We start from the raw sequence: 115,343 nt of genomic DNA on the forward strand, positions 1-115,343 counted from the left end.
CCGCAAGGGCCACAAGATCACACATCTTTGATCACAGACCAAGGGGAGCGCCGTGACGATCACAGAGAACACCACCGCCGAGGGCAGCACGGCGCAGGTCAATGTTGCAGAGGCGGCCGTCGACAGCGGAGCCATCCGCACCGGCATCCACGTCACCAAGCGTGACGGCACCCGCGAGCCGTACAACGCCGACCGCATCAACAAGGCGATCGAGCGCGCGGCGACCGGTCTTCCGGACCAGATCTCGATGACCACCCAGGTGGCCACCGAGCTGGGCATCACGCTGTTCGACGGCATCACCACCGAGCAGCTCGACGAGGCCGCGATCGGCGTCGCGGTGCAGAACGTCAAGGACGACCCCAACTTCGACATCATCGCCGCCCGACTGCTCCGCAAGGTCATCTACAAGCGCGTGCTCGGCGGCTACGAGTCCGAGCTCGAGCTCGCGCTGCTGCACCAGGCCCGCTTCCCCGGCTACATCCGCGACGCCGTTGAGGAGGGCCTCCTCGACACGCGCCTTGAGAGCCTGTTCGACCTCGACGCGCTCGCGGCCGCGATCGACCACACGCGCGACGACCTCCTGAAGTACATCGGCACGGTCACGATGCGCAACCGCTACATGATCACGGACCGCCACGGCAAGGCGCTCGAGGTTCCCCAGTACTTCTGGATGCGCGTGTGCATGGGCCTGTCGCTCAACGAGGCCAACCCCACCGAGATGGCCCTGCAGTTCTACGAGAAGATCTCGCGCCTCGACTACCTGCCCGCAGGCTCCACGCTCGTCAACGCGGGCACGTCCTACCCCCAGCTGTCCAACTGCTTCGTGATGCAGATGGAAGACGACATGGACCACATCGCCAAGACCGTGGGCGACGTCATGTGGCTCACCAAGGGCACCGGCGGCATCGGCCTTTCGGTGACCAAGCTGCGCTCCGAGGGCTCTCCCATCAAGTCCAACAACACCACGTCGACGGGCCCCATCCCGTTCATGCACACCATCGACTCCACGCTGCGTGCGGTCAGCCGCGGCGGCAAGAAGTTCGGCGCGCTGTGCTTCTACATGGAGAACTGGCACCTCGACTTCTCGCAGTTCCTCGACCTGCGACAGAACTCCGGCGACCCCTACCGCCGCACGCGCACGGCCAACACCGCCGTATGGATCTCGGACGAGTTCATGAAGCGCGTCCAGAACGACCAGGACTGGTACCTCTTCGACCCCGCTGAGACGCCCGACCTCGTTGAGCTCGTCGGCTCGGAGTTCTCCGCGCGCTACGCGCAGTACGTGGCGCTCGCGGAGGCGGGCAAGATGCGCACCTTCAAGAAGATGCGCGCCCGCGAGCAGTACAAGTCCATCCTCGTCATGCTGCAGGGCTCCTCGCACCCGTGGCTGACCTGGAAGGACACCATCAACCTGCGCGCGCTCAACACCAACACGGGCACGATCCACCTGTCCAACCTGTGCACCGAGATCTGCCTGCCGCAGGACCGCGACAACATCGCGGTCTGCAACCTGGCATCGGTCAACCTCTCGACGCACCTGGTAGACGGCAAGATCGACTGGGAGCGCATGAAGGAGTCCACGCGCCTCGCCGTGCGCCAGCTCGACAACCTCGTCGACATCACGCTCAGCTCCGTCCCCGAGTCGGAGCACGCCAACCGTGAGAACCGCGCCATCGGCCTGGGCGTCATGGGCTACACGGACCTCACCGAGCGGCTCGGCCTCGCCTACGAGTCCGAGGAGGCCTACGAGCTCATCGACGAGATCGTCGAGTTCGTGTCGTACCACGCGATCGACGAGTCCGCCGACCTCGCCCGCGAGCGCGGCTCCTACGCGAACTTCGAGGGCTCCGGCTGGTCCAAGGGCAAGGTGCCGTTCGACACCATCGCGGAGGCGGAGGCCGACCGCGGCGTCGCCATCACCGTTGACCGCACCGTCCGTCAGGACTGGGACGCGCTGCGCGCCAAGGTCAAGGGCGGCATCCGCAACGCCACCCTCATGGCAGTTGCGCCCACCGCGTCCATCGGCCTCGTCGCCGGCACCACGCCCGGCTTCGACCCCCAGTTCTCGCAGATCTTCAGCCGGGCGACCTCGTCCGGGAAGTTCCTCGAGGTGAACCGCAACCTCGTCAAGGACCTCCAGGACATCGGCCTGTGGGAGCAGGTGAAGGACGACCTCCTGGCCGTGCAGGGCGACCTCTCGCAGCTCGACGAGGTCCCCCAGCACCTCAAGGACGTCTACAAGACCTCGTTCCAGCTCTCGCCCTACGCCTTCATCGAGGTGGCGGCGCGCGCGCAGAAGTGGATTGACCAGGCGATCAGCCGCAACATCTACCTCGAGGACCGCGACGTCGACAACATGATGGCGCTGTACTCGGCTGCGTGGGAGCGCGGCGTGAAGACCACGTACTACCTCCACATGAAGCCCCGCCACACCGCGGAGCAGTCCACCGTGCGCGTCAATAAGGCAGAGCGTCTCGCCTCCACCGGCTCCGCAGCCGGCGCAGGCCAGGTCGCGAAGCCCTCCGGTGGGGCCGCCCCCGCCAAGCGAGGCTTCGGCGGATTCGGCGCCAAGAAGGGCGCCGACGCCGTGGTTGAGTCTGGTGCAGTGGTTGAGTCTGTCGTCGCCGACGAGGTCGTGGAAGGCGCGGCAGTGTCCCTCGCCGATGCCCCCACCACCACCGCGTCCGTGCCAGCCGTGGCCCCGGCGTCGGTCTTCAGCGCGGTAGCGGCCAAGGCGTTCGCCACCGCTCCCGAGGCTCAGCCGCCATTCCCCCCGCCGCCCTGCCGGAGGTGGCGCAGGAGCCCGAGCCGCAACGGCGTCGTCCGAGGCGCCAGATGGTGCCACGGTCTTTGAGATCGTCGCGGACGACAGCGAGATGGTGGGCGGCGTCGCCTCGCCCAGTGGACCCGATGGAGCGGCTCCAGTGCGAGTCGTGCCAGTAGATCGTCAAGAGGAGTAGGAGAGCATTATGGCAATTCTCGGAACAGGCATCCAGGATGGACTGCTGCTCAAGCCCATCACCTACCCGTGGGCGTACGACCTCTACAACCAGGCCGTCGCGAACACGTGGTTCCCCAACGAGATCCAGTTGGGTGAGGACCTCGCGGACTTCAAGAAGATGACACCGGAAGAGAAGCACGCCGTCACCTATCTGATGTCGTACTTCAACCCCAACGAGCTGCTCGTCAACAAGGCGCTCGCGTTCGGTGTGTACCCGTACATCAACGCCCCCGAGTGCCACCTGTACCTCGCGAAGCAGATGTGGGAAGAGGCCAACCACTGCATGTCGTTCGAGTACGTCCTCGAGACCTTCCCGATCGACCGCGAGGCTGCCTACGAGTCGCACGTCGAAGTTCCCTCGATGGCGATCAAGGAGGAGTTCGAGGTCAAGTACATCAAGCGCATGACCGAAGACACCCTGGACATCACCACCACCGAGGGCAAGAAGGACTTCGTCCGCAACCTCATCGCCTACAACATCATCCTTGAGGGCATCTGGTTCTACTCGGGCTTCATGGTGGCGCTGAGCTTCCGCCAGCGGAACCTGCTGCGCAACTTCGGCTCCCTCATGGACTGGATCATTCGCGACGAGTCGCTGCACCTGCAGTTCGGGATCAACCTCATCCTCACGGTGCTCGAGGAGAACGAGGACCTCCAGGACGCGGAGTTCGCCGAGGAGATCCGCCAGATGATCCTCGACGCCGTGGAGATGGAGGAGGCGTACAACCGCGACCTCCTGCCCACGGGCATCCTTGGCCTCAACGCCGACTATGTGAACCAGTACGTGAAGTACCTGGCAGACCGTCGTCTTGAGGAGCTCGGCTTCGACTCGCACTACAACGTGTCCAACCCGGCGAAGTGGATGGCGACGGCGAATGACACGCTGCAGCTCGTCAACTTCTTCGAGGCGACCAACACGTCGTACGAGGTGAACGCGCAGGCTACTAAGGCGTAAGTGCGCACGCCGTAGTTTGTCGGGGCGAGGCCCCTACCCCTCCTCCGGGCGGTCAGGCTTGATCCCTGCGGACGGGCAGGGGCCTCGCCCCTTTCCTTGTTGCCTTGTTCTCGCGGCTCACCCCCTTCCTGCCCGACGCTGTGGCGACTCGCGCTCCTTGGTCGGCGGTCCGAAAATCTGGCCGTCGCGGGAATGACCTACCGCTTGGTAAAGTTGTACCCGTCGCAGGGAAGTCGTGAACCCTGCCGGCAATGCCGCCGCCCCCCACGATCCAGCACCAGCAAGAGGACCAGAGCGCGCGCATGACAGTCACGAGACAGGTCGCCGAATCGGACGACCCCGTCGCGCCCGTCCCCATCGCGCCCGTCCCCGTCGAAGCCTCCCGCGGCGACTCGTTCTCCAGCGCGCAGCGCCTCAAGTACATCCTGATCCTCGGCGCGCTGAGCGCGCTGGGTCCATTCACCATCGACCTCTATCTGCCGGCGTTCCCCGCCGTTGCCGCCGATCTGCACGCCTCGGACGCCGCGATCCAGATCACGCTCACCGCCACGCTGGTGGGCTTCGCGCTCGGCCAACTCATCGTGGGGCCGCTCTCCGACGCCTTCGGCCGCCGCAAGCCGCTCCTCATCACCACGGCGGTGCACGTCCTCGCGTCGCTCGCGGTGGCGGCCGCGCCCACCGTTGAGCTCGTCACGGTCGGCCGCGTCTTCCAGGGCATCGGCGCCGCCGGCTCCGGCGTTGTCGCGATGGCCGTGGTTCGCGACCTGTTCTCCGGTCAGCGACTCATCCGCATGCTCTCGCGCTTGGCTCTCGTGTGGGGGCTCGCGCCCGTGCTCGCCCCCGTGATCGGCTCGCAGCTGCTGCGGGTCGTCGAGTGGCGTGGCGTCTTCGTGGTCCTCGCGGGCTACGGACTCGTCATGGTGATCGTCTCCGCCTTCTTGATGATCGAGACGCTGCCGCCAGAGCGGCGAGGCATCTTCTCAGGCCGTGCGGTTGCCCGACGCTACAGCCACCTCGCGCGCGACGGCGCCTTCGTGGGGGCCGCCATCCTCGGCTCGATGGTCTTCACCGCGCTCTTCAGCTACCTCTCGTCGAGCTCGTTCCTGCTCCAGGACGTATTCGGCATGACCGCGCAGCAGTACGGGATCGCGTTCGGCGTGAACTCGCTCGGCCTCGTCGCGGCGACGCAGATCTCCGCGCGCCTCATGCGAAAGTTCGCGCCCAAGTCGGTCGCCACAGTCGGCCTGCTCATAATGACCGCCGGCGCGGTATCGCTCCTGGTATGCGGCCTGTCCGACGGCTCGCTCGCCTGGGTCCTCGCGTCCCTGTTCTTCGTGGTGTCGCCGCTTGGCATCATCATGCCGACCGTTCAGGTGACCGCCCTCGCCAATCACGCGGAGGAGGCGGGCACGGCGGCGTCGCTCATTGGCGCACTCAACTCGCTGCTGCCGGGGCTCGTGACTCCGCTCGTCGGCATCCTTGGGGTGTCGGTGGTCTCGATGGCCGGGGTCATGATCGGCGCGCTCGCCGTCGCGCACCTAGCCCTGTGGCTCATCGTCAGGCCGCGCGCGCCCTCCGGGGTTGTCGCCTAGCACGTCACGCCCCCGCGACGTAGCGTTGCGGCATGGGCCAGACGGTCGTGTTCAAGGTCTCGCTTGACGCCGACGACGTTGCGATCGACGAGTTTGAGCCGCGCCCTCCCCGCCCCCCGCACCACGACCTCCGAGACGCAGGGCTCGCCGCCCTCCGCGACCGACACTGGCAGCTCGCCGCCCTGCTGTGCCTCGTGGTGCCGGCGGCCGTCGCAGCCGTCACCTACGCGGTGACGCGCGGCGCGTGGGTCGGCACCGCCCTGCTGGTCGCCGCCGCGGTGATGACGCCAACCTGTGCGGCGTGGGCTGGGGCAGCGCGTGCCCAAGGCGAGACGCCTGCGGGCCGCTCGGTGGGCGGTGACCGGAGCGTCGGGCGCCCTGCTGGCCTTCGCGAGCGTGCCTGGTGTGGCACTGGCGGCCGCGCGCGAAGGTTGGGCGGAATCCCAAGCCGTCCCGACGCTCGCCGTCCTTGCGCTCTCGGGCGCGGCGGGCGCGTGGCTCGGGCTGGCGCTTGCCAACCGACAGAGGGCCTGGCCGCGCATCGCGGCCGCCGCGCTGACGCTGGCCATGGTCTTCGTCCCTTTTGCGGTGGCCACCGCGCTCCTGCCCGAGACCGTCGTCACGGAGCAGATCACCTACCACTCCTTCGTCGCCACGTCCGTGGGCGGGCGCCCCGCCTTCATCTGCAGGGACGAGACGATCGACGCCACCCGCCGCCACACCGAGGATGTGGCCTGGATCGCGATGACTTCGCCCGTCGCGTGGGTCGTCGACGCGGCGAGCTTCTCACCGTCGGCGCTTGCCGGGGCGCCCGACGGTTCACTCGCCCAGGCGCAGGCGTGGACTAGGTCCACGAGGGTTGGGCCGGACGGCTTTGTGGGGTACTGCTACCAAGCCACGAGCCTCGGAACGCCCACCGCGGTAACGGCGGAACGGTACGAGAAGGCGGGGCCGATCGGAGCGCGGCTGGCTACGGCGGCGGCCGCGCTGTGCGGCGCTATCGCGCTGCTCGCGGTCAGCCGGCGGAAGTCAGCGTGACGGTGAGCGAGCCGATGAGGTAGGTGTCGTTGTTCGTCCAGGCCTTGAGCGTGTGCTTGCCTGGCGCGATGCCGTCCACCCGCACGAAGTCCTTCGCGTCCACACCCAGAGTGTTGGCGAACGGCGAGCCGAAGGCGGTGGCGTCGGCGGCATTCTGCGAGCTGTGGGGGACGACCGCGCTGCCATCCCAGCCGTTCGGCGTCAGGTCCTTCGAGTCGAGCGACATGTGGTCGCCCGTGAAGCCCCTGTCCGCGTCCCATGCGGTCCACCCCACCCGAGCGGAGGAGGCGGACGCGGCGTTGAAGGCGAAGTCGGCGAACTGGTTGCCGGTGACCCACTGGCTGCCGGTGAACACCGCGACACTCGACACCGGGAGGCTCTGGAGCTCGTACACCACGGTGAGGCTGAAGCCGCCGTAGAGGTTCGTCTTGTCGCCTCCGGCCGCGAGAGCGATGTCAGCGACCGAGTACTCGCCGCTTCCGGCGGCCGCGACCGCGGCGGTGACGTTGGCGCGAGCCTGGTAGTAGTAGGTGCCGTTGACGGTGTGGGTCGCCGTCTTGTCCGCGGTGACCGTCACGAACGAGCCATCCAGGGCCTTGAGCCGTGCGGTTCCGATGCCGCGCGTCCAGGAGTCCCTCTGGTGGCTGTTCGCCGACCACTCGAGGAGCGCGTACTTGACCTTCGCACCAGCGGGGATGACCAGCTTTGTCGTCCCGGAGTTCGCGTCGCCGCCGGCGGGGTTGAGCGCCACCATCGTGTTGTCGTTGTTGTTCAGGCTCGAGGGGACGTCCTTGCCGACGCCGGTTCCGGCGTACTTCATGATGCCGGCGCACGCCGACTTCTTCGGGTCACAGCCCATGACGGTGCCGCCGACCTGCGTGACGTCGAGGTGGCCCGTCTTCGCGTAGTCGCCCTTGAGGTCCTCGTCGTTGGCGGCGACGGCCGTCAGCACCTTGTAGGACTGCGGGGCAACTCCCTCGGCGGACGCGGAGAACGTGGTCCAGGCGTCGTCGCCAAGCTCGATGTCATCCACGGACGTCAGGTTGAGCGCCAGAGTCGTGGACGTGCCGGCGGCCAACTCAGCGAGCTCGCAGGTGGCGGTGGAGTGCGTGCCGTCGAGGGTGCACTCCCAGCTGCCGGCCGTGAAGGATGAGGTCTGCGCGAACCTGAGGAAGGCGCCGAGGTGTTCCGCCGCGAGGGGCGCTCCGCCAGCGGTGCCGCCGCTCGGGGTTGCGAAGGTAAGGCCATCCGGCAGCTCGATGGACGCGGTGACGTCGGTGGCGTCGCCGTCGCCGGCGTTGGTCAGGAGCATGGACACTGCCGGGTTCGCCACCGGGATCTCCAGGTAGTTGAGCGGAGCCTGGCCGATCTCGAACGCTGCCGCCTTCGGCGGGGTGGGCGTGTCGGTGTCGCCGCCACCCGTGTCGCCGCCAGTGTCTCCGCCACCGGTGTCTCCGCCGCCAGTGTCGCCACCGCCGGTGTCCCCACCGCCAGTGTCCCCGCCGCCAGTGTCCCCGCCGCCAGTGTCCCCGCCGCCGGTGTCGCCGCCACCCGTGCTGCCCCCGGTGTCCCCACCCGTGCTGCCTCCGGTGTCCCCACCGGTGCTGCCTCCGGTGTCCCCACCAGTGCTGCCCCCGCTGTTTCCACCAGTCTGGCCCCCAGTATCTCCACCGGTGCCGCCCCCAGTCTCATTGCCCACGACCCCGGCGGGCGCACCACCGGTGTCACCTTCGCCGGCGTCGGCGCTCGGCTCAACGGACGGCTCGGGGGATGGCGTCGCCGAAGGCTCCGCGCTCGGAGCGGTTGACGGTGCGGCACTCGGGTCCGTCGCGCCGGTCTCGGAGGGGTCAGGCGTGGTCTGCGTGGAGGGCGTCTGACCCTCGGAGCGGCCCAGCGGGTTGAATACGCCGAGGAAGCTGGCGCCCGAGACCACGAGGGCGACGACGCCTAGCGCCGCCGCGGCGGGAAGGACGATGGCTGCAGTCGACGCGATCCACGCGGACAGGCCGGATCCTGTCGCGAGGCTCGCAGAGCCCGATCCGCCCGCGACGGCCGACCCCGCAGTGCCGGCGCCTGCGGCGGCCTTTGCGCCGAGCGCCCCACCGACGGGGAGCCCGCCCTCGAGCGCACCCACGCCGAGAACGCCGAGCACGAGCGGCGCGATGATCCCGCGCATGCCGCGGTTCACGTCCTCAAGCTCGGCGACGAGTGCGGCGCACTTCTCGCAGGAGTCAACGTGTTCCTCGACCTTGGCGTGGTCACGCTTCGCGAGACCGCCGCGAACGTAGGCGCCCAACTGGGTGCTTGCGGCGAGGCAGTCCATCGAGTCCGCGGTGTTGAGGTGCTGCTGCAGGTATGCCTGACGGAGCGCTTCACGGGCGCGGTACGCGAGCGCCGCGACTCCGTTGGCGGTCAGGCCCAGGAGAGGAGCGATCTCCTTGGGGGACTTCTTCTCGACCTCGGTGTACCAGAGCACCGCCTGCCACCGCTCTGGGAGGGAGCGGAAGGCGTCGGCGACGATTCCCTGCTCGAACCCCTCGAGCGCACCCTCGTCCGACGGGGCCTCGTAGCCCATCGCCGACTCGTACTGCGCCATGTCGTCACCCGGCCGGGTGCGGTTGCCGCGATTGATGATGTCCATGCCGGTGCGGCGGACAATCGTGAAGAGGTAGGCGCGGAACGCGAGGTCAGGGCCATCGCCCTGCTGCAGCGCGCGCAGCACGCGGGAGAAGGACTCTGCGACAACGTCGTCCACATCCGCGGCGGTGTTCGTGTATTGCGAGGCGACTTTTTCGGGCTGCATCGACGTGGCGTTCGTAGAGCACGCCAAAGGCAGTCGCATCGCCGGCGCGCACGCCAGCGATGAGTTCTGGATCGCTGGACGTCTCCGTCCATAGCGCGATCGCCTCTTGGCTCATGCCAAACTCCCGCGAACCTTGTGAATGTGCCCTCCTAGTGTCCCTTTTTGACCCGTTTAGATACAACACGCACGGTGGGGAGTTAGTCACACGGGGTTCGGGGGTTGCGCAAGAAAAACTTCTCGTGTGACTCGCGTCATAGCCGTCTAGACGATCCCTCTCATAATGCATGACATCGGAAGTGACGAACGCAGGACCCGCGCAGGCAACCACACTGCTGCGCACGTGGGAGTCCGCAAGTGTCTCGACGGTGTGGCTGCGTCCTGGCGACTGGTACACACCCGCCGCCGACGCGCTCGTTGAGGCGCTCCAGGCAGGCAAGGACACCGCTCCTGCCGCGTACCGGCTCGGACAGGCTCGGGCCGCCGCCGGCGTGGGCATCACCGAGGCCATCGACGACATGACCGTGCTGTTCCGGGCGGCCGGCTTCCAGGCGCCGCCGATCCGTTCTATCCGTTCACTGTGCGAAGGCTGGACCGAGCGCGACACGGCCCCCATCACTGCTCCCACCATGACGGACGCGGAATCCGGACTCGGAACCGCCGAGTACCTGGTGCAGCGGCTCGGCGAGGTCTACGGGGCCGCGAACCGCAACGGTGAGCCGGTGGGCGAGTCTCACGCCCTGGTGATCGTGGACGTCTCGGTCGCGGACAACGACCCCTGGCAGCGCATCGCGCGCAACGCGGCGGTTGGCCACGCGCTCAAGGACGCCTATGGCGAGGGGCACCCCATGGCTCGCATCTCCGACGGCATCTACGCGGTGCTTGTTGCCCGCGATGCCGAGCTCGGTGCCGGGCTCGCGGCGCTTCGCGACCACATCGCCGAGCGGTCCATTCAGATGAGGGTTGGCAACCTGATGCGCCAGCCTCCTCGCGTCTGGGTTGAGTCCCTTCCCGACGCCCATGTACACGTCCAGGATCTCCTGGAGTCCGTCCACCGCTGACACGTAGACGGGCGCAGAGGCCGACACCGAGCTGAGGGCGGTGTCGGCCTTTGTGCTTCCCTGGGGGTAGCGTCGGCCCGTGGCACGCGTTGAGGTGAGGGCCAAGCCCGGCTCGCGGCGCGGACCTCTCGTGGAGGAGGGGCACGACGCGGTGCTCACCGTGCACGTCAGGGAACGGGCCGCTGACGGCGCGGCGAACACGGCGATAGAGGCGGCGTTGGCCGCCCATTTCGGCGTGCGCAAGGCGGATGTGCGGATTGTGCGCGGGCACACGTCGCGCGTGAAGCTCGTGGAGGTCGACGGGATCTAGCCGTCACTCTTCGCTTGGGTCTCCCCACACGGCGAGCTCGTTCCCGCTGGGGTCCGCGAAGTGGAAGCGCCTCCCGCCTGGGAAGCGGAACGTGTCGCGCACGATCGAGCCGCCGGCGGCTATGACCGCGTCATGAGTCGCATCGATGTCGTCGGAGAAGAGCACCACGACCACGTCCGTGCCATGACTGATCTCGCCGACGCTTGAGATGCCGCCGGCCTCGCGGCCGTCGGGCGTCACGATGCCCAAGTACTCGGGTCCGTAGGACGTGAAGTCCCAGCCGAACGCGCGTCGGTAGAACGCCTCGGAGGCGTCGATGTCAACGCTGGGGATCTCGATGTAGTCGAACCCGTGATGCACGTGGTCAGCGCTCATGGCGCAATGGTCCCGCTCGTGAACGGCACCGTCAATCGCTCAGTGAGTTTCTCGCCACAGCACCACGGAGCGCCCCTCGGCACGCGACGCCCTCTGCCCGCGCTCCACGATGACCACGGTCCCGCTGGGTCCCGTGGTGAAAACGCGCGCCCCGATGTCGGCGCGGGGACGCAGCCGCTCCACCTCGCGCTCGAGCTCCGTGACTCGCGCAGCAAGGGTCAGAATGTGGGCGATACCAGCGAGGTTGATCCCCTCGTCTTGGCTCATGCGCTGCACCTCGCGCAGGGTTGCGACGTCGCGAAGCGAGTATCGCCTGCCCCCGCCCGGGCGCCGCTTCGGCACCACGAGGCCAAGCCGGTCGTACTGCCTGAGGGTCTGCGCGTGCATGCCAGCGAGCTCGGCCGCAGCCGAGATCAGGAAGACCGGCTCGTCTACGTCGGGCTGCTCCATTACCGCGCCGCATCCTTGTAGAGCGAGTCACGCGGATTGTCGCCGAGTTGCTGTGCGAGCGCCTCGACCGCCTGCTTCGCGTGCCGCGACAGCTTCTTCGGCACGTCGACGACGATCGCCACGTGGAGGTCGCCCGTCTTGTCGCGGCTTGAGAGTCCGCGGCCCTTGACTCGCAGGATCTGGCCCGACGCTGTGCCCGCGGGCACCTTCACACTCACCTTGTCCCCGGTGAGGGTTGGCACCTGGATGGTGGCGCCGAGGGCCGCCTCGGCATAGGTGACGGGCACCTGCACACGCAGGTTCAGGCCGTCATAGGAGAACACGGGGTGCTTGCCCACGCGAACCGTGAGCAGCAGGTCGCCGTTGGGTCCCCCGCCCGCTCCTGGACGTCCCTTACCGGGCACGCGGATCTTTTGTCCGTCCTGGACGCCAACGGGGATGCGCGTCGAGACGCGCTGCCCGTCGAGACCCAACGTGACCGTGGCACCTTGGGCCGCCTCGCGGAACGTGACCTCGGTCACGGCCGCAATGTCGGAGCCCTTCTGCGGGCCGCGCTGGTAGCTCGCACCGCCGCCGAACATCTGGTTGAGGATGTCCTCGAAGCCGGCACCGCCCGGCTGCTGTGCTGTGCCGTTGAAACCACCCGCGCCGCCGAACATGCCGCCGAACACGTCCTCGAAGCCCTGGGCGCCGCCGGACCCGCCCGCCTGAAAGCGAGGACCGCCGCCGCCCATGGCGCGCACGGCGTCGTACTGCTTGCGCTGTTCGGCGTCGGAGAGGACCGCGTACGCCTCGCCCACGTCCTTGAACTTCTTCTCCGCCTGCGCGTTCCCGGGATTGCGGTCCGGGTGCAGCTCCTTCGCCAGTTGGCGGTAGGCCTTCTTGATCGCCGTCGCGTCCGCGTCCTTGGGGACGCCAAGGGTGGCGTAGAAGTCTTTGCTGAACCAGTCTTGGCTCGCCACGGCGCCTCCCTTCGTGAAGCGGTCGGTTACTCCGGCTGCGCCACGATGACGCGCGCGGGGCGCACGATGCGCTCGCCGATCCGGTGGCCCGGCTGCGCAACGGTGATGATGGTGGGCTCGCTGACGTCGGCGCTCGGCTGCGACAGCAGCGCCTCGTGCAGTGCGGGGTCGAACGGCTCGCCAACGGCCCCATAGCTCTCCCAGCCGAACTGGGCGAGTGCGGCCTCGAGCTTCGCCGCGATCGCGGCGAACGGCCCGTCCTCGAGCTCGCCGTGCTCGCGCGCGGCAGCGATGTCGTCGAGGGTGGGGATGAGCGCCTCGATGGTTCGAGCCGTTGCGACCTCGCCCGCGATGGCGCGGTCGCGATCCACTCGCTTGCGGTAGTTCACGTACTCGGCCTGGAGTCGCTGCAGGTCCGCGAGGTGCTCGCCCGCCTTCGCCTGCGCGTCCTCGAGGGCGGACATGGCGGCCGCCTCGTCGGCGGTGGCGAGCTCGTCGGCGCTGATGTGGCCGTCGCGGTCTCGGTCAAGCACGTTCGCGGCTCCGTCGATGATCGACGCCGCGTCGGTGAGCGCGCTCTCGGCGCCCTCGTCGTCTGGGGTGTTGAACCCGGTGTGGTCATTCATGGGAAGTCTCCTCGAAATCAAGGTGACGGCCCGACGCCGTGGTCACCACAGCGTCGGGCCTCGCCTTGCTACTTCTCGTCGTCGACGATCTCGGCGTCAACGACGTCGTCGTCGGCTTGGGCGTCGCTCGGCTCGGATGGCCCAGCGGCCGATTCGGCCTGCTGGTGAGCGTAGACCGCCTCGCCGATCTTCTGCGCCTTGGACACGAGCGTCTCGTGTGCGGACTTCACGGCGTCGACGTCGGTGCCCTCGAGGGCGGTCTTGACGTCGGCGATCGCGGACTTCACGTCGTCGGCAACCTCCGCGGGGACCTTGTCCTCGTTCTCGGAAAGGATCTTCTCGGTGGAGTACGCGAAGGTCTCGGCGTTGTTGCGGGTCTCCGCCTCGTCGCGACGCGCCTTGTCCTCGTCGGCGTGGGCCTCGGCGTCCTTGACCATGCGGTCGATGTCCTCCTTGGAGAGGGCCGAGCCGCCGGTCACGGTGATGGACTGCTCCTTGCCGGTGCCGCGGTCCTTGGCGTGGACGTGGACGATGCCGTTGGCGTCGATGTCGAACGTGACCTCGATCTGCGGCACGCCGCGGGGGGCGGGCGCGATGCCGCCGAGCTCGAAGGTGCCGAGCAGCTTGTTGTCGCGCGCGAACCCACGCTCGCCCTGGTAGACCTGGATGAGCACGGACGGCTGGTTGTCATCGGCCGTGGAGAAGACCTCGGACGACTTGGTGGGAATCGCGGTGTTGCGCTCGATGAGCGAGGTCATGACGCCGCCCTTGGTCTCGATGCCGAGGCTCAGGGGGGTGACGTCAATGAGCAGCACGTCCTTGCGCTCCCCCTTGATGACGCCGGCCTGGAGGGCGGCGCCAACGGCGACCACCTCGTCGGGGTTGACGCCCTTATTGGGCTCCTGGCCGCCGGTGAGCTCCTTGACCAGTTCCGTGACGGCTGGCATGCGGGTGGAGCCGCCAACGAGAACCACGTGATCGATGTCGCTCAGCTTGATGCCCGCGTCCTTGATCACCTGCTGGAACGGCGCCTTGGTGCGCTCAAGCAGGTCCTGGGTCATCTGCTGGAACTGCGCGCGCGTGAGCTTGGAGTCGAGGTGAACGGGGCCGTTCTCGCCGATGCTCAGGTACTGGAGGGAGATCGTGGTCTGCTGCGCGGACGAGAGCTCCTTCTTGGCCTGCTCGGCGGCCTCACGGAGACGCTGCACGGCGGCCTTGTCCTTGGACAGGTCCACACCCTCGGCGTTCTTGACCTCCTTGATGAGGTGGTCGACGACGCGCTGGTCCCAGTCGTCGCCGCCAAGGCGGTTGTCGCCTGCGGTGGCCTTCACCTGGATGGTCGCGAAGGCGTCCTCGTCCTTGCCCACCTCGAGCAGGGACACGTCGAACGTGCCGCCGCCGAGGTCGAAGACCAGGATGAGCTCGTCCTCCTTGCCCTTGTCGAGGCCATACGCAAGCGCGGCCGCGGTGGGCTCGTTGACGATGCGGAGCACGTTGAGGCCCGCGATCTCACCGGCGTCCTTGGTGGCCTGACGCTCGGCGTCGTTGAAGTATGCGGGGACGGTGATGACCGCGTCGGTCACCTTCTCGCCGAGGTACTCCTCGGCGTCCCTCTTGAGCTTGCCCAGGATGCGGGCGCTGATCTCCTGCGGGGTGTACGTCTTGCCGTCGATGTCCTTGGTCCACGACGTGCCCATGTGGCGCTTGACGGACTGGATGGTGCGGTCGACGTTGGTGACCGCCTGGCGCTTGGCGATCTCGCCGACGAGCACCTCTCCGGTCTTCGAGAACGCGACCACCGACGGGGTGGTGCGCGCGCCCTCTGCGTTGGCGATGACGGTGGGCTCGCCGCCTTCTAGAACGGCGACCACCGAGTTGGTGGTGCCGAGGTCAATTCCTACTGCTCGTGACATAAGTTGTCCTCCTTGAAAAAGTGCTCGCTCGAATAGTTGAGCGGCCTAGGCTCAACTTACGGCGGCGGCTCGACGCTGTCAAGCCCCGGGAGGAAAAACTTGAGTGGACCTGGCTCAAGTTCTGAATCCGAGCCTAATTGTCGACGCGAACCGTGTCCAGGAGGGCGGTGTACGCCGCTTCGTCGATGGGCCCCTCATACGAGATCCACTGGACAAACACGAGGCGGTTTCCGTTGCCGAGGATCGTGGCGCGGACAAGCGCGTCCCCGGCGTCGTAAGACGCGCTGAAGTCGCCCTGGAGCCCCTCAAGGCCGTTCGCCGTCGTGACGGGCACCCTCGTGGCCTCGCTGATCGACCCCGCCGAGGCTGCGAAGCCCTTGAGGTATTCGTCCATCTGGTTGTCGAACGTGCCCCAGTTGGACGGGCCGGGTGAGCTTTCAAGCACCACGACCAGCTGAGGCGTGACGGTGGAGGGATCGCCCGTGAAATAGGTTCCGACGATGTCTTGCCCGTCCTGGAGCGGCGCCTCCATCGCGGAAAGGTCCATGTAGTCGCCCGCATTCACCCACTCGTCCGGCACAACGTACGCGACGGCACCCGAGTCGGAGACCACCGTGATCCCGTTGAGCTGCGTGGTCTGGCCCTGCTCGGTAGGCGTGACGGGCGCTCCCGTGTAGTCCGGGCTGTGGCCCTTGTTGAGTTGCGAGAAGACGGTGAGCACGCCCACCGCGACCACGACGACGAACAGAGTCGCGCCGCCGATGATGAGCCAGCCCCACCAGGGGAGTCCCTTGCGCTTCTGCGCGACCGGAGGCGCGTAGGCGAGCGGCGGCTGATAGGCGGGCGGCGGGTACTGCGCGTAGGCGGGCGGCGGAGCAGCCGGCGCAACGGGCGGAGCCACGCTTGGCACGGGGGCAGCTGGGGCCGCGGCAACGGGGGCCGCGGGCGGCTGCACCTCACCGGTCTCAGGGTCGAACCGCGGAACCTGAATCATGTCCGGTCCGCCGGGTTGAGGGATGGCCTTGGGGGCCACCGGCTCCGGGGAGTCTCCTCGAGGTCAGGGAATTGGGGAGCCGCGCCGGGGGCCCACTCGTTCGCACCGCCCTGGGGTGCGCCGGGCGGCACGTCGCCGCCCGTTGGGGTGTCTGCCATGGCTCTCCTCCCGATCGTCTCTGACACTAGCGCCTTGCAGAAGGCGGCCAGTGGAGGCTGGACTGGCCTGCGAGACTCCGCGTAGCGTCGGGCATATGACAAGCCCAGCCGACGCTGCAGCCCACTTTCGCGCCCGTCTCGCCTTCGAAACGGACGTGAGCGATGCGCACGCCGCACTTGAGGCGCGAGAGGCGGGGTTCGTGCTCGTCGACACGCGCAACCTCGAGGCGTGGGAGCAGGGCCACGCGCGCGGAGCGGTGCACATTCCCAAGCCGGATATGCCCTCCAGGATCCCCGCGGAGTACGCCGCAGACACGCAGTTCGTCGTGTACTGCTGGGGACCCGGCTGCAACGGCGCCACGTGGGCGGGGCTCATCATCAGCGAGCTCGGCTACGCCGTGAAGGAGATGATCGGTGGCTTCGAGTACTGGGCGCGCGAGGGCCTGCCGGTGGACAAGGTCGTCACCGACGCGAGCGGCGCCCGCGTCACGGTGGACGCGACGCGAGCCGTCGACGCACTTACTTCGCCACTCCCAGCGGCGGGCCAGCGCATCGCCTGCGACTGCTGACGCTACTTCTTGGTGAAGGTGACCGTGGTGCCGTCGAACGTCGCGGTGCCCTTGTCGAACACCTGGGTGACCACGCCGTCGGCCGTCTTGGGCGCCGCCTTGGGCCAGCCCCACGTTCCCGAGGGGCCGCCGGCGGTCGAATACTCGCTCACGAGGCCCGTGGCGACGTAGCCGTGCTTGGTGCCGAGCACGTAGAGGCGGCCGCCTTGGAAGTCCTGATAGCGCGCGCCGGACTTGGCGTCGACGAGCTGACCGCTCGTGGGCCAGCCGAGCGGGCCGCTGTAAGCCTTGTAGGCGTACCACGGAGTGACGAGCGGCCCATAGACGGACTTTGTGCCACCCGTGGCGCGCCAGGTGAGAACGATGGTGCCGAACTTCTGCACCTCGCCGCCGCCGTTGGCCGTGCTCGTCATCACGCCGCTCGTGGGCCAGCCGTACCTGCCTGTGACCCCGCCTGCGGCCTGCAGCGCCGCAACAAAGTGGGTGCCCACGTACGTCTTCTTGGAGCCCTTGACGTAGATCGTGCCGTTCTCGAACGGCTGCGAGGTCACCCCCAGCGACAACAGTGGCGGAGCCGATGGGCCAGCCGAGCACGCCCTTCTCGCCCTTGTAGCCCAACCAGGCGGTGCGGACAGAGCCATGCAGTGACCTCACGCCCGAGCTCGTCGAGGCGAGGGTCCAGCCCTTGAAGTCCTGGCCGGAGCCCGTGGCCGTGGTGCGGACGCCAGTGGAGGGGAAGCCGTACTTTCCCGTCACGCCGCCGGCCTTGGCGACAGTTGCCGCGAACGCTGCGCCGACGTAGCCCTTGGCTTTGGAGGCGTTGTAGATGGTGCCGCCGTCGAACTTCTGGGCGGGGTAGCCGGAGGCGGGGTCGGTGAAAGAGTTAGCGATGGGCCAGCCGAGCACGCCGTCCGGGCCGCCGTTGGCCTTCCACGTCGTGAGGTAGCCGCCGTAGATGGCGCGTGCCCCGTGGTTGGCGCTCACGACGATCCGGCCGCCGGAGAAGTCCTGGTAGATGCCGCCGCCGGCCGCGGTCGAACTCGCGCCGCGCGCCGTGGCGCTGCCCCAACGGGCGGGGCCGCCGAGAGCCACGTACGACGCTGCGATGTCGTTCTCGACTACCCCGGAGGTGGCGTCGGCGGCGTTGTAGAACACCCATCCGCCCTGGAACTGCTGATTGTTTCCGGAGACGTCGCCGAGCGGCCAGCCGACGTAGCCGTCGTAACCTCCGGCCTTCTGCACGGCCTTCAGGTAGGCGCCATAGACACGGAACGTGCCCTTGCTCTGCACCCACACGATCTGGGCGTTGCTGTAGGTCTGGTACTTGCCTGTGCCGTTCGAGTTCGTGACGACTGTGATGTCATCGCGCGGCCAGCCGATCTTCGCGGCCCCGCCAAGCGCGGCCCACTTGGTGGCGAAGGCCCCCGACATCGCGTGCGCGCCGTACTTCTGGTTCCACACGATTTGGCCGCCGGCGTAGGTCTGGATGATGCCGCCGCCGGCGTCCTCCACGCGCACGGGAGCGCCGTCAACCGCACCGAGGTACGAGCCGGTCCCGCCCAAGTCGGCGTAGACCTGCGCGATCGCAATGGTGCCCTCGGAGCCGGTGGGCCCGAACCAGTCGGTCCACAGGCGCCAGAAGTTGCGGTTGCCGTACGCGGAGCAGGAGTCCCCGGTTCCGTAAAGGTTCTTGAGCGCAGCCGCGTTGGGGGTGTACGGCGTGTAGACGTACAGCGCGTGCGTGGCCTGGTTGAGCACGGTGACGGACTTGAAGCCGCACGTCGGCGAGCTGCCGTACGACTTGGGGCTGTAGGCGATGGATGCCTTGGTGCCCGCCGCGTACCGGCTGTAGTTGGAGCTTCCGGGGATCGTGTAGCCCTTGAGCAGGTACGCGCCGTAGTACACGTTCTCGTAGAAGCCTGCGTACTTGCCGTCGCACGGAGCGGTGTCAGGGCACCCGGCGCCCATCGACGCCTGGAAGGCGGTGGAGCTGGGCGCGGTCGCGGTGACGAGCGACTGCTCCTTCTGCAGGATCACCAGGATAGCTTTGGGGCTGATGCCGCACGCAACGGCCACCTTGGCGATGATCTGGCCGGCCGTCTGATTGCTGGCGGCGGTGACCGCCGCGCAGCGCGAGTTCGACGCCTTCGCCTTGATGGTCTCCTTGTAGTTCTCGAGGCACACCCGGCCAGCGAGGCAACCGGCGTTGATGCCGCGGATGAACGAGTCGGTCTGCGCCGCCGTCAGGGCCTTCGAGTTGAAGAAGTCCTCATCGGAGATCAGGAAGCCCGGATTGAAGTCACTGGAGTCCGCCGCCTGGCTAGCTGCCGGCACCAACACCACTGCCGTGAGGGCCGCGATGAGCAGCGCCGCGGCGCGCGAGGTGAGACGAAAGACGCGTGAGCGGCTCTCCGGACGCATGACACCACCAGGTCTGTTGAGGGCTTGGTCTCGTACGTTATCGGCACTTGGTCCGGATACATGAGCGCGTGTGGCCCATTCCACAGCCCTTACGCGGCGGGAAGGGTGCGCATCAGCTCCCACATTTCGCCGGCGGAATCCGCGAGCGCGCCAGGGGAGTCGCTGACCGTCGCCCACGTCACCTCGTCGTTCCGCAGCACGATGATGAACTGCTGCGCATCCCCACCGTTGTCCTCCGTGGGGGTCGCGGTGACGACGAGCGCCGGCTCGCCCGCGTCGGTCTTTCGCGCCTTCTGGGTCACTTTGAGATCGTCAGCGTTCGCGAAGTCGGCGAGCGTCGCCTTGAAGTACTTCGCGGGATCGGTGGTTCCCGCATCATTGGGGATCACGATCACGGAGGCGACCGCGCCGTCGTCCAACTGCCACGCGCCGAGCACCGCCGTGACGGACGTGGGGTCAACGCCGGCCTCCGAGGGGTCGATCGGCGTCCAGTCCGCAGGAACCGTCCACTGGGGCGTGGGCGTGACAGAGGGCGACGGCGATGCGGCGGGAGTCTCAACGGCCGTAGGCGTGGGCGTCGCCGAAGCTGAGGGAGACTGTTGGGTCGCGGTCTCGCTGGCCGACGGCGTCGGCTCGGGCGAGCTGTGGCAGCCCGTGAGCAGAGCGGCGGAGACGATGGTTACGGCGATGGTCTTGCGGAGCACTGTGGCACCTCCTGGAGTGCAGGGTAGGTGCTGCGCGGCCTCGCTCCTGCGCGGCATGCCGTGCGGCTACTCGATGCGCCCGTTGGCCATCCTCACCACCCGCCCCGCGACGCGCTCCGCCTCCGCGGGATCGTGCGTCACCATGAGCGCCGTGATGCCCGACGCTGCAAGGACCTCGCGCAGATCGTCGGCTAGGCGCGCGCGAAGTTCGGCGTCGAGTGAGCTGAGCGGCTCGTCGAGGCACAGCAGTCGCGGCCTGGGAGCGAGGGAGCGGGCGAGTGCCACGCGCTGTCGTTGACCGCCGCTCAGTTCCGTTACCTTCCGCCCGCCGAGCCCGTCGAGGCCCACGAGCGTCAGCAGCTCGGCCACCCGGGCCTCTCGTTCCGCGCGCGGCTGCTTGTGGAGCCCATAGGCGATGTTGCCCGCGACGCTCAGGTGGGGGAAGAGCTGGCCATCCTGGAACACGAGCCCAAATCCTCGCTCGTGGATGGGCGCGTGGGTGACGTCCTCGGCGTCGAAGGCGATCGAGCCGCGAGCCGGTTCCACCACCCCCACGATCGCGCCAAGCAGTGAGGACTTGCCGCACCCGGACGGGCCGAGCAAGGCGACGACCTCCCCCTTGCCCACCTCAAGGCTGACCGAGTCGACCGCCGTGACCGGGGGTCTGCCGGGATAGACGACGGTGAGCTCGCGCACCTGCAGCCCCGTCACACGTCTGCCCTCACGCGAGTCCGGAGTCGCTCGGTCGCGAGCATTGCCGCGGCTGTGACCACGGCAAGCAGAACCGCGGCGGCGAAACCCATGCCGACATTCTGGGCCCCCGGCCTGCTCAACAGGCGCGCAATAGCCAGCGGCAGCGTCGGGCGGTCAGGGCGAGCGACGAACGCGGTGGCACCGAACTCGCCCATCGCGATCGCGAACGCGAACCCGGCCGCGAGGGCGATGGGCCCGCGCAGCAGCCGCCAGTCGATGGTGCGCCACACTCGCCACGGAGGGGCGCCAAGGCTCGCAGCGGCCGCGCGCAGGCGCGGATCGACGGCGCGCGTGGCCGGCACGAGGATGCGCGCCGCGAGCGGCAGCGCCACGAGCGCCTGCGCGAGCGGCACGAGCCACCACGAGGTGCGCAGGTCCACCCCTGCAACCTCGCGATTGAGCGTGAGCAGCATCCCCAGTCCGATGACGACGGCGCTCACGCCGAGCGGCCCCATCGCCACCGGATCAAGCCAGCGGGCCCATCGCGGACCGCGCACGGTTGCGGCGGCGACGGCCACGGTGAAGCCCGACGCTATGGCGCCCGCGATCGCGGCCGTCACGAGGGAGTTCAGTGCGGCCTGGGCAACGCTCACGGGCAGGACCGACTGGGCCGGCGGGTTCACGAGCGCCGCATAGTTCGCTAAGGAGTGGCCTCCGCCCGCGACGCGTAGGGACCGCTCAACCAGGGAAATGCCTGGGAGGATGATGAGCGCTGCGAGCACCGTCAGGGCGGTGAGGATCCACGGCGCATCGGTGCGGGCGGCCGCTCGCGAGCCGTCGAGCTCGCGCCCACTAGCGACGCGATCGCGGCCCCGGCGGGCCCACGATGCGAGCGCGAGCGCAGCGCCAACGAAGATCAGCTGCAGGACCGCAAGCACCGCCGCAGCGTGCAGGTCCAGGTACGAGTTCACCTGGAAGTAGATCTCGGTCTCGATGGTTCGCACGCGAGTGCCGCCAAGCACCAGCACGATCCCGAACGAGGTGGAGCAGAACAGCAGCACCACCGCCGAGGCCGCGCCCAGAGCCGGCGCCAGGGCGGGAAGCGTCACCGTGCGAAGGGCGCGCGCGCGGCTTGCGCCGAGAGTGCGCGCGGCGAGCTGGGTGCCAGGGTCGAGCGACGCCCACGCGCTCCCCACAACACGCACAACCACCGAGACGTTGAAGAACACCAGCGCGCACACGATTGCGGCCGCTGACTGGTTGAGATTCGTGAAGCCGAGCAGGCCGTTGCGCGCGAAGAGCGCGCCGAACGCCGCGGCCACCACGACCGTGGGCAGCACGAAAGGCACGGCGACGATCGCCCTCGCGACCACTTGCCCGCGCCACCTCAGCCGATACAGAGCCCACGCGGCCGGAACGCCGAGCACCACCGACCCAACCGTCCCCAAAGCCGCGAGGACCGCGGTGGTGACGATGGCGTCGGGCACCCCGGGCGAGGTGAGCACCTCCCAAGCGGCGCCCGTGCCGGTGCCCGCGAGCCCGCGGTGCAGCACCGTGAGCAGCGGCCACACGAAGAACAGCGCGAGGAATGCGACGGGCAGGGCGACGACCGCCGCCCACGCGAGGTGGCGGCGCGAGCTGTGGCGGAGGCGGCTCGGGGCTGGCTGGGTCACTTCACGACGACCGCCGTCCAGTCCTTGATCCACTGCTCGCGGTTGGCGTCGATCTCGCTGGCCGGGAGCGACCACGGGTTGGGGGAGAGCGGCGCGTACTGCTTCCAGTCCACGGGCACGCTCACCGAGCTGGAGACGGGGTAGACGTACATGTTCTCCGGCAGCGACGCCTGGAAGTCGTCGCTGAGCATCCAGTCGACGACCTTCTGCGCCGCCTTGGGGTGCTTGGCGCCGCTCAGCACGCCAACGTACTCGACCTGGCGGAAGCAGGTGTCGAGCAGGGCCGCGGTGGTGGGCGTGCCGTCGATCACCTCGAAGGGCGGGGACGAGGCGTAGCTGAGCACGATCGGGTAATCGCCGCCGTAGTTGGGCGCGCTGAAGTCCGTGTAGTAGGTGTCGCTCCAACTGGCCGTGACGCGCAGGTCGTTCTTGGCGAGCGCCGCCCAATAGTCCTGCCAGGCATCGCCCTTCGCGGCGATCGTCGCCATGAGGAAGGCAAGGCCGGGGCTCGAGGTCGCGGGATTGGTGACGGAGACGAGGCCCTTGTACTCGGGCTTGAGGAGGTCGTCGAAGGTCTGCGGCACGGCGAGGTTGTGGTCCTCGAAGTAGCCGATGTCAAAGTTCAGGCACACGTCCGAGTAGTCCACCGCCGTGAGCGCGTCGCTGCCCTCGATCGCGTACTTCTTGGCATCGGCGGCTGCCGGCACGCCCGAGGCGTAGTCCGCAAACACTCCCTCCCCAAGTGCGCGACCCGCGAACGTGTTGTCCACTCCGTACGCGACGTCGCCGAGTGGGGCGTCCTTGGTGAGGATCAGTTTGTTGGTGAGCGTTCCCGCATCGCCGGGGGCAACGAAGGTGACGTGAATCCCCGTCTCCTTCTCGAATGAGGCCACCACATCGTCGGGCACTGCAAAGCTGTCGTGGGTCACCACGGTGACTTCGGTATCGGCCGGTGCGGCGGTGCCCGACGCCGTGGTTGCCGGTGCGGTCGAGCTGCAGCCCGCGAGGGTTGCGATGGCGAGTGCTGCTGGTACTGCGATGCGCGAGGCGCGCATGGTTCCTCCTTGAAAAGGAGGGGACGAGTCTCGACTCCCTACGCCGGTGCGAGCCGGATCAGGTTCGAGGGTCTGCGGCTGGTCCGCACTCTCAGCGCTCTTGGTTCCTTGCGGACCGGAGGCGCTCCCCTGTCGTGTGGGACCAGCCTAGCGCGCGACTACTCGCAGGCCCAGCCGTCTTTGTCGCGATCGAGCTTCGAGTTCTGCGCGTAGATGCTCGCGGACACCTTGGTGTTCTTCTTGAGGCCGTTGCGCTTCTTGCCGCTCACCTTGTTCACGGTGGACTTGCTCTTCGCGACGCCGCCCGGGTAGACCTTCTTCAGCGCGGTGCAGTTCGCGTAGGACTTCGTTGGCAGAAGTTCGTGGGCGGGCGTCGCCGAGGCGAGGCTGGCGCCGAACCCGGCGATCACAAACCCGGCGAGCGTGGCGACGGCAGTGGCGCGGATGGAACGACGTGCGGACATGGTGACCCCCTCAAAGGAACTCTGTGAGTCAAGGATGACCGGTCTCGCTGGTCGTACTCAACGGATTGCGACCAACCTCACATGCGTTGGGTGTGCCGTGTGAGTGGACTTTCGCGGTGATCGGCGCTCAAACCTCGGGAATCCGCTCAGGGGAGAGTTATGCACAGACCCCGGCGGAGATTGGGTTCGATGCGATTGCCTTGTGCGGTGTCGACTCGTGAACTGGAGCAGTGGCTCAAGGCCAGTGGAGAGCCGCACCGTCTTGGTCATCTCAACTCGCGGTGGGGTAGCTGGGCGCCGCGCGCCTTGGTCAGCTCCGGCGCTGCGGTTTCCCTCGTGCCCGGCGTGATCGCCCACTCCGCCCATGCAGGTGACCCGCGCGTTCGGGGTCTGGCGTTGGCGCTGTGGCACCCCTTGCTTCACGTGACAGGGTCGCTTGCCCTGCATCTGATCGCCCCACAACTTCAGGTCCCTACCGTCGCCCATGTCGTCGTGCCTTATGGTGTGCGGCTCGCCGCGGTCGACGGCGTGGTGGTGTGGCAGCGGGCAAGGATCCTGACTAGCCAGTTGCCGCAAGGCGTGCGGACCGTATCGGGTGAACGCGCGCTGATCGACGCTTGGCAGAGCGCTACCGACGACACACGGCACACCGTCGTTTACGAAGCCCTTTGGGCGCGTGTGTCATCCGCCCGCGCGGCGTTGCGCGAGCTTGACCGCATGCCGAGGGTCCGGGGTAGAGACGCGCTGCGCCGACTACTCGAATCCGTACGTGGCGGGTCCACGTCGCCGCTGGAGGCGATAGCGCGCACACAGGTGTTCACCGGGTCCGAATGGAAAGAACTCGAGTGGCAGGCGCCGATCGAGGACGCTGACACGTTCCGACGCGCCGACGCGCTCCACCGGCGCGCACGCGTGGTGATCGAGTTTGACGGGCAGAAGTATCACGGCAGCCCGCAGGCACGCGAGCGGGACCGAAAGCGGGATATCGAACTCGCCGCGGCCGGCTACCTCACCCTTCGGTTCACGCACGCCGACCTCACGCAGCGTCCGGAGTGGTGCCGCGCAGTTGTGCGTCGCGTGGTGAGCAGTCGCATCGCCGTTCTGTAAGCGGATTCGCGAGGAAATGGGCCAACAGTCCTCGAGCATCCACTCACAGGGCCGTTGGCCTACACGTCCGTGCGGTGGAAGTTCTGAAAGCTCTTGGACGCAGTTGGCCCGCGCTGGCCGCGGTAGCGAGATCCGTACTTCGCGGAGCCGTACGGGTTCTCGGCCGGAGAGGACAGCCGGAAGAAGCACAGCTGCCCGATCTTCATGCCGGGCCACAGGTTGATGGGCAGCGTGGCGGTGTTCGAGAGTTCGAGCGTCACATTGCCCTCGAATCCAGGGTCGATGAACCCCGCGGTGGAGTGCGTCAGGAGCCCAAGGCGACCAAGCGAGGACTTGCCTTCGAGACGAGCCGCAATATCGTCGGGCAGAGTCACCGACTCAAAGGTGGAGCCGAGCACGAACTCGCCAGGGTGCAGCACGAACGGCCCCTCGCTGCCCACATCCACGAGCCGCGTGAGCTCGGCCTGCTCGGCGGCCGGATCGATCGCGGCATAGCGGTGGTTCTCGAAGACGCGGAAGAACTTGTCCAGTCGCACGTCGATGGACGAGGGCTGGATCATGTCCGGGTCGTACGGGTCAAGGGCGACGCGGCCCGCGTCGATCTCGGCGCGGATATCGCGGTCGGAGAGCAGCATGCGGCAAACTTACCGCGTGTGCGCGGCACGAGCACTGCTACGTTGCTCGCATGACGGGGTCGCTGAGGACATTCGGGCGTATGGCGGCGCTTGCCGTTGCTGCGTCGATCGTGCTCGTTGGATGCATTCCCATTGGCGGAGATCCGTTCGCACCCTCCGACGAGCCCACGTTCAGTCCGCCCGCCGACCAACGGCGAGCCGCGGAGCAGTCTCGCGCGTTGCTCGACTACACGATTGAGCTGCCGCGTGGCTGGAACGACCTGACCGATGAGTACCTTGAGTCGCTCCCCACGTCGGTGTTGTCTGGGTACTGGACCATGGCGGATGACCTGTCCACAGAAGGTCCCTACGTCACGGTGTCGATGAACGCACTGGATCCCAAGGCTGACCTCACGGAACTGACGGAGCGGTCCGCACAAGACTGGGTGGACGAACTGGGGAACCCCGTGCGCGGAGACTCGGGTTACGCAGAGACAAACGACGGCGGCATCATCACGTGGGCGAGCGTGACCGGAGACTTCAACGACGAGCGGCGCACGGAGCACGTCGCGCACATCCTTTACGGGCCCTACTACATGTACGTGGAGATCGACACCCCGGAGGGAGATGAGGCGAACGCTCACTCGATTCTCGATGCGCTCAAGACGGTGACCATCTCCGGGCCGCTGCAGCTGGGCGACCGCGCGGGAGCGCCCGTCGCCGCAGACGGTCGCTGGGTCTCCTATTGCGGAACCATCACCGCCGACGCTCAAGACGGCTGGGAGTACCAATACTCCTATGGGACCGACGCGCATCATTGGGCTTGTCCCGAGGATGGGGACGTGCTCGGAGAGTGGCTCGTACACCGCGATGGAGACTCCATGAGCGTGTACGTGGACCGCCTGGCGGACATGACGCTCAAGGATCTGCGCGAGCTTCGCACCATTCCAAGCGCCGAAGGCGAAGAGCTCGTGAGCCCCAACGACTTCACGATGAGACTCGTGCGGGAGCGCACGTTCGACTCGCCGGAGGGAGGCCCGGGCTTGGTCGTTGATGAGATGACGACCCCACCCGACTCCGACGACGGGAGTGCCTCTCGGCTCTACGCGTTTGAAGATGCGCACGGCGGGGTGGTTGAGGTGTACGTGTTCGACGAGTCGAGGTCGCAGTTTCCGGAGACGGACTGGCTGGAGCCTTTCATCGCAAGTCTCGCTACCGCATAGGCGACGCTGCCGCCCGCTCGCCACAGCGTCGGGCCTCCCCGCTTCCATAACGTTTCGGTTACGCGGTCGCAACGTTTCGAGCCGCGCATTACGCTTGGGCCAGTTGCACCCCCGTTCATCCTTAGGAAGGGATGTCATGCAGTTCGGTCACTTCGACGACGAAGCGCGCGAATACGTCATCACGACGCCGCACACCCCCTACCCATGGATCAACTACTTGGGTGCCCAGGACTTCTTTGGACTCGTCTCCCACATGGGGGGTGGTTACTGCTTCTACCGCGACGCGAAGATGCGCCGCCTCACCCGCTACCGCTACAACAACATCCCCGTCGACGACGGCGGTCGCTACTTCTCGATCAACGACGGGGGCGACGTCTGGAGCCCCTCGTACCGCCCGTACAAGACGGAGCTGGACTCCTTCGAGACCCGCCACGGCATGGGCTACACGCGCATCACCGGATCGCGGAACGGTGTTGAGGCGTCCGTGCTGCTGTTCGTGCCCGTGGACGTGAATGCGGAGATCCACCAGGTCACGCTGACCAACACTTCGGGTGCGGCCAAGAGCCTGCAGCTGTTCAGCTTCATCGAGTTCTGCCTGTGGAACGCGGAAGACGACCAGACCAACTACCAGCGCAATCTCAACATCGGCGAGGTTGAGGTCGAGGACGGCGCGATCTACCACAAGACCGAGTACCGCGAGCGTCGCGACCACTACGCGGTCTACGGCGTGAACGCGCCCGTGGCGGGCTTCGACACCGACCGCGACTCGTTCCTCGGCTACGGCAACGGCTTCGACGACGCCGTGGTGCCCCACACCGGCAAGGCCACGAACTCGGTCGCCTCTGGCTGGTACCCCATCGCGTCCCACCAGCTTTCCGTCGACCTAGCTCCCGGCGAGTCCAGGCAGTTCACGTTCGTGCTCGGCTACCTCGAGAACCCAGCGGACGAGAAGTGGGAGGCCCCTGGCGTCGTCAACAAGAGTGGGGCCCGCGAGCTGCTCGCCCGCTTCGCGACGAACGAGGCAACCGACGCCGAGTTCGCGAAGCTCAACGCCTACTGGGACAACCTGCTGGGCTCGTACACCGTGGAATCCGGCGACGACAAGCTCAACCGCATGGTCAACATCTGGAACCAGTACCAGTGCATGGTGACCTACAACATGTCGCGCTCCGCCTCGTACTTCGAGACGGGCATCGGCCGCGGCATGGGCTTCCGGGACTCCAACCAGGACCTGCTCGGCTTTGTGCACCTGGTCCCCGAGCGTGCCCGCGAGCGCATCATCGACATCGCGTCCACGCAGTTCGAGGACGGCTCCGCATACCACCAGTACCAGCCGCTCACCAAGCGCGGGAACAACGCGATCGGCTCTGGCTTCAACGACGACCCGCTGTGGCTCATCGCGGGCGTGGCCGCGTACGTCAAGGAGACCGGCGACTGGGACATCCTCAAGGAGCTCGTCCCCTTCGACAACGACGAATCCCGCTCCACGAGCCTCATGGATCACCTCAAGCGCTCGTTCGACCACCCATTGAAGTTCATGGGCCCTCACGGGCTGCCGCTCATCGGGCGCGCGGACTGGAACGACTGCCTCAACCTCAACTGCTTCTCCACCACCCCAGGGGAGTCGTTCCAGACCACCGAGAACCAGCAGGGCGGGGTCGCGGAGTCTGTGTTCATCGCCGGGATGTTCTGCGCCATCGGGCCCGATTACGCCGCCATGGCTCGGCACTTTGGCGACGACGGTGAGGCGGAACGCGCCGAGTACGCCGTGCAGCAGATGCGCGAAGTGGTGCTCGAGCACGGCTGGGATGGCGCCTGGTTCCGCCGCGCGTACGACTACTACGGCAACGTGGTGGGCGGCGAGGAGAACGCCGAGGCGAAGATCTGGATCGAGCCGCAGGGCTACTGCATCATGGGTGGCATCGGCGTGGAGGACGGCAAGGCCGTCCAGGCGCTGGATTCCGTGCGCGAGCGGCTCAACACCCCGCACGGAATCGTGCTGCTCAACCCCGCCTTCACCGAGTACCACGTGGAGCTGGGCGAGGTCTCGAGCTACCCGCCCGGGTACAAGGAGAATGCCGGCATCTTCTGCCACAACAACCCGTGGATCATCATCGCGGAGACCATCGTTGGCCGGAACGAGTACGCGTGGGAGTACTACAAGCAGATCACGCCCGCGTACCGCGAGGAGATCTCCGAGGTTCACCGCCTCGAGCCCTACGTCTACGCGCAGATGATCGCGGGCAAGGACGCGCAGCGTCACGGCGAGGCGAAGAACTCGTGGCTCACCGGCACCGCGTCGTGGAACTTCGTGACCGTCTCGCAGTACCTGCTCGGCGTGCGTCCCGACTACGACGGTCTTGTCGTTGACCCGTGCATCGGCGCCGAGGTCGGCGAGTTCACCGTGCGCCGCCAGGTGCGGGGGCCACGTACGAGATCCACGTGACCAACTCGGGAAGCGGTCGGGCGTCGCTCACGGTCGACGGCGTGGCCGTCGAGGGCAACCACGTGCCGTACGCGCCGGCGGGCTCTGTTGTGAAGGTGGAGGCGACGGTCTAGCGGTAACCAGCCACAGCGTCGGGCCGGGTTCCAGCCCGACGCTGTGGCTGGGCTAGCATCATCTGACACCCCCGCGACTGCGGGGGTTTTGTGCAAGGAGCGCATCATGACTGATTCCCTGTGGCTCACGCCCGCCGCGCTGCAGCGCCTGCGGGACGAACTCGCCGACCTCACGAGCGGTCGCGACCTCGACGACACCCAGAGGGCGCGCGTCGCCGAGCTGTCCACCCTGATCAAGGGTGCCGAGGCTTCGAGCAAGCCGGACGACGGGCTCGTGGAGCCGGGCATGCTCGTCACCGTGCGCTTCGAGGATGATGGCTCAACCACCCAGTTCCTGTTCGGCACGCGCGCGCTGCGCGAGCTCGACGAGTCGCTCGACGTTGCCGTGTACTCGCCGGAGTCGCCGCTTGGCGCCGCGATCGACGGGCTCTACGTGGGCGACACGGCCGTCATCACGGCGCCGAAGGGCGCACGCCAGCTCACCATCATCGCGGCGGTGCCGGCTTCATGACGTCACTCCACGAGCGCCTGTCCCCCGTCTTCGACGAACTGGTGCAGCGCAACCCTGGCGAGGTCGAGTTCCACCAGGCGGTGCGCGAGGTGCTCGAGAGCCTGGGACCCGTCGTCGCCAAGCACCCGCACTACGCGGACGCCGAGATCATCCGCCGCATCTGCGAGCCGGAGCGGCAGATCATCTTCCGCGTGCCGTGGGTGGACGACGCCGGCCAGGTGCAGCTCAATCGCGGGTTCCGCGTGGAGTTCAACTCGGCGCTCGGCCCGTACAAGGGCGGCCTGCGCTTTCACCCCAGCGTCTACCTGGGCATCGTCAAGTTCCTCGGGTTCGAGCAGATCTTCAAGAACTCGCTGACCGGCATGCCGATCGGCGGCGGCAAGGGCGGCGCGGACTTCGACCCCAAGGGTCGCTCGGACGCCGAGGTGATGCGGTTCTGCCAGTCCTTCATGACCGAGCTTTACCGCCACATCGGCGAATACACGGACGTGCCGGCTGGTGACATCGGCGTTGGCGGGCGTGAGCTCGGCTACCTCTTTGGCCAGTACAAGCGCATCACCAATCGCTACGAATCGGGCGTGCTCACCGGCAAGGGCCTCACGTGGGGCGGCTCGCAGGTGCGCACCGAGGCCACCGGATACGGCACCGTCTTCTTCGTCGAGGAGATGCTCAAGCGGCGGGGGAGGTCGTTCGACGGGGTGAACGCGGTGGTCTCCGGCTCCGGCAACGTGGCGATCTACGCCGCCGAGAAGGTGTACCAGCTAGGCGGGCGCGTCATCGCGATGTCCGACTCGAGCGGCTACGTGGTGGACGAGGACGGCATCGACCTGTACCTCATCAAGGACATCAAGGAGCAGCGCCGCGGCCGCATCGCCGAGTACGCGAGCGAGCGCGGCGGAGCCTCACGATTCGTGTCCGGCGGGAGCATCTGGGATGTGCCGTGCGACGTGGCGCTGCCGTGCGCCACGCAGAACGAGCTCTCGGCCGCCGACGCCGCAACGCTCATTCGCAACGGCGTCGTCGCCGTCGCCGAGGGCGCAAACATGCCCTGCACGCCCGACGCTGTGCGCGGCTTTCAGGACGCGGGCGTGGCTTTCGCTCCTGGAAAGGCGGCAAACGCAGGCGGCGTCGCGACCTCCGCGCTGGAGATGCAGCAGAACGCCTCGCGCGACTCGTGGAACTTCGCATACACGGAGGAGCGCCTGCACGTGATCATGCGTGACATCCACGAGCGCTGCGCGGAGACGGCGGACGAGTACGGCGCCCCCGGCAACTACGTGGTGGGCGCCAACATCACGGGCTTCACCAAGGTGGCCGACGCGATGCTCGCCTTTGGGGTGATCTAGCCACAGCGTCGGGCAGAGGGGCGGCCTACGCTGGAAGGGTGGCCCGGTTGCGCGACCGTGCGCACGCGGGCGAGCGCCTCGCTCCCCTCGTGGCGCCGCTGCTTGCCGGGGGCGAGGCGATCGTTCTCGGCATTCCGCGCGGCGGCGCGATCGTGGCGCGCGCACTCGCTGATGCGCTCGTGCTTCCGCTGGATCTGCTGGTGGTGCGAAAGCTCGGCGTGCCCGGGCACGAGGAGTACGGTTTCGGGGCCATCGGCGAGGACGGCGTGACCGTGCTCGACCGCGAGACCGTCGCGAGCGTCGGCCTGTCTCAGGAGGCGATCGAGGCCGTGGCGGCGCGCGAGCGGGCGGAGCTCGAGCGGCGCGTGGCCGCGTATGCCGGCGGGCGCCTGCCTCAGCCGATGGCCGGCAGGATCGCGGTGATCGTCGACGACGGCATCGCGATGGGCGGCACCATGCGGGCCGCGGTCGCCGTGTGCAGGGCGCGCGGTGCCAGCTCCGTGATCGCGGCGGTGGGGGTGGCGCCGCTTGGAGGACTTGACGTAGTGGGCGCAGACGCCGCTGTCGCTGCGCTCGAGCCTGAGCGGATGGGAGCCGTGGGCGCGTTCTACGACGACTTCGCTCAGACCTCGGATGCGGAGGTCATGAGGGCGCTTGCGCGCTAGGGGCCCGCTGTTCTAGGGACGCCGCGCGAAGCGCTCCAGGAGCTCGCCCTCTCCGGCGACGACGAGGAGGTCGTCCGGGCGCACGATCGTCTCGGCGCTCGCGTACTCGAAGGCATGGCCCGGGCTCTTCACCCCGATGACCTGCACCCCATAAGTGCCAGGCAGGTTGAGCTTGCCGAGCGTGAAGTTGTGGGTCTCGAGGGGCGCTCGCATCTTCACGATGGTGAAGCCGTCCTCGACCTCGATGTAGTCGAGCATGCGGCCGCCCACTGAGTGGGCCACGCGCACACCGAGGGCGGATTCGGGCAGGACCACGTGGTGGGCGCCGATGCGCTCAAGGATGCGCCCGTGCTCATTTGAGATGGCCTTGGCCCATATCTCGGGGACGCCGATGTCCACGAGGTTGCCGGTGATGAGCACGGAGGCCTCGAGCTCATTGCCGATGCCCACCACCGCCGTGGCGAACTCGCGGGCGCCGATCTGCTCCAGCGCGAGGGGGTCGGTGAGGTCCGCCTGGACAACGGGGATGCGCGTGGACCAGCGCTCCACGAGCCGTGCGTCCTTGTCGACCCCGAGCACCTCGACGTCCATCGTGTCGAGCGTGTCCGCGACGGCGGAGCCGAAGCGGCCGAGCCCGATCACGAGCACGCCGCGCGAGGAGGATTCGTTCTTAGCCAACGAGGGGCCTTTCTGCTGGGTAGCGGATGACGGTCCGCTGCCGGTTCAACGCTAGCGCGGCGACCACCGTGAGGGAGCCCACGCGCCCCACGTACATGAGCACGATGAGCGTGACGTCCCCAGCGGTGTTGAGGTCCGGGGTGATGCCGGTGCTCAGCCCGCAGGTCGCGAAGGCGGACACCACCTCATAGAGCGCGCGATCGAGGGCGATGCCCGTGACCGCCATGAACACGATGGTGCCGACGATGACGATGAACAGAGATACGAGCGCAACGGAGACCGCGAGCCGCAGCACTTCGGTGCCGATGCGCTTGTGGAACGCCTCGATGTCTCTTCGGCCGCGCGCCTCCGCCCAGATGGCGAGGAGCAGCACGGCAAGGGTGGTCACCCTGATGCCGCCGGCCGTACCGCCGGAGCCACCGCCGATGAACATCAGCACGTCCTCGAGCAGCCACGTCTGCTGGTGCGCGTTGCCGATGTCGATGATGGAGAAGCCGCCGGAGCGCTGGTTGATGGACTGGAAGAGGACGCTACCGATGGTCGCTCCCGTTGTCTCGTCTCCCAGGGTTCCCGGGTTGTCCCACTCGAACAGCAGCAGGAGCGACGCGGACACGACGCTCAGCACAGCGAGCATGCTGAGCGTCAGCTTGGTGTGGAGCGTCCACTTGCGGGGGGTGCGCCATGCGCGCAGCAGGTTGAAGTACACGGGGAAGCCGAGCGCGCCGAGCAGCACTCCCATCGCGATCGGCAGCAGCATCCACATGTCGGTCGCGTACGGCCCAAGCCCGGCGGGGTCCGGCGACATGCCGCAGTTGTTGAATGAGGAGATGGCGTAGAACGCCGCGTATCCGGCGGAGGTCCAGCCGCCGTACCCCAGCGTCAGGAAGCGCGGAAACAGGATCGCGCCGATGAGCAGCTCCGTCGCGGTCGAGACCACCACCACGATGCCGAGCAGCCGCTTGACGTCGCCGAGCCCGCTCGCGCGCGCCTCGCCAGCCGCGAGGATCCGCTGGGTCAGCCCGAGCCGTCGGGACACCGCGAGTCCCACGAGCGATGCGAGCGTCATGATGCCCAACCCGCCAACCTTGATCGCGGTGGCGATGATCGCGAGCCCAAGCGGCGACCAGAAGGTCGCGATGTCGACATTGGCCAGGCCGGTCACACACACCGCGCTCGTGGCGGTGAACAGCGCGTCGATGAAACTCGCCGAGTCGCCGGAGGTTGTCGCCGCGGGAAGCTTCAGCAGCGTGGTGAAGATGAGGATGACGAGCGCGAATGCGCCGAGCGCGAGCCGCGCCGGCGTCTCGATTGCGACGCGATTGACCCATTCGCCGACGGTCGTTCGCAGGGTCCGCGTGGCGGTCATCACCCTCCTCGACTCACGGTAATCGCGGCGCTCTCAAGCCCGCTGTGCGGCAGTGCCGCCGTTATCACTATCGGCAGGTGTCACAGGGTTCACAACCGTCACTTCTGCCCCTACAGTGGAGGCTCAAGACGGCCGATATCAGCGGTGAAGTCTAGCGAGGGAGCAGCAACACACATGGCGAACAGCGGCGCAAATCGCACCACGTTCCTCACGGTAGCGGAGGTGGCGGATATGGTGCGCGCTCTCGCATGACCGTGTACCGGTGGATCCACACCGGCGAGCTGCCTGCGGTGCGCTTCGGCCGCTCGTTCCGTGTTCCGCAGCAGGCCGTCGAAACTTTCATGGAGCAGGCCGAGCTTGCCGGGGGCTTCATCACCGAGGATGACGAGCACCGCTCGGGCACGGTAGGATAGTTGCTTGTCTGTCACGTCCGACGGACTGTGACTCATAAGTTTCTAGCTCCAAGGTTGGTTCCATGGGATCCGTCATCAAGAAGCGCCGCAAGCGCATGTCGAAGAAGAAGCACCGCAAGCTTCTTCGCAAGACGCGCCACCAGCGTCGCAACAAGAAGTGATCAAAGCCCGCTCCGGCGGGCTTTTTCATGCCCGACGCCACGGCGGGGTGGAGCGTGAGTTCCGGCTGTTTCGCGGTGCCGGGTGCCAGTGGAGCATGCGTTCCGGGCACGACCGGGCGCTTGGAACTCAGACTCCACTGCAATGCACTGCGGAGCCCGGGCCGGAACTGAGGCTCCACTTCGGCGCGCGGGCAGCGGCGCGGGGGCAGCGGTGAGCTAGCGGCGGAAGACCGCCTTGCGGCAGCCCCGGCCGATCGCGAGCACCACCCACACCGACCCCGTGATTGACGCCTTCACCACGCCCCGGCGCCCGCTCTTGCGGCGCTTGCGGAACTCGCGGATGGGCCAGTTGCGCTCGGCGGCGATGCGCCGCATGCGCGCGTCCGGGTTGATCGCGCCGGGCACACCAACCGCCTCGAGCATGGGCACGTCGTTGGACGAGTCCCCATACGCGTACGACTTCGCGAGGTCCAGCCCGCGTTCGGCAGCAAGCTCGCGCACCGCCTCCGCCTTGCGCGGCCCGTGCATTAGCCCGTGCTCGAGCACCCCCGTGTAGTACCCGTTGCGGGTCTCGGCAACGGTCCCCAAGCCACCAGTCGCGCCCATTCGGCGCGCGATGAGGTGCGCGATCTCCTGAGGCGTGGCGGTGACGAGCCACACCTCGTGCCCGCGCTCCAGGTGCGACTCGATGAGCGCCTTGGTGCCAGGGAAGATGCGGTGGGTCAGCACCGTGTCCCACACCTCCTCGCCGATCGCGATGATCTCGGCGGCGCTCCACCCGGCGAAGAACTTGGGCGCCTGCTGCGTCACGGTCTCCATCTGCTGCTTGGTCTCGCCGAACAGGTGGTACTTGAACTGCTCGAACGCGAAGCGGAAGATCTCGCGATTGCGCAGGTAGCCGTGCTCGCGGAGGCCGCGGGAGAGGTGGTACGCGCTCGCGCCGCGAATGATCGTGTTGTCCACGTCAAAGAACGCGGCAACGCGAGTGCCACCTTCCGCCACGGAGTTCACGCGGCCCATGGTACCCAGGGGGTTCCGCCGTATCCTGACGCCATGAGCGCCCGTGTGACGATGTACACCCGCGCCGGCTGCCATCTGTGCGACGACGCCCTCGAGGTGGTAGCCGCCGCCTGCCAAGCGTCGGGCAGTGATTATCAGCTGGTGGACGTGGACGCGACGCCGGAGCTCCGGGAGCGCTTTGGCGAGCAGGTGCCCGTGGTGACCGTGGACGGGCAGACGGTCGGCTTCTGGCGCATAGACCCGCAGGTACTGGCCCAGGCACTCGCGTAGCCGGGGGACAATAGGCGCCATGCCCTTGATTCACCTGGTGCGTCACGGTCACGTCCATAATCCGGACAAGATCCTGTACGGCCGCCTCCCGGAGTTTCGCCTGTCCGACGCTGGCGAGGCCATGGCGCGCGCCGTCGCCGAGCACTTTGTGCGGCAGGGCACCGATGTTGGCCGGGTGGTCGCGTCGCCTCTGCTCAGGGCTCAGCAGACGGCGGCGCCGATCGCCGAGGCGTACGGCCTGCCCGTGGACACCGACGAGCGGCTCATCGAGGCCGCGAATGCGTACGAGGGCGGCAAGGTCCAGTCGGGCCCCAAGGACTTCATCCACCCGCGCAACTGGTGGCTGTTGCGAAACCCTGCGCGGCCATCCTGGGGAGAGCCCTACCGCGAGCAGGAGGCGCGCATGTGGGCCGCTATCCGTGACGCCGCGGCCGCGACGCCTGACCACGACACCGTTATGGTCTCCCACCAGCTGCCCATCTGGGTGGCGCGCATGAGCTTCGAGAAGCGCCGGTTCCTGCACGACCCGCGCTCGCGTGAGTGCGGACTGGCATCGGTCACGAGTTTCGATGTCTCTCCCGATGGCGAGGTGGGCGCGATGTTCTACGCGACTCCCGCCGCGCACGTCGAGGTGCCGAAGCACGGGGGAGCCGAGTGAGACCGATAGCCCGCTGGATCATCGGCGGCGCCCTTGTCCTCGCGATTGTGCTGTGGCTCGTCGGCTGCACGCCCGGCGACGCCGTGGATTCGCCCGGCTACGTCAGCGGCGACGGCACCGTGACGATCTTCGACGACGGGACCGCGCTCACGCTCACCGGCACGTCCTTCGCCGGCGATCCCGTAGACACGAGCGACTTCAAGGGCCAGGTCGTCCTCATCAACACGTGGTACGCGACGTGCCCGCCGTGCCGCTCTGAGGCGCCGCTGCTCGTGGAGATGGACGCGCGCGACGACACCCAGGTGGTCGGCGTCAACCGCGAGGATGACGCGGCAACGGTCGCCGCCTTTGAGCGCACGTTCGGCGTGGAGTATCCGAGCATCGACGGCGGCGACGGCAAGGCGATAGCCCAGCTGCAGGGCAAGGTCTCGATCGCGGCCGTCCCCACCACGCTCGTGCTTCGCCCCGACGGCACGCTCTACGCACGGATCATCGGCGAGGCCGACCCGTCCACCCTCAAGTCCCTCATCGAGGACGCGCAGCAGTGAGCGGCACCGTCCTCACCGGCTCGCTGCTGCTCGCCATCCCCATCGCCATCCTCGCGGGCCTCGTGAGCTTCGCGTCGCCGTGCGTGGTGCCGCTCGTCCCCGGCTACCTGGGATACGTGAGCGGCATGGCCGGTGCGGACGCCAAGCGCTCGCGGCCGCGCCTCGTGCTCGGGGTGCTGCTGTTCATCGCGGGCTTCAGCGCGGTGTTCATCGCGCTCAGCGTTGTCGTCACGGCGCTCGGAGCCCAGGTGCAGGCCCAGTTGGACGTCATCACGCGCATCCTCGGCGTGGTCGTGATCCTCATGGGCCTCGCGTTCATGGGCGCCGTTCCGTTCCTCCAGGCGGAACGCCGCCTGCACGTCTCGCCTCGCGCGGGGCTGTGGGGCGCTCCCGTGCTCGGCATCGCGTTTGGGCTCGGTTGGGCGCCCTGCATCGGCCCGACGCTGTCAGCAGTTTTGGCGCTCGCCCTCACCGAAAGCTCGCAGGCCAGGGGCATTCTGTTGGCAGTTGCGTATTGCCTTGGGCTTGGGCTGCCGTTTCTCGCGCTCGCGTTCTGGATTGAGCACTCGTCGAAGGTTCTTGGCTGGCTTCGTCGCCACCGCCTTGGGCTGATGCGCTTTGGCGGGGCGATGCTCATCGTGCTCGGAGTGCTGCTGGTCACGGGGCTGTGGGGCTCGCTCACGAACCTCCTCCAGGGCTGGATCGACGGCTTCTGGACGGCCGTCTAGTGGCCCGCGTCAAGCTCGACAACTACGCGCTGCCGGAGGCGCCCCGCCTCGGCTTCCGAGGCTGGCTGCGGTGGATGTGGCGCCAGGTCACGTCGATGCGCGTTGCGCTCATCCTGCTGCTGTTCCTCGCGCTCGGCGCGATTCCCGGCTCGATCCTCCCGCAGGCCCCGCGCGAGCCCGTCAAGGCCGCCCAGTTTGTCCGCGACAACGGCTGGTGGGGGCAGTTCCTCGAAAAGGCGGGCTTCCTCGACGTCTATGGCTCTGCGTGGTTCACGGCCATCTACGTGCTCCTCTTCGCTAGCCTCATCGGTTGCATCATCCCGCGGTGCATCGCGCACTACCGCGACATGCGCGCCCCGGTGACGCCGGCGCCGAGCCGGCTGGACCGCTACGAGCCCCGCGCCTCGGGCGAGGCGACGGGCGAACCTGGCGACGCCGTCGGGCGCATCGCCAAGGAGCTGCGGCCGAACCCTTCTTTCTGGGGGACCTTCACCGGCTACCGGGTGCGCGTGGACGTGCGCGAGAAGCGGGGCCAAACCCAGACCGCGCTCGCGGCGGAGAAGGGCCACATCCGCGAGCTGGGCAACCTGGTGTTCCACGTGGCGCTCATCGGGATCCTGTGCTCGGTGGCGTATGGCGCGGCGTTCATCTATCGCGGCCAGGCGATCATCGTGGAGGGCGACACCTTCACCAACTCGGTGGTCGCGTATGACACGTTCAGCTCGGGGAGGCTGTTCAACGAGGATTCGCTCGAGCCGTTCACCCTGCGACTCGACGAGTTCCACGCGGACTTCTCGCTCTCCGGGCGGCCCGAGAGCTTCGCCGCCGACGTCACCCTCACGGAGCCCGGCCAGCAGCCGCGCCAGGAGGTGATCAAGGTCAACCACCCGCTCGGCGTGAACGGCGCGAACATCTACCTGCAGGGCAACGGATACGCGCCGGACCTGACCTTCACCGATGCGGACGGCAACGTCGCATACAGCGGGCCCGTGATCTTCATCCCCAAGGACTCCTTCTACACGTCGACGGGCGTGGTGAAGGTGCCGGACGTCACGAGCGGCGAGCAGGTGGGCATCAAGGCGACGCTCTACCCAACCGCCGTTGGCGAGGGCACGGACTGGGCGTCCATTCACCCCGACCCCACCAATCCCGTCATCGTGTTCACCGCGTATACCGGGGACCTGGGGCTTGACGACGGCGTGCCGCAGAACGTCTACAAGCTCGACGAGACGCACCTCAGCCCCGTTCGCGGGGACGACGGCCAGCAGGCGGTCATGGCGATCAAGCCCGGCGAGACGGTGGAGCTGCCCGACGGCCTGGGATCGCTGACCTGGAACGACACCCCTCGCTACGCGGCCTTCGATATCCGCGCGGACCCGTCGCTGCCGTTCCTGCTGTTCTTCGCCGTGTGCGCGCTCCTAGGGCTCTCGCTGAGCCTGTTCGGCGCGCGGCGGCGCATCTGGGTCATCGCGACCGTTGGGGAGGGCGAGGCGCCCGTTAGTCTTGTCACCGGCGCCGTACTCGCGCCCGCGCACGATGCCGCAAAGTCCGCGGCCGAACTGCGCAGGGCCATGGCGGCGGCAACGGAGGAGGAAGCATGATCGACATGCAGGCGCTCAGCGTCGCCGCCCTGTGGGGCGCCACGATCCTGTACGCCGTGGCCATGGTCGCGTATTCGATCCGCCTTGCCGCGGAGGCAGACGCGCGGGTCCAGGTGAAGCGGCTGGCGACGGTTGGAGCGGGGGCAGGGACAGCGTCGGGCGGGGAGGACCTGACCGCGGCGCAGTTGCCCCAGCGCGCCAGGAAGGCGCTCGGCATCGCGCGGTCGGCAACCCTGGTGGGCTTCGTCCTCAACGTCATCGGCGTGATCGCGAGGGGCATCGAGGCGGGCCACGTGCCGTGGTCCAACATGTACGAGTACACGATCAGCGGCTCCATGGTGGCGGTGGGGATCTTCCTTGGAGTGCAGCGCAAGCGGGACGTGACGTTCCTTGGCGCCGGCATCACGGGACTCGCGACCATCGTGATGGGCCTCGGCCTGACCGTCCTCTACGCAGAGCCGGAGTCGCTGCCGCCCGCGCTGCAGTCGATGTGGCTCATCATCCACGTGTCGATCGCGACGATCTGCTCTGGCATCTTCGGGGTCGCGTTCATCGTGACGTCGCTGCAGCTGCTCAAGGACTACCGCGACAGCGGCACCCCGCGCACGCAGTGGTCGCGCGGCCGTGCCCTCCGCTTCCTAGAGGCCGTGCCCAAGGCGGACGTGCTCGAGGCGCTCGCGTTCCGCCTCATCGCCGTCGGCTTTGTGCTGTGGACCTTCACGGTCATGGCCGGCGCCATCTGGGCCGAGCACGCCTGGGGCCGCTACTGGGGCTGGGACCCCAAGGAGGTCTGGAGCTTCGTGATCTGGGTGGTCTACGCCGCGTACCTGCACGCGCGCACCACTCAAGGCTGGGCCGGCCGCAAGAGCGCGTACCTGGCTCTCGTCGGCTTCGGCTGCCTCATCATCAACTTCACCCTGGTCAACTACGTCTTCCAGGGTCTCCACACGTATGCGCCGGGGCAGTAGGGCTTTGAAAGTAGCGCTCGTCCTCGATGACAGCATCGATAGGCCCGACGGCGTCCAACAGTGGGTGCGCGCGCTCGGGGCCTACTTGGAGCGGGTTGGGCACGAGGTGCACATCATCTGCTCGGTGTCTGAGTCTTCCGACCCCCGGGTGCATGCGATTGCGAAGAACGTCTCTGTGCGCTTCAACGGCAACGGACTCCAGACCCCGCTACCGGCTTCCAGGAAGCGGGTCCGCGAGCTGCTGATCGCCGAGGACTTCGACGTGATCCACGTGCAGACGCCGCACTCGCCCGTGCTTGCCGGCCGCGTGGTGGACGAGGCGCGGAAGCTGCGCGCGCGCTCCGTGCGGATCGCCGGAACGTTCCTGATCATGCCCACGGGCCGGGTGGCTGCGCTGGGGACCCGCGCGCTGGGGATCGCGCTTCGGAAGAACCTCCGCAAGTTCGACGCGATTCACGCCGTGTCGCCGGGTTCGCTTGAGTTCGCGCGCGAGGCCTTCCACATCGAGCCGCTGCTCATCCCGCTGGCCATCGACACGGCCGCCCTCAAGGGTGCGGTGAAGACCACCCGGCCGCCGCGCAGGGCAGGCGACAGGCTTGTCTTGGCGTTCCTTGGGCGGCTCGTGGAGCGCAAGGGCGTGCTCGAGCTGATCGACGCGCTCGCGCTGCTCGACCGCGACACGCTGGACCGGTTGGACGTGCGGATCGGCGGGCGCGGACCGCTCCTCGAGGAGGCGCAGGACGCGGTGGCGCGGCATGGGCTCGGCGAGGTGGTGAGCTTCGCCGGGTTTGTCTCCGAGGAGGACAAGCCGCAGTTCTTCGCGGACGCCGACATCGCGGTGTTCCCGTCAACCGGCGGGGAGAGTTTTGGGATCGTGCTCGTGGAGGCGATGGCGTCGGGTGCGGGAGTGGTGGTCGCCGGGGCGAACCCGGGGTACCTGTCGGTGATCGGTTCGCGGCCGGAGGTGTCCGTCGATGCGACGGACACCGCGGCCTTCGCGGCGCTGCTGACGCGGCTCGTGGGCGATGGGGCGCTGCGCGAGGAACTGCATCGTGAGCAGCAGGAGGACGTGAAGCAGTTCGATCTTGAGGTCGTTGGCGAGCGGATCGTGCGGGAGCTCTACGGGGTGGAGTGAAGCACGGCGTTCATGACGCCGAGGAACTCCCCGTCCACTGGGGCGCCGCGTTGGTCCAAAGCCGGAACCCACACTCCATCGAGACGCCGGCGCTACTCGCCCTTCCGCCGCTGCTGATCCCTCAGCCACCGCAGGTACTCGGGGTCATCATCGGGCGCGGTCGGCGCGGAGCCGCCATAGCGTCGGCCCTCCCGACGCCGGGCGACCAACCAGAAGATCCCGCCCACGAACGGCACCACCACGATGAAGACCACCCACAGCGCCTTGTGGAGACCGAACGGCTCGCGCTCGGTGCGGTTCGCGACATCCGTCACGCAGTACGAGACGAGCGCGACGTAGAGCACGAGGAGGACGAGGTACTTCATGGCCCAACTGTAGTTCTGTTGGTGCCGCGGCCACGCCTACGCTTGACCCATGAGAGTTCTCGCCTACTGGGCCGCGCGGCTCGGCATCTTCCTCGCCATCGCGGCCTTCCTGTGGTGGGTGGTCAAGTGGCAGGACCTGATCTCGCTGATCGCGGCGTTCATCCTCGGCTGGCTCGTGAGCTACCTGGTGCTTCCGGGGCTGCGACGCGACGCCGCCGCGCAGATGGACGGGTGGATGACGCGGTCGGAGAAGGGCATTCGCGAGGCGGACGCCGAGGAGGACGCCGAGATCGGCGCACTGCCCGACGCTGGCTCAGGTAAGCCCGAAGACCGGCGGCAGGACTAGCACGACAACGAGCGCCCACGCCCCATAGACGGGCAGGAGCGCCGTCTGCCAGGTCTCGAGCGAGCGCACGGCTCCCGCACGGCCGCGCTGGAGGCGCACGAGCAGCCACGCGCTCACCACCAGGTTTACCAGCAGGATCACATTCGCGCCGAGGACGACCGCCCTGTTGAAGGTCCAGCCATCCGTGATGCGGATCGCGATGTTCACGAACGCGATTGCATCGAGCGCGAAAGCCGAGCCGACGAGCGTGAGCTGGATCCAGTCGAACCAGCCGAATCGCGTGTCTGCCCCGCGTGCGGTGAGGTTGTAGAGGATGAGCCCGACCGCGACGACGAGGATGCCGTCGGTCGCGATGAGGAGCTCCCTATTGAGTTCGCCGATCTCGCCGGAGAACAGCACGACCGCGAGCAGCCCGAGGAAGGCCAGCGTGAACAGCGGCGTGAAGATTCGAGCGAGCACGGGCGCCATGTTCTCGACGATCGCCTGCTTGGCCTCGACGAGCCAGGCGGCGACGATGACGGCCGCCGCGGCGCCGCATGGAACCACCCACTGGATGAGGAACTGCTCCGTGTCGATGCCGACGAGGGTGGGGACCACCCCGATGAGGAGAAGCAGCACGTAGCTTGCGGCCTGGATGAGCACCAGGTAGATGAGGAACTCTCCCGTGAACCGCACGTAGTCCATGCGACCCTCTGTGCTTCGCCAGCGCGCGGTCGCGTACGCGAGGCCGATGATCACCCACACCGCGATGGGCACGTGCAGCGCGGTCATGGGGAGGGCGTCGCCGTTGATGTCGAGCGGGTACACGTTGGCCGCCACCGCAATGACGGCGAAGCCGGCGGCGGTGGCGAGGACGTAGTTCAGCGTCGCGCGGCGGCGCCACAGCAGGTAGGCGGCGACGGTCACGAGGCCCAGCAGCGACACATTGCGGAGGTAGAACTCAGGGTTGTCGTCGAAGGTCAGCCCGAATAGCGCGGGAACCTTGACCACCAGTGCGGCGATCAGCGCGAAGATCACCACCGGCACCCAGCCGCCGCGGTCGCCCGCCTCCCGCGGCCGCTTCGCGTCATCGTCGAGAACGAGTTGCTTCCACAGGCGCTGCGAGTTCTCGCGCGCGAACTCGCGGGCTATCTCGTGCTGGCTGCCGAGCCTCTTGACCGCGACAAGGAAGGCCTCATCGTCACTGAGCCCAGCACCCGCGAGCTCATCAACCTCGGCGCGCAGGTGATCCTCTAGCTCGTCCACCTCGACGGCGGTGACGCCGGCTCGCCTCGCCATGTGCTCGCGCCACAGTTGGATCTGCGCCTCAAGCGCGACCTGTGGCTCTGTTGCGTCGCTCATGCCGTCACGGCCCGTCTGTTCGAGCCGATCGGCACGGTCTTTCGCGACTGCACCCATGTGGTCTCGAGGGTTGCGACCACGGCACGCCACTGGGCCTGATGCTGCGCGAGGGCGGCCCTGCCTTCGTCGGTGACCTCGTAGTACTTGCGCTTGCGGCCGGAGTCCGAGTGCGCCCAGAAGGCGTGGACATGGCCCTGCCGCTCGAGGCGGTGGAGGAGCGGATAGAGCAGCCCCTCGCTCCACTCGAGCTGCCCGTCAGAGAGTTCCGTGACCCGCTTGAGGATGGCGTACCCGTAGCTCGCGCCCTCGCTCAGGATGCTGAGCACTAGAGGAGCGGCGCTTGCCGCCACGAGGTCCTTGGGGATGTCCATGCACGCCTCCTATCCCTAGAGGCAGTATGCATAGCAGTGCTAGGTAAGTCAACGAACTAGAGTGCGATTCCCGTCGCCAGCAGCATTCCGTAGAGGAAACCGACCACGGTGGTGCCCAGGAACAGCGGGCCCAGCGCGGCGCCAACGCGCAGCCGCATCCCGAGCACCAGCAGCAGCGCGGGAAGGGCCAGCAGGAGCGTGAGCAGCACCCAGGGCTGCTCGAACGCGATCAGCACGGAGATCAGCAGCGGCAGCGTCACCGCGGCTGAGTAGAACTGCCGCGCCCGGTAGTCGCCAACGCGCACGGCGAGCGTGCGCTTGCCCGCTGCGGCGTCAGTCTCAATATCCCTGATGTTGTTCACCAGCAGCATCGCCACCGCGTAGAGGCCAAGGGCAACCGACCCGAGCACCGCCCACCACGTCACGGTCCCCGCCTGGGTGTACATGGTGCCGAGCGTCGCGACCGGGCCAAAGAAGATGAAGACGCTCACCTCGCCCCAGCCCGCGTAGCCGTACGGCCGGCCGCTTCCCGTGTAGAACCACGCGGCCACGATCGCCACCAGCCCCACGGCCAGCAGCCACCAGTACCCGCTGAGCGCGACGAGCGCGAGCCCAAGCAGCGCCGCCACGCCAAAGCACCCGAACGCCGCGGCCTTCACGGCGGACGGCGTCGCCTTGCCCGTCGCCACCAGCCGGTCGGGGCCGATGCGGTCAACGTCCGTGCCGCGCACGCCGTCCGAGTAGTCGTTCGCGAAGTTCACGCCCACCTGCAGCGCCAGCCCCACCCCGAGAGCGAGCATCGCCAGCAGCCAGTCGGAGTCGCCGACCGCGTTCGCCGCCGCCGAGCCAACGAACACGGGGGTGATCGCCGTCCACAGGGTCCGCGGGCGCGCGCCGGCCACCCAGTCGTCAAGGGAAGTCGCCACCAGCTACTCCTCACCGCGCGCAAGCGCTCGCATCGCGCGTCGGTCAATCTTGCCACCCTCGGTGCGCGGCAGTTCGCCTACCCGCCTCACCTCGCGGGGGAGCTCGTGCGGCTCCAGTTGGGTTGCCAGCTCCCCTCGTACTGCCTCCAGTTCCGGCAGGCCCGACGGCGTGGTCACCCAGGCGACGACCCTCGTCCCCCACTCGGGGTCGGGGACGCCGGCGACCGCGGCCGCGTCGATGTAGGGGAGGGATTCGAGCGCGCGCTCGACGCGCGCGGGGTGCGCCTTGAGGCCGCCGGTGATGATGACGTCGTCCGCGCGACCTGCGATGGTCAGGCGTTCGCCGTCCCACTCGCCGACGTCCGGGGTGGTGAACCAGCGGCGGCCGTTCCGCTTCACGAAGGCGACGTTGTCACCGTCGGCGTAGCCCTCCGCGAGAGTCGCGCCGCCGATCCGCACAATGCCATCGCCGCTGGTATCGACCATGACGCCGTCGAGGGGGAACGCCGTCGTAGACGCACCCGCCGCACGTCTCCGTGGCGCCGTAGGTGGAGATCAGGTTCGCGTCCAGGCCCAGCGGCGGCAAGGGCGCGCCGCCCACGAGCACGGCGTCGAAGGATGCAAGCGCGGCGCGCCCCTCCGCCGATCTCGACAACCGCACCACCTGGGTGGGGACTAGCGACGTGAAGCGCCGCCCGGGTGGCATCGACGCGGCCGCGGCCGAGAACGCCTCCGCCGTGAACGGCCCGGTCGGCAGTTCGTGGAGCGTGGTGCCATCCAGGTGGGCCCGCGCAACGACTAGAGCCCCGCCGATCCGCTCCGCCGGAATCGCGAGAAGCCACGCGCCCGGCCCGCCCAAGCGCGAGGTGGTGGCGCGAGCGGAGGCGAGAACAGCGTCGGACCCTATGAGGACCTCGCGGGGGGCGCCGGTGGAGCCGGACGTGGCGACCGCAATCCCGGCCGCGTCACCGGAAAGAGCCGCCAGGAGCGCCCGCCGCGGATCGTCGACGAGGCGGGCGTGCTGCATGGGGCAAGCGTAGGCCGCGACGTAGACTGCGCGACATGATCAGGGTGAGGTCCTCAGGGCTGGTGGCACTTTCGGTGGCGTCCGCGCTTGCTCTCGCGGCGTGCGCGCCGGCCGACATCGTGCAGCCGAACACGACCGTCCAGGCGTCCGCGCCGCCGGTGGAGCGCCAGGCCGCGCCCACGCCGCCGCCGGACCCGAGGCCGGCCGTGACCTTCCCGCTTACGGGGCTCGACGCGACTCAGGCGTCGGAGACCGTGCTCAAGCAGCCGGCGATCTCCGTGAAGATCGAGAACACGGAGCAGGCCCGGCCGCAGACCAACCTCGAGTTCGCGGACGTCGTGTTCGAGGAGAACGTCGAGTACGGAATCAGCCGCCTGATCGCCGTCTACCAGAGCGATTACCCCAAGGAGGTGGGCCCCATCCGTTCCATGCGGCCCATGGACAAGAACATCATGGGGCAGTTCGGCGGGCCGCTCGTGTTCTCCGGCGCCCAGATGCGCTTCATCACGCAAGCGCGCAACTCTGGGACCACCCTGATCGCGCAAGACGTTGGCTCCTACGGGTTCTTCCGCACCACCGACAAGGCGCCGCCGCACAATCTGCACGGGTACCTCGCGGACTTCAAGAAGCAGTCGAAGGGCGCCGTGGCCCCCGCGACCCAGTGGGCGTTCGCGTACCCGGAGACGGGAGCGTCGGCCTCTCTCAACGGCAAGGAGATGTCGAAGGTCGACATCCTCTTCTCGCCGTTCTCGCACCCGCACTGGGACTGGGACGCGAAGACCTCGCTGTACAAGCGCTACGAAGGCAGCGTGGCGCACAAGACGGCGGCGGGCAAGCAGCTCACGGCGACGAACATCGTGCTGCTCTACGTCACCACCCGCATGACCGGTCACGTCCCGAACGGCAAGTCCGTGCCGGAGACGCTCGTCAACGGCAAGAAGGGCAAGGGCTTCGTCTTCACCGGAGGCAAGTACATCCCCATCACGTGGTCAAAAGCGAGCCAGTTCAAGCCGTTCGTGGTGCTGGATGGCAGTGGTGATGCCGTGGCGCTCGCTCCAGGGCAGTCGTGGTGGGAGCTGGTGCCGACCAACGGCGAGTTCACCACCAAGGTGACGATCAGCTAGGTCTGGTCGCGGGGTCGGGTCCCGACCGCACCTACCGCACCTGGAATGGGTCCTGAAGGTCGCGAAATCGCGATTTCGTGACCCTAGGAGCCCATTTGGGGCGGGATGGGGACGCGCTAGGGCCCGCCAAGCACCAGGCGGCACCCACCGGCCCGACGCCATGGCCCCGTCACGCGCAACGGTTCAGAACGCGTAGGGGAACTTGGTCCAGTCCGGGTCCCTGCGCTCGAGGAACGCGTCGCGTCCCTCTTGCGCCTCTTCGGTCATGTAGGCGAGCCGCGTCGCCTCGCCCGCGAACACCTGCTGGCCGGCCAACCCGTCGTCTGCCAGGTTGAACGCGAACTTCAGCATGCGGATCGCCTGCGGCGACTTGGTGGCGATGAGCCTCGCGTACTCGAGCGCCCGCGCCTCCAGTTCCGCGTGGGGAACGGCCTCGTTGACGGCGCCCCAGCGCTCGGCGTCCTCGGCGGAGTACTCGCGCGCCAGGAAGAAGATCTCGCGGGCGCGCTTGTCGCCCACCTGGCGCGCCAGCAGCGCGGACCCATAGCCCGCATCGAAGGACCCGACGTTGGCGTCGGTCTGCTTGAACCGCGCGTGCTCCCGGCTCGCCAGGGAAAGGTCCGCGACCACGTGCAGCGAGTGCCCGCCGCCGGCGGCCCAGCCGTTGACCGCCGCGATGGTCACCTTGGGCGAGGTGCGCATCAGGCGCTGCACCTCGAGGATGTGGAGGCGCCCGCCGTGCGCGGGGGCGTCGGCTGCGGTCCCGTCATACAGATACCCGTCCCGGCCCCGTATCCGCTGGTCGCCTCCAGAGCAGAAGGCGTGGACGCCGTCGGCCGCCGGGCCGTTGCCGGTGATGATGACCGCGGCAACATCAACCGTCTGGCGCGCGTGGTCGAGCGCGCGGTACAGCTCGTCCACGGTCTGCGGCCGGAAGGCGTTGCGCACCTCGGGCCGGTTGAACGCGATGCGCACGGCGGGCAGGTCGCTCTCGCCATCCCCGGATCGGGCGACCCAGCGGTGATATGTGATGTCGCCGTCGGGAAATCCCTCGATCGAGCGCCACTGCGAGGCGTCCATGAGGTCGCTGACTTGGGCCGGAACGGAACTCATGTGGCGAGCCTAGTGCGCGTACCAACCCCAAACCCGGCCAGTGCCGTTCAATAGGCGAAGGAGGGGCGATGGCTGCCTGGCAGGCGATTGCGGACGAGCTGATGGAGCGGCGCTACGGCGCGCTCGTCGGCTACGCTTCGCTGCTCACGCGCAACCGGCACGACGCCGAGGAGCTGGTGCAGGACGCGCTCATTGCGACGTTCACCCGGCGCGCCCGCTTCGAGAGCGTGACCGCCGCCGAAAGCTATGTGCGGCGGGCGATCGCGTCTCGCTTCGTTGACGCCTCGCGTTCCCGGGCCCGACGCTTGCGCAGGGAACGCGCCGCCGCTCCCCTTGAGGCCGTGCTTGGGCCTGACGCCACGGTTCAGCCGGATCCCGCCCTCGCCGCCGCGCTGGCTCAGTTGGCGCCCCGGGTGAGGGCGTGCGTGGTGTTGCGGTACCTCGCGGACCAGTCGGTTGTCGAGATCGCGACGGCGCTCGGGATAGCGGAGGGCACCGTGAAGCGGAACGTGTACGACGGCGTTCGAGCGCTCGCGGCCGCACTGGGCACGGAGGATTCCGCTGACGACTTCGCGGATGTAGTGGTGAAGGAGGTAGCGCCATGACCGAGCTTCGCGAACGGATGCTGAGCGCCGAGCGATCGGTAACAGCGGCGCAGGACCTGGCGGGCGCGAAGGAACGGGTGTTCCGGGCGGTGCGCAGGCGCCGGGCCACGCGGTCCGCAGGCGTGACCGTGGCGGCCCTGGTGGTCGTAGGTGGCGCGGCGGTGGTCGCAGCGTCGTTCCTCGACACGGTTCGTCCCACCCCGCCCGCGGAGCACCCGACGGTGCAAGCGACCGTGGTCGATGCGTCGGACATGTCCACGTACGACGTGGGTGAGATGCCCGCTGCTCCAGTGCCGAGGCGCGCGTGGGACGAGGTCGACAACCGATGGGCGATGGCCGTGTGGGCGCCGGTCAACGCGGCGTGGAAGAACTCCTTCGCGCTCGACTACCCGCTGCTGCTGACCGCGCCAGACGGCCGCTCGTGGACCGCGGCGACCGTCAAGGGCACCGTCGCGCCGCAGATCTTGGCGTGGGACCCAGTCACCCGGAAGGCGCTGGTCATCTCGGGAGCGACATCCACTCCAACAGATGCGAACCTCGGGGCGGTGTCGCTCGACGATGGTCAGGACGTCTTCACGTCCGAGTGTCTCGACGGCGCGCCGCCTCCAAACGCGGAGCGCTGGGCGACACCTGTAGATCGCGGGTTCGCGGTGCACAACGGGTGCGGCGAGGAGTTCTTCACGGAGGACGGCAGCGTCCGACGGAACCTCACCGAAGCTGAACAGGTTGCTCTGTGGGATGCGAAGTATCCGTTCTCCGGCATCGCCGAGGTGCAGTGGAGTGACCACGACGCCCAGGTTGGAAACACCGCCCTTGGGATTGACCCGTCCAGCTGCGTCATCTTGGTGCGTCCCCGCCAGCACCAGGTCGGTTCCGGTTGCAACGTGGGCGACGGCTTCAACCTCGACGATGGAACCAACCCGGTGTGGCTCACTTCTTTGCCCGGCGTTGCGGGCCAGCCGAGCATCACCAAGCTCTGCGGAGCGGGAACGGCATTTGGCACGCTATCCGACGGCTCGGTTGGCGTTGGCGTGGTCCAGGACCCCTACGTGTTGCCGCTGGTGCTCAACGGGGCGCCGGCCACGGCCTGCCGCGACAGGCTCTATACCTGGTATCTCGCGGGCGGCAACCTGTACTTCTCCGTCAATATGGATCAGGCGACCCGGGTTATCGCCATCAACTCCATTCCAGAGGACGTCCCTGAAGGCGCCGGCGTCGTCGACGTCGCCCCTGCTCCCTCCCCGAACTCGTTGGGCTGAGCCTCGCGCGCCGCGTAGTTTAGGGGCATGGACTTCCGCCCCTTCCGCGTCGACCTCACCACGCGGTTCCGGGGGTCACCGAACGCTCCGGCGTGCTCCTCCACACCAAGGGGCCCGACGGCGTTGACCACTGGGGGGAATACTCGCCTTTCGCGGACTACACCCCGCGAAGGGCCTCCCGCTGGTGGGCGGCCGCTATGGAGGCGGCACGGGGCGAGTGGCCCGATCCCGTCCGTGACGAGGTTCCGGTCAACGTGATCATTCCCGAGGTGCCGGCGGCCCAGGCCGCGGAGATGACGATCGCCTCCGGGTGCCGCACCGCGAAGGTCAAGGTGGGCGGCTACGGGTCGACGCTCCAGGACGCCGCGCGGGTGGAGGCCGTCGCGGGGGCGCTCGGTCCCGGCGGGAAGGTGCGGGTCGACGCCAACGGCGCGTGGGACGTCGACGACGCCGTGCGCGCCCTCACCGAGCTTGAGCTCGCCGTGCGCCGGGGCGGAATCGAGGGCCTCGAATACGCGGAGCAGCCCTGCGCCACGGTGGCCGATCTTGCGGCGCTGAGGCGCCGCGTGGACACGCCCATCGCCGCCGACGAGTCCGTGCGGCTTCCCGGCGACGCCGACGCGGTCGTGGCCGCCGATGCGGCGGACATCATCGTGCTCAAGGTCGCGCCGCTCGGCGGGGTGCGCGCGTGCCTCGAGATCGCGGAGAGGGCCGGGCTGCCGGTTGTCGTCTCGAGTGCGCTCGAGTCCTCCGTGGGATTGGCCGCAGGAATAGCCCTTGCGCGAGCGCTCCCGGAGCTTCCCTACGCGTGCGGGCTCGGAACCGGGCTTCTGCTTGCGACGGACACGGTCACCAAGACGTTGGTTCCTAGAGATGGCGTGCTCCGCGCCAGGGAACTCGAGGTGATCGTGTGACCACTCCCGCCGCGTCCTTCGCGCGCGAGTTGATCGCCGCGCTCGCGGTCCACGGCGTCGAGGACTTCGTCTTGTGCCCAGGCTCCCGGAGTGGACCGGTGGCGCACGCGCTCGTCCAGGCGGCGTCGGGCAGCGAGGGCGCACCCAAGGTGAGTCTGCACGTGCGGATCGACGAGCGATCGGCATCGTTCCTGGCACTTGGCATCGCGAGGGGTCTCGCGGCCGTAGGAACCCCGCGGCCGGTGGCCGTGGTGACCACGTCCGGCACGGCCGTGGGCAACCTCATGCCCGCGGTGATGGAGGCGCATCACGGCGGCGTGCCGCTCATCCTCATCACGGCGGACCGGCCGCGCGAGCTGCGCGGCGTCGGCGCGAATCAGACCACGGACCAGGTGGGGATCTTCGGCACGTTCGTGCGCTGGTCCGCGGACATCGCCGCCCCCGCCGACTCCGAGCCCGAGGGGCGGGCCACCCGCCTCGCCGCGCGGGCCGCGGCAACCGCGACCGGCGACGCGTCGAGCGACGAGGCGCGCGCCGCCCCAGGGCCGGTGCATCTCAACGTCGAGTTCCGCGAGCCCCTGGGACCCGACGGCGGAGCCTGGCCCGAGACCGCGCGCGTGGAGCCCGTGTTCTCCGGGCCCATCTACGTTGGCCACCCGGCGGACGTGCTCGGCGAGCCGCTGCCCGCAGTGGCGCGCGGAGTGGTGGTCGCGGGCGACGGGGCTGGTGACGCCGCGCGGATCGTGGCCGAGGCGCACGGCTGGCCGCTGCTCGCGGAGCCAACCTCGGGAGCGCGCGCGGGCGCGTCGTGCGTTGCGGGCTACGTGCACGCATTGGGCACGCCGGAGGGGCGCGAACTCGCCGCCGAGACGGAACTCGTGGTGGTGATCGGTCGCCCCACCCTGACGCGTGGGGTGCAGGCGCTGATCGCGGAAGCGCCCAAGCTCTACGTGGCCGCGCACGGCGCGCGCTGGCGCGAGGCGCCGCTCCACGCGACTCAGGTGCTGCCGCGCGTGCCGCGCGCCTGGCTCGACCGCCCGGACGCAACCCCAGACTCGGCGTGGCTCGACGCGTGGCTGGAGGTGGCGTCGGACATACCGGTGACCGAAGGCTGGAACGCGAAGGCGGTCGCGGAGACGTGGCTCGCGGCGCTCGACGCGGAGAGCCTCGCCGTGGTGGGCTCGTCGGGGCCCATTCGCGCGATCGACCGCGTCGCTCCCGCGTGGCCGGTTGGCCGCGCGCCGCAGCTGCTCGCAAACAGGGGGCTGTCGGGGATCGACGGCACGGTCTCGACCGCGGTGGGCGTGGCACTGGGCTCGCGACGGCCCGTGGAGGCCCTCATGGGGGATGTGACGTTCCTGCACGACGTTGGTGGGCTGCTCGTTGGCCCGCTCGAGGCGCGGCCAGACGTGCGCATCGTGGTCGTCAATGACGGCGGAGGGACCATCTTCGGGGGCCTCGAGCACTCCGCGGCGCCGGCCGAGCACATGGAGCGGGTGTTTCTCACGCCGCACGGCGTGGCCCTGGGCCCGCTGTGCGCGGCGTATGGCGCGGGGTACTCGCTCGTGACGTCCGTTGCCGAGTTGGGGCTTGCCTTGAGACGGGCGCCGCGCGGGGTCGAGGTGGTGGAGGCGGTGCTGGCCTAGCGCTGGCACAACGTTTTCGCGTGTCGCGGTCGTTGGTCGTCAAAGGTGAGGGGAGTGGGTGTGGCGACGTGGCCAGCGGTGCTCGACGAGCTGATCCGGACGCGCCGCGGCGCGCTCGTGGGTTTCGCGGCGCTGCTCACCGGCGACCTCACTAGCGCCGAAGACGTGGTGCACGACGCGATCGTCAAGTCGTTCTCGCGCGGCCGCGGCTTCGCGCACGTCAACCAGGCGGACGCCTATGTGCGCCGCGCAATAGTCTCCGTCTTCATTGACCGGACGCGACGCGAACAGCGGTTTCGCGACGCGGCGCCGGCTCTCGTTGGCAGGCCCGACGCTGTGGTTACGTCCGAGGGGAACGTCGACTTGGATCGCGCGCTCGCTTCCTTGAGCCCGCAGCTGAGGGTGGTCATTGTGCTGCGCTTCTATGACGACCTCACCGTGCCGCAGATCTCCTCGGCAATGGGCGTGGCGGAGGGGACAGTCAAGAGGTATCTGCACGATGCGCAGGCGATCCTCGCGACGTCATACGGCGAGGACTTCGAGGGAGTGGCGGACGAGGTCTCCGTGGTGACGCCGACGGGAAGGAGGGCGCGGTGAGCCTTCAGACTGAACTGCGCGGGCGGGCAATGGGCTACGCGGCCGAGTGGGAGGGGGCGCGCCCTCCGTCGGATGGGGTGCGCGAGTTGCAGAGCCAGGTCACGCGGAGGCGACGTGTGCGCTCAGCCGTGGGGGCCGTCGGCGCTATTGCGTGCGTGGCGATTGTCCTCGCTGTGGTGTACGCGGCGATCGGGCGCGAGGCAGAGCCCGCTACGAGCACGAGCGGCCCCGCGCTCTTGGCACCGCTGGCGAACCTCGGCCCAGACGATGTGGTGCTCACGGTCCAGGATCAGGAGCCGGCCAACATCGCCGGCCTGGGGCCACGGGGCGTGTACGTCGTGAGTGCGCAAGGGGACGTGGTGGTGAAGCTCTCCGAGGCCCTGGTGCGGTCGGCGCTCGGCGCCACGGTCGAGGCTTGGCCCGATGTGGAGCTCCTGGCCGTCGACACAGAGCAGGATCTCGCGGTGTTCCGCCTCTCGCACCCAACTGCGTACGTGGTCCCGCACGTCGCCGTTGTGGACTTAAGGACCGGGGCGACGGTGGAGCTGGACCCGTGCGAATCCACCGTTGAGCGACTCAATGTAACGCCGTGGTGCCTCGAGCCGGCCACCGGGCCCGCACTGCTCGTTGATCCGGTCACCGGGGAAACGGTCACGCTCGACAAATACACGGAGTGCGTGGCGGCGGGTGAGCGATTTGGCGCCGCCGTGGTGGCGGTGTGCAGTGCGAACGTCGCTGACCGCTACCTCGTCACGTGGAACCCGGCAACGGGCGCCAGGGCTGCGCAAGCCTTGGGACTGGGTCAGCTTGTCGCCCCGTGGATCGTGGACGGCAAGCTGTACCTGAACTCGTCCACCACGGAGGGCGGTCAGATCCTTGTCGATGCAGGCGGGGCCACGGTCGAGATAGGCGGCGGCCCGGCCGGTGGTGTTGCGCAGGTTGGCGACCAACTGTTGGTGTACACGGGCTCCGATCCGTGGGGCGCCGCCTCGTCCTATGGGCACGCGCTGGGGCTCTGGTCGCCGGCGACGGGCGAGTTCACGGCCATCAAGGGCGTCCAGCTCGGCGCCGGGACGACTGTCTCCGCGGTCACGATCCTTGGCCAGGACTCTCCGTAGCGTGTAGCGAGGTTAGCTGAGGCCGAGCGCCCGGCGCATGGGTTCGAGCTTGGCCTCGGACTCGGCCCACTCGTCTGCGGGGTCGGAGGCCGCCACGATGCCGCACCCGGCAAACAGGCGAAGCGAGCGGGGGTCGGAAGGCGAGATCTCCGCCGACCTGAGCCCGATGCACCACTCGCCGTCCCCGGCCGCGTCGATCCAACCGACCGGGCCCGCGTAGCGGCCGCGATCAAGTCCCTCGAGCTCGTCGATCACCCGGGCGGCTGCCAGCGTGGGCGTGCCGCACACCGCGGCGGACGGGTGCAGCTCGCGCACCAGTTCCAGCGCGGACACGTTGTGCGAGAGCACGCCCGTCACGTCCGTAGCGAGGTGCATGACGTTGGGGAGGTGCAGCACGGACGGCTCGTCCGGAACGTTGACGGACCCGCAGTGCTCTGCCAGCACCTGGGTCACGGAGCGCACCGCGTACTCGTGCTCCTCGCGATCCTTCGACGACCGGGCAAGCGCTCCCGCGCGTGCAAGATCGCCCATGTCGTCGCCGGTCATGCGAATGGTCCCGGCGAGCACGCGTGAGGCGACCAGCCCGTGGTCCACGCGGACCAGCAGTTCGGGAGTGGCGCCAACGAGGCCGTCCACGTGGAACGCCCAGCACGTCGGGTACTCGGCGGCCAGGGGAGCGAGCAGCGTGCGCACGTCAACGGGGCGAGACGATCGCGCCCCCACCGCCCGCGCGAGCACCACCTTCTCGAGCTCCCCCTGCTGAATCCGTGCCACGGCCGCGCTCACCGAAGCGCGCCAGGCCCCCTCGTCCCCGGCGTCAACCGTTACCTCGCCAAGGGGCGCGGGCTGCGCATACATGACCCGAGCGTCGGCCAGGCTTGGGAGTTCCTCCGCCGAATCCTCGCTGATGACCGTGAACCAATGCGCCCCCTCGTGGGTGCCGACGACGAACCGTGGCACCACGAGCGCCCCGCCGGCCGGCGAGTCGTCTGCGAACGAGAACGAGCCGAACGCGAGCAGCCCAGTGCCGCGGGCGCGCACCTCGTCGCGGATCGCGGCGTGCCGCACGAGGCGACGCCACCATGCGGCCGCGTCATCTAGGCGCGCGGGCCCGGAAACGTCGATGCGCGCGATCTCCCCCCACGCGACCATCCCCTCGTCGCGGCGCACCCAGGAGATTCCGGCCTCGGGAAGCACCTCGAGCAGCGGCCCGGGGTCATCGATCGCGATGGTGCGCACCGTGAGTGGGCCGGGGGTGGGCGCGTGGACGGTCACCGGGCTAGCGTACGGCGAGCCGGTGCAGGTGATCGTTCGCGAACCTTCCCTTGGGGTCGCGCTCGGCGAAGACTGCGCGCGCGTCCGCGAGCCGCGGGTATGCCGCCGCGATGCGCCCGGCATCGAAGGCGTGCCACTTGCCCCAGTGCGGCCGCGGCGCGAACGGCTCGAGCGCGCGCTCGATGTCAGGCAGCACCTCCGCCACCGGGCCCGGCAGATTGCGCCACGTGAAGTGGATCGCGAGCGTGTCCCGTCCGTAGGCGCCGCTGAGCCACAGCCCGTCGGCCGCGACGGTGCGCAGCTCGGTGATCATGAGCAGCGGGTCAATGCGCGAGGCGAGGGCGCGCACCGCCGTCAGGGCCTCGGCCGCGTCCTCGCGCGCCACGAAGTACTCGGTCTGGATCTCGTCGCCGTTGCTTGGCGTCCCGTCGAGGCGGAAGTGGGGCAGGCGGTGCAGCCACGGGCCCGGCGTCCCCTGCTCGGTGAGATCGTTGGGGTCGCCACCCACGAGCTGGGTTGGCACGTCCAGTCGTGCGCCGCCCATCCAGCCCGACGCCGGGGCCGGGTCCCGCTCGACCCGCCGCTTCACCCATACCTGCTCGAGCGTCGGCTCTCCCCACCGGGTGAAGACGGAGACTGAGTACGCGGCGGCGAGGATGGTGTCCGGCTCGTCGAGCAGCGCGGACCACGAAATGCCGGTGTGAACGTCCTGTTGCACCTCGTAGGTGGGCTGGATGGCGAGGGTGATCCGCGTGATGATCCCGAACGCGCCGAGCCCCACGGCGAGGGCGTGGAGGTCGAGTTCGCCGCGGTGAACGGACACGATGGATCCGCTCGCGTCGAGGTACTCGAGCCCCACCACAGCCGTGGACAGGTTGCCGTTGCCCACCCCCGACCCGTGCGTTCCCGTCTGAGTTGCACCCGCAACGGAGATGTGGGGGAGCGAACCCAAGTTGTGCAGGGCCCAGCCGCGCTCCTCAAGCCACTCCGCGAGCACCCCGTAGCGCGTGCCGGCGCTCACGGTGACGGTGTGCGCGGCCTCGTCGAGCTCGGGGTCCGGCGGCACCTCGACGAGCGTCACGAGCGTCCCGGCCGTGTCCGCTAGGTCGTGGAAGGAGTGCCTGGTCCCGAGAGCGCGGATGGGGCCTGTGGTGCCCGCGACCACGTCGGCCACCTCATCGAGCGAGCGAGCGACCACGAGGCGCGCCGCGCCGAAGGTGTGGGTTCCCGCCCAGGTGGCGCCAGCGTCGGGCATGGCACGAGCCTAGGCGGGAGCGTGGGTGAAGGGTGCGATGATCGGCGCGCGCGCCGTGCGGTGCTCGGGCTCGAGCATGTGCGCCGCGAAGAACTCGGTGAGCTCCGAACGCGCATTGAGAGGAAGCACCCCGGCCACGTACATGTCGGGGCGCACCACGACGATCGCGCCCTCTCGGCTGATGCTCCGATCCCGGTGGATGTCGCGCCCATGGCCGCTCGCGAAGATCTGGTTGTTGTCCCTGAGACCGAACGGCACCTTGACCGGCCTGAAGGCCGCAGGGACGTCGGAGGGGTCCAAATCGGTGTATTCCTGCTGGTAGATGACCTTGGTGTCGAACACGGCATCATCGTCGCCATCGCCAGGGGTGAAGCGGACGCGCGGCGAGGCGGGATCGTTGGCCCACCACTCGGCGAAGTCCGCGACGGGCGTCCCGGACACCGCAGGCGCCGAGGAGTCGGCGGACACGTAGACGCGCCAGCGGCCGTCGGCCTCGTGAAAGTGACCGAGGTGCTGCCAGCGGTTGTCCGCTCGCTGGATGACCTCGGCCGACTTGAACCGCTTGCCAACGGGGTAGTCGGTCGCGAGGTCCTGGTGCTCGGCGCCGAGGGTGATCTGCGAGGTCGAGTATTGCGTCATGAAGCCCGCGGGGAACTCCATCGTGGCCACGTAGTAGCGCTCGAGCTCCCCCGGGTCCTCCCAGGAGTCAACCGGGCGGGCGAGCATCTCCGCCCACTCCTTGTCGAAGTCGATGAGGTTCTGGGCGATCACCTTGCGCTCGGCCGCATAGGTCGCGAGGAGCGATTCCGGGGCTCGCCTCTCGAGGACCGCAGCGAGCTTCCAACCGAGGTTGAACCCGTCCTGAATTGACACGTTCATTCCCTGGCCGGCCTTCGCGGAGTGCGTATGGCATGCGTCGCCCATGATGAAGGCGTGAGGCGCGCGCACGCCCGCGAGTTCCGGGGGAACGTCGTCGAAGCCGTCGGCGATCCGGTGTGCAACCTCGTAGACCGACCACCAGGTGACCGCCCGCACATCGAGCGTGTAGGGCGAGAGGATGCGATTGGCCCGGTCGATCATCGCCTCGATGGGAGTCGCCCGCACGGCCCCGCCGTCCTGCTCGTCCACCTCGCCCAGGTCCACGTACATGCGAGACAGATTGCCGCCCTCGCGCGGGATCAGCAGGATGTTGCCCGCGTCGCGGGACTGGATGGAGCACTTGACCTGGAAGTCGGGGAAGTCCGTGTTCGCCATGACGTCCATGACGCCCCACGCGTGCAGGGAGGCCTCTCCGTGCAGGCTGTGACCGAGCGCGGTGCGCACGGCGCTGCGGGCGCCATCTCCGCCAACGAGGTACTTGGCGCGAACCGTGCGCTCCTCGCCTTCGCGGGGGCCCGCGGTGTACCGGACTCGCGCGGTGACCGCGAACTCGGCGTCAGGGTCGATGGTGCAATCGACGAACTCGATGCCGTAGTCCGGCACGATTCGCCCGGGCGCTCGCTCGGCATCCCTCAGGAAGTAGTCGAGGATCCGCGACTGATTGACGTAGATGTGGGGAAACTCGCTCAGGCCCGTGGCGTCGTCCGGCGCGCGGGACACCCTGACGATCTTCGAAGGGTCCTCCGGTGAGGGCTTCCACCAGCACATCTCGACGTTGCGGTACGCCTCTTCGATCACCTCGTTCGCGAAGCCGAACGCCTGAAAGGTCTCGACCGAGCGCGCCTGAATGCCGTCGGCCTGGCCCACCTCGAGCCTGCCCGCGCGTCGCTCGATCGCCCGAGCGTTGATAGACGGGAAGCGCGAGAGTTGGGCGGTCACCACGGTCGCGGCCGCCCCGTGCCCACGATGAGCACGTCCATCTCGTCGGGCAGCTCTCGCGGACGGTCAATGCCGTACCCCTTGGCGGGCCGGATCCGAGGGTCACCTGACTCGTAGCCGCGGAAGTGAATCTGCATCGTTGAATCTCCCCGCTCGGCGCCGATGCCGAGGTAGTATTGTCTCTATAGTTGAGACAAAAGTGCAACTATCGAACAAGAATAGGCGAAAGCACCAACTACCGCAAGGAGACCTCGATGGCGACCGAACGCGTGGAAACCGGCTCCCAGACCCTGGCGCGCGGCCTGAGCGCGCTCGCCATGATCGGCGAGTCCGAGCGTCCCCTGACGGTGGGAGAACTCGCCGAGCGCCTCGGCGTGCACCGGTCCATGGCGTACCGCCTCGTCAAGACGCTCGAGTCCCACGGCTTCGTGGAGCGTCTCGCGTCCGGAGACCTGACCATCGGGGCACGACTCGTCGCGGTGGCGCGCGGCGCCTCTCGCGACCTGCAGTCGGCAGCCTCGCCGGAACTCGGCGCCGTCGCCGACGACCTGGACATGACCGCGTTCCTCGTCACCTTCGACGGAGAGGCCGCGGTCACGCTGACGAGCGCCGAGCCGCGCCGTGCGGATTCGACCGTGGCGCAGCGCCCTGGCAGCCGCCACAGCATCGACGCCGGTGCACCGGGCCGGGTCATCCGCTCGCAGCTGGACCCCGCGCAGTTTCCGCCCGCCCGCTTCGAGCACAGCCACGACGAGGTGTTCGCCGGGCTGTCGTCGGTCGCCGTGCCCCTGCGGTTGCCCGGCGGGCGCCCGGCAGCGGTCGCGGTCGTCTACCTCAGAAGACCGATCGACAAGGAGGCCGTGGCCGATCGGCTCGCCGCCGCGGCCGCCCGCATAGCCGCGGCGGTGCACTGAGCGGGGAGATCCCTCCTCCGGGGCGAACCTAGGCGCGCGCCCCGCGTACAAGGTCCCGGTCGAGCGCGATTACCCTGGATGGCGTGAAGACCGAGGCCGATGTCATCGTCGTCGGCGCGGGTCCAGGAGGCGCCTCCGCCGCGCGCTACCTCGCGACCGAGGGCTTCGACGTCATCGCCCTCGAGAAGTCCCGCTTCCCCCGCGAGAAGGTCTGCGGCGACGGCCTCACCCCCGCGCGGTGCGCGAGCTCCAGCTGATCGGCCTGCCGACCCCGCGCGAGGAGGGCTGGATCCCCAACCGCGGCCTGCGCATGATCGGCGGCGGCCACCGCCTCGAGTTCCCATGGCACGAGCTCGAGTCCTTCCCGGACTACGGCCTGAGCCTCCCGCGAGCGGCCTTCGATCACCGCCTCGCCGAGCACGCCCGCGCCGCAGGGGCCGACGTTCGGGAGGCCTGGCACGTCGACGCACCCCTGCGCGAGGTCGGCAGGGTGGTGGGGGTCACCGCTCGCGAGGTGGACGACGCCGGGCGCAAGTCGGGCGAGTCCGTTGAGTTTCGCGCCCCCTGGTGATCGCGGCCGACGGGGTCAGCGCGCGGATGGCGCTCGGCTTGGGGATCGAGCGCAAGAAGAATCGCCCCATGGGCGTCGCCGTGCGGACCTACTTTCAGACCGCTCGTCACGACGAGGAGTGGATGGAGGGGCACCTCACCATCCGCGACCGTTCCCAGGGCAAGGACAAGCTGCTGCCCGGATATGGGTGGATTTTCCCCCTTGGCGACGGCACCGCGAATGTGGGCTTGGGCACACTCAGCGCCAAAGGCACGCCCTCGAAGCTGGACCACAGGGCGATGCTCAGGGAGTGGCTTGCCACGTCCGCAGAGGACTGGGAGTTCGGCGAGCAGGTGGGCGAGGTCAAGGGCGCCGCGATCCCCATGGCCTTCAACCGCCAGCCCCACTACATGCCAGGCATGATGCTCATCGGCGACTCCGGCGGCATGGTCAACCCGTTCAACGGCGAGGGAATCGCGTACGCGATGCAGGCCGCCCGCCGGGCCACGGAGGCGGCGGTCGGAGCGCGCGAGGCGACCACAGCGTCGGGCCGCGAGGCGGCACTTCAGGGCTACGCCCGAATGATGAAGGACGACCTCGGCGGCTACTACTCGCTTGGCCGCGTGTTCGCCTCTCTCGTTGAACACCCGAGCGTCATGGAGGCATGCACCCGGTACGGGCTTCCGCGTCCGCTCATCATGGATTTTGTCTCTAGACTGCTGGCAGACGTTTATGAGCCCCGCGGTGGGTCATGGTCAGACCGGATGCTGGCCCTGATGACGAAGATCGCCCCGGCGGCTTAAAGGCGCGCCACTTGTGAAGAAGGAAGGCCTGGCATGAATCCCTACGTGCCGATCATCGTGATGATGGTGGTCGCCGGACTCCTTGCCGTAGGCGCGCTCGCGGCATCCCGGTTCCTCGGCCCGCACCGCGACAACGCCGCGAAGCTCGACCGCTACGAGTCAGGACTGCAGCCGACTCCTGGCGCCACCGGGGGCGGCCGCATGCCGATCAAGTACTACCTCGTCGCGATGACGTTCATCGTGTTCGACGTCGAGGTGGTGTTCCTGTATCCGTGGGCCGTCTCGCACGCGGCACTTGGCTGGTTCGGCCTCTTCGCGATCATGACATTCGTGGTGCTCATCACGATCCCCTTCGTGTACGAGTGGCGCCGCGGCGGATTTGAGTGGGAGTGAACCATGGGCATTGAGGAATCCGCACCGCCGTTCATGCTCGGCACGGTCGAGGGGCTGCTCGGCTGGGCGCGCTCAGGCTCGCTGTGGCCCGCGACCTTCGGCCTCGCGTGCTGCGCGATCGAGATGATGAGCACCGGCACACCGCGCTTCGACATCGCGCGCATCGGCATGGAGGTCTTCCGCGGCTCCCCGCGCCAGGCGGACCTGATGATCGTCGCCGGCCGCGTCTCCAACAAGATGGCGCCCATCGTGCGCCAGGTCTACGACCAGATGCCGGAGCCCAAGTGGGTGCTCGCCATGGGCGTGTGCGCCTCGTCCGGCGGAATGTTCAACAACTACGCCATCGTGCCTGGTGTTGACCACATTGTGCCGGTCGACATCTACCTTCCCGGCTGCCCGCCGCGCCCCGAGATGCTGCTCAACGCGCTGCTCGAGCTGCACACGCAGATCCAGAACACTCCCCTGGGCGCCAACCGCCGCGAGATCGCTGCCGCCGCCGAGGCCGCCGCGCTCAAGGCGACGCCCACCTCCGACATGATGGGGCTGCTCAGGTGAGTGACGCGACCGAGGTGACCCCAGCGTCGGACCAGCAGGCGCCCGACGGTATGGCCGACGGCCGCGAGCCGCTGACCCTCATCAATGTGCGCACCGGCATGTTCGGCGCTCGCGGCGACACCTCCGGATACGACGGCCTCGTTCGCCGCATCGAGATGCCCGGCGCGACCGACCGTCCCTACGGCGAGTGGTTCGACGGCGTCGTCGACATCCTCGAGGAGCTGCTTGGCGATCGCGCGAGCGAGGCCATCGAGTACGTGGTCGTCGACCGCGGGGAGCTCACGCTCTACATCGCGCGCGAGCACCTTCCAGAGGTGGCGCGCCACCTGCGCGACGACCAGGACCTCCGCTTCGAGATGTGCCTTGGCGTCTCCGGCGTTCACTACCCGGCGGAGACGGGCCGCGAGCTCCACGCCGTATATCCGATGCAGTCGATCACCCACAACCGCCGCCTGCGGCTCGAGGTGGCGGTGGCGGACGAGGACCCGCACATCCCGTCCATCGTCGACATCTACCCGATGAACAACTGGCACGAGCGCGAGACGTGGGACTTCTTCGGAATCATCTTCGACGGCCACCCTTCGCTCGCGCGCATCGAGATGCCGGACGACTGGATCGGCCACCCGCAGCGCAAGGACTACCCGCTTGGCGGCATCCCCGTGGAGTACAAGGGCGCCTCCATCCCCTCTCCTGACGAGCGGAGGCAGTACCGATGACCGCGCAGTCAAAGAATGCGGAGCAGGCCTATCACGCGATGGGCGCGTTCACCGACGACCCCGAGGCCGCCGAGTACTCCGCGTACGGCTCCGACTGGAGCGACATCGCCGACGAGGCCGCTCGCCTCGCGCAGCAGCGCATCGTCGTCAACATGGGACCGCAGCACCCCTCAACGCACGGCGTGCTCCGGGTCATGCTCGAGATCGAGGGCGAGACCGTCACCGAGACTCGCGCCGGCATCGGCTACCTGCACACCGGCATCGAGAAGAACATGGAGTTCCGCACCTGGACCCAGGGCGTGACTTTCTGCACGCGCATGGACTACGTCGCGTCCATGTTCCAGGAGGTCGTGTATTGCCTCGGCGTCGAGAAGCTGCTTGGCATCACGGACGACGTCCCCGAGCGCGCCAACGTGCTGCGCGTGCTCATGATGGAGCTCACCCGCATCGGCTCCCACCTGGTCGCCGTTGGCACGGGCGGCAACGAGATGGGCGCCACCACGGTCATGACCGAGGCCTTCGTTGCCCGCGAGGACACCTTCCGCATCATCGAGATGGTCACGGGGCTGCGCACCAACAACGGCTACATCCGACCAGGGGGCGTTGCCCAAGACTCGCCCGTCGGCACGGTGGAGTACATCCGCGAGCTCATCCCGCGGATGCGCAAGCAGCTCGACAGCCTCGTTGACCTGCAGCTGCAGAACCCGATCTTCAAACTGCGCCTCAAGGACGTCGCCAACCTCAACCTCGCGGGCGCGATGGCGCTCGGCGTGACCGGGCCCATCCTGCGCTCGGCCGGCCTCCCGTACGACGTGCGCAAGGCCGACCCGTACTGCGGCTACGAGACCTACGACTTCCAGGTGCCCACCAGCACCGATGGCGACGCCTACAGCCGCGTGGTGCTTCGCCTCGAGGAGTGCTACGAGTCGCTAAAGATCGTGGCGCAGTGCGCCGACCGGCTCGAGCAGCTCGAGGGCCAGCCCGTGATGGTCGCGGACAAGAAGATCGCGTGGCCCGCTCAGCTCGCCATCGGCCCGGATGGTCAGGGCAACTCGCTCGAGCACATCCGCCACATCATGGGTGAGTCCATGGAGGCGCTGATCCACCACTTCAAGCTGGTGACCGAAGGCTTCCAGGTTCCCGCGGGCCAGGTGTACACGGCGATCGAGGGCCCCAAGGGCCTGCTCGGGTGCCACCTGGTCTCCGATGGCGGCACCAAGCCGTGGCGCGCGCACTTCCGCGACCCCGGCTTCAACAACCTGCAGTCGCTCGGCATCCTCACAGAGGGTGGTCAGATCGCGGACGTGGTGGTTGCCATCGCAACTATCGACATGGTGCTTGGAGGTGTGGACCGATGACGTACGACGGGCCGACGCTCGAACAGCTCACGGCGGACGCGCAGGAGATCATCGCGCGCTACCCGGTGCCGCGCTCCGCGCTGCTGCCGCTGCTGCACCTGGTGCAGTCCGTGGACGGCTTCGTGAGCCCGGACGGCATCGCATTCTGCGCGGAGCTGCTCGACCTGAGCGCGGCCGAGGTCAGCGCCGTCGCCACGTTCTACACGCAGTACAAGCGCCGCCCGAACGGCGAGTACCAGGTGGGAGTCTGCACGAACACGCTATGCGCGATCATGGGCGGCGACCGCATCTGGGACGAGCTCAGCGGTCACTGCGGGGGTCGGCAACGGCGAGACCACCGCCGACGGTTCCATCACGCTCGAGCGCATCGAGTGCAACGCGGCCTGCGACTACGCGCCCGTGATGATGGTCAACTGGGAGTTCTTCGACAACCAGACCCCCGAGTCCGCGAAGCAGGTCGTCGACGACCTGCGTGCGGGCAAGGACGTCACCCCCACGCGCGGCCCCAACAAGGTGCAGACCTTCAAGCAGGTGGAGCGCGTGCTCGCCGGCTTCGAGGATGGCCTCGCCAACGAGGACCAGGGCGCCGGCGGCCCGACGCTGGCCGGGCTTGAGGCCGCGAAGGCGGCCGGGTGGAAGGCACCGAAGGGGGCAAAGGCATGACCGACCTCGCCCCGGTGCTCAGCGCCATCTGGGACCAGGACAAGTCCTGGTCCATCGACACGTACTCGAAGGCCGGCGGCTACAAGGCGCTCAAGAAGGCACTCAAGCAGCCCCCTGCCGACCTCATTCAGGCGATCAAGGACTCTGGCCTTCGCGGGCGCGGCGGCGCTGGCTTCCCCACGGGAATGAAGTGGGGCTTCCTGCCCCCGGACGACGGCAAGCCGCGCTACCTCGTGGTCAACGCCGACGAGTCGGAGCCGGGTACGTGCAAGGACATCCCCACGATGCTCGCCAACCCGCACTCGCTCGTGGAGGGCGTGATCATCACGTCCTTCGCCATCGGCTGCAACCACGCCTTCATCTACGTTCGCGGCGAGGTGGTGCACGTCTACCGTCGCCTGCTGCAGGCGGTGCGCGAGGCGTATGAGGCGGGCCACCTTGGCAAGAACATCCACGGCACAGAATTTGATCTGGACGTGACGGTGCATGCGGGCGCCGGCGCCTACATCTGCGGCGAAGAGACCGCGCTGCTCGACTCGCTCGAGGGCCGCCGCGGCCAGCCGCGGCTCAAGCCCCCGTTCCCCGCCGTCGCGGGCCTGTACGCGCGCCCCACCGTCGTCAACAACGTCGAGAGCATCGCGTCGGTGCCGGCCATCATCGACAACGGCGTCGACTGGTTCACCGGCATGGGCACCGAGCGCTCCAAGGGCATGGGCTTCTTCTCGCTCTCGGGTCACGTGCAGAAGCCCGGCCAGTACGAGGCGCCGCTCGGCATCACCCTGCGGGAGCTCCTCGAACAGGCGGGGAGGCATCCGGGAGGGCCACGAGCTCAAGTTCTGGACGCCTGGTGGCTCCTCCACGCCGATCTTCACCCAAGAGCACCTCGACACGCCGCTCGACTACGAGAGCGTCGGCGCCGCGGGCTCGATGCTAGGGACCCGCGCCCTCCAGCTGTTCGACGACACCACGTGCGTCGTGCGCGCGGTGATGCGCTGGACGGAGTTCTACAAGCACGAGTCGTGCGGCAAGTGCACCCCGTGCCGCGAAGGCACGTACTGGCTTGCGCTCATCCTCAAGCGAATCGAGCGCGGCGAGGGGACCATGGCGGACATCCAGCAGCTGCTCGACACGTGCGACTCGATCCTCGGCCGCGCGTTCTGCGCGCTCGGCGACGGGGCGACGAGCTCCATCACGAGTTCCGTCAAGCTGTTCCGCGAGGAGTACGAGGCTCACGTCACCGGCGGCGGCTGCCCGTTCGACCACGCCGCTTCGGCCCTGTTCGAGTACACCGAGCCCGCCAAGGACGCCGAGGAGGTGCCGGCATGACGACCACTGCGGACAAGGCCGCCGCGAGCTCGCAGGCCGTCGAGACCGTCACCCTGACGATTGACGGCACCGAGGTCACCGTCCCCAAGGGCACCCTGATCATCAGGGCCGCGGAGCAGATGGGCATCGACATCCCGCGCTTCTGCGACCACCCGTCGCTCGAGCCGGTGGGCGCGTGCCGCCAGTGCCTCGTCGACGTCGCGAGCCCCGGCCCGGACGGCAGCCTGCGCGCGTTCCCCAAGCCCCAGCCGTCGTGCACGATGACGGTCACCGAGGGCATGGTGGTCAACACGCAGCACACCTCCGCGGAGGCCGACCGCGCCCAGAAGGGCGTGATGGAGCTGCTGCTCATCAACCACCCGCTCGACTGCCCCGTATGTGACAAGGGAGGCGAGTGCCCGCTGCAGAACCAGGCGATGAGCAACGGCCGCCCGGAGTCCCGCTTCGTCGACGTCAAGCGCGTCTTCGAGAAGCCTCTCGCCCTCAGCAGCGAGATCCTGCTCGACCGCGAGCGCTGCATCCTGTGCCAGCGCTGCACCCGTTTCTCCAAGGAGATCGCCGGAGACGCCTTCATCGACCTGCAGAACCGTGGAGCGATGCAGCAGATCGGCACCTTCGACGAGGACGTGCTCGACTTCGACGGCTACCGCCCCATCGGCGTCGCGGCCGAGGACGAGTCTGGCAAGGCCTTCTCCTCGTACTACTCGGGCAACACGGTGCAGATCTGCCCCGTCGGCGCCCTCACGAGCGCGGCGTACCGCTTCCGCTCGCGCCCCTTCGACCTGATCTCGAGCCCGGGAATCTCCGAGCACGATTCCTCCGGCAGCGCGATCCGCACCGACCACCGCCGCGGCCACATCCTGCGTCGCCTCGCCCACGAGGACCCCGTGGTCAACGAGGACTGGATCACGGACAAGGATCGCTTCGCGTTCACGTGGCAGAACCTCGACGACCGGATCACCCGCCCCTTGGTGAGGGTTGACGGCGAGCTCGTCGAGGCCTCGTGGCCCGACGCTGTTGCGGCGGCGGCTGCCGGCATCAGAGCGTCGCTTGCTGTCGATGGGAAGAGCGGCAAGAAGCCAAAGGGCGCGGCAGTCCTGCCCGGTGGTCGCGTCACCTTCGAGGACGCCTACGCGTACCAGAAGTTCGCCCGCGTCGTGCTGGGCACCAACGACGTCGACGCGCGCACGCGCGTCGCGAGCGACGAGGAGCTCGCGTTCCTCGGCCACCACGTTGCCGGCCGCGGGCTTGGAGTCACGTTCGGCGAGCTCGAGAAGGCTCCCGCCGTTCTGCTCGTCGGCTTCGAGCCCGAGGACGAGGGCGGCGTCGTGTTCTTGCGCCTCAAGAAGGCCGCCCACAAGGTGTTCGCGGTCGCGCCGTGGCTCAGCCGCGGCAACGAGAAGCTCGGCGCCACGCTCATCCCCACGCGCCCCGGAGACGAGGGCGCCGCTCTGGGCGACCTCCCCGCCGACGCCGTGGCCGCGCTTGGCGAGGCCGGCTCCGTGATCATTGTTGGAGAGCGCGCGGCCGGAGCGCCCGGAGCCCTCACCGCGGCACTCGCGCTCGCCAAGAAGTCGGGCGCCAAGCTTGCGTGGATCCCGCGTCGCGCGGGCGAGCGCGGCGCCGTCGAGGCCGGCGCGCTGCCCACGCTCCTTCCCGGCGGGCGTGACGTCACGAAGGCCGCGGCCCGCTCGGCGGTGGCGAAGGCATGGGGCGTCGACGACCTTCCCGCGCACGCCGGCCGCAGCGCGGCCGACATCATCGCCGCGGCGGCGAAGGGACAGCTCGGCGCGCTCGTCATCGGCGGCGTGACCCCCTCGGACCTCACCTCGGACCTCACAAAGGCCCTGGAAAAGACCGAGTTCGTAATCAGCCTCGAGGTTCGCCGCGGCGAAGTCTCTGAGTACGCGGACGTCGTGCTGCCGGTCGCGCCGCCCTCGGAGAAGCCCGGCACCTTCCTCAACTGGGAGGGCCGCTTGCGCTCCTTCGCCACGGCCATCCCCACGGATGCGCTCAGCGACCACCGCGTTCTCGACGTGCTGGCCCGCGAGCTCGGCGTCAACCTGGGCACCGGCACCGTCAGCGAGATCTCGGCGGAGATCAGCGGGCTCGGGATCGACGACTCCGCCCGCGTGGCGGCACCAAAGGTCAAGGCGAGCCCGGCACCGAAGGCGGCAGCAGCGTCGGGCGGGCTTGTGCTCGCGACGTGGCACCAGCTGGTGGACGAGGGTTCGCTGCAGGACGGCGAGCCCTTCCTCGCGGGCACGGGCCGCACCTCCGTGGCGCGGATGTCCGCCGCGACGGCTGCCGAGTTTGGCGCCGAGACCGCGGTATCGCTCAAGGGCGCCGCGCGCGCGAGCATCAACCTCCCGGTCGTGATCACCGAAATGCCCGACGGCGTTGTCTGGGTGCCCGCGAAGTCGCCTTCGTCGTGGGTTGCCAGGGATCTTGGGGTCGAGGCCGGTTCCGAGATCACCGCGAAGGGGGTGTCCGCGTGAAGCTGCTGACGTCCCTCATGATGGCGGCGACGCCGTCCCCCGCGCCCTCGGTGGTCGCCACGGCTGTGGAGCCGCTGAACGCGGTGCAGAAGATGTGCGGCATGACGGACCCGACGGCGACGCCGACGGACGAGCAGGCCAAGTGCGTCGCGGACGCGGCGCTTAGCGGCGACTCGATCTGGATCGTGATCATCAAGGCAGTGATCGTCCTGGTGTTCCTGCTGCTGTCCGTGCTGTTCGCGGTGTGGTTCGAGCGTCGCGTTATCGGCAGGCTGCAGCAGCGGCCCGGCCCCAATGTGCACGGCCCGTTCGGCCTGTTCCAACCTCTTCAGGACGCGCTCAAGCTGGTGTTCAAGGAGGACATCACCGTGCGCGCAGCTGAGAAGCTCGTATACATCGCGGCGCCGATCATCTCGGTGTTCTGCGCGCTGCTGATCTTTGCGGTGATCCCGTTCGGGCCTGCGACGAGGATCCCGTTCACGCAGGAGATCACCCCGCTCCAGCTGACCGACTTCCCGGTGGCCGTGCTGTACATCCTGGCGTGCGCGTCCATCGGCGTGTACGGCATCGTGCTCGGCGGCTGGGCCTCCGGCTCCACCTATCCGCTCATGGGCGCGGTGCGCTCCACCGCCCAGGTGATCTCCTACGAGCTCGCGATGGGGCTGTCGCTCGTGACGGTGTTCATGATGGCGGGATCGATGAGCACGTCCACCATCGTGGACTCGCAGGCCGAGCGCTGGTGGGTGTGGCCGCTTCTGCCGGCCTTCGTCCTGTACGTGATCTCGATGGTCGGCGAGACCAACCGCCTCCCGTTCGACCTCCCCGAGGCCGAGGGTGAGCTCGTCGCCGGCTTCATGACCGAGTACTCGTCCACGAAGTTCGCGTGGTTCTTCCTCGCCGAGTACATGAACATGATCAACGTGTCCGCCATTGCCGCGACGCTGTTCCTCGGTGGCTGGCGGGCTCCATGGGGCGAGACGTGGCCCGGCGCCGACTTCCTGAACTCCGGGATCTTTCCGCCCATCTGGCTCATCATCAAGATCTGGCTGCTCATGTTCGTCTTCGTGTGGATCCGCGGCTCTTTGCTGCGCTTCCGGTACGACCAGTTCATGAAGTTCGGCTGGAAGGTGCTGATCCCCGTCGGCCTTGGCTGGCTTGGATTCTTCGCGATCAGCCGCCAGGCGTTCGAGTCGTGGGGCCGCAACATGGACCTCTTCGACGCCGTGGCGGGGCTCGTCGCCATCCTCCTCGTCGTCGCGTTCTGGAGCTTCGTCTCCGACTCCAAGAAGCAGGCGGACAAGGAAGAGGAGCGGGACCGCGAGCCTGAGCTGCTCGACGCCTTCGCTGGCGGCTACCCGGTGCCGCCGCTGCCGCACCAGGTGCTTCCCCCATCGCCGCGATCCGGCCGCACCGTGGAGGCGCGCGTCGCCGCTGGTGTTGACGCCAATGATGCCGATGCCACTGGTTCTGAAGACTCCGAGGAGGCCGGCGATGAGTGACCACGACGAGCGCTGGCAAGTGAACCGCGAGCGCGACGGCGCCACCACGCCCTTCGAGTCCAACTTCCCCAAGAAGGGGCAGATCGGCGAGGCGCTCGCCCCCGTGGCCGGGTTCGGCGTGACGCTGCGCAACTTCTTCCGGCCGGTGGTGACCGAGCAGTACCCGTACAAGAAGACGCCGCCCATGCCGCGGTACCACGGCCGTCATCAGCTCAACCGCCACCCGGATGGCCTCGAGAAGTGCATCGGCTGCGAGCTGTGCGCGTGGGCCTGCCCCGCGGACGCGATCTACGTCGAGGCGGACTCCAACACGCCAGACGCGCAGTTCAGCCCCGGTGAGCGCTACGGCCGCGTGTACCAGATCAACTATCTGCGGTGCATCTTCTGCGGGCTGTGCATCGAGGCGTGCCCCACTCGCGCGCTCACGATGACCACCGAATACGAGCTCGCCGGTCCCACTCGTGAGGGGCTCATCTTCGAGAAGCAGGACCTGTTGGCCCCGATGGGAGCGAACATGCTTGCGGCGCCGCACCCGATGGTGCCCGGCACCACCGACGGCGACTACTACCGCGGCGACGTCACCGGAGCGGTCGACGCACAGGTGGAGTGGGTGCGCGAGCACCGCCCCGAGGACCCGACGCTGCCGGAGAACGCAACCACAGCGTCGGCCAGTGCCAAGGCCGGGGGTGCCGCGTGATCAACCCGTTCCTGTTCTGGGTGGTAGCGGCGATCACGGTGCTGCCGTCGCTCGCGCTGCTGTTCGCCAAGAAGGCGGTGCACGTGGCGATGGCCGTCGTGCTCGTGATGATCGGCCTCGCGGTGGCGTACGTCATGCTCGCCGCGCCGTTCCTTGGCATGGTGCAGATCGTGGTCTACACGGGCGCGGTCATGATGCTGTTCATCTTCGTGCTCATGCTGATCGGCGTGAAGGGCAAGGAGAGCCTGCGCGAGTCGATCATCGGCCAGCGCTGGATCGGCCTGCTCGTCGCCATCGGCACGGGGGTGTTCCTCACGGGCGTCATCTCGCGCGTGACGCTCAATGTGCAGACCCCAACCGAGGGCAACCCCGAGCAGATCGCGGGCGCGCTCTTCGGTCGCTTCGTGGTGATCGTGGAGACCCTCGGCTTCGTGCTGATCGTCGCCGCAGTGGGCGCGCTCGTGCTCACGCACGTGCCGCGGCTGGCTCCCAAGCACACGCAGAAGGAGATCGCGGAGGACCGCGTGCGCGTTGGTGCGAACCCCGTCAACAAGCCGATGCCCGGCGTGTACGCGCGGCACAACGCGCTCGACGTCCCGGCGCTCGACCCGCACGGCCAGCCCATCGAGGAGTCGATCTCCCGCGTGCTCCAGGAGCGGCACCAGATCGACGAGGTTGACCCCTACATCCCCGACATCGCGATCGAGGAGAGTGGCGACAAGTGAACCCCATCGCCTTCGTCTACCTCGCGGCCGTGCTGTTCTCCATCGGCTCCGCCGCCGTGCTGCTGCGCCGCAACGCCATCATCGCCTTCATGGGCGTGGAGCTGATGCTGAACGCCGCGAACCTCGCGTTCGTGGGCTTCAGCAACATCCACGGCACCGTTGACGGTCAGGTCATGGCATTCTTCGTGATGGTCGTCGCCGCCGCCGAGGTGGTGGTTGGGCTCGCGATCGTCGTCGCGATCTTCCGCGCCCGCCAGTCCATTTCCCTCGATGATCCGTCGGAGCTGAAGGGCTGACCATGCTTGATCTGACCTGGCTCCTCATCGCCGTGCCGCTCGCGAGCGCGCTCGTGCTGCTGCTCGCGGGCAAGCGCGCGAACCCGTGGGGGCACTGGCTCGGCGTCGCCGCGTCCGGCAGCGCGTTCGTGATCGCGCTCATCGCGTTCCTGCAGATGCTCGGCCTCGACTCGGCCGACCGCGCCACGCAAGTGCACCTGTTCTCGTGGATCACCACCGGCGAGCTCAACGTCGACGCCGGCCTCCTCGTGGACCCGCTGTCGATGACGTTCGTGCTGCTCGTGACGTTCGTCGGCACGCTCATCCACATCTACGCGGTGGGCTACATGGAGCACGACCCCGATCGTCGCCGCTTCTTCGCGTACCTCAACCTCTTCATCGCGGCCATGCTGATCCTGGTGCTCGCGGACTCCTACCTGCTGATGTTCGTCGGCTGGGAGGGCGTGGGTCTCGCGTCGTACCTGCTCATCGGCTTCTGGAACTACCGCAACGACTACGCCACCGCCGCCAACAAGGCGTTCGTGGTCAACCGCATCGGCGACATCGGCCTCATCATCGCGATGGGTCTCATGTTCACGGCCTTTGGCGGGGTGGACTTCCACACCGTCTTCTCTGGTGTGGGGCAGGCATCGACCGCGCAGCTCACCGCGATCGGCCTGACGCTGCTGCTCGCGGCCTGCGGAAAGTCCGCGCAGTTCCCGCTGCAGTCCTGGCTCGGCGACGCGATGGCTGGCCCCACGCCCGTGTCCGCGCTCATCCACGCGGCCACCATGGTCACGGCGGGCGTGTACCTCATCGTGCGCTCCGCGCCCGTGTTCGAGGGCGCGCCCAACGCTCAGCTCGTGGTCGCGATCGTCGGCGCCGTGACGCTCATCTTCGGGGCCATCGTCGGTATGGCGAAGGACGACATCAAGAAGGCGCTCGCGGCCTCCACCATGTCGCAGATCGGCTACATGATGCTCGCCGCGGGCCTCGGCCCCGTCGGCTACGCGTTCGCGATCTTCCACCTCGTTACGCACGGCTTTTTCAAGGCGGGCATGTTCCTTGGAGCCGGCTCGGTGATGCACGGCATGCACGACCAGGTGGACATGCGCCGCTTCGGCGCCCTGCGCACCGCCATGGTGGTGACGTGGGTGACGTTCGGCCTCGGCTGGCTCGCGATCCTCGGCGTCCCGCCGTTCTCCGGCTTCTTCTCGAAGGACAAGATCATCGAGGCGGCGTTCATCGGCGAGGGCTGGCAGCCGTGGGTCTTCGGCCTCACCGCGCTGATCGGCGCCGGGCTCACGGCCTTCTACATGTCGCGCCTGTTCTTCATGACGTTCCACGGCAAGGCCCGCTGGACGGACGAGCAGCACCCGCACGAGAGCCCGGCCATCATGACCGCGCCCATGATCGTGCTGGCCGTCGGCTCCGCGTTCCTGGGACTGATCCTCGCGTCCGGTGACCGCTTCGTTGACTGGCTCGAGCCGGTTGTGGGAGGAGGAGAGCACGGCGAGCCCGTGCTTTCGGTGCCGGTGATCACGGTCACGACGCTCGTTCTGGTTCTCCTCGGCGCCGGCTATGCCTGGCTCAAGTACGGAAGGGCCGACGTGCCGCTCACCGCTCCCGCCGCGTCGCTTGCCACGATCGCGGCCCGCAACGACCTGTTCCAGGATTCCGTGAACCGCGCGGTGTTCGAGCGCCCCGGCACCCACCTCACGCGCACGCTCGTGTACGCGGACGCCGCGATAGTGGACGGCGCCGTGAACGGCACCGGCGCAGGCACCGCCAAGACCGGCGAGGCGCTCACGAAGCTGCAGAGCGGCAAGGTGCGCGCCTACGCGCTGATCATGGCCGCCGGCATGGTGCTCATCGCCTTCTTCGCCGTGCTTGGGGGTAAGTGATGTTCCCCATCCTCACCGTCCTCGTGGTGCTCCCCGTGGTGGGGGCCGGGGTGCTGTTCCTGCCTCAGGCCCGGGCCAAGTCGCGCGAGATCGCGCTGTTCTTCGCGCTTGCGGAGCTCATCATCGCCGCCAACCTGTTCCTGCGCTTCGACCGCAGCCAGGCCGGCACCATCCAGTTCGCCGAGACGCATTCGTGGATCCCCCAGATCGGCACCAGCTGGGCGCTCGGCGTCAACGGCATCGGCCTGTCGCTCGTGGTGCTCAGCGCGATCCTGGTCCCCGTCGCCATCCTCTCGGCGTGGCGCGACGATAAGGACGAGAAGCGTCGGGCCACGTACTTGGCCCTCTTGCTCTCAAGCCAGGCGTTCATGATCGGCATCTTCGCGGCACGAGACGTCTTCCTGTTCTACGTGCTGTTCGAGGCGATGCTGATCCCGATCTACTTCCTCATCGGCTACTTCGGCGGACTGCAGCGCCGCTATGCAGCGGTGAAGTTCCTGATCTTCTCGCTCGTGGGAGGGCTGGTGATGCTCGTGGGCGTGATCGCGCTGTACGTCGCCGGTCCCGGCGGCGAGCAGGGCTTCCTCACGGACAAGCTCACGGGACTCTCGCTCTCGACGAGCACGGAGCGCCTGCTGTTCCTCGCGTTCTTCATCGCGTTCGCCATCAAGGCGCCGATGTTCCCTGTGCACACGTGGCTGCCCACCGTCGCGGAGAGCGCGCGACCGTCGACGACCGCGCTGCTCGTGGCCGTGCTGGACAAGGTGGGCACCTTCGGCATGCTGACGCTGTGCCTGGTGCTGTTCCCAGGTGCGGCGCACTGGGCGGCTCCCGTCATCATCGTCTTCGCGGTGATCTCGGTGCTCTACGGCGCGATCCTCGCGATCGGCCAGGACAACATGCTCAAGCTCGTGTCGTTCACCTCGGTGAGCCACTTCGGCATCATGATCATCGGCATCTTCGCGTTCGCGCAGACGTCGGTCACCGGCGCCGCGCTCTACATGTTCAACCACGGCCTGTCCACGGGCGCGCTGTTCTTCGCGGTCGCGTACCTCGCGAAGCGTCACGGCACCGTCTCCATCAAGGCGTTCGGCGGTCTGCAGAAGATCGCCCCTGTCCTCGCAGGCACCTTCCTCATCATCGGCCTCAGCTCGCTGTCGCTGCCGGGCCTGTCGCCGTTCATCTCGGAGATCCTGGTGTTCATCGGCGCCTACCCGGTGGTGCCCGTCGCGATCTGGTTCGCCGTGGTGGGAGTGGTGCTCGCCGCGCTGTACATCCTGCTGATGTACAAGCGGGTGTTCACCGGCCCGGCACCCGAGGCCATGGAGGGCACGCGCGACCTCTCGGTGCGCGAGCGCCTCGTGACGTGGCCGCTCATTGCCGCGATGCTCGTGCTTGGCTTCGTGCCAGGGATCCTGCTAGGCGTGCTGCACGAGCCCGTCCATGACATCGTCACCATCGTTCAGGAGGCTGGCAAGTGAACTGGACTCAGCCGGACATCACGTGGGCGCCGCTGGTGCCCATCCTGGTCGTCCTCCTGGCCGGCGCCGTCGGCATTCTGGTGGAGGCGTTCATTCGCACCCCGGCCACCCGACGCCTCGTCCAGCTCTCGCTCACCCTCGCGGCCCTTGTGGTCGGGCTCGGCGCGGCTATCGTGCTGTGGGCCACGCAAGAGGGAAGCGGCACAGTGGTGCTGCGCCTCATGCTCGTCGTCGACCGGCAGTCGCTCGCGTGGCAGGTGCTGCTCGCGGTGTTCGGCATCCTCGCCGCGCTGCTGTTCGCCGCACGCACGCGCACGGGCGAGGAGGAGTTCACTCCGCTCGGCTCGAGCACGCCCGGTGCCCTTGACGAGACCCGGGCCTTGCGCGCGGGCCTCCAGGTGACTGAGGTCTTCCCGCTGCTGCTCTTCGCGGTCGGCGGCATGATGCTGTTCACCGCGGTGACGGACTTCGTGTTCCTGTTCGTGGTGCTCGAGCTGTTCTCGCTCCCGCTGTACATCCTCGTGGCGCTCGCGCGTCGGCGTCGCGCCCTCAGCCACGAGGCGGCGCTGAAGTACTTCCTGCTCGGCGCCTTCTCCTCGGCGATCTACATCTTCGGCGTCGCCCTGCTCTTCGGCGCCACGACCCAGACGTCGTTCACGGCCGTGCAGCGCGCCATCGAGATCATCGCGGGTCACGATCCGCTGATCATCGCCGCCGCGGTGCTGATCCTCGTCGGCCTGTTCTTCAAGCTGGGCGCCGTGCCGTTCCACTCGTGGGTCCCCGACGTCTACCAGGGCGCCCCCACGGCGGTCACGGGCTTCATGGCGGCCGCCACCAAGGCCGCCGCTGTCGCAGCGCTGCTCCGCGTCGTGTTCGCCTCGTTCTATCCGCTCGAGTGGGAGCTCAACTGGCTGTTCTGGACCATCGCGATCGTGACGATGATCCTCGCGACGCTCGTCGCCCTGGTCCAGACGGACATCAAGCGCATGCTCGCCTACTCCTCGATCGCGCACGCGGGCTTCATCCTCGTCGCGTTCGCCGGCTTCAGCCCCGACGCGCTCAGCTCGCTGCCGTTCTACATGCTCGCCTACGGCCTCGCGACGTTTGGCGCATTCGCCGTTGTCACCCAGGTGCGGGAGCGCACGGCCGACGGCGCGGTGGGTGCAGAGGCCGTTCGCCTTGGGCAGTGGGCCGGGTTGGGTAAGCGCGCCCCATGGCTCGCCACCGCGATGGCGCTGTTCCTGCTGTCGTTCGCGGGCATCCCGCTCACGGCGGGCTTCGTCGGAAAGTTCGTGGTGTTCCGTTCTGCGATCGAGCAAGGGGCGTGGCCGCTCGTGCTCGTTGCCGTGCTCGCCTCGGCCGCGGCCGCGTTCTTCTACGTCCGGCTCATCGTGCTGATGTTCTTCACGGATGTCCCGGAGGGCCAGGCGGACGCGATCGAGATCGAGTACTCGCCGCTCACGCGGGCCGTGGTGGTCGTGACCGCTGTGCTGACGCTCGTGCTCGGCATCGTGCCTGGTCCCGCGCTCGCGGCCGCGGAAGACGCGGGCGTGATGCTGTCAACGCTGTCCAGCGGAAGCTGACGGCCAATGGCGTCGCTTGTGGGCCAGGGGGGCCTTGACGAGGCTCTCCAGTCGCGGCTCGCCCTCGTTGAGGAACGGCTCCGCGACGCGGTCTCCCAATCGGATCGCCTAGCCGACGCGACCTCGCGCCACCTCGTCAACGCGGGCGGCAAACGCCTTCGCCCCGCGCTCGCGCTGCTCACGGCACACCTTGGCGACGCCGCCCGGCCCGAGGTCGTGGACGCGGCCGTCGTCGTCGAGCTGACCCACCTCGCCACGCTGTACCACGACGACGTCATGGACTCCGCTCCCACCCGTCGCGGCGCCCCCGCCGCCCACGAGGTGTGGGGCAATTCGGTGGCCATCCTCACCGGCGATCTGCTCTTCGCCCGCGCCTCTTCCGTCGTTGCGGGCCTGGGGCCGCAGGCCGTGCGCATCCAGGCCGAGACCTTCGAGCGTCTGTGCCTCGGTCAGCTCCACGAGACCGTCGGACCTTCCGAGGGCGACGATGCGATCGAGTTCTACCTCCAGGTGCTCGCGGACAAGACGGGCTCGCTCATCGCGACCTCCGCGCGCTTTGGCGCGATGTTCGCCGGCTGCGCCCCGGCGGTGGTGCAGCAGGTGACGCGCTACGGAGAGCTCGCGGGCGTCGCCTTCCAACTCGCCGACGACGTCATCGACGTCCGCTCCGACGCCGCCACTACGGGCAAGACCCCTGGCACCGACCTGCGCGAGGGAGTGGCGACCATGCCAGTTCTCCTGCTCCGGCGTCGGGTAGCCGCCGGCGGCACGCCAGAGGACGCCGAGCTGCTGGCCGCGATCGACGGCGACCTCAGCTCCGACGAGGCGCTCGCGGCCGTCGTGTCGCGTCTTGGCGCGCACCCCGTGGTCGACGAGACCGCCGCGCTCGCGGCCCAGTGGGCCGCTCGCGCCAAGGAGGCGATCGCAATGCTGCCCGAGGGGGACGTCAAGGCGTCGCTCATCGACTTCGCCGACTCCCTGGTGGCCCGCACCGCCTAGGCCCGTCGCTAGGGTTGGGGCATGTCGAGCTCAACGGACCTGAACGGCGCGGACCGCTGGCGCGCGGTGGACGCCTACATCGAGGAGCACTACACGCAGTCCGACGCTGTGGCGGCCCGGGTGCTCCAGAACCAGCGGGATGCCGGGTTGCCGGACATCGCCGTGAGCCCCACCCAGGGCAAGCTGCTCTCCGTCCTCGCACGAGCCTGCGGGGCGCGCCGCGTGCTCGAGTTCGGCACGCTCGGGGGCTATTCGACGCTGTGGTTCGCCCGCGCCGTCGGACCGGAGGGCGCGGTGGTGAGTTTTGAGCTCGAGCTGCGCCACGCGGAGGTCGCGAGGGCGAGCCTCGCCCAAGCCGGCGTTGGCGACAGGGTCGAGGTGCGCGTCGGCCCGGCGGTCGCCAATCTGGGCACGCTCGAGTACGACGAGCCGTTCGACCTGGTCTTCATCGACGCGGACAAGCCGAGCAACGTCGCGTATTACGAGGCCGCGATGAACCGCGTGCACGCGGGGACCGTGGTGATCGTCGACAACGTGGTGCGCGACGGCGGCCTCATCGAGGCGGACTCGCCGGACGACCGCATCCAGGGCTCGCGCGCGATCGTGGAGCGGATGGGCGCCGACCCGCGGGTCGAGGCCTCCGTGATGCAGACGGTCGGCTCCAAGTATTACGACGGGATTATCGTCGCGGTGGTGTTGTAAGCGTGGTGTTGTAGCGCGACCCAACGATCGCGGCGTCGGCTGCGTGTGGAGGGGTGAAGGCAACCTAGGGGAGGCGGCGTGCGGGAGTGGCAGGGGCTCGTCGAGCGGCTCGTTGAGGAGCGCGGCTCGCGGCTCACCGCGTACGGCCGGATGCTCGTCGGTCCCGGTGAGGACGCGGAGGACCTCGTCCACGACGCGATCGTCAAGACCTTCTCTCGCGGCCGCCACATCCATGACGTGGACCACGCCGAGGCGTACGTTCGGCGCGTGATGCCCACCCTGGTCATCGACAGAGCTCGCTCGCGCGCCGCGCAGTCCCGCACCAGCAGGCGGGCGTTCGAGCGCGAGCGCGCCTCGGCGGACCTGGACGCGAGCCTTGACGTGAGGCGCGCGCTGCAGGGCCTGCCGCCGCGCGAGCGCGCGTGCGTCGTGCTGCGGTTCTTCGACGACCTGACCGTTCCGCAGATCGCCGCCCAGCTGGGCCTCGCGGAGGGAACGGTCAAGCGCTACCTTGCCGACGCGTCGGGCAGGCTCGCGAACCAACTGAACGTAGATCCAGAAGCAGGGGAGACGGTGCGGGTGTCCGCGCCGGGGAAGGAGGGGCGATGAACACCATCGGTGACGCCCTCAACCAGTCATTTGCGGCCGACGCTGCGCGTGAGAACACGCTCGACGCTCGCCGCGCGATCGGCGCGATCGGGCGCAGGCGTGCCGTCCGGGCGGCCGGCATGGGCACGGCGGCCGCGGTGGGGATCGGCGCCATGGGTGCCGTGTGGTGGTTCGCTCCGGGCGGGCGCTGGGCCAGCCCGGCGCAGCCTGCGCCCAGCACCCAATGCACGGACGCGCAGCTGTACCTGCCGCCCAACCCCGAGGCAATGGGCGACGTAGACCTGAAGTTCCGTGCCTATGTGGACCTGCGGCCCGGTTCGCCAACGGACGGCGTGGTGGTGGTGCGCCAGGACGGGACGCTGGTGAGAGTGGAACCAGGTGACGACGGCACGTACACCTACTTGGGCAACCCCATCACGTTCCCGGACATGCCGGATGAGATCAAGTTCCGACCCATGGTGATGGACTTCGAGGCCACCGGCGGAGGCGGCGACTATTGGGACGGCGTTAACCCGGTGACCAAGGACTACGCGTGGACCATGGTGCTTCCGGAGCAGGTGCCCGATGGCACCGACACCGCGCTCCTGTCGTCGACGCTGCGAATCGCGATGGAGCTAGGGGGTACGGGATACATTCCGGATTCCGTGCCGCACGGCGCGGTCGCCGACGAAGTCCTCACGACGACATCCGGCGAAACGGAAGAGGCGCGGTTGTCCGAGGGCGACCCTGGGTTCAGCACCGAGGGTCGTACGGACGTCGCCTCCGTGGCCCTCCGAGTCACTATGGCCGACGGCTCGTCCTTCGCGCTGGTGGCTAACCACCACGAGGTGGACCCGGCGCTGACGGCCTGCGCCTCGGCGTCCACGAGCGTCACAGCTACTCCCACGGGCAGCCCGGAACCAGCCGCCACGGGCCCGATCCCCGGTTCCTCGCCGGACCCCGGCGTCTCCCAAGGTGGTGTGCCTGAGGTGTTGGCCGGCCCCGAGTCCGCTGTGTTCGCGTGTGGGGCGGCGTTGCCGAATGACCTCGAGGGCACTCTGGGGCTGGACGTCGTGTGGGCGAGCGGCTCCGAGCCGCTCGGTGGCAGCGGGGTGCCGGGCACGTTCGACTTTGGCGCTGGCGGCATCATGGCCACCGGCGAGCTCAAGAGAGGCGAGGCGCAGCACGGAAACCTGGAGTCCTTTAACTGGGCGTCCAGTGGCACCGAAGGCCAGGAGTCCCTCGCCATCTACATGACGGCGGTGGCCGTCAAGGACGACACCGTGGTCGGGGTGGTGAACGTCTCAAGCGATCCGCCGCCGACAGAGGTCTTCAACTTCGGCGGGCCGGGTTCAGACCCGACGCTGGAGAACGTGACCATGGCGATCAAGGACGTGGGCGAGCGGATGGAGCCGTGCCCCGGCTACGTGGAGCGTGAGCTCGAGGGCGCGACAACCGTTGCACTGCTCGGGACCGGCAGCGTTGGCGGCCCGTATACCTTCGCGTGGACTCCGGTGACCGTGGACTAGTACCCGGCCACGGACTCATCGGAAGATGTAACGCAAAGGGCCTCGTGCGATGCCAACCGCGCGTGCTAGCGTCGGCGACATCCAGGGCCATTCGGGGGAATGGTGCGGAGGATCGACGTGGCCGACGAGTCAGTAGCAGGAACCTTGAGCGGAGCGGCCGCGCGGCAGCTCTCCACGGTGACGAAGAGCGCTCCGCAGTGGAGCGGGATCACGCCAAGATGGCTGGTGCCGCTGCTCGAGTGGGTGCCTGTAGAGGCCGGCGTCTACCGCGTGAACCGCGTCGCGGAGCCGAAGGCGGCGGAGGCGGACGTCGTCTGCAGCCCCGAGGGCGACGCCGACCTCCCGGAGTCGTTCGTCGACTACGAGACCAACCCTCGCGAGTTCACGCTCAACGCCGTGACCACGGTGCTCGAGGTGCAGACCCGCGTCAGCGACCTCTACCAGTCGCCCCACGACCAGGTGCGCGAGCAGCTGCGCCTCACCGTGGAGAAGGTCAAGGAGCGCCAGGAGCGCCAACTGTTCAACAACGAGGACTACGGCCTGCTGCACCAGGTCACCCCCGAGCAGCGCATCAAGACGCGCACCGGCGCCCCCACCCCGGACGACCTTGACGCCCTCATCGCCAAGGTCTGGAAGCAGCCCTCGTACTTCCTCGCCCACCCCGACGCGGTGGCCGCGATCGGCCGTGAGTGCACTCGCCGCGGGGTTCCGCCGGCGACGACCAATATCTTCGGCGGCACGTTCCTCACGTGGCGCGGCATCCCCATCATCCCCACGGACAAGATTGACGTGGAGAAGGGCAAGACCACCGTCCTGCTGGTCCGCATCGGCTACGAGAAGCAGGGAGTGATCGGCCTCTTCCAGCCGGGAGTGCCCGGGGAGGTGGGGCCCAGCCTGTCCGTGCGCTTCATGGGCATCGACAAGCGCGCCGTGGCATCGTACCTGGTATCGCTGTACTGCTCGGCCGCCGTGCTGTCGCCGGACGCGATCGGCGCCCTCGACAACGTGGATGTCACCAAGTTCCATGAGTACGCCTAGCCACGTCCCTGGCATCGACGAACTCACCGCGCTCGCGAACGAGTTCTTCCACGCGAGTGGGGATGTCCCCGTGCCGGCTGGCGCTCCCGCGACCCCTGCGCCGTCCCCAGCGACCGTGCCCACGTCGCCCGTGAATCCCCCAGCCCCCGCCGCGGCGAGCCGAGCGCACACCGCTCCCGTGCCGTCGGCCCTTGGGGTGGGCGTTCCCGGGCCTGGCGGCACGCTCCCGCCGCTCGAGTTGCTGGCCATTCCCGTGGTCCACGAGCAGGTGCCGCCGCTCAGTTGGAAGCAGCCGCTGCCCGACGCTTGGGCGGGTTCGCCGCTCCCTGCGCCTGACGCTCCGGTCGACTTCTCCTTCCCGCTCCTTCCGGAGACGCTCGACCTGCGAGAGGTGCCGACGCATTCGGTGCGCGCCCGCGAGCCGCTTCCCGACGCCGCGAGCCTGCAGGCGTTCTCGCCGAGCCTCGTGCCCGCCGTGCAGGCCACTTCGCCCGGGCACGATGCCAACGTGGCGCGCCGCGACTTCCCCATCCTCAAGACCACGGTCAACGGGAAGCCCCTGGTCTGGCTCGACAACGCGGCCACGACGCAGAAGCCGCAAGCCGTCATCGACCGTCTTGTGCACTTCTACGAGCACGAGAACTCCAACATTCACCGCGCCGCCCACGAGCTCGCGGCCCGCGCAACGGACGCCTACGAGGGCGCCCGCGAGTCCGTGCGCCGCTTCCTCAACGCGCCCACCCGCGAAGAGATCGTCTTCACTCGCGGCACCACGGAGGCGATCAACCTCGTGGCGAAGTCGTGGGGAGCGGCGAACATCGGCGAGGGCGACGAGATCCTCATCACTCACCTGGAGCACCACGCGAACATCGTCCCGTGGCAACAGCTGTGCGCCGCGACGGGCGCGGTGCTGCGGGTGGCACCGGTCGACGACAACGGCGACGTAATCGTCGAGGAGTTCGCGAGGCTGATTGGGCCGCGCACCAAGCTCGCGAGCTTCACGCAGGTCTCCAACGCCCTCGGCACGGTCACGCCAGCGGCCGAGATGATCGGCATCGCGCACGCAAAGGGCGTGCCCGTGCTGTTCGACGCCGCGCAGTCTGTGGCGCACGTCCACACGGACGTGAGCGCGCTCGACGTCGACTTCCTCGTCTTCAGCGGTCACAAGATCTACGGCCCAACCGGCATCGGCGCGCTGTACGCAAAGCGCGCGATCCTCGAGTCGATGCCCCCGTGGGAGGGCGGCGGAAACATGATCGAGGACGTCACCTTCGAGAAGACCGCCTTCCACGGCCCGCCCGCGCGATTCGAGGCGGGCACCGGCAACATCGCCGACGCCGTCGGCCTCGGCGCTGCGCTCGACTACGTGAGCGCCCGCGGGATCGACGCGATCGGCGCCTACGAGCACGGCCTCATCGAGTACCTCGTGGCCCAGCTCGCGGGAGTGCGCTCCCTGCGCTTCATCGGCAGCCCCACCCTGCGCGCGGGAGCGTTGTCCTTCGTTCTCGAGGGCCGCACCACCCAGGAGGTGGGGGAGGCGCTCCACCGTGACGGAATCGCGGTGCGGTCCGGGCACCACTGCGCGCAGCCGATCCTGCGGCGCTTCGGAGTGGAGACGTCGGTGCGGCCCTCGCTCGCTCTCTACAACACCGCCGGCGACGTGGACGCGCTCGTGACGTCACTGAACCGGATCGTCGCACGGGGTTGACTCGATAACTGGGCCGTGCTCGGCTAACCCAAGCGTCGCCCCTGTATGCTCCGCACGGAACGTGTGACGCGTGTGACCCATGAGGAGCCCGATCACCTCCGCCGCGTCACTCCAGCCACACCAATCACAACCTCCGTGCGGAGCCTACGGGGGCTAGACGTTCTCCGCGAACTCCGGCTCAGCGTCGGGGTCGCCGCGGCGTGACCAGGCCCGCCACGAGTCGGCGGTGATGAGGATGAGCGCCACCCACACCAGGGCGAACCCGATCCATCGTCCGGTGGGCATGGGCTCGTGGAAGTACCAGACCGCGAGCATGAACATCATCGTCGGCGCGATGTACTGGAGCAGCCCGGTGATGTTGAGCGGCAGCCTTGCAGCACCCGCCGCGAACAGCAGCAGCGCGCCCACCGTCGCGACGCCGGCGAACATGAGCAGCACGTCGTGGTGGAGGCCGAGACCCTCGGAGCCGCGCGCGCCAAAGGTCAGCGTCCCCCGTGCGCGCATCCAGAGGAGCGCGATGAGCGCGAACGGCGCCAGCACCATCGTCTCGACCGTGAGCCCGGTGACCGCGTCAACGGACGCGCCCACCCGCTTCTTGATGAGCCCGTAGAACCCAAAGGACAGCGCAAGCGCGAGCGAGATCCACGGCAGCTGGCCCATCTCGAAGCCGATCACCGCTACGGCGACCGCCGCGACGACAACGGCAACGAGCTGCATCCGGCGCAGCCGCTCCCCAAGGAGCGTCACGCCGAGCGCCACGGTCACGAGCGGGTTGATGTAGTAGCCGAGCGAGGCCGACGCCACCTGGTCGCTCACCACCGCGTACACGTAGACGAGCCAGTTGAACGCGATCAGCACGGCGGCCAAGGCGAGCGTCCAGAACGTCTTGCGGTTCGCCAGCACCACTCGCAGGCGCCCCCAACTCCGCGCCGCGCCCACGATGACGAGGCACACCACGAGCGACCACACCGCCCGCTGTGCCGTGATCTCGATCGCGCTCGCGGGGATGAGCGCGTGCATGAGCAGCGGGAACAGGCCCCAGACGAGGTAGGCCGACGCCCCAAAGATCAGGCCGCTGCGGTCCAGTGAACTGCTGCGGTCTATGGAACTGCTGCGGTCCTGCGGCGCGCTCGTCACTCAAGCATTCTCGCAGGCCCGACGCCCGGGCCGGGTTCGCGCGCGGGTGCCAGTGGCGCGCGGGCTGGCCCCGCAATATGGCCCGACGCCTTGACCGGCTCAGATGGTCAGGTACCCGTCCTCGCCGGTGCCGGGCACGGCCGCGCGGGCCGTGGCGGCCGCGAGGGTGTTGCCGTCCTGTGGGTCGACGAGGCAGAAGGCTCCCGTGCGGCGGTGGCTGCCGTAGTCCTCGATCGCGAGCGGCTGCGCGAGTTGAAGCGCGACCACCCCGATGTCGTTGAGGCCCAGCTGGAGATCCTCGCCGGGGATGATCGAGGCGTCGAGGGTGCCCCCTGGAAGCGAGATGTCGAGCTTGCCCTCGATCCCGATGACCATGGCCTGCACCAGTGACGAGCCGTGCTGCACGAGCACCCGATCGCGGATCCGCAGGGGCCGCTCCGAGAGCCACGCCACGTGGGCGTGGAAGTTCTTCACCGCGAGCGCCGCGTCTCCCGCGGCGCTCAGCAGGTCGCCGCGCGCCACGTCGATGTCGTCGGCGAGCCGCACCGCGATCGAGGCGCCCGCTGGCGCGGAGGTGAGCGGGCCGTCGGCCGTATCGATGCCGGCCACCGTGGTGCGGCGGCCCGAGGGCTGGACCACGACGGCGTCGCCGACCCGGATGGTGCCTTCGGCGACCTGGCCGGCGTAGCCCCTGTACTCGCGGTGCTCGGGGCTGACGGCCGCGTCTTGGGGCCGGAGCACGTACTGGACGGGGAAGCGCCAGCCGCCTTGGGCGATGGCGGCGAGCTCATCGGCGCCGGGAACGGTCTCGAGCAGCTCGAGCACCGTCGGGCCCTCGTACCAGGGGGTGCGGGCGGAGCGCTCCACCACGTTGTCGCCCTCGAGCGCGGAAACGGGGATGGCGACGACGTCCGGCATGCCGAGCTTTGCCGCGTGCGCGGCGACGTCGCCGGCGATCTGCTCGAACGGGTCGCGAGCGAAGCCGATGAGGTCGATCTTGTTGACGGCGACCACCACGTGCGGCACGCGCAGGAGCGCGGCTACCGCCAGGTGACGGCGGGTCTGCTCCACGACCCCGTGGCGCGCGTCCACCAGCACGATGAGCGCGTCCGCGGTGGAGGCTCCGGTCACGGTGTTCCGCGTGTACTGAACGTGGCCGGGGCAGTCCGCGAGGATGAAGGTGCGGTTGGGAGTCGAGAAGTAGCGGTAGGCGACGTCGATCGTGATGCCCTGTTCGCGCTCGGCGCGCAGGCCATCCGTGAGGAGCGCGAGGTCGACGGTCTCGGCACCTCGCGCGCGCGAGACGCGCTCGACGGCCTCGTAGGCGTCGGCGAGGATCGACTTGGTGTCAAAGAGCAGGCGCCCAACGAGGGTGGACTTGCCGTCGTCGACGGAGCCCGCGGTGGCGAACCGGAGCAGCGACGTTGTGCGCGTTTCAGTGAGTACGCTCACTAGAAATACCCCCTCCTTCTTGCGGTCCTCCATGGCTGCCTCGCTGAGGCGATCGTCGGCGCGGGTCGCGCCGCGCTCGGTGACGCGCGTGGCGGCCACCTCGGCGATGACCTCGGCGACCGAGACTGCGGACGACTCAACCGCTCCCGTGCACGAGGCGTCCCCAACGGTGCGGTACCGAACCGTCTTGGTGACCACAGCGTCGGACTCCGTGACTGTCACCGCGGGGTGCGGGGTCAGCCACATGCCATCGCGCTGGAACACGGGGCGCTCGTGCGCAAAGTACAGTGAGGGCAGCTCGATCCCCTCGCGCTCGATGTAGCGCCACACGTCCAACTCGGTCCAGTTGCTGAGCGGGAAGACGCGCACGTGCTGGCCCGGGAGGTGGCGGGTGTTAAAGATGTTCCACAGTTCGGGGCGCTGATTGCGCGGGTCCCACTGGCCGAACTCGTCGCGCAGGGACACGACGCGCTCCTTGGCGCGGGCCTTCTCCTCGTCGCGGCGGGCGCCACCGAACACCACGTCATAGCCGTGGCCCGTGATCGCGTCCAGCAGGGGAACGGTCTGCAGCGGGTTGCGGGTGCCGTCCGGGCGCTCGCGGAGGCGGCCGTCGTCGATATAGTCCTGGACCTTCGCCACCTGCAGGCGCAGCCCAAGGCGCGCGACCGTGGCGTCGCGGAACGCGAGCACCTCGTCGAAGTTGTGCCCCGTGTCCACGTGCAGCAGCTCCACGGGGACGCGCGCGGGCCAGAACGCCTTGGCCGCGAGGTGCAGCACGACCACGGAGTCCTTGCCCCCGCTGAAGAGGATGACCGGCTTGCGCGCCGTGGCTACGGCCTCGCGGATGATGTGGATCGCCTCGGACTCGAGGGCGCTGAGTGTGTCAATAGCGCCAGTGTCGCTGCGGGCGGGGTTCAGGTTGGCGATGTCGATGCTCACGTGTGGATCCCGCATTCCGTCTTGTCGGTTCCCGCCCAGCGGCCGGACCGCGGGTCTTCTCCCGCCGCGACCTTTCGAGTGCAGGGCTCGCAGCCGATGCTGGGGTAGCCCTGCGCCACCAGTGGGTTTCGGGGGAGCCCGTGTGCCGTCTGGTAGACCTCCACCTGGAAGTCGCTCCACGCCGCGATCGGGTTGATCTTCACGAGGCCGTGATTCTCGTCCCAGGTGACAACTGGCATGTTCGCTCGCGTCGCCGCGTCCACGCGACGCGCGCCCGTGACCCACGCGCCGTAGCCCTGCAGCGAGCGGGCGAGCGGGTCCACCTTGCGCATGAAGCAGCACGTGTTGGGGTCGCGGGCGAAGAGGTCCTTGCCGAACTCCGCGTCCTGCTCCTCGACCGTCTGCCGCGGCAGCACGTTGACGATCGTGATGGGGAACGACTTGGCCGCGAGGTCCCGCGTCTCGATGGTCTCCTTGAAGTGGTAGCCCGTCTCGAGGAACAGGATGTCCACTCCGGGAAGCCGCGTGCCGAACAGGTGCGGCAGGATCGTGTCCTGCATGGACGACGCTACGGCCAGCTTGGCGCCGAAGGTCGCCACGGCCCAATCGGCGATCTCCTCAGCGCTCTTGCCCTCCAGCTCGGCGTTGACCTCCGCGCACGTGATGGCGTTCCAGACGGCGATGGTCACGTGATCAGCTCCTCGTCCACGCGGAACGCCCAGTCCGCAAACGCCTCGCCGTCCTCGCGAGTGGCGAGGTAATTCTTGGTGACGCGCTCCACGTACTCGGGCATGCCGTCGGCCTTGACCTTGTGTGCGCGGATCTTGCGGCCGAAGTCGTTGTCGTCGCCGCGCCCAAGCCGGCCGCCGAGGTGCACCTGGAAGCCGGGCACCTGCTCGCCGGTCTCGTCGTCAAGCACCAGCTGCCCCTTGAAGCCGATGTCCGCGATCTGCACGCGCGCGCACGAGTTGGGGCAGCCGTTGACGTGCACGGTGATGGGGGAGTCGAGCGTGGGGAAGATCTCGTCGAGCTTCTTGACCACTTCGCGAGCGGTGGCCTTGGTCTCCACGATCGCGAGCTTGCAGTACTCGATGCCCGTGCACGCGATGACGTTGCGGTGGAACTCGCCGGGGCTGGACTCGAGCTCGAGCGCGCGCAGGCCGTTGACGACGTCGTTGACCTTGTTATCGGGGACGTCCAAGATCAGGATCTTCTGCAGCGGCGTGAGGCGGATGCGATCGCTACCCGCCGCCTCGGCGATGTCGGCGATCTTCAGCAGCGTGGTGCCGGAGACGCGGCCCGCGATCGGGGCCACGCCAACGTAGTAGTTGCCGTCCGCCTGCTCGTGGATGCCCACGTGGTCGCCGCGGTTGGCTGGGCTGGACAGCTGCGGGCCCGGGCCGGCGGGCAGCTCGTAGCCCAGGTACTCGTCCTGAAGCACCTGCAGGAACTTCTCCGGCCCCCAGTCCTTGACGAGGAACTTGAGACGGGCGCGGTTGCGCAGGCGGCGGTAGCCGTAGTCACGGAAGATGCCTGCGACGCCCTTCCAGACCTCTGCGGTGCGCTCCGGCGCCACGAACACGCCCAAGCGGTGGCCGAGGAACGGGTTGACGGACAGGCCTCCGCCCACCCACAGGTCGTACCCGACCCCGAGCTCCGGGTGCTCCACCGCGCAGAACGCGATGTCCTGAACCTCGTGAAGGATGTCCGGAACCGGCATGCCAGGAACGCGGTCTTGAACTTGCGCGGCAGGTTGGAGAACTCGGGGTCGCCGATGTAGCGGTCCACGATCTCGCGCATCTGGGGGGTGGGGTCGATGAGCTCGCCCTTCGCCACGCCCGCAACAGGGGAGCCGAGGATCACGCGCGGAACGTCGCCGCAGGCCTCCTCGCTCATCAGCCCAACAGCCTCGATGCGGCGGAAGATATCCGGCACGTCCTCGATGCGCACCCAGTGCAGTTGGATGTTCTGCCGGTCGCTCACGTCCGCGGTGTCGCGGCACAGGTCGCGCGAGATCTCGCCGATCGCGCGGGTCTGCGCGAGCGTCAGCTGCCCGCCGTCGCTGCGGATGCGCATCATGAAGTACTCGTCGTCGAGCTCGTGCGGCTCGAGGATGGCGGTCTTGCCGCCATCGATGCCGGGCCGACGCTGTGTGTACAGCCCCCACCAGCGGAACCTTCCGCGCAGGTCACCTGGGGGAATGGACCAGAAGCCCCACTTGGAGTACATGGTCTCGATCCGGGCGCGCACCGCGAGCGGGTCGCCAACCGACTTCATCTCCTCGTTGGGGTTCAGCGGGGTGCGGTCGCCAAGAGCCCACTGGCCGTCCTTGGATGCAGTGTCGCGGCGGGCGGTGGCCTCGCGCGTGCGGATCAGCCGCGCCTCCTCGCGATGGCGGCGACGCTCCTCGGCCGCGGCGGCCTCAGCGACTGTGGTGGCCGCGACCGGCGCAGCGGTGGTGTCGGTGGAAGTCACCGGCGCTCCTCTAGCGGTGTCAGGCACCGGCCAGCCGGGCATAGCGCCCGGAAAGCCGAGCGCCCAGGATTGGTTGGGACAGTCCGTGGGCGATCAGGCCATAGGACACATGACGTGCATCGAGCGTGCGGGGGTCGACCCGCTCGTGCCCTGGATGTCCGTCATGGCCGCAAGTGTTACACAGGGGCCCAGAAAGCACACCCCCAATTCCTCTATGTTTGGTGGGATATAGGGAGACTATGCTCAGCGTCGGGTTGCCAGCCGTCGATTACGCTGGAGCCGTTGCCGCCCTACTCAAGGAAGTACTCCCGTGACCACGAACCGTCCGCTGCGCGTCGCCATCATTGGCGCGGGCCCCGCTGGCACGTACGCCGCAGATATCCTCTCGAAGCAGGGCATTGACGTGTCCATCGACATCATCGAGCGCCTGCCGGCACCGTTCGGCCTCGTGCGCTACGGCGTCGCCCCCGACCACCCGCGCATCAAGCAGATCATCGTCGCGCTCGCGAACGTTCTTGGCCGCGGCGACATCCGCCTGCTCGCCAACGTCAACGTGGGCACGGATCTCAGCCTCGATGACCTCCGCGAGCACTACGACGCCGTGGTGTTCGCGACCGGCTCCTTCTATGACGCAGACCTCAACATCCCTGGTATTGAGCTTGAGGGCTCGTACGGCGCCGCGGACTTCGTGAGCTGGTACGACGGCCACCCGGACGTCCCTCGCACGTGGCCGCTCAAGGCCCGCGAGGTCGCGGTGTTCGGCGTCGGCAACGTGGCGCTAGACGTGGCGCGCATCCTCGCGAAGCACGTCCCCGACCTCCTGCCCACGGAGATCCCGCAGAACGTCCAGGAGGGCCTCGAGGCCTCGCCCGTCACGGACGTGCACGTGTTCGGCCGCCGCGGCCCGGCGCAGGTCAAGTTCTCGCCGCTCGAGCTGCGCGAGCTCGGCCACGTGCCGGACGTCGACATGGTCGTCTATCCCGAGGACTACGACTTCGATGAGGGCTCGATGGCAGCCATCGAGGCGAGCCACCAGACCAAGCAGGTGGTCAAGACCCTCACGGACTGGACCCTCCGCGAGCCCACCGGCGCCTCGCGCCGCATTCACCTGCACTTCCTGCAGAGCCCCGTCGAGGTGCTCGGCGAGGACGGACACGTGACCGGCGTGCGCATGGAGCGTCAGCGCCTCACCGGAGACGGCAATGTGGAAGCCACGGGCGAGTTCGTGGAGTACCCGGTCCAGGCCGTCTACCGCGCCGTGGGCTATTGGGGCTCCGCGATCGACGGCGTCCCGTTCAACAACGACAAGGGCGTGATCCGCAACGTCGAGGGCCGCGTGGTCTCCGACGCCGGCGAGCCCGTTCCCGGCTTCTACGCCACCGGCTGGATCAAGCGCGGTCCCGTTGGGCTCATCGGCCACACCAAGTCGGACGCCGCGGAGACCATCGCCCACCTCGTCGAGGACGCGCCCGCGCTGTACGCGGAGACGCGCGCCACGCCCGAGCAGCTCAGCCCCGACAACATCCTTCGCCTGCTCAAGGACCGCGGCGTCCCCGTTGTCCAGTGGCGCGACTGGGAGGTCCTCGACGCGCACGAGCGCGGACTCGGCGAGCCGCACGGCCGCGAGCGCATCAAGGTCGTGTCCCGCGAGGACATGACTGATGTGGCGCTCAAGCGCACCCACGCCTCCTGAGTGATTCCCAAGGGTCGCTGTTGCCCATGTGACAGTTGTGACCCGCTCAGGGCACTTCTGCGTCACTCGCGTCACGTTCGTCACACGGACCCTTGATTGTCTTTGCCGGCCCGACGCTGTGGTGAGGTTTCGCCCATAGGTGACCATGCCGTCGGGCCGGGAACCCCAGCAACCCCCCCTGCCCGTTCCTACAATGGCCGGACGCGAACAGGAGGAACGGTGGGCAAGAAGTACTTCAACGGGCTCAAGACCTTGGGCCTGTTTGTGGTGATGTGGGTGGTGCTGCTCGCGATCGGCTCGCTCGTCGCCGGGGGCGCGTACCTGTGGCTCTTCGCGCTCATGGGCCTGTTCGGGACGTTCTACGGGTACTGGAACTCGGCGAATCTGGCGATCCGCGCCATGCACGCCCGGCCCGTGACCGAGGTGGAGCAGCCAGCGATGTACCGGATCGTCCGCGAACTGTCTCGCGAGGCGAACCAGCCCATGCCCGCGCTGTACGTGTCGCCTACCGACGCCCCCAACGCCTTCGCCACCGGCCGCAACCCCCAGAACGCGGCGGTGTGCTGCACCACCGGCATCCTCCAGATCCTCGACGAGCGCGAGCTGCGCGGCGTGCTCGGCCACGAGCTTCAGCACGTGTACAACCGCGACATCCTCATCAGCGCGGTGGCCGGCGCGTTCGCCGGCATGATCACCGCGCTCGCGCAGTGGCTGCTCATCTTCGGCGGGGGCGGCAACAGTCGCGACAATCCGCTCGGCCCGTTCGGCGCTATCGCGATGCTCATCCTCGCGCCCATCGCCGCCACGCTCATTCGGCTCGCGATCTCGCGCACTCGCGAGTACGACGCCGACGAGGACGGCGCCACGCTCACCGGCGACCCGCTGGCCCTAGCCTCGGCGCTGCGCAAGCTCGAACTCGGAACGGCCGCCAAGCCCCTTCCGCAGGACCCCAAACTCGAGAACGTGAGCCACATGTTCATCGCCAACCCGTTCCGCGGCGAGGGCCTCGCGAAGCTCTTCAGCACGCACCCGCCCATGGCGGAGCGGATCGCGAGGCTCGAGGCGATGGCGCGCGGAAACCACTAGGCAGGGACCAAGGTCCCCCGGCCGCTGAGGCGGCACAGCGTCGGGCAGCATTTTCCCTGGTATTTACCGGGTTGTGCTGGGCGATAACGGGAGGCGAAGACCCCCCGCGCGCCCGGCACAGGGGCGCCCGCGCGCGTACCCTGAAAGGTACGGACGGCGAACGTCCGTCCGCACAAGGAAGTGATAGCCATGACCGGCCTGACGGGCGCGCAGGAGCGCGTCGAAGAAGGCGTTATGTTCGGGGGCGTCATGCGAGCGGCCGTGGTTGTCGCTCCTGACAAGCCCCTCCTCGTGACCGAGGTGCCCATTCCGGTCCCCGGTCACGGACAGGCTCTCGTTCGTGTCATCACGAGCGGCGTCTGCCACACCGACCTCCACGCGGCGCGCGGCGACTGGCCCGTTCCGCCGAAGGCCAATCTCATCCCCGGCCACGAGGGTTACGGCGAGGTCGTAGCCCTGGGCGAGGGCGTCACCACACTCAAGGTCGGCGACAAGGTGGGGAACGCCTGGCTGTGGAGCGCCTGCGGCACGTGCGAGTTCTGCCGCACCGGCTGGGAGACGCTGTGCCTCAACCAGAAGAACGGCGGCTACGGAGTGGACGGCTCGTTCGGGGAGTACATGCTCGTGGACGAGCGCTTCGCCGCCCGCATCCCCGACGGCTGCGACCCCGAGGAGGTCGCCCCCATCCTGTGCGCCGGAGTCACGGTGTACAAGGGCCTCAAGGAGACCGAGGTCAAGCCGGGGCAATGGGTCGTGATCTCCGGCATCGGCGGGCTCGGCCACATCGCCGTGCAGTACGCGCGCGCAATGGGCATGCGCGTCGCGGCCGTCGACGTCGACGACGACAAGCTCGCCCTCGCCACCCGCCACGGCGCCGAGGTGGTGGTCAACGCAACGACCACCGACCCCGTCGCCGAAGTGCAGGCGAGGACGGGCGGCGCCCACGGCGTGCTCGTCACCGCCGTCCACCCACAGGCGTTCGCACAGGCCACCGGCATGTGCAGGCGCCGCGGCACGGTGGTGTTCGTTGGGCTTCCCCCAGGGGACTTCCCGGCGGACATCTTCTCCACCGTGCTCAACCGCCTCACGATCCGTGGATCGATCGTGGGCACCCGCCAGGACATGGTGGAGGCCCTCGACTTCTACGCCCGCGGCGAGATCCACCCCACCATCACGGTGGAGCAGCTCGACGACATCAACAACATCTTCCACCGCATGGAGGAGGGAAAGATTGATGGTCGCGTCGTGATGAGGTACGTGGACGCGTAGGCGGGCACGGCTCGGGGCACTGCCCGACGCCGGGGCGGGGTTGCATTTGCGGCCCCGCCCCGTGCGTCAGCCGACGTGGAAGACACCCACCCGGGTCACGCCGTCCGCTGCGTACGCGGGCAGGTTGCTATGTGTCCGCGGACGCGCGAATCCTCACAACCACCTGGACGAGGGCCTCGGTGAAGTCGCGCGCGGTGTCGATGCGGAACGCGGCCGGGCCCAGCTCGAGCGGCTCGTACTCCCGGCTCAAGACCTCTGCCCACGTGGGCTCTACGTGGCCAGGGATGTCCGCGATCCGCGCCTCGACGCGGCGGCGGTGTTCCTCCGGGTCCGAGCACACGACCTCGACCTCGACGATGCGTGCCGCGCCCTCGCTCGCCACCCAGCGCCACGCCTCGCGGGTGACGGCTATGGGATTGACGCTGTCCGCGATGACGCCGCGGCCGGAGCGCAGGTGCTCGATCGCCTCGAAGTACGCCACGCGGTAGCCGAGCGCCGGATGCTCCACGAGCGAGACCGCCCCAGACGTCTCGAGCGCGGTCTCGATGACGTCGATCCTGACGTGCACTGCGCCCAACTCTCGCGCCAGAAGCCGCGCAACGGTCGTCTTGCCGCTGCCGGGAAGTCCGGCTAGCGCAACGAGCAGTGCGGTCATGTGCCAGAGCGTATCGGGCGGGCTTGCGGCCGCACCTGCCGGGAGACCACAGTGGGCGGCATGACCTCTCGACGCGGGCAGATACGGCGGCTTCGCGCGGTCGCCACCTGCGCGCTTCGCCAGTTCGCGCTGCCCGACGGCCGGCTCACCTTTGTGACGCACGGCGAGAACACGACGTTTCGGCTATCGACACCGGGTGGTGACTTCCTCGTCCGCGTCCACCGCCCTCAGCGGCACGGGGCCGACGCCGACTCGGAGGCGAACATCGCGTCGGAGCTCGACTGGCTCCGCGCCATCCGAAGGGACACGAGCCTTGAAGTTCCCACGCCCGTAGCGGCACGTGACGGCCGAGCGCTAGTCCTGGCAGCGTCGGGCGGGCAGGAGAGGCTTGTCACGGTGCTGGAATGGATGAGCGGAGCGATCCGTGAGCCGACCCCGCGGCCGGTGCACCTCTCGCGGCTCGGGACCGCGATGGCCACGCTGCACGAGCACGCCGACTCGTGGCGCCGGCCGCCGGGCTTCACGCGCATCGCCTGGGACCGCGAGGCGTTCTTCGGGGATGCGATGGTCTACGGAGACCTCACGGCCGCCGAGTGCTGGGAGCGCCTGCCGTCCGCGCTGCGCTCCCGATTCGAGGAGGTTGAAGAACGGGTCGCGCCGCTCATCGCGAACGCACCCGACGCCGGGCTGATCCACGCGGACCTGCACCTGGGGAACGTGCTGTTCGAGCGTGGCCGCGTCAAGCTCATCGACTTTGACGACTCCGGTACCGGCCCGCGCGCGTACGAGCTGGCCGTGGCGCTGTGGGAGTTGCGCGAAAGGCCTGATTACCAGGACTTCCATGACGCGCTCGTTGGCGCGTATTCCTCCCGGCGGGCGCTGGACGTCACCCACCTCGACGACTTCATCGCGCTGCGTCAGGTTGCCTTTGACGTCTGGTTCACGGGGATGGCGAGCGTCAACCCCAAGATGGCGGCCAATCTCCGCAACGTCCACGAGTGGTCCGCGCAGGTGCTGGACCTCGTGTTCGCGCGCTAGTCGCGCGCGTCGCGCTGGTCTTTCTCGGCGGCGAGGCCCAGGAAGCGGATGAACACAGCGATCCACCCGAAGATGAGCACGAACACGACGATCTCGAAGGCCGTCACCGAGAACACGCGAGTGAGGAACAGCACGATCGACACCGCTACTCCCGCGAGGATGGACCACGAGGCAACGAAGTACCCAGACGCCATGCCCGCGAGGCGCTTGCGGCCGCCGATGAGCAGGATCAGGAACACCACGGCCATCCCGGACGCGCAGATGGTGTGAACCAGAAAGCTCACGTCTACGGGCACCAGCCCCACGCCGGCCAGCATCACACCCAGGATCACGAAGAGGCGCGCGGCCCAATGGGGCGAGGCAGCGTCGGACAGCTTCCCTAGCGTGACGAGCGCACGCATGTCGTTGGAGAGGTACACCGCAAACGAGGTCACGAGCAGCCCGGCGGCCACGAGCGTCGCGTTGAACATCCAGCTGGAGATATCGCCGTAGGTTCCCAACTGGCTGAAGTGGACGCGCCACCACAATGGGTCCGATGTCGTGACCGCGGATGTCAGGCACCCCACCACCACGTAGGACATGAGCAGGGTCGACATCCGTTGCGTGGTCATCTGCGCGACCGAGGGGAACACCAGGAACGCGGTGAGGCCAAGCGTCGCCCCCATCATCACCACCGCGAACAGGCCGTTGACGTTGATGCCGATGAACGCGAGCGACAGCACCACGTACAGCGCGTAGGTGCCGAGGAAGGCGAGCGCCGAGTGGACGAGCACCACCGAGACCACGGTCACACCGGTGGTCCAGCGCCCCAAGCCCAGCCGCCACTCCTGGCCCGGCCGGTTGCGCGAACGCCAGTACCCCACCGCGGACACCACGGCGGCTACGACGGTCGCGAGCACCGCGGCGACGAGGCCGAACGAACCGCTCCCCGCGAGCCGAACGTATCCCTGCGCGGCGGAGACGATGAGCCCGGCGAGCGCTCCGACGCCGCCAAAGATGAGGGCGAGCCAGATGGCCTGGGACTCGACGCGCTGCATCGAGTCCGACGTCCGTGGCGCGGGTTCGGCGGCCACTAGCGGTAGTTCACGAATTGGAGGTCGGTGTCGACATCCGCGCCGCGCAGCAGCGCCTGCGTCGCCTGCAGGTCGTCGCGGCTCTTGGACGAGACGCGCAGTTCGTCGCCCTGAATCAGCGCGCGCACGGACTTGGGACCCTCATCGCGCACGAGCTTGGTGAGCTTCTTCGCCGTCTCCGACGAGATGCCCTCCTTGATCTCCGCCACAAGCCGGAACTCCTTGCCCGACGCCTGCGGCTCGCCGTACTCGAGCGACTTGAGCGAGATCCCGCGCTTGGCGAGTTTGGCGATGAAGACGTCGAGCACCGCTTTGACCCGCTCCGGGGAGTTCGCCTTCATCAGCACCGCCTCGCCCGAGAACTCGATCGACGCGCCAACTCCCTTGAAGTCGTAGCGCTGCGCGATCTCCTTGTAAGCCTGGTTGAGCGCGTTGTCCACCTCCTGGCGGTCCACCTTGCTCACCACGTCAAAGCTGCTGTCGCCCGCCATCGCCGGCTCCCTTCGTGAACGGGGCGCGAGTTCGCGCCCAGGGTCAACATCTTGCTATCCTTCCATGCGCGCCGCTTGCTTCATTGGGCGCGCACGGCGGGTTACCCGAGCGGCCAAAGGGGGCTGACTGTAAATCAGCTGCGAGAGCTACGGGGGTTCGAATCCCTCACCCGCCACGCTTAGGGCTCCACATCGTGGGGCCCTTTGCTTTTCTCCGAAGCCGGCCCGACGCTCGCTCGCCAATCACCGCCCCTCACCTCTGCCCCCGGTTGAGGTAGGTAGGGGGCGAAAAAGCGGCCAAAATCGCCTCTTACCTACCTCAAACGGGAGGTGGGTGTGCGGACACGCCTCAGTGCCCGCCCATGAACGGCGCCATCACGCGGCCCAGCACGCTCTCGCGCTTGGTGAGCCGCTCCTCGGAGTCGGCGAGCGTCATCGCGGTCAGCCCCGCATTCACGCCCAGCCAGCGCAGCGGCTCCACCTCCCAGTTGCGCGATGCATGCCCCACCCAAGGCAGGCGCGTGAGTCCCGAATCCGGGCCCAAGAGAAGGTCGCGAAGAGTCCGCCCCGCAAGGTTCGTGGTGGAGACGCCGTCGCCGACGTAGCCGCCCGCCCACGCCACGCCGGTGTCCCGATCCAGCCCAACGGACGCATGCCAGTCCCTGGTAATCCCCAAGTTTCCACCCCACCGGTGGGTGAACTCGGTACCGGCGAGCACCGGGAACATGGACACGAGCTCCTCGCGCAGCGAGCGATGCACGCGGTCGTGCCGGTCGTACTCGGGACGGATCCGCGACCCAAAGTGGTACGGCGCCCCGCGGCCGCCGAACACCAGGCGATCGTCTGCCGTGCGCTGCCCGTAGATGATCAGGTGCCTGAAGTCGGCGAACGTCTCGCGCTCGCGCAACCCGATCTCGTCCCAGGTTGCGGCGGGCAGCGGCTCCGTGGCCACGATGAGCGAGTACACCGGCGCCACAGCGCGCCGGGCACCGTCAAGGCTTGCCGTGTATCCCTCGGTCGCGCGCACCACGTAGTCCGCGGTGACATCACCCCGCGGCGTGACCACCCTGTGGGGCTCTATCGACAGGGCAGGGGTCTGATCAAAGATGCGCACCCCTCGCTCACGCACCACCCGGGCGAGCCCACGCACGAGCTTTGCAGGCTGAAGAGCCGCGCAATCCGGCGTGTACATCCCGCCGAGAACGGACGTGGCGTTGACCCTGGCCGTCGCGGCAGCGGCGTCGAGCAGCTCATACTCCGTCTGTCCCCACGCGTGCGCATCCTCGACCGAGCCTTTCGCCCGCTCCCACTGCGTAGGCGTCCGCGCGAGCGTCACCGTTCCGCCCTTGGCGATGTCCGCGTCGATCCCCTCGGCTGCGGCCGCGCGGATCACCTCGTCGACCGAGGCCCGCATTGCCGCGTGCTGCGCGAGCGCGGCCTCACGGCCCGCCGCCGTGGCGAGAGTTGCCATGGAACTGGGGAAGAGCGCGGAGCACCACCCGCCGTTTCGGCCCGACGCTCCAAAGCCGGCGATCTCGGCCTCAAGTATCGCGATGGTCAGGTCTGGGCGGGATTCGCTCAGGTAGTAGGCGGTCCACAGCCCCGTGAATCCGGCGCCGACGATCGCGACGTCTACGCGCCGATCCCCATCAAGGGAAGGCCCCGGCTCGAGCGCATCGCCGCATGTTTCAAGCCACAGTGAGACGGCGCCATAGCCGCCCGGAGCGGAACTCATGGCCCCCAGTGTTGCCGCACCAGCGTCGGGCGTCAAAGAGCCGGCCGCAGGGTTGCCGCCGCGTTTCCGCGAAGTGAAATCTTGCGCAAATTGCAGGTAAAACGCAAGGAAATTCGCCGTTTCGAATGGTGGCGTCGCCCGGGGCGTGCCAGTATCGGTGAGGTCGGCGCTTGGCGGCGCCGTGGTGAGGGAGACAACTGTGACGGAGATGTCCGGCCCCAACGGCCGTGTGTCCAGACGCAATGTGTTGATCGGCGGTGCGGCCGGGATCGCGAGTCTTGCGGCACTGCCGCTGTTCTCCACTCCGGGCAAACAGCAGGACCCGATGAAGTGCATCGCGCCGGATCTGTCGGAGACCGACAAGGCGCTCATCGTGTCGAACTGGCCCGAGTACATCGACATCGATGACCCGGACAACGACTACGTGTCGACCGCGACCCTGTTCGCGGAGAACTACGGCATCGACCTCACGTACGTCCAAGACGTCAACGACAACGTGGAGTTCTTCTCCAAGGTCGTCAACCAGCTCGGATCGTGCCAGCCGACCAAGCGGGACCTGTTCATGCTCACGGACTGGATGGCCGCTCGCATGATCAACATGGGGTGGATCCAGAAGTTCAACAAGGCAAACGTGCCGAACCTGGACGCCAACCTCATCTCCTCGCTCCAAGGGGTGGGCTGGGACCCCAATCGCGACTACTCCGCGCCGTGGCAGTCGGGGTTCACCGGGCTCGCCTACAACAAGTCGCTCGTGGGGGAGGTCCGCACCATGGACGAACTCCTCACGCGCCCGGACCTCAAGGGCAAGGTCACGCTCCTCACAGAGATGCGGGACACGATGGGCCTGCTGCTCCTCAGCGACGGGTCGGATCCCGAGAACTTCACCGACGCCCAATGGGACAGCGCCATGGACAAGCTGCGGAAGGCGCGCAACGCCGGCCAGATCCGCGCGTTCACCGGCAACGAGTACGTCAACGACCTCGCGAACGGCAATATCGCGGCGTGCGTCGCGTGGTCCGGTGACGTGGCCGCGGCCGACGACGAGAACCTCGTGTTCCTGCCGCCGGAAGAGGGAATGATGGTGTGGTCGGACAACATGATCATTCCGAACATGGCCAGCCACCAGCTCAACGCCGAGCGGTGGATCAACTGGTACTACGACCCCAAGATCGCCGCCATGCTCGCGGCCTACGTCTGGTACGTGTGCCCGGTCGTCGGTGCCCGTGAGGAGATGGAGAACATCGACCCCACGCTCGTCGACAACCCCCTGATCTTCCCCACTGAGGAGTACCTGGCCGCGACGCACGCGTTCATGGCACTGACCGAAGCGCAGATGCGCGACTACGAAGGAGAGTACGCCGATGTCTCAGGTGGCTAGCGAAGCAGGCCGCGATCTGCATCTGACGGGGCTCACGAAGACATACCCCAACGGATTCCAGGCGGTGAAGTCGCTGGATCTCGTCATCCCTGCGGGATCGTTCTTCGCGCTGCTCGGCCCGTCCGGGTGCGGCAAGACCACCACGCTGCGGATGGTCGCGGGCCTCGAGGAGCCGACCGATGGCAGCATCACCATCGGCAACCAGATCATCACGTACGACAAGCCGTACCGCCGCCCCGTGAACACGGTGTTCCAGAACTACGCGCTGTTCCCGCACCTGTCCATCGCCGAGAACGTGGCCTTTGGCCTCAAGCGCCGCGGCATCAAGGACACCTCGCAGCAGGTCAAGGACATCCTCGAGTTGACGGAGCTCACCGTGCAGGCGCAGAAGCGGCCGGCGCAGCTGTCCGGCGGCCAGCAGCAGCGTGTCGCTCTTGCTCGTGCGCTCATCAACCGCCCGGAGGTGCTCCTGCTCGACGAGCCGCTCGGCGCCCTGGACCTGAAGCTGCGTCGCGCGATGCAGATCGAGCTCAAGCAGATTCAGAGCGAGGTCGGCATCACGTTCGTGCACGTCACTCACGACCAGGAGGAGGCCATGACGATGGCCGACACGGTCGCCGTCATGAACAACGGCATCATCGAGCAGATGGGCGCGCCGACAGACCTGTACGAGAACCCCGGCACGACCTTCGTCGCGAACTTCCTCGGCCAGTCGAACCTCATCGCCGGCACCATCATCGGCAAGGACGGCGCCGTGGTGAAGGTCGACATGCACGGGACGGCAGTCTCGATTCCGGTGGAGCGCGCGCACGCGACATCCGGGAAGGGCTGGGTGGGCATTCGCCCGGAGAAGGTGCTGATCGCACCCGCTGGCGAGCCCATCGACGCACCCGGCAACCACATGACGGGCGCCGTAGTGGTGGACTCCAGCTTCATGGGCGTCTCCACTCAGTACCTCGTCAAGATGGCTTGGGGTCAGGAGATCCTGTGCCACGAGCAGAACACGGGCAAGCGAGGCGTGATGCCGCCAGGAACCCCGGTTGACGTCTCGTGGCGGCCGGAGTTCGCGTTCCTCCTCGACGCCTCCCAGGACGCCGACGCCGGCATCGAGGAGGACTGAGGTGGCACCACTGTCGCGGCGCAGGACGGGATACATCCTCATCCTGCCCACCGCTCTGTGGCTTGGGCTGTTCTTCGTCATCCCGTTCTATTCGCTGCTCGCGACGTCGCTCTTCGACCCCGAGGGCTCCGTGCTCACCGGGTACCAAATGACGTGGCACTTCGAGAACTACTGGACCGCGCTCTCGAACTACTGGACGGTGATGCTGCGCTCCCTCTGGTACGCGGGCATCGCCACGGTCTTGTGTCTGATCCTGGGCTACGTGCTCGCGTACGCGATCGCGTTCAAGGCCGGCCGTTGGAAGAACGTCATGCTGGTGCTCGTCATCGCACCGTTCTTCACGAGCTTCCTGCTGCGCACCCTCGCGTGGAAGCTCATCCTCGGCGACGACTCTCCCGTGGTCAGCGTCATGAAGTTCCTGCACATGGTGCCCGATGACGGCCGCGTCCTCGCCACCCCATTGGCCGTGGTCGCTGGTCTCACCTACAACTTCCTGCCGTTCATGATCCTGCCGCTGTACGCGAGCCTCGAGAAGATCGACACCCGCCTCCATGAGGCGTCGAGCGACCTCTACGCCAATCCGGTGAAGACCTTCTTCCGCGTCACGTGGCCTCTCTCGCTGCCCGGCGTCGTTGCCGGGACGTTGCTGACGTTCATCCCGGCGAGCGGCGACTACATCAACGCGGACCTGCTGGGCAGTCCGAACGAACGCATGGTCGGCAATGTCATACAGAGCCTGTTCACGACCACCGGTGACTACGCCCAGGCGGGCGCCCTCTCGGTGATCCTGATGGCGATCATCGTGGTGATGGTGATGTTCTATATCCGCAAGGCCGGAACGGAGGACCTGCTCTGATGAACTCCTTCGGTCGCTGGATATCGAAGTCCTGGGTGCTGCTGCTCGGCATCGCGGTCATCGTCTACATGTACATCCCCAACATGGTCGTGGCGCTCATGTCGTTCAACGACTCCTCCTCGCACCGCAACCTGTATGCATTCCAGGAGTTCACATGGGACAACTGGCTGCACCCGTGCGCGCCGGCCGGCATGTGCCACTCCGTGGTGGTCTCGATCGAGATCGCATTCCTCGCGACCCTCGTCGCCACCGCGCTGGGCTCGCTTGCGGCGTTCGGCCTGGTGAGGCACCGCTTCGTCGGCCGCAGCGGCATGAACCTGCTACTGTTCCTGCCGATGGCGACGCCTGAGATCGTGATGGGCTCCTCGCTCCTCGCGCTGTTCATCGCGGCGGGGCTCGGCGGTCAGCTTGGCTTCTGGACCATCCTCATCGCGCACATCATGTTCTGCCTGTCGTTCGTGGTGGTGACCGTGAAGTCCCGGTTGGCTGGCCTCGACTCCAACCTCGAGCAGGCGGCGATGGACCTCTACGCGTCCGAGTCGCAGACGTTCTGGAAGGTCACCTTCCCGCTCGTCTTTCCCGGCATCCTCGGTGCCGCGCTACTGAGTTTCTCGCTGTCGTTCGACGACTTCATCATCACCAACCTGAACTCCGGCCAGACGGTCACGTTCCCCATGTACGTCTGGGGCGCCGCGCAGCGTGCGCTCCCGATGCAGGTCAACGTGATCGGCACCCTGATGTTCATCATCGCCCTGGTGATCGTGATTGTCGGAGAGGTGGGCGCTCGTCGCCGTCGCGCGATGCTCGCGGCTCGCTAGCGGCTGGTCGCGCGCTAGAGCATCGCTCCCGCGGTGGTGAGGACGTCGCGCAGGATGCCGGCGATCTCGTCGAACTCCGGCTGCCCGATGATCAGCGGCGGCGAGAGCTGCACCACGGGATCCCCGCGGTCGTCGGCTCGGCAGTACAGCCCGGCGTCCCACAGGGCGCCGGAGAGGTACCCGTAGAGCACGCGCTCGCACTCCTCGGCGCTCAGGGTCTCCCGCGTGGCCTTGTCCCGCACCAGCTCGATTCCATAGAAGTAGCCGGCACCGCGAACGTCGCCGACTACGGCCAAGTCCTTGAGTGACGAGAGCGCCGCGAAGAACGCGCCCTCGTTGTGGCGCACGTTCTGCAGCAGGTGCTCGTTCTCGATGACGTCGAGGTTCGCGAGCGCCACCGCCGCGGACACGGGATGCCCACCCCACGTGTACCCATGCGCGAACATCCGGCCGGGCTCCGCGAACGGCTCAAAGAGCCTGTCGGAGACCAGCATCGCGCCCATCGGTGCATAGCCGCTGGTAAGTCCCTTGGCCGAGGTGATGATGTCGGGCGTGTAGCCGTACCGCGTGCAGCCGAACATCTCGCCCAGCCGCCCGTACGCGCAGATCACCTCGTCGCTCACGAGCAGCACGTCGTTCTCGTCGCAGATCTGCCGCACCCGCTCCCAGTACCCCGGGGGCGGTGGGAAGCAGCCGCCGGCGTTCTGCACGGGCTCCAGGAACACGGCGGCCACGGTGTCCGGCCCCTCGGCCTCGATCGCGAGCCGGATCTGCTCGGCGGACCAGCGCCCAAAGGCCTCGGGATCGCTTCCGTCCAGCAGTCCCGCGGTAAGGTCCGACGCTCGGTACAGATTCGTATTCGGCACCCGGTGGGTGCTGGGAACCAGGGGCTCGAACTGCTGCTTGAGCTCCGGGATGCCGGTGATCGACAGCGCGCCCTGGGTGGTGCCGTGGTACGCCACCTGTCGCGCGATCACCTTGTGCTTGGTGGGCTTTCCCGTGAGCTTGAAGTAGTTCTTCGCGAGCTTCCACGCGGATTCGACCGCCTCGGAGCCGCCCGTGGTGAAGAACACGCGGTTGATATCGCCGGGCGCATAGCCCGCGAGACGCTCGGCGAGTTCGATCGCGCGGGGGTGCGCGTAGGACCAGATGGGGTGGAAGGCGAGCTCTCGCGCCTGAGCCGCCGCAGCGTCGGCCAGTTCCGCGCGCCCGTGCCCCACCTGGGTGACGTAGAGGCCGCTCAGGCCGTCGAGGTACTTCTTGCCGTTGGCGTCGAAGATATACGCGCCCTCGCCGCGGACGATGACAGGGATGTCCGCGTTGTCCCAGCGCGCGTGCTGAGTGAAGTGCATCCAGAGGTGACGGTGCGCCGCCTCCTGCCGCTCGGTGCTGTCCATGGCGCTACGCCGCCACCTTGCGCACCGCGCCCGTATCCGTCATGGCCTCGAGCTCCACGCCCTTGGTCTCGCGAAGGCGCCGCAACACGAAGAAGAACGACAGGAGTGACATGAGCGCGTAGAGCCCGTAGGCGGCCGAGAGCGAGAACTCGGAGAGCGACGGGAAGGTGATCGTGACGATGAAGTTCGCGATCCAGTTGGCGGCCCCCGCCACGGCGAGCGCGACGGCGCGGATCGAGTTGGGGAACATCTCGCCGAGCAGCACCCACATCACGGGACCCCACGTGGCGCCAAAGAACACCACGAACCCGTTGGCGCCGATGAAGGCGACGAGCGACCAGGTGTGGCTCATGGCGGCCGTCTCCGTGCCGTCGGCCTTCTCCACGAGCGTGGCCGTGGAGAACGCAACCGCCATGAGCGCGAGGGTCACGAACATGCCGAGCGAGCCGATGAGGAGCAGGCGCCGGCGCCCGATCTTGTCGACAAGCAGGATCGCCACGATCGTCACCACGATGTTGGTCACCGAGGTGATGGTCGAGGTGAGGAACGCGTCGTCAGACGAGAAGCCGACGGACTCCCACAGCGTGGTCGAGTAGTAGAAGATGACGTTGATGCCAACGAACTGCTGGAACGCGGCGAGGATGATGCCCGTCCACACGATGGGCTTGAGGCCGAACGACGAGCCGCGCAGGTCGCTGAGTCTGCCGCGCTCGCTGTCGTTGGTGGCGAGGATCTCGTCGACCTTGGCGCGGGGGTTGGGCTCGCCGGTGTACTCGGCGAGCACCCGCTCGGCCTCCTCGCGGCGACCTTTCGACGCGAGGTAGCGCGGGGACTCGGGCAGGCGAAGCGCCGCGAACCCGTAGATCACCGCGGGGATCACGCCGACGATGAACATCCACCGCCACGCCTCCACGCCCCACCACAGGTCGTTCGCCGGGCCCCCCGCGGCGGACTGCAGCATCTGGTCGCTCAGCAGCGCGGCGAAGATGCCGAGCACGATCGCGAGCTGCTGCAGCGAGCCCAAGCGGCCGCGATAGGCGGCCGGGGCCACCTCCGCGATGTACGCGGGCGCGATGACCGATGCTGCTCCGATCGCCAGGCCGCCGAAGATGCGCCACAGTATGAAGTCGGTGACGCCAACTGCGATACCGGCGCCGATGGCCGAGACGAAGAAGATGACGGCCGAGATGACCATCATCCGGATGCGGCCCCATCGGTCCGCGAGCGCCCCCGCGAACCACGCGCCAATGGCGCAGCCGAGCAGGCCGGACGCCACCGCGAATCCCTTCAGCGCCTCGCTGAGCCCCCACTCGTCCTGTAGCGAGCTCACGGCGCCGTTGATCACCGACGAGTCGAAGCCGAACAGGAATCCGCCGAGTGCCGCCCCAATAGTGATGGTGAGCACGCGCCGGTTGAGCCTCGCAGGAGCCGCGGTAGCGGACATGGCATCTCCCCTGATGTTGCGGCTCGTCGTCGAGCCGCGGTCACTTCACCTTAGCGCCGCGTCCAGGTGGGGCGCGAGGTCTCCGCGAGGACTCACGACAACGTCGTCGAGCCCTTGCCAGGCGGCCGCGAGCCTAAGCTCGGCCGCGAGCGCGGAGGCGACAACGGCGTCGGGCCTGCGACGCGCCCCAGGTGCGGTGCTCGGCTCTCTCCACGCGGCCGCGACGAGCAGGGTTCCCGCCTTGCGATCGGACTTGAGGTCCACGCGCGCCACGATGTCGTCGCCGAGCAGGAACAGCAGGCAGTAGTACCCGTAGATGCGCTTGGGCGCGGGCGTGTAGATCTCGATGCGGTAGTCCACGTTGAACATGCGCTCGAGTCGTGGACGGAACCAACACACGGGATCGAAGGGGCTCAGCAGGGCCGACGCCGTTGCCCGGCTTTGCGGTTGGGCGCCGGTTGCGAGCAGCGCTGGCTCGCCCCACCCATCCACCTCCACCCACCGCGCGAGCCCGCGCTCCACGGCTGACTGCGCGAACGGGCCCAGCTGGGCGGCGGTGAGCGACTTGGGGGCGAGCAGGCGGAAGTGGTCGGCGATGTCGCGTGGCGTGCCAACCCCAACCGCGCCGATGGCGTGGTCGAAGAACAGCTGGCGGCCCTCGTTGAGGGTGAGGGCAGGGGCGGCGAGCGCTGCCGCGCCCCACGCGCGCTCCAACGAGTCGTAGGTGCGCACAAAGTTGCCGCGCCGGGAGCCGGCGATCTCGCCGCGGAAGAACAGGTACTCGAGCGCCGACTTCACGTGGCTGTAGTCCCACCATGTTCCCTTGGGGCCTTCGCGTGGCGCGAGATGCTCAAGATCGCCGCCAACGACGGGGCCGCGCTCGTCTACGGCCTCGCGAACGGCCGCCAGCAGCCCCGGCCGCTCGGTCTCGAGCTTATTGCGGGTCCACACCACCCAGTCGGTGTCGCGGTTCATGCGGGGGAGCATCGCCGGCAGCAGGTTCAGGGGCATTACGGCGGCCTCGTGGCCCCAGTGCTCGAACCCGTGGGCGCCGTGACCGTGCGGCGGGCCCCACAGGAAGGTGTCCAGCTTGGCGGTGTCGTACGCGCCGTAGCGGCTGAAGACGGGCAGGTAGTGCGCGCGGGCGAACACGTTCACCGAGTCCAATTGCAGCACGCCTTGGCGGTCGAGGTACTCCGCGAACTGCTTGTCCCGCACGCCGCGGGCGGGGCGCTTCGCGGCCAGGCCCTGCGCGGCGAGAAACACGCGTCGTGCCTCGGGCGCGGACAGTGTGAGAGTCACTCGGTCACCATAGCCAACCCCACCGACAGGCGAGCCAATCCGATTTCGTGAGGCAGCGTCGGGCCGTGTATCCTTGACCGGCTTGCCCCAATAGCTCAGTCGGCAGAGCGTTTCCATGGTAAGGAAAAGGTCCAGGGTTCGATTCCCTGTTGGGGCTCGGTTTGCGGCCATTCGACGGTCGCACCCAAGGCGGGGTAGCTCAGTTGGTTAGAGCACACGACTCATAATCGTGGGGTCGCGGGTTCAAGTCCCGCCCTCGCTACGGGATGCGAATGCATCCAACGCGCGCTTAAGCGGGCGCGTGCACAACAAGGCTAGGAGACATCCACATGGCGAAGAACGACGTTCGTCCCAAGATCACGCTCGCATGCGTGGACTGCAAGAACCGCAACTACATCACGCGCAAGAACCGTCGGAACAACCCCGACCGTGTGGAACTCAACAAGTTCTGCCCCAAGTGCGGCAAGCACACGGCGCACCGCGAGACCCGCTGATCTAGTTCTGCTGCGGACGCCCGGTTCCCCGATGGGGGCCGGGCGTTTGTGTGTCTGCGGGCGGCGTGCGGGGCACCGGGTTCCGTTGGCATCCACTAGACGCCCCTTTTGTCCCGTTTGATGGGAGCGTGCGCTAGCGTGTTCGTGACGCGCTGGTTGCCAAGGGGGTGACGCGCGGGGGAGAGATCAATGAAGATCAAGAGGGATGCAGCTGTATTGGCGCTCACGGGAGCGTTTGTGCTCGGGATCGCGGCGACCGCCTCGGCCGGTACCAGCGGTTGGACCGGTATCGACGGTTGGCGTCAGACCAGTGCTGGCATCATCAGTTGGCAGAAGAGTTCACTCGGTGGCGGCGCGTTCAGGGCAAGCGTGAGCGGCCCCAACTGGCCGCTATCCATAAAGGCACATTTCGTGCTTCTGGGCGTCACACACACCACGGGAACCAACACCAACGCCTACTTTTCGACCGTCACGGCGGACCACATGTCTGATTACAATGCGTCGTGGTAGGCGCGCACTGACTATCACTATGGCCACCATCCTGCTGTTCGGTGTGGGCGCGTGTTCTGCAACTCACGATCATGCCAACCAACCCTGGTCCGTTGGACCCTACGACCAGTTCATCGGCAAGTACATCGATGAAGCGCAAGCTGGAGGAGCGTCGCAAGAGCAGATTGACGCGCTCGTTTCCGCGAGGGACGCGGGCCGGATCGATGTTGAGCAGATGCGTGAGGCCGTAGCTGCGGACGCTGAGTGCCTCGAGAAGGTCGGGTTCACGGTGACTGTGAGTGATGCGGTGAGGGCATCGGGGTACGTGGTGCCCACATTCGACGCCGCGTATCCCTCTGACCTCAGCACGGAGCAGGGCGATGCGGTGGTTGACGCGTGTGACCGCACTAACTTGTACTGGATTTCCGCCGCCTACCAGCTGCAACCGGAAGCTCGGGACAAGCTCGGCGCTTACGTCATGTCGCGAGAGTCCGAGCTGCGCAAGTGTCTTGAGGGGCACTCGTACGCGACGGATCCCGATGCCACTGGCTGGGAGCTTGCTATGCAGGCGCTGCAGGTGTCCAAGGACACGCGCGGCCAGGCCGGCTTCGATTGCTTGGATGAAGCTGGGATAGACGGCCTCTAGTCGCCCGACGCCATGTGACGTGTCCCCCGTTGGGTGGAGTCCTAGCATCGGGTTGAGGCCCGAGGATTGGAGTCCTGATGGCGAAGGTGCCGGCATATCCGACGGAGTTCAGGGTCCGGGCAGTGGAGTTGTATCGCTCGAGTGGGCTGTCGATTGAGAATGCTGCCCGCCAGGTCGGGGTGTCACCGACCACGTTGGGCAACTGGGCGCGGCAGGCCGCGATTGATGCGGGCGAGGCGCCGGGGGTGACCAGCCAAGAGCATGCCGAGGTTGTCGCGTTGCGCAAAGAGATCCGCCGCCTGGAGATGGAGAACGAGATTTTGAAGAAAGCGGCAGCGTTCTTCGCGAAGGAGAACGTCCTCCCAAAATGATGTTCCGGCTGGTGGAGACACTGGCCGGGCAGGGAATCCCCATTACGGTCAGTTGCCGCACGTTGGGTGTGTCGGTGTCGGGATTCCATGCTTGGCGCTCGCGTGGACCGTCGAGGCGTGACCGTGCTGACCGTGAGCTCACGGCGGTGGTTCGGGCGATCCATGCGGCGTCGCGGGGCACCTATGGGGTGCGCCGAGTCCATGCGGAGCTGCGCCTGGGTCATGACCTCATCGTGAACCACAAACGGATCGAACGGGTCATGCGAAACGCGTGTATCCAGGGTGTTCACCACCGCAAGTACCGGCGAGGCAAGCCCTATCGGCTGCCCGCCGTGTTCGAGGATCACGTGCAGCGCCGCTTCAGCGCGGAGCGTCCTGACCAGTTGTGGGTCACCGACATCACGCAGCATCCCACCGGTCAGGGCTGGGTGTATTGCGCGGCCGTCGTTGACGTGTTCTCGCGGCGCTGCGTGGGCTGGTCCATCGCCAACCACCTGCGCACCGAACTGGTGCTGGACGCGCTCGAGATGGCCCGCCTGCGCCGCAACCCGAACGGCACGATCGTGCACTCGGACCGCGGCACCCAATTCACGTCGTGGCTGTTCGGAGCCAGGCTGCGCCAACTGGGTCTCATGGGCTCGATGGGCAAAGTCGCCTCCGCGTATGACAACGCGCTGATGGAATCGTTCTGGGGCTCCATGCAACTCGAACTCCTGGACCGCCGCTCCTGGACCACCAAGACAGAACTGGGACAAGCGATCTTCGAATGGATCGAAGCGTTCTACAACCCCCGCAGACGCCACTCGTCCCTGGGCTACCTCAGCCCAAACCAATACGAAGCCCTTCACAACCAAGCCGCGGTAGCGGCATGATCACAACAGAAGAAACCACTCCACCAAAGTGGGGACACGTCACATGGCCGGCTTCCGTACGCCACCCGGCCACGGCGTCGGGCAGGCCCCAGTAGGGTAGAACCGTGCCAGTGAATCCCGACGCCGTTGGCCGCGCCTACGGCCCTCACGAGCCTTACGAGGTGACCCGCGTCAAGATCCGCGAGTTCGCGGACGCCGTTGACGCGAACTCCTTCGCGCACTTCAACCCCGATGCCGCACGAGCGGAGGGCTACGACGACCTGGTGGCCCCCACCACCTTCGCGGTGATCATCGCCCAGCGCGCGGAGTTTCACGTGGTGGTGGACCCGGAGGTGGGAGTCGACTTCTCCAAGGTGGTGCACGCGGACGAGCGGTTCACCCACCACCGGCCCATCGTCGCCGGCGACGTCATCTCCACCACCGTGCACATCGACAACATCACGCAGCGCGCAGGCATCTCGATGGTGACAACTCGCGCCGAGCTTGAGGACGCGGACGGCAACCCGGTCGCGACGGTGCTGTCCACGCTTGCCGTGAGGGAGGACGCATGAGCGACGAGAACCTGCCGACCTTTGCCGGGCTCGAGGTGGGCCAGGTCGTGGCCACTCGCGAGGTCGAGTTCACGCGCGACACCCTGGTGCGCTACGCCGGGGCCTCTGGTGACTTCAACCCCATCCACTACAACGACGTGTTCGCTCAGGGAGTTGGGCTGCCCGGCGTGATCGCGCACGGCATGCTGACCATGGGCACCGCGGCCTCCGTGGTCGAGGAGTGGGCGGCCCCGGCAACGTCCAGGACTTCCAGACGCGCTTCACTAGGCCCATCGCGGTGCCGAATCCCGGGACGGCCACCGTGAAGTTCACGGCGACGGTCGGGGCGCTCGATCCGGAGCTCAACACCGCCCGAATTGACGTCAATGTGGAGTTTGAGGGGGTCCGGGTGCTGGGCAAGGCGCAGGCACTCGTCGCCTGCGCGTAAGTTTCGCGGCGAGTTGCGCCTCTCAGCGCGCGTTCACCATCTGTTTACTGCCAGTATTCCGGCATGGCAGAAACACAAACAGAGGAGAAGGCCGAGCCCGTCACCGGGCTCGATCGCTACTTCCGGATCTCCAAGCGGGGATCCTCGATCGGTCGTGAGTTCCGTGGTGGACTCACGACCTTCTTCACGATGGCGTACATCGTGGTCCTCAACCCGATCATCCTTGGCACTGTCCCGGACAAGGATGGCAACTTCATCGGCGGAAGCCCTGACGGCCCCAATGTCGTAGCTGTCGCGGCGGCGACGGCGCTCGTCGCGGGCATCATGACGATCCTGATGGGTTCGCTCGCGCGATTCCCCATCGCGATCGCGGCGGGCCTCGGCCTCAATGCGTACGTGACGTTCGGCCTCGTTGGCGGCGGCCTGTTCACGTGGCCCGAGGCGATGGGCCTCATCATCGTGGAGGGCGCGGTGGTGCTCATCCTGGTGCTGACCAAGCTGCGCCTCAAGTTCCTCTACGCGGTGCCCATGGCGCTCAAGAAGGCCATCGCGGCCGGCATCGGCCTGTTCCTCGCGTACATCGCGTTCTGGGACTCGCGCCTAGTTCTCGACGACTCGAGCGGCGCCACCCCCGGCTCGTTCGGCGTCGGCGGCGGCTTCAACAGCTGGCCGTCGGTGATCTTCGTGTTCGGCATCCTGCTCGGCGCGATCCTGCTGGTGAAGAAGGTTCACGGCGCGCTGCTGATCACGATCGCGGTCGGCACGGTGCTCGCGTTCATCGTGGAGGCCGTGGCGAACCTCGGTTCTGTGCTCGAAAACCCGCGCGGCTGGTCGCTCGTGGTGCCGTCGTTCGATGGACTGAAGTGGGACATCGTTCCCGACTTCAGCCTCCTCGGCCAGTTCTCCATCACGGGTCCCTTCACGCACGGGCCCGCTCTCGTCACGGTCTTGCTGATCGTCTTCTCGCTGCTCGTCGTCGACTTCTTCGACACCATGGGCACGATGACGGCCGTTGGCGAGGAGGCCGAGCTCAACGACGAGGACGGCATCCCCGAGGACTCGCAGGCGATCCTCGTTGTCGACTCGGTGGCGGCCATGGCCGGTGGTGCGGCGTCGGTGTCGTCGAACACGGCATACATCGAGTCGGCGTCCGGTGTGGGCGACGGTGCCCGCACGGGCATCGCGTCCATCGTGACCGGACTCGCGTTCCTCGTGGCCGTGTTCCTGGCCCCGCTCGCGCAGATCGTGCCGTTCGAGGCCGCGACCCCCGTGCTCGTGCTCGTGGGTCTGATGATGCTGCGCACCGCGGTTGACCTTGACTGGCGCGACTACCGCATCGCGGTTCCCGCGTTCCTCACGATCATCGCGATGCCGTTCGGCTACTCGATCTCCGCGGGCATCGGCCTCGGCTTCGTGTCCTACGTGGTCATCAACGCCTTCACCGGCAAGATCAAGGAGATCAAGCCGCTCATGTGGGTTGGCGCGGCGGCGTTCGTCGTCTACTTCTCCATGGTCGGGCTCGACACGCTCATCAACTAGGGAGTGCGGAAGGGGCGTCGCCTTCGCGGGCGGCGCCCCTTCTGCCTGCCCGACGCCGTGGTGACGGCCGTACGCGGCTCGCCTTAGCGTCGGGCCGGGCAGGGCGCGAAGCGAGGGACGCCTGCGCGAAACGTCCGTCAGGAGGCTACGCGCCGCCCAAGAAGCTACGCCGGGACGGGCCCGGTGGTGTTGCCGCGGCGGAACTCGAGCGGCATGAGCACCCGCTCCGGCGTACGTCCCTCGAGCAGCGCCTTGACCTCGGCGGCGAGCACGCGGCCCTTGGCGGCGCCGTCCTGCTTCATGGTTGTGACCTCATGCGGCGTCACCCACGGCAGGTCGAGGCCGTCGAAGCCGGTGACGGAGAGATCGTCGGGGACGGACATGCCCTGCTCCCTGGCGGCGAGGATCACGCCTCCTGCGAGGAGGTCGGACTGGCACACGATGGCCGTGGGCTTCGAGGGGTGCGAGAGCGCGAGGTGGCCCGCGGCGATGCCGTCCTCGACCATCGACGCGTGAGACTCGATGATCACGCACGGCTCGATTCCGGCGAGCTCAAACGCGTCGAGGCGGTGGTGGATGGGCGTCCATGCGGCCCGCGAGGTTTCGGCGCGCGTGATGACGCGAGTGTCTCCCTCCACGCCGAACGGCAGCGTGATGGTGCCGATGCGCTCGTGCCCCAGTTCGCGAAGGTGGCTGATGAGGCGAACGGTGGCCTCGGTGTCGTCGATGTCGAGCGATCCCGCACCCTCGGGCGCAGGGCCCTCCATCACGACCAGCGGGATGCCTCGCCTGCGCGCGATCGCGAGGGCGGGCTCGTCGTGGTCGCGGACGCGGAGCACCACCACGGCGTCCATGGCCGCGTTGTCGAGCAGCGTGCGCTCGCCTTCCTCGCCAGTGGGCTGCGGGATGAGGAGCACGCCAACGCCCATGGCGCCGAAGTCGGCGATGAGGGCGTCGAGGATGCGCAGGTTCAGGGGGTCGCGGAATGACCGGGCGAACTTCTCGTGGATGACCACGCCGACGATGCCGGAACGGCCAGAGCGCAGCGCGCGCCCCTGCGGGGACGGACCGCCGTACCCGAGTTCCTCCGCCGCCCGCTCAACACGGGCCTTGGTGTCGGGTGAGATGGGACCGGCGCCCGAGTAGGTCAGCGACACCGTGGACAGCGACACGCCCGCGCGAGCGGCAACGTCTGCCATGGTCGGCTTCTTGAGCTTCGACACGCCGTACCCCTTTGAACGTAGCGTTTGGCCCAAGCGTAGCGGCACCAGCCAGCGAATTCGTAACGATTGAAGGCAACCCTACCAAGCGGTCAGTGGGGGCCCTTTCATGCGAGAGAATGAACCGTGAGTATCGCGACCGTCGATCCGAGCCCTCAGCGAGTCGCCCGCGCCCGACTCGGGGTCCTCGGCCTGTTCTGGCTCATGGGCGTGCTTCTCAGCACGTACGTGTCTCGCGTTCCCAGTGTGGCGAAGCTCCTCGATGTGACGACGGGGCGGCTCGCCCTGCTCATGCTCGCGGGAGCGGTCGGCGCGCTGGCCGCCCTCACCGTCACGGGTTGGGTGGTCGCGAAGTTCGGCACCAAGCGCGTGCTGTGGTGGTCGTCGTTCGTCTACCTGGCGGCGTTCCTCACGGTCGCGTGGTCCACGGCGGCGGGTTCGCAGTTCTGGTTCGCGTTTGGCCAGTTCTTCGTGTCGTTCGCCTTCGCCTTCACCAACGTCTCCATGAACGCCGAGGCCGCGAACGTGGAGCACTGGATGAAGCGCGCGGTGATGCCGCACTTCCACGCCTCGTTCTCCGTGGGCATGGCCATCGGCATCGCCTTTGGTGCGCTCGTGTCGCACTTTGGGGTGTCTCCCGCGGTGCACTTCGCGTGCGTCGCGCTCGCACTCACGGCGTTCCGGCTCGCGATCATCCCCGCCGCGGTCGTGCGCGGCGCCCCCGACCCCGCGGGCGCGCCCACGGGCATCGGCGGCCCCTTCAAGACGGCCCGCGACGAGTATCGCGAGCGCCGAGTGATCCTCATCGGCCTCATCGTGTTCGCGGCGTCCACCATCGAGGGCGCCGCAGCCCAGTGGTCGTCGCTCGCCGTGGTGCAGGCGTTCGACACCACCGAGGCCATCGGCGACATCGCCTACTGGGTGTTCGTGGTGGCGATGGTGACCACCCGCGGCTTCGGCGCGCACATCATCGGCCGCGTCGGGCGCGTGGTTTCGCTGCGGGTATCGGCGGTGCTCGTGTTCCTAGGCGTGCTCGTCTTCGCGTTCACGCCAGTGTTCTGGGCCGTCCCCGTCGCGATGATTCTGTGGGGCCTCGGCGCGGGCCTTGGCGTGCCCATCGGCTTCTCCGCCGCCTCCGACGACCCCACCAAGGCCGCGGCCCGCGTCGCCGCCGTCTCGTCCTTCTCCACCGTCGCGGGCCTGATCATGCCGCAGGTCATCGGGCACCTCGGCGACGTCATCGAGCTGCGCAAGGCGCTTACGATCGCGTGCGCCGCGGCCGTGCTCTCGTTCGCGATCGCGCGGGCCGTTCGCACGCAAGGCCCGCTATTCCGCTCCCACCGGGCCTTGGCGCGAACGGTGAGCGGAACGTCGGCGATAGAGACGGACGCCGTGCGCTACGAGGAGGACAGGGACGCCGACGGCATCCCCGACGAGTTTCAGGACCCCCGCTAGCCTGTCCCCATGACCACCCTCGCCGAGCTCACGACCCTCCGGGTGGGGGGACCGGCCGCGCGCTTTCAAGAGGCGGCGACGGAGGCCGAGCTCATCGAGGCCGTGCGCGGGGCCGACGCTGACGGCGTGCCGCTGCTGGTGATCGGCGGGGGCTCAAACCTGCTGGTGGGCGACGCGGGCTTCGACGGACTCGTGCTTCGCGACGCGCGGCGGGACGTGCGCATCCAGGACGACGGCTTCTGCGGGGGCGTGTCCGTCACTGCCACCGCGGGCACGGTGTGGGACGCCGTGGTTGAGCGGGCCGTCGCCGAGGAGTGGGTGGGGCTCGAGGCCCTGAGCGGCATCCCCGGCTCCGTTGGCGCGGCCCCCGTGCAGAACATCGGCGCGTACGGCGCGGAGCTTTCCGACACCCTCGCTGCCGTTCGCGTGTGGGACCGCGAGAAGGGCGCCGTCCGCACGCTCACGCTCATCGAGCTGGGTTTCGGCTATCGCGACTCAGTGCTCAAGCGCTCGCTTGCCGCCCCATTCGGCCCGACGCCGCGGTACGTGGTCCTGGACGTCACCGTGCACACGCGGTTCGGTTCGCTCTCGGCGCCCGTGCGGTACGCGCAGCTGGCGTCGGCGCTTGAGATCGAGGTGGGGGACAAGGCGCCGATCTCCGCGGTCCGCGAGGCGGTGCTGGCGCTGCGAGGGTCCAAGGGCATGGTGCTGGATTCGGAGGACAACGACACCTGGTCGGCGGGATCGTTCTTCACGAACCCTGTGGTGACCACAGACCAGGTGCCGGAGGGCGCCCCCCGCTACCCAGCGTCGGGCGGAATGGTGAAGACGAGCGCGGCGTGGCTCATCGAGCACGCCGGGATCGAGAAGGGCTTTGCGCTGCCCGGATCGCGAGCCGCGATCTCGACGAAGCACACGCTCGCGCTGACCAA

At 68.2% G+C, this 115,343-nt stretch carries 101 protein-coding genes, 3 tRNA genes, 9 pseudogenes and 1 riboswitch (1 of these 114 cut by a window edge); of the genes and pseudogenes, 73 read left to right on the forward strand and 40 right to left on the reverse strand.

Annotation, left to right across the window (positions count from 1 at the left end; translation table 11 throughout):
- Window positions 1-145 precede the first annotated feature (145 nt).
- The 4 genes from NVV57_06720 to NVV57_06735 all read left to right on the forward strand — a co-directional run bounded on the left by NVV57_06720 (window position 146) and on the right by NVV57_06735 (window position 6,586).
- A complete protein-coding gene (locus tag NVV57_06720) occupies window positions 146-2,854 on the forward strand; it encodes a ribonucleoside-diphosphate reductase subunit alpha (GenBank protein MCR6712393.1) in 2,709 nt (902 codons plus the stop codon).
- 115 nt (window positions 2,855-2,969) lie between these two features.
- A complete protein-coding gene (locus NVV57_06725) occupies window positions 2,970-3,956 on the forward strand; it encodes a ribonucleotide-diphosphate reductase subunit beta (protein MCR6712394.1) in 987 nt (328 codons plus the stop codon).
- Window positions 3,957-4,207: 251 nt separating this feature from the next.
- Entirely contained in the window at window positions 4,208-5,548 is a 1,341-nt protein-coding gene (locus NVV57_06730) for a multidrug effflux MFS transporter (protein MCR6712395.1), read from the forward strand.
- Window positions 5,549-5,866: 318 nt separating this feature from the next.
- The gene (locus NVV57_06735) at window positions 5,867-6,586 is read left to right on the forward strand and encodes a hypothetical protein (protein MCR6712396.1); all 720 of its coding nucleotides are present in this window, start codon (window positions 5,867-5,869) and stop codon (window positions 6,584-6,586) included.
- Here NVV57_06735 and NVV57_06740 read toward each other — a convergent pair.
- Complete coding sequence (locus NVV57_06740) at window positions 6,564-9,389, reverse strand: sigma-70 family RNA polymerase sigma factor (protein MCR6712397.1); 2,826 nt, start codon at window positions 9,387-9,389, stop codon at window positions 6,564-6,566. The two genes, NVV57_06735 and NVV57_06740, sit on opposite strands and share 23 nt — an antisense overlap.
- Before the next feature lie 296 nt (window positions 9,390-9,685).
- Here NVV57_06740 and NVV57_06745 point away from each other — a divergent pair, with 296 nt between their 5' ends.
- Both NVV57_06745 and NVV57_06750 read left to right on the forward strand, forming a co-directional pair.
- Window positions 9,686-10,447: a hypothetical protein gene (locus NVV57_06745; protein ID MCR6712398.1), complete on the forward strand. Its 762-nt coding sequence runs from the start codon at window positions 9,686-9,688 to the stop codon at window positions 10,445-10,447.
- Between the two features lie 79 nt (window positions 10,448-10,526).
- A complete protein-coding gene (locus tag NVV57_06750) occupies window positions 10,527-10,757 on the forward strand; it encodes a DUF167 domain-containing protein (GenBank protein ID MCR6712399.1) in 231 nt (76 codons plus the stop codon).
- Between the two features lie 3 nt (window positions 10,758-10,760).
- Here the strand turns inward: NVV57_06750 and NVV57_06755 are convergent, their stop codons facing one another.
- From NVV57_06755 to NVV57_06780, 6 genes are all read right to left on the reverse strand, one after another.
- Complete coding sequence (locus tag NVV57_06755; GenBank protein ID MCR6712400.1) at window positions 10,761-11,132, reverse strand: VOC family protein; 372 nt, start codon at window positions 11,130-11,132, stop codon at window positions 10,761-10,763.
- A 39-nt stretch (window positions 11,133-11,171) separates the two neighbouring features.
- Complete coding sequence (locus NVV57_06760; GenBank protein MCR6712401.1) at window positions 11,172-11,582, reverse strand: helix-turn-helix transcriptional regulator; 411 nt, start codon at window positions 11,580-11,582, stop codon at window positions 11,172-11,174.
- Window positions 11,582-12,544 (reverse strand): J domain-containing protein, encoded by a 963-nt coding sequence (locus NVV57_06765; GenBank protein MCR6712402.1) that lies wholly within the window; start codon window positions 12,542-12,544, stop codon window positions 11,582-11,584. The genes NVV57_06760 and NVV57_06765 overlap by 1 nt, the downstream gene beginning before the upstream one ends.
- 26 nt (window positions 12,545-12,570) lie before the next feature.
- The gene (grpE, locus tag NVV57_06770; protein MCR6712403.1) at window positions 12,571-13,170 is read right to left on the reverse strand and encodes a nucleotide exchange factor GrpE; all 600 of its coding nucleotides are present in this window, start codon (window positions 13,168-13,170) and stop codon (window positions 12,571-12,573) included.
- A gap of 68 nt (window positions 13,171-13,238) precedes the next feature.
- A complete protein-coding gene (gene dnaK, locus NVV57_06775; GenBank protein MCR6712404.1) occupies window positions 13,239-15,083 on the reverse strand; it encodes a molecular chaperone DnaK in 1,845 nt (614 codons plus the stop codon).
- Window positions 15,084-15,216: 133 nt separating this feature from the next.
- Entirely contained in the window at window positions 15,217-16,116 is a 900-nt protein-coding gene (locus tag NVV57_06780; GenBank protein ID MCR6712405.1) for a hypothetical protein, read from the reverse strand.
- Between the two features lie 214 nt (window positions 16,117-16,330).
- Here NVV57_06780 and NVV57_06785 point away from each other — a divergent pair, with 214 nt between their 5' ends.
- Window positions 16,331-16,804, forward strand: coding sequence for a rhodanese-like domain-containing protein (locus tag NVV57_06785; GenBank protein ID MCR6712406.1), 474 nt, complete (start codon window positions 16,331-16,333; stop codon window positions 16,802-16,804).
- 918 nt (window positions 16,805-17,722) lie between these two features.
- Here NVV57_06785 and NVV57_06790 read toward each other — a convergent pair.
- From NVV57_06790 to NVV57_06815, 6 genes and pseudogenes are all read right to left on the reverse strand, one after another.
- Window positions 17,723-18,772, reverse strand: a pseudogene (locus NVV57_06790) (hypothetical protein).
- Window positions 18,773-19,314: 542 nt separating this feature from the next.
- Window positions 19,315-19,929: a hypothetical protein gene (locus tag NVV57_06795; protein ID MCR6712407.1), complete on the reverse strand. Its 615-nt coding sequence runs from the start codon at window positions 19,927-19,929 to the stop codon at window positions 19,315-19,317.
- A gap of 66 nt (window positions 19,930-19,995) precedes the next feature.
- On the reverse strand, window positions 19,996-20,640 hold the full coding sequence (locus NVV57_06800; protein MCR6712408.1) for an ABC transporter ATP-binding protein: 645 nt from the start codon (window positions 20,638-20,640) through the stop codon (window positions 19,996-19,998).
- Window positions 20,637-22,295 (reverse strand): iron ABC transporter permease, encoded by a 1,659-nt coding sequence (locus NVV57_06805; protein ID MCR6712409.1) that lies wholly within the window; start codon window positions 22,293-22,295, stop codon window positions 20,637-20,639. The genes NVV57_06800 and NVV57_06805 overlap by 4 nt, the downstream gene beginning before the upstream one ends.
- Window positions 22,292-23,350, reverse strand: a complete 1,059-nt coding sequence (locus NVV57_06810) for a thiamine ABC transporter substrate-binding protein (protein ID MCR6712410.1) — start codon at window positions 23,348-23,350, stop codon at window positions 22,292-22,294. Before NVV57_06810 ends, NVV57_06805 begins: the two co-directional genes overlap by 4 nt.
- Window positions 23,351-23,368: 18 nt before the next feature.
- A riboswitch (TPP riboswitch) is annotated at window positions 23,369-23,491 on the reverse strand.
- A gap of 17 nt (window positions 23,492-23,508) precedes the next feature.
- A complete protein-coding gene (locus tag NVV57_06815; protein MCR6712411.1) occupies window positions 23,509-23,814 on the reverse strand; it encodes an excalibur calcium-binding domain-containing protein in 306 nt (101 codons plus the stop codon).
- Between the two features lie 207 nt (window positions 23,815-24,021).
- Here NVV57_06815 and NVV57_06820 point away from each other — a divergent pair, with 207 nt between their 5' ends.
- Window positions 24,022-24,921, forward strand: a complete 900-nt coding sequence (locus NVV57_06820) for an endonuclease domain-containing protein (GenBank protein MCR6712412.1) — start codon at window positions 24,022-24,024, stop codon at window positions 24,919-24,921.
- Window positions 24,922-24,980: 59 nt separating this feature from the next.
- On the opposite strand, the gene dcd is transcribed toward NVV57_06820, so the two are convergent.
- Complete coding sequence (gene dcd, locus NVV57_06825; GenBank protein ID MCR6712413.1) at window positions 24,981-25,556, reverse strand: dCTP deaminase; 576 nt, start codon at window positions 25,554-25,556, stop codon at window positions 24,981-24,983.
- A 50-nt stretch (window positions 25,557-25,606) separates the two neighbouring features.
- Between dcd and NVV57_06830 the strand changes: the two genes are divergently transcribed.
- From NVV57_06830 to NVV57_06850, 5 genes are all read left to right on the forward strand, one after another.
- Window positions 25,607-26,758, forward strand: a complete 1,152-nt coding sequence (locus NVV57_06830; GenBank protein MCR6712414.1) for a hypothetical protein — start codon at window positions 25,607-25,609, stop codon at window positions 26,756-26,758.
- Window positions 26,759-26,894: 136 nt separating this feature from the next.
- Window positions 26,895-29,204, forward strand: coding sequence for a glycosyl transferase (locus NVV57_06835; GenBank protein ID MCR6712415.1), 2,310 nt, complete (start codon window positions 26,895-26,897; stop codon window positions 29,202-29,204).
- Window positions 29,205-29,423: 219 nt separating this feature from the next.
- Entirely contained in the window at window positions 29,424-29,828 is a 405-nt protein-coding gene (locus NVV57_06840; GenBank protein ID MCR6712416.1) for a GreA/GreB family elongation factor, read from the forward strand.
- Complete coding sequence (gdhA, locus tag NVV57_06845; protein MCR6712417.1) at window positions 29,825-31,174, forward strand: NADP-specific glutamate dehydrogenase; 1,350 nt, start codon at window positions 29,825-29,827, stop codon at window positions 31,172-31,174. Before NVV57_06840 ends, gdhA begins: the two co-directional genes overlap by 4 nt.
- A 38-nt stretch (window positions 31,175-31,212) precedes the next feature.
- Window positions 31,213-31,839: a phosphoribosyltransferase family protein gene (locus NVV57_06850; protein ID MCR6712418.1), complete on the forward strand. Its 627-nt coding sequence runs from the start codon at window positions 31,213-31,215 to the stop codon at window positions 31,837-31,839.
- A 12-nt stretch (window positions 31,840-31,851) separates the two neighbouring features.
- Here the strand turns inward: NVV57_06850 and NVV57_06855 are convergent, their stop codons facing one another.
- Window positions 31,852-32,517, reverse strand: coding sequence for a TrkA family potassium uptake protein (locus tag NVV57_06855; protein MCR6712419.1), 666 nt, complete (start codon window positions 32,515-32,517; stop codon window positions 31,852-31,854).
- On the reverse strand, window positions 32,510-33,883 hold the full coding sequence (locus tag NVV57_06860) for a TrkH family potassium uptake protein (GenBank protein ID MCR6712420.1): 1,374 nt from the start codon (window positions 33,881-33,883) through the stop codon (window positions 32,510-32,512). The genes NVV57_06855 and NVV57_06860 overlap by 8 nt, the downstream gene beginning before the upstream one ends.
- A gap of 174 nt (window positions 33,884-34,057) precedes the next feature.
- On the opposite strand from NVV57_06860, the pseudogene NVV57_06865 reads away from it, so the two are divergent.
- A pseudogene (locus tag NVV57_06865) lies at window positions 34,058-34,296 on the forward strand (helix-turn-helix domain-containing protein).
- A gap of 62 nt (window positions 34,297-34,358) precedes the next feature.
- The gene (locus NVV57_06870) at window positions 34,359-34,457 is read left to right on the forward strand and encodes an AURKAIP1/COX24 domain-containing protein (protein ID MCR6712421.1); all 99 of its coding nucleotides are present in this window, start codon (window positions 34,359-34,361) and stop codon (window positions 34,455-34,457) included.
- A 216-nt stretch (window positions 34,458-34,673) separates the two neighbouring features.
- On the opposite strand, the gene NVV57_06875 is transcribed toward NVV57_06870, so the two are convergent.
- Window positions 34,674-35,468 (reverse strand): HAD-IB family hydrolase, encoded by a 795-nt coding sequence (locus NVV57_06875; GenBank protein ID MCR6712422.1) that lies wholly within the window; start codon window positions 35,466-35,468, stop codon window positions 34,674-34,676.
- 42 nt (window positions 35,469-35,510) lie between these two features.
- On the opposite strand from NVV57_06875, the gene NVV57_06880 reads away from it, so the two are divergent.
- Genes NVV57_06880 through NVV57_06910 form a run of 7 tightly spaced genes read left to right on the forward strand, consistent with a single transcriptional unit; the run spans window position 35,511 to window position 41,385 of the window.
- Window positions 35,511-35,747 carry a glutaredoxin family protein gene (locus NVV57_06880; protein ID MCR6712423.1) on the forward strand — a complete coding sequence of 79 codons (237 nt, stop codon included), beginning with the start codon at window positions 35,511-35,513 and terminating at the stop codon, window positions 35,745-35,747.
- A gap of 19 nt (window positions 35,748-35,766) precedes the next feature.
- Entirely contained in the window at window positions 35,767-36,405 is a 639-nt protein-coding gene (locus NVV57_06885) for a histidine phosphatase family protein (protein ID MCR6712424.1), read from the forward strand.
- Complete coding sequence (locus NVV57_06890) at window positions 36,402-36,953, forward strand: TlpA family protein disulfide reductase (GenBank protein ID MCR6712425.1); 552 nt, start codon at window positions 36,402-36,404, stop codon at window positions 36,951-36,953. Before NVV57_06885 ends, NVV57_06890 begins: the two co-directional genes overlap by 4 nt.
- Window positions 36,950-37,681, forward strand: a complete 732-nt coding sequence (locus tag NVV57_06895) for a cytochrome c biogenesis protein CcdA (GenBank protein MCR6712426.1) — start codon at window positions 36,950-36,952, stop codon at window positions 37,679-37,681. Before NVV57_06890 ends, NVV57_06895 begins: the two co-directional genes overlap by 4 nt.
- Entirely contained in the window at window positions 37,681-39,282 is a 1,602-nt protein-coding gene (locus tag NVV57_06900; GenBank protein MCR6712427.1) for a cytochrome c biogenesis protein ResB, read from the forward strand. The genes NVV57_06895 and NVV57_06900 overlap by 1 nt, the downstream gene beginning before the upstream one ends.
- On the forward strand, window positions 39,279-40,250 hold the full coding sequence (gene ccsB, locus NVV57_06905) for a c-type cytochrome biogenesis protein CcsB (GenBank protein ID MCR6712428.1): 972 nt from the start codon (window positions 39,279-39,281) through the stop codon (window positions 40,248-40,250). Before NVV57_06900 ends, ccsB begins: the two co-directional genes overlap by 4 nt.
- 4 nt (window positions 40,251-40,254) lie before the next feature.
- Window positions 40,255-41,385 (forward strand): glycosyltransferase family 4 protein, encoded by a 1,131-nt coding sequence (locus NVV57_06910; protein MCR6712429.1) that lies wholly within the window; start codon window positions 40,255-40,257, stop codon window positions 41,383-41,385.
- 92 nt (window positions 41,386-41,477) lie between these two features.
- On the opposite strand, the gene NVV57_06915 is transcribed toward NVV57_06910, so the two are convergent.
- On the reverse strand, window positions 41,478-41,750 hold the full coding sequence (locus NVV57_06915; GenBank protein ID MCR6712430.1) for a PLDc N-terminal domain-containing protein: 273 nt from the start codon (window positions 41,748-41,750) through the stop codon (window positions 41,478-41,480).
- Window positions 41,751-41,799: 49 nt separating this feature from the next.
- Between NVV57_06915 and NVV57_06920 the strand changes: the two genes are divergently transcribed.
- On the forward strand, window positions 41,800-42,096 hold the full coding sequence (locus NVV57_06920; GenBank protein MCR6712431.1) for a DUF4229 domain-containing protein: 297 nt from the start codon (window positions 41,800-41,802) through the stop codon (window positions 42,094-42,096).
- On the opposite strand, the gene NVV57_06925 is transcribed toward NVV57_06920, so the two are convergent.
- From NVV57_06925 to NVV57_06945, 5 genes are read right to left on the reverse strand one after another with little or no spacing between them, the layout of a single operon-like run.
- Window positions 42,064-43,437 (reverse strand): permease prefix domain 1-containing protein, encoded by a 1,374-nt coding sequence (locus NVV57_06925; protein ID MCR6712432.1) that lies wholly within the window; start codon window positions 43,435-43,437, stop codon window positions 42,064-42,066. The genes NVV57_06920 and NVV57_06925 overlap by 33 nt on opposite strands.
- Window positions 43,434-43,808 carry a PadR family transcriptional regulator gene (locus NVV57_06930; GenBank protein MCR6712433.1) on the reverse strand — a complete coding sequence of 125 codons (375 nt, stop codon included), beginning with the start codon at window positions 43,806-43,808 and terminating at the stop codon, window positions 43,434-43,436. Before NVV57_06930 ends, NVV57_06925 begins: the two co-directional genes overlap by 4 nt.
- A gap of 56 nt (window positions 43,809-43,864) precedes the next feature.
- Window positions 43,865-44,734 (reverse strand): 1,4-dihydroxy-2-naphthoate polyprenyltransferase, encoded by an 870-nt coding sequence (locus NVV57_06935; protein ID MCR6712434.1) that lies wholly within the window; start codon window positions 44,732-44,734, stop codon window positions 43,865-43,867.
- A 3-nt stretch (window positions 44,735-44,737) separates the two neighbouring features.
- Complete coding sequence (locus NVV57_06940) at window positions 44,738-45,220, reverse strand: hypothetical protein (protein MCR6712435.1); 483 nt, start codon at window positions 45,218-45,220, stop codon at window positions 44,738-44,740.
- A complete protein-coding gene (locus NVV57_06945; protein ID MCR6712436.1) occupies window positions 45,147-45,761 on the reverse strand; it encodes an AMP-binding protein in 615 nt (204 codons plus the stop codon). The genes NVV57_06940 and NVV57_06945 overlap by 74 nt, the downstream gene beginning before the upstream one ends.
- 35 nt (window positions 45,762-45,796) lie before the next feature.
- Between NVV57_06945 and NVV57_06950 the strand changes: the two genes are divergently transcribed.
- Complete coding sequence (locus tag NVV57_06950; protein ID MCR6712437.1) at window positions 45,797-46,885, forward strand: DUF3048 domain-containing protein; 1,089 nt, start codon at window positions 45,797-45,799, stop codon at window positions 46,883-46,885.
- Window positions 46,886-47,068: 183 nt separating this feature from the next.
- Here NVV57_06950 and NVV57_06955 read toward each other — a convergent pair whose 3' ends face one another.
- Window positions 47,069-47,998: a 1,4-dihydroxy-2-naphthoyl-CoA synthase gene (locus NVV57_06955; GenBank protein MCR6712438.1), complete on the reverse strand. Its 930-nt coding sequence runs from the start codon at window positions 47,996-47,998 to the stop codon at window positions 47,069-47,071.
- Between the two features lie 68 nt (window positions 47,999-48,066).
- On the opposite strand from NVV57_06955, the gene NVV57_06960 reads away from it, so the two are divergent.
- The 6 genes from NVV57_06960 (at window position 48,067) to NVV57_06985 (ending at window position 54,137) form a co-directional block, all read left to right on the forward strand.
- Window positions 48,067-48,603, forward strand: coding sequence for a sigma-70 family RNA polymerase sigma factor (locus NVV57_06960; protein ID MCR6712439.1), 537 nt, complete (start codon window positions 48,067-48,069; stop codon window positions 48,601-48,603).
- Window positions 48,600-49,862: a hypothetical protein gene (locus tag NVV57_06965; protein ID MCR6712440.1), complete on the forward strand. Its 1,263-nt coding sequence runs from the start codon at window positions 48,600-48,602 to the stop codon at window positions 49,860-49,862. Before NVV57_06960 ends, NVV57_06965 begins: the two co-directional genes overlap by 4 nt.
- Window positions 49,863-49,954: 92 nt before the next feature.
- Complete coding sequence (locus NVV57_06970) at window positions 49,955-50,776, forward strand: o-succinylbenzoate synthase (GenBank protein MCR6712441.1); 822 nt, start codon at window positions 49,955-49,957, stop codon at window positions 50,774-50,776.
- Window positions 50,773-52,422 (forward strand): 2-succinyl-5-enolpyruvyl-6-hydroxy-3-cyclohexene-1-carboxylic-acid synthase, encoded by a 1,650-nt coding sequence (gene menD, locus NVV57_06975; protein ID MCR6712442.1) that lies wholly within the window; start codon window positions 50,773-50,775, stop codon window positions 52,420-52,422. Before NVV57_06970 ends, menD begins: the two co-directional genes overlap by 4 nt.
- A 60-nt stretch (window positions 52,423-52,482) precedes the next feature.
- The gene (locus tag NVV57_06980; protein MCR6712443.1) at window positions 52,483-53,019 is read left to right on the forward strand and encodes a sigma-70 family RNA polymerase sigma factor; all 537 of its coding nucleotides are present in this window, start codon (window positions 52,483-52,485) and stop codon (window positions 53,017-53,019) included.
- Window positions 53,016-54,137 (forward strand): hypothetical protein, encoded by a 1,122-nt coding sequence (locus tag NVV57_06985; protein ID MCR6712444.1) that lies wholly within the window; start codon window positions 53,016-53,018, stop codon window positions 54,135-54,137. The genes NVV57_06980 and NVV57_06985 overlap by 4 nt, the downstream gene beginning before the upstream one ends.
- A 12-nt stretch (window positions 54,138-54,149) precedes the next feature.
- Here NVV57_06985 and NVV57_06990 read toward each other — a convergent pair whose 3' ends face one another.
- The 3 genes and pseudogenes from NVV57_06990 to NVV57_07000 all read right to left on the reverse strand — a co-directional run bounded on the left by NVV57_06990 (window position 54,150) and on the right by NVV57_07000 (window position 58,622).
- Window positions 54,150-55,412: an isochorismate synthase gene (locus NVV57_06990; GenBank protein ID MCR6712445.1), complete on the reverse strand. Its 1,263-nt coding sequence runs from the start codon at window positions 55,410-55,412 to the stop codon at window positions 54,150-54,152.
- 4 nt (window positions 55,413-55,416) lie between these two features.
- Entirely contained in the window at window positions 55,417-56,667 is a 1,251-nt protein-coding gene (locus tag NVV57_06995) for an FAD-binding protein (GenBank protein ID MCR6712446.1), read from the reverse strand.
- A gap of 9 nt (window positions 56,668-56,676) precedes the next feature.
- A pseudogene (locus tag NVV57_07000) lies at window positions 56,677-58,622 on the reverse strand (FAD-dependent monooxygenase).
- A 117-nt stretch (window positions 58,623-58,739) separates the two neighbouring features.
- On the opposite strand from NVV57_07000, the gene NVV57_07005 reads away from it, so the two are divergent.
- The 22 genes and pseudogenes from NVV57_07005 to NVV57_07110 all read left to right on the forward strand — a co-directional run bounded on the left by NVV57_07005 (window position 58,740) and on the right by NVV57_07110 (window position 82,989).
- Window positions 58,740-59,399 carry a helix-turn-helix domain-containing protein gene (locus tag NVV57_07005; protein ID MCR6712447.1) on the forward strand — a complete coding sequence of 220 codons (660 nt, stop codon included), beginning with the start codon at window positions 58,740-58,742 and terminating at the stop codon, window positions 59,397-59,399.
- 74 nt (window positions 59,400-59,473) lie between these two features.
- A pseudogene (locus tag NVV57_07010) lies at window positions 59,474-60,752 on the forward strand (geranylgeranyl reductase family protein).
- Window positions 60,753-60,785: 33 nt separating this feature from the next.
- The gene (locus NVV57_07015; GenBank protein MCR6712448.1) at window positions 60,786-61,145 is read left to right on the forward strand and encodes an NADH-quinone oxidoreductase subunit A; all 360 of its coding nucleotides are present in this window, start codon (window positions 60,786-60,788) and stop codon (window positions 61,143-61,145) included.
- A gap of 3 nt (window positions 61,146-61,148) precedes the next feature.
- Window positions 61,149-61,700, forward strand: coding sequence for an NADH-quinone oxidoreductase subunit B (locus tag NVV57_07020; protein MCR6712449.1), 552 nt, complete (start codon window positions 61,149-61,151; stop codon window positions 61,698-61,700).
- 50 nt (window positions 61,701-61,750) lie between these two features.
- Window positions 61,751-62,416: an NADH-quinone oxidoreductase subunit C gene (locus NVV57_07025; GenBank protein ID MCR6712450.1), complete on the forward strand. Its 666-nt coding sequence runs from the start codon at window positions 61,751-61,753 to the stop codon at window positions 62,414-62,416.
- Window positions 62,417-62,454: 38 nt separating this feature from the next.
- Window positions 62,455-63,774, forward strand: a complete 1,320-nt coding sequence (locus NVV57_07030) for an NADH-quinone oxidoreductase subunit D (protein ID MCR6712451.1) — start codon at window positions 62,455-62,457, stop codon at window positions 63,772-63,774.
- Window positions 63,771-64,437: pseudogene (gene nuoE / locus NVV57_07035) on the forward strand (NADH-quinone oxidoreductase subunit NuoE). Before NVV57_07030 ends, nuoE begins: the two are co-directional and overlap by 4 nt.
- Window positions 64,434-65,763: pseudogene (gene nuoF, locus NVV57_07040) on the forward strand (NADH-quinone oxidoreductase subunit NuoF). Before nuoE ends, nuoF begins: the two co-directional pseudogenes overlap by 4 nt.
- The gene (locus NVV57_07045) at window positions 65,760-68,261 is read left to right on the forward strand and encodes an NADH-quinone oxidoreductase subunit G (GenBank protein MCR6712452.1); all 2,502 of its coding nucleotides are present in this window, start codon (window positions 65,760-65,762) and stop codon (window positions 68,259-68,261) included. Before nuoF ends, NVV57_07045 begins: the two are co-directional and overlap by 4 nt.
- Window positions 68,262-68,362: 101 nt before the next feature.
- The gene (gene nuoH, locus NVV57_07050; protein ID MCR6712453.1) at window positions 68,363-69,760 is read left to right on the forward strand and encodes an NADH-quinone oxidoreductase subunit NuoH; all 1,398 of its coding nucleotides are present in this window, start codon (window positions 68,363-68,365) and stop codon (window positions 69,758-69,760) included.
- Window positions 69,753-70,457, forward strand: coding sequence for an NADH-quinone oxidoreductase subunit NuoI (nuoI, locus tag NVV57_07055; GenBank protein MCR6712454.1), 705 nt, complete (start codon window positions 69,753-69,755; stop codon window positions 70,455-70,457). Before nuoH ends, nuoI begins: the two co-directional genes overlap by 8 nt.
- Complete coding sequence (locus tag NVV57_07060; GenBank protein ID MCR6712455.1) at window positions 70,454-71,182, forward strand: NADH-quinone oxidoreductase subunit J; 729 nt, start codon at window positions 70,454-70,456, stop codon at window positions 71,180-71,182. The genes nuoI and NVV57_07060 overlap by 4 nt, the downstream gene beginning before the upstream one ends.
- Window positions 71,179-71,478: an NADH-quinone oxidoreductase subunit NuoK gene (gene nuoK / locus NVV57_07065; GenBank protein MCR6712456.1), complete on the forward strand. Its 300-nt coding sequence runs from the start codon at window positions 71,179-71,181 to the stop codon at window positions 71,476-71,478. The genes NVV57_07060 and nuoK overlap by 4 nt, the downstream gene beginning before the upstream one ends.
- Window positions 71,479-71,480: 2 nt before the next feature.
- Window positions 71,481-73,361, forward strand: coding sequence for an NADH-quinone oxidoreductase subunit L (nuoL, locus tag NVV57_07070; protein ID MCR6712457.1), 1,881 nt, complete (start codon window positions 71,481-71,483; stop codon window positions 73,359-73,361).
- Window positions 73,361-74,842, forward strand: a complete 1,482-nt coding sequence (locus NVV57_07075; protein ID MCR6712458.1) for an NADH-quinone oxidoreductase subunit M — start codon at window positions 73,361-73,363, stop codon at window positions 74,840-74,842. Before nuoL ends, NVV57_07075 begins: the two co-directional genes overlap by 1 nt.
- Window positions 74,839-76,425, forward strand: a complete 1,587-nt coding sequence (gene nuoN / locus NVV57_07080; protein MCR6712459.1) for an NADH-quinone oxidoreductase subunit NuoN — start codon at window positions 74,839-74,841, stop codon at window positions 76,423-76,425. Before NVV57_07075 ends, nuoN begins: the two co-directional genes overlap by 4 nt.
- Before the next feature lie 6 nt (window positions 76,426-76,431).
- Window positions 76,432-77,424, forward strand: a complete 993-nt coding sequence (locus NVV57_07085) for a polyprenyl synthetase family protein (protein ID MCR6712460.1) — start codon at window positions 76,432-76,434, stop codon at window positions 77,422-77,424.
- Window positions 77,425-77,445: 21 nt separating this feature from the next.
- Window positions 77,446-78,126: an O-methyltransferase gene (locus NVV57_07090; protein MCR6712461.1), complete on the forward strand. Its 681-nt coding sequence runs from the start codon at window positions 77,446-77,448 to the stop codon at window positions 78,124-78,126.
- Window positions 78,127-78,204: 78 nt separating this feature from the next.
- Window positions 78,205-78,735, forward strand: a complete 531-nt coding sequence (locus NVV57_07095; GenBank protein MCR6712462.1) for a sigma-70 family RNA polymerase sigma factor — start codon at window positions 78,205-78,207, stop codon at window positions 78,733-78,735.
- On the forward strand, window positions 78,732-80,243 hold the full coding sequence (locus tag NVV57_07100) for a hypothetical protein (protein ID MCR6712463.1): 1,512 nt from the start codon (window positions 78,732-78,734) through the stop codon (window positions 80,241-80,243). Before NVV57_07095 ends, NVV57_07100 begins: the two co-directional genes overlap by 4 nt.
- Window positions 80,244-80,360: 117 nt before the next feature.
- Window positions 80,361-81,281: a hypothetical protein gene (locus NVV57_07105; GenBank protein ID MCR6712464.1), complete on the forward strand. Its 921-nt coding sequence runs from the start codon at window positions 80,361-80,363 to the stop codon at window positions 81,279-81,281.
- Window positions 81,268-82,989 (forward strand): cysteine desulfurase, encoded by a 1,722-nt coding sequence (locus tag NVV57_07110; protein ID MCR6712465.1) that lies wholly within the window; start codon window positions 81,268-81,270, stop codon window positions 82,987-82,989. Before NVV57_07105 ends, NVV57_07110 begins: the two co-directional genes overlap by 14 nt.
- Before the next feature lie 153 nt (window positions 82,990-83,142).
- On the opposite strand, the gene rarD is transcribed toward NVV57_07110, so the two are convergent.
- The 5 genes and pseudogenes from rarD to NVV57_07135 form a co-directional block, all read right to left on the reverse strand.
- Window positions 83,143-84,126, reverse strand: coding sequence for an EamA family transporter RarD (gene rarD / locus NVV57_07115; protein MCR6712466.1), 984 nt, complete (start codon window positions 84,124-84,126; stop codon window positions 83,143-83,145).
- A gap of 99 nt (window positions 84,127-84,225) precedes the next feature.
- Window positions 84,226-85,578 (reverse strand): GTP-binding protein, encoded by a 1,353-nt coding sequence (locus NVV57_07120; protein MCR6712467.1) that lies wholly within the window; start codon window positions 85,576-85,578, stop codon window positions 84,226-84,228.
- Between the two features lie 3 nt (window positions 85,579-85,581).
- Window positions 85,582-86,532, reverse strand: a pseudogene (locus NVV57_07125) (sulfate adenylyltransferase subunit 2).
- Window positions 86,514-87,182 carry a phosphoadenylyl-sulfate reductase gene (locus NVV57_07130; GenBank protein ID MCR6712468.1) on the reverse strand — a complete coding sequence of 223 codons (669 nt, stop codon included), beginning with the start codon at window positions 87,180-87,182 and terminating at the stop codon, window positions 86,514-86,516. The pseudogene NVV57_07125 and the gene NVV57_07130 overlap by 19 nt, the downstream one beginning before the upstream one ends.
- 20 nt (window positions 87,183-87,202) lie before the next feature.
- Window positions 87,203-88,992 (reverse strand): annotated as a pseudogene (locus NVV57_07135) (nitrite/sulfite reductase).
- Between the two features lie 310 nt (window positions 88,993-89,302).
- Here NVV57_07135 and NVV57_07140 point away from each other — a divergent pair.
- From NVV57_07140 to adhP, 3 genes are all read left to right on the forward strand, one after another.
- Window positions 89,303-90,685, forward strand: coding sequence for an FAD-dependent oxidoreductase (locus NVV57_07140; GenBank protein MCR6712469.1), 1,383 nt, complete (start codon window positions 89,303-89,305; stop codon window positions 90,683-90,685).
- A gap of 219 nt (window positions 90,686-90,904) precedes the next feature.
- Window positions 90,905-91,771, forward strand: coding sequence for a zinc metalloprotease HtpX (htpX, locus tag NVV57_07145; GenBank protein MCR6712470.1), 867 nt, complete (start codon window positions 90,905-90,907; stop codon window positions 91,769-91,771).
- A 249-nt stretch (window positions 91,772-92,020) separates the two neighbouring features.
- Window positions 92,021-93,040: an alcohol dehydrogenase AdhP gene (gene adhP / locus NVV57_07150; protein ID MCR6712471.1), complete on the forward strand. Its 1,020-nt coding sequence runs from the start codon at window positions 92,021-92,023 to the stop codon at window positions 93,038-93,040.
- Window positions 93,041-93,167: 127 nt separating this feature from the next.
- Here adhP and NVV57_07155 read toward each other — a convergent pair whose 3' ends face one another.
- Entirely contained in the window at window positions 93,168-93,695 is a 528-nt protein-coding gene (locus NVV57_07155; protein ID MCR6712472.1) for an AAA family ATPase, read from the reverse strand.
- Window positions 93,696-93,755: 60 nt separating this feature from the next.
- Here NVV57_07155 and NVV57_07160 point away from each other — a divergent pair, with 60 nt between their 5' ends.
- Window positions 93,756-94,733 (forward strand): phosphotransferase, encoded by a 978-nt coding sequence (locus NVV57_07160; protein MCR6712473.1) that lies wholly within the window; start codon window positions 93,756-93,758, stop codon window positions 94,731-94,733.
- On the opposite strand, the gene NVV57_07165 is transcribed toward NVV57_07160, so the two are convergent.
- Both NVV57_07165 and NVV57_07170 read right to left on the reverse strand, forming a co-directional pair.
- Window positions 94,730-95,806, reverse strand: a complete 1,077-nt coding sequence (locus NVV57_07165) for a DUF998 domain-containing protein (protein ID MCR6712474.1) — start codon at window positions 95,804-95,806, stop codon at window positions 94,730-94,732. The genes NVV57_07160 and NVV57_07165 overlap by 4 nt on opposite strands.
- Window positions 95,806-96,297 carry a YajQ family cyclic di-GMP-binding protein gene (locus NVV57_07170; protein MCR6712475.1) on the reverse strand — a complete coding sequence of 164 codons (492 nt, stop codon included), beginning with the start codon at window positions 96,295-96,297 and terminating at the stop codon, window positions 95,806-95,808. Before NVV57_07170 ends, NVV57_07165 begins: the two co-directional genes overlap by 1 nt.
- A gap of 95 nt (window positions 96,298-96,392) precedes the next feature.
- Here NVV57_07170 and NVV57_07175 point away from each other — a divergent pair.
- Window positions 96,393-96,473: transfer RNA gene (locus NVV57_07175), tRNA-Tyr, on the forward strand.
- 173 nt (window positions 96,474-96,646) lie between these two features.
- Here the strand turns inward: NVV57_07175 and NVV57_07180 are convergent.
- Window positions 96,647-98,032 (reverse strand): FAD-binding oxidoreductase, encoded by a 1,386-nt coding sequence (locus NVV57_07180; protein MCR6712476.1) that lies wholly within the window; start codon window positions 98,030-98,032, stop codon window positions 96,647-96,649.
- Between the two features lie 208 nt (window positions 98,033-98,240).
- On the opposite strand from NVV57_07180, the gene NVV57_07185 reads away from it, so the two are divergent.
- The 4 genes from NVV57_07185 to NVV57_07200 are packed head-to-tail and all read left to right on the forward strand — an operon-like array spanning window position 98,241 to window position 102,204.
- Window positions 98,241-99,410, forward strand: a complete 1,170-nt coding sequence (locus NVV57_07185) for a spermidine/putrescine ABC transporter substrate-binding protein (GenBank protein ID MCR6712477.1) — start codon at window positions 98,241-98,243, stop codon at window positions 99,408-99,410.
- On the forward strand, window positions 99,394-100,530 hold the full coding sequence (locus NVV57_07190; GenBank protein ID MCR6712478.1) for an ABC transporter ATP-binding protein: 1,137 nt from the start codon (window positions 99,394-99,396) through the stop codon (window positions 100,528-100,530). Before NVV57_07185 ends, NVV57_07190 begins: the two co-directional genes overlap by 17 nt.
- Before the next feature lies 1 nt (window position 100,531).
- Window positions 100,532-101,386, forward strand: coding sequence for an ABC transporter permease (locus NVV57_07195; GenBank protein MCR6712479.1), 855 nt, complete (start codon window positions 100,532-100,534; stop codon window positions 101,384-101,386).
- Complete coding sequence (locus NVV57_07200; protein ID MCR6712480.1) at window positions 101,386-102,204, forward strand: ABC transporter permease; 819 nt, start codon at window positions 101,386-101,388, stop codon at window positions 102,202-102,204. Before NVV57_07195 ends, NVV57_07200 begins: the two co-directional genes overlap by 1 nt.
- Window positions 102,205-102,218: 14 nt before the next feature.
- On the opposite strand, the gene NVV57_07205 is transcribed toward NVV57_07200, so the two are convergent.
- The 3 genes from NVV57_07205 to NVV57_07215 are packed head-to-tail and all read right to left on the reverse strand — an operon-like array spanning window position 102,219 to window position 106,347.
- The gene (locus tag NVV57_07205; protein MCR6712481.1) at window positions 102,219-103,601 is read right to left on the reverse strand and encodes an aspartate aminotransferase family protein; all 1,383 of its coding nucleotides are present in this window, start codon (window positions 103,599-103,601) and stop codon (window positions 102,219-102,221) included.
- A 4-nt stretch (window positions 103,602-103,605) separates the two neighbouring features.
- Window positions 103,606-105,045 (reverse strand): sugar porter family MFS transporter, encoded by a 1,440-nt coding sequence (locus NVV57_07210; GenBank protein ID MCR6712482.1) that lies wholly within the window; start codon window positions 105,043-105,045, stop codon window positions 103,606-103,608.
- Window positions 105,046-105,090: 45 nt separating this feature from the next.
- Window positions 105,091-106,347, reverse strand: coding sequence for a winged helix DNA-binding domain-containing protein (locus NVV57_07215; GenBank protein MCR6712483.1), 1,257 nt, complete (start codon window positions 106,345-106,347; stop codon window positions 105,091-105,093).
- Window positions 106,348-106,431: 84 nt separating this feature from the next.
- On the opposite strand from NVV57_07215, the gene NVV57_07220 reads away from it, so the two are divergent.
- From NVV57_07220 to NVV57_07265, 10 genes and pseudogenes are all read left to right on the forward strand, one after another.
- Window positions 106,432-106,504: transfer RNA gene (locus tag NVV57_07220), tRNA-Thr, on the forward strand.
- Between the two features lie 31 nt (window positions 106,505-106,535).
- Window positions 106,536-106,609, forward strand: a tRNA-Met gene (locus tag NVV57_07225).
- A 67-nt stretch (window positions 106,610-106,676) separates the two neighbouring features.
- The gene (gene rpmG / locus NVV57_07230; GenBank protein MCR6712484.1) at window positions 106,677-106,841 is read left to right on the forward strand and encodes a 50S ribosomal protein L33; all 165 of its coding nucleotides are present in this window, start codon (window positions 106,677-106,679) and stop codon (window positions 106,839-106,841) included.
- 189 nt (window positions 106,842-107,030) lie between these two features.
- Window positions 107,031-107,351, forward strand: coding sequence for a hypothetical protein (locus NVV57_07235; GenBank protein MCR6712485.1), 321 nt, complete (start codon window positions 107,031-107,033; stop codon window positions 107,349-107,351).
- A 19-nt stretch (window positions 107,352-107,370) separates the two neighbouring features.
- The gene (locus NVV57_07240) at window positions 107,371-107,976 is read left to right on the forward strand and encodes a hypothetical protein (protein MCR6712486.1); all 606 of its coding nucleotides are present in this window, start codon (window positions 107,371-107,373) and stop codon (window positions 107,974-107,976) included.
- A gap of 77 nt (window positions 107,977-108,053) precedes the next feature.
- Window positions 108,054-108,347 carry a transposase gene (locus NVV57_07245; protein MCR6712487.1) on the forward strand — a complete coding sequence of 98 codons (294 nt, stop codon included), beginning with the start codon at window positions 108,054-108,056 and terminating at the stop codon, window positions 108,345-108,347.
- The gene (locus NVV57_07250; GenBank protein MCR6712488.1) at window positions 108,344-109,219 is read left to right on the forward strand and encodes an IS3 family transposase; all 876 of its coding nucleotides are present in this window, start codon (window positions 108,344-108,346) and stop codon (window positions 109,217-109,219) included. The genes NVV57_07245 and NVV57_07250 overlap by 4 nt, the downstream gene beginning before the upstream one ends.
- A 104-nt stretch (window positions 109,220-109,323) precedes the next feature.
- Window positions 109,324-109,770: a MaoC family dehydratase N-terminal domain-containing protein gene (locus NVV57_07255; GenBank protein MCR6712489.1), complete on the forward strand. Its 447-nt coding sequence runs from the start codon at window positions 109,324-109,326 to the stop codon at window positions 109,768-109,770.
- Window positions 109,767-110,197: pseudogene (locus NVV57_07260) on the forward strand (MaoC/PaaZ C-terminal domain-containing protein). The gene NVV57_07255 and the pseudogene NVV57_07260 overlap by 4 nt, the downstream one beginning before the upstream one ends.
- A 63-nt stretch (window positions 110,198-110,260) precedes the next feature.
- Complete coding sequence (locus NVV57_07265) at window positions 110,261-111,736, forward strand: NCS2 family permease (GenBank protein MCR6712490.1); 1,476 nt, start codon at window positions 110,261-110,263, stop codon at window positions 111,734-111,736.
- A gap of 164 nt (window positions 111,737-111,900) precedes the next feature.
- Here NVV57_07265 and NVV57_07270 read toward each other — a convergent pair whose 3' ends face one another.
- On the reverse strand, window positions 111,901-112,959 hold the full coding sequence (locus NVV57_07270) for a LacI family DNA-binding transcriptional regulator (protein ID MCR6712491.1): 1,059 nt from the start codon (window positions 112,957-112,959) through the stop codon (window positions 111,901-111,903).
- Between the two features lie 123 nt (window positions 112,960-113,082).
- Between NVV57_07270 and NVV57_07275 the strand changes: the two genes are divergently transcribed.
- Together NVV57_07275 and NVV57_07280 are read left to right on the forward strand one after the other, a co-directional pair.
- A complete protein-coding gene (locus tag NVV57_07275) occupies window positions 113,083-114,411 on the forward strand; it encodes an MFS transporter (protein MCR6712492.1) in 1,329 nt (442 codons plus the stop codon).
- A gap of 9 nt (window positions 114,412-114,420) precedes the next feature.
- A protein-coding gene (locus NVV57_07280) for a UDP-N-acetylmuramate dehydrogenase (GenBank protein MCR6712493.1) crosses the window boundary here: on the forward strand, window positions 114,421-115,343 show its 5' portion. The gene runs 112 nt beyond the window's last position; only the first 923 of its 1,035 coding nucleotides appear in the window; its start codon is at window positions 114,421-114,423; its stop codon lies beyond the right edge, outside the window.

The organism is Demequina sp. (assembly GCA_024707205.1).
Classification (GTDB): domain Bacteria; phylum Actinomycetota; class Actinomycetes; order Actinomycetales; family Demequinaceae; genus Demequina.

Coding starts and splice junctions, on each gene's coding strand:
- NVV57_06725 (MCR6712394.1), top strand. CDS start 2,970: ATGGCAATTCTCGGAACAGGCATCCAGGATGGACTGCTGCTCAAGCCC.
- NVV57_06730 (MCR6712395.1), top strand. CDS start 4,208: ATGCCGCCGCCCCCCACGATCCAGCACCAGCAAGAGGACCAGAGCGCG.
- NVV57_06740 (MCR6712397.1), bottom strand. CDS start 9,389: ATGCAGCCCGAAAAAGTCGCCTCGCAATACACGAACACCGCCGCGGAT.
- NVV57_06755 (MCR6712400.1), bottom strand. CDS start 11,132: ATGAGCGCTGACCACGTGCATCACGGGTTCGACTACATCGAGATCCCC.
- NVV57_06760 (MCR6712401.1), bottom strand. CDS start 11,582: ATGGAGCAGCCCGACGTAGACGAGCCGGTCTTCCTGATCTCGGCTGCG.
- grpE (MCR6712403.1), bottom strand. CDS start 13,170: ATGAATGACCACACCGGGTTCAACACCCCAGACGACGAGGGCGCCGAG.
- dnaK (MCR6712404.1), bottom strand. CDS start 15,083: ATGTCACGAGCAGTAGGAATTGACCTCGGCACCACCAACTCGGTGGTC.
- NVV57_06785 (MCR6712406.1), top strand. CDS start 16,331: ATGACAAGCCCAGCCGACGCTGCAGCCCACTTTCGCGCCCGTCTCGCC.
- NVV57_06810 (MCR6712410.1), bottom strand. CDS start 23,350: ATGCGCGCCTCGCGCATCGCAGTACCAGCAGCACTCGCCATCGCAACC.
- NVV57_06815 (MCR6712411.1), bottom strand. CDS start 23,814: ATGTCCGCACGTCGTTCCATCCGCGCCACTGCCGTCGCCACGCTCGCC.
- dcd (MCR6712413.1), bottom strand. CDS start 25,556: ATGCTGCTCTCCGACCGCGATATCCGCGCCGAGATCGACGCGGGCCGC.
- NVV57_06830 (MCR6712414.1), top strand. CDS start 25,607: ATGACGGGGTCGCTGAGGACATTCGGGCGTATGGCGGCGCTTGCCGTT.
- NVV57_06835 (MCR6712415.1), top strand. CDS start 26,895: ATGCAGTTCGGTCACTTCGACGACGAAGCGCGCGAATACGTCATCACG.
- NVV57_06840 (MCR6712416.1), top strand. CDS start 29,424: ATGACTGATTCCCTGTGGCTCACGCCCGCCGCGCTGCAGCGCCTGCGG.
- gdhA (MCR6712417.1), top strand. CDS start 29,825: ATGACGTCACTCCACGAGCGCCTGTCCCCCGTCTTCGACGAACTGGTG.
- NVV57_06860 (MCR6712420.1), bottom strand. CDS start 33,883: ATGACCGCCACGCGGACCCTGCGAACGACCGTCGGCGAATGGGTCAAT.
- NVV57_06870 (MCR6712421.1), top strand. CDS start 34,359: ATGGGATCCGTCATCAAGAAGCGCCGCAAGCGCATGTCGAAGAAGAAG.
- NVV57_06880 (MCR6712423.1), top strand. CDS start 35,511: ATGAGCGCCCGTGTGACGATGTACACCCGCGCCGGCTGCCATCTGTGC.
- NVV57_06885 (MCR6712424.1), top strand. CDS start 35,767: ATGCCCTTGATTCACCTGGTGCGTCACGGTCACGTCCATAATCCGGAC.
- ccsB (MCR6712428.1), top strand. CDS start 39,279: ATGATCGACATGCAGGCGCTCAGCGTCGCCGCCCTGTGGGGCGCCACG.
- NVV57_06915 (MCR6712430.1), bottom strand. CDS start 41,750: ATGAAGTACCTCGTCCTCCTCGTGCTCTACGTCGCGCTCGTCTCGTAC.
- NVV57_06920 (MCR6712431.1), top strand. CDS start 41,800: ATGAGAGTTCTCGCCTACTGGGCCGCGCGGCTCGGCATCTTCCTCGCC.
- NVV57_06925 (MCR6712432.1), bottom strand. CDS start 43,437: ATGAGCGACGCAACAGAGCCACAGGTCGCGCTTGAGGCGCAGATCCAA.
- NVV57_06930 (MCR6712433.1), bottom strand. CDS start 43,808: ATGGACATCCCCAAGGACCTCGTGGCGGCAAGCGCCGCTCCTCTAGTG.
- NVV57_06940 (MCR6712435.1), bottom strand. CDS start 45,220: ATGGTCGATACCAGCGGCGATGGCATTGTGCGGATCGGCGGCGCGACT.
- NVV57_06945 (MCR6712436.1), bottom strand. CDS start 45,761: ATGCAGCACGCCCGCCTCGTCGACGATCCGCGGCGGGCGCTCCTGGCG.
- NVV57_06950 (MCR6712437.1), top strand. CDS start 45,797: ATGATCAGGGTGAGGTCCTCAGGGCTGGTGGCACTTTCGGTGGCGTCC.
- NVV57_06955 (MCR6712438.1), bottom strand. CDS start 47,998: ATGAGTTCCGTTCCGGCCCAAGTCAGCGACCTCATGGACGCCTCGCAG.
- NVV57_06960 (MCR6712439.1), top strand. CDS start 48,067: ATGGCTGCCTGGCAGGCGATTGCGGACGAGCTGATGGAGCGGCGCTAC.
- NVV57_06965 (MCR6712440.1), top strand. CDS start 48,600: ATGACCGAGCTTCGCGAACGGATGCTGAGCGCCGAGCGATCGGTAACA.
- NVV57_06995 (MCR6712446.1), bottom strand. CDS start 56,667: ATGCCCGACGCTGGCGCCACCTGGGCGGGAACCCACACCTTCGGCGCG.
- NVV57_07005 (MCR6712447.1), top strand. CDS start 58,740: ATGGCGACCGAACGCGTGGAAACCGGCTCCCAGACCCTGGCGCGCGGC.
- NVV57_07015 (MCR6712448.1), top strand. CDS start 60,786: ATGAATCCCTACGTGCCGATCATCGTGATGATGGTGGTCGCCGGACTC.
- NVV57_07020 (MCR6712449.1), top strand. CDS start 61,149: ATGGGCATTGAGGAATCCGCACCGCCGTTCATGCTCGGCACGGTCGAG.
- NVV57_07025 (MCR6712450.1), top strand. CDS start 61,751: ATGGCCGACGGCCGCGAGCCGCTGACCCTCATCAATGTGCGCACCGGC.
- NVV57_07030 (MCR6712451.1), top strand. CDS start 62,455: ATGGGCGCGTTCACCGACGACCCCGAGGCCGCCGAGTACTCCGCGTAC.
- NVV57_07045 (MCR6712452.1), top strand. CDS start 65,760: ATGACGACCACTGCGGACAAGGCCGCCGCGAGCTCGCAGGCCGTCGAG.
- nuoH (MCR6712453.1), top strand. CDS start 68,363: ATGACGGACCCGACGGCGACGCCGACGGACGAGCAGGCCAAGTGCGTC.
- nuoI (MCR6712454.1), top strand. CDS start 69,753: ATGAGTGACCACGACGAGCGCTGGCAAGTGAACCGCGAGCGCGACGGC.
- nuoL (MCR6712457.1), top strand. CDS start 71,481: ATGCTTGATCTGACCTGGCTCCTCATCGCCGTGCCGCTCGCGAGCGCG.
- NVV57_07075 (MCR6712458.1), top strand. CDS start 73,361: ATGTTCCCCATCCTCACCGTCCTCGTGGTGCTCCCCGTGGTGGGGGCC.
- NVV57_07085 (MCR6712460.1), top strand. CDS start 76,432: ATGGCGTCGCTTGTGGGCCAGGGGGGCCTTGACGAGGCTCTCCAGTCG.
- NVV57_07090 (MCR6712461.1), top strand. CDS start 77,446: ATGTCGAGCTCAACGGACCTGAACGGCGCGGACCGCTGGCGCGCGGTG.
- NVV57_07100 (MCR6712463.1), top strand. CDS start 78,732: ATGAACACCATCGGTGACGCCCTCAACCAGTCATTTGCGGCCGACGCT.
- NVV57_07110 (MCR6712465.1), top strand. CDS start 81,268: ATGAGTACGCCTAGCCACGTCCCTGGCATCGACGAACTCACCGCGCTC.
- adhP (MCR6712471.1), top strand. CDS start 92,021: ATGCGAGCGGCCGTGGTTGTCGCTCCTGACAAGCCCCTCCTCGTGACC.
- NVV57_07155 (MCR6712472.1), bottom strand. CDS start 93,695: ATGACCGCACTGCTCGTTGCGCTAGCCGGACTTCCCGGCAGCGGCAAG.
- NVV57_07160 (MCR6712473.1), top strand. CDS start 93,756: ATGACCTCTCGACGCGGGCAGATACGGCGGCTTCGCGCGGTCGCCACC.
- NVV57_07170 (MCR6712475.1), bottom strand. CDS start 96,297: ATGGCGGGCGACAGCAGCTTTGACGTGGTGAGCAAGGTGGACCGCCAG.
- NVV57_07180 (MCR6712476.1), bottom strand. CDS start 98,032: ATGAGTTCCGCTCCGGGCGGCTATGGCGCCGTCTCACTGTGGCTTGAA.
- NVV57_07185 (MCR6712477.1), top strand. CDS start 98,241: ATGTCCGGCCCCAACGGCCGTGTGTCCAGACGCAATGTGTTGATCGGC.
- NVV57_07190 (MCR6712478.1), top strand. CDS start 99,394: ATGTCTCAGGTGGCTAGCGAAGCAGGCCGCGATCTGCATCTGACGGGG.
- NVV57_07200 (MCR6712480.1), top strand. CDS start 101,386: ATGAACTCCTTCGGTCGCTGGATATCGAAGTCCTGGGTGCTGCTGCTC.
- NVV57_07205 (MCR6712481.1), bottom strand. CDS start 103,601: ATGGACAGCACCGAGCGGCAGGAGGCGGCGCACCGTCACCTCTGGATG.
- NVV57_07210 (MCR6712482.1), bottom strand. CDS start 105,045: ATGTCCGCTACCGCGGCTCCTGCGAGGCTCAACCGGCGCGTGCTCACC.
- rpmG (MCR6712484.1), top strand. CDS start 106,677: ATGGCGAAGAACGACGTTCGTCCCAAGATCACGCTCGCATGCGTGGAC.
- NVV57_07235 (MCR6712485.1), top strand. CDS start 107,031: ATGAAGATCAAGAGGGATGCAGCTGTATTGGCGCTCACGGGAGCGTTT.
- NVV57_07240 (MCR6712486.1), top strand. CDS start 107,371: ATGGCCACCATCCTGCTGTTCGGTGTGGGCGCGTGTTCTGCAACTCAC.
- NVV57_07245 (MCR6712487.1), top strand. CDS start 108,054: ATGGCGAAGGTGCCGGCATATCCGACGGAGTTCAGGGTCCGGGCAGTG.
- NVV57_07250 (MCR6712488.1), top strand. CDS start 108,344: ATGATGTTCCGGCTGGTGGAGACACTGGCCGGGCAGGGAATCCCCATT.
- NVV57_07265 (MCR6712490.1), top strand. CDS start 110,261: ATGGCAGAAACACAAACAGAGGAGAAGGCCGAGCCCGTCACCGGGCTC.